This window comes from Kribbella sp. NPDC051936, from assembly GCF_040680955.1.
Lineage (GTDB): Bacteria > Actinomycetota > Actinomycetes > Propionibacteriales > Kribbellaceae > Kribbella.
In genome coordinates, this window is the sequence record NZ_JBFAXS010000008.1 from 279,676 (window position 1) to 393,544 (window position 113,869).

The 113,869-nt window shown below is 70.0% G+C and carries 109 protein-coding genes (2 of these 109 running past the window's edge); 53 read left to right on the forward strand and 56 right to left on the reverse strand.

Annotated features, from left to right (window positions below):
- The 4 genes from AB0L64_RS28810 to AB0L64_RS28825 all read right to left on the reverse strand — a co-directional run.
- Window positions 1–426: the start of a class I SAM-dependent methyltransferase gene (locus AB0L64_RS28810; protein WP_363715002.1), read on the reverse strand. Its footprint begins 525 nt before the window's first position; the window shows 426 of its 951 coding nt (coding positions 1–426); the start codon lies at window positions 424–426; the stop codon falls past the left edge of the window.
- Window positions 427–1,206, reverse strand: a complete 780-nt coding sequence (locus AB0L64_RS28815) for an enoyl-CoA hydratase-related protein (protein WP_363715004.1) — start codon at window positions 1,204–1,206, stop codon at window positions 427–429.
- A gap of 153 nt (window positions 1,207–1,359) precedes the next feature.
- On the reverse strand, window positions 1,360–2,403 hold the full coding sequence (locus AB0L64_RS28820) for a Gfo/Idh/MocA family oxidoreductase (RefSeq protein WP_363715006.1): 1,044 nt from the start codon (window positions 2,401–2,403) through the stop codon (window positions 1,360–1,362).
- Window positions 2,400–3,422: a Gfo/Idh/MocA family oxidoreductase gene (locus AB0L64_RS28825; RefSeq protein ID WP_363715008.1), complete on the reverse strand. Its 1,023-nt coding sequence runs from the start codon at window positions 3,420–3,422 to the stop codon at window positions 2,400–2,402. The genes AB0L64_RS28820 and AB0L64_RS28825 overlap by 4 nt, the downstream gene beginning before the upstream one ends.
- A gap of 131 nt (window positions 3,423–3,553) precedes the next feature.
- Between AB0L64_RS28825 and glgX the strand changes: the two genes are divergently transcribed.
- Window positions 3,554–5,650 (forward strand): glycogen debranching protein GlgX, encoded by a 2,097-nt coding sequence (gene glgX / locus AB0L64_RS28830; RefSeq protein ID WP_363715010.1) that lies wholly within the window; start codon window positions 3,554–3,556, stop codon window positions 5,648–5,650.
- A gap of 73 nt (window positions 5,651–5,723) precedes the next feature.
- Entirely contained in the window at window positions 5,724–6,512 is a 789-nt protein-coding gene (locus tag AB0L64_RS28835; RefSeq protein ID WP_363715012.1) for an SGNH/GDSL hydrolase family protein, read from the forward strand.
- Here AB0L64_RS28835 and AB0L64_RS28840 read toward each other — a convergent pair.
- The 3 genes from AB0L64_RS28840 to AB0L64_RS28850 are packed head-to-tail and all read right to left on the reverse strand — an operon-like array spanning window position 6,451 to window position 8,659.
- Window positions 6,451–6,903, reverse strand: coding sequence for a hypothetical protein (locus tag AB0L64_RS28840; protein WP_363715014.1), 453 nt, complete (start codon window positions 6,901–6,903; stop codon window positions 6,451–6,453). The genes AB0L64_RS28835 and AB0L64_RS28840 overlap by 62 nt on opposite strands.
- Window positions 6,900–7,391, reverse strand: a complete 492-nt coding sequence (locus AB0L64_RS28845; RefSeq protein ID WP_363715016.1) for an RNA polymerase sigma factor — start codon at window positions 7,389–7,391, stop codon at window positions 6,900–6,902. Before AB0L64_RS28845 ends, AB0L64_RS28840 begins: the two co-directional genes overlap by 4 nt.
- The gene (locus tag AB0L64_RS28850; RefSeq protein WP_363715018.1) at window positions 7,388–8,659 is read right to left on the reverse strand and encodes an alpha/beta fold hydrolase; all 1,272 of its coding nucleotides are present in this window, start codon (window positions 8,657–8,659) and stop codon (window positions 7,388–7,390) included. Before AB0L64_RS28850 ends, AB0L64_RS28845 begins: the two co-directional genes overlap by 4 nt.
- A 119-nt stretch (window positions 8,660–8,778) precedes the next feature.
- On the opposite strand from AB0L64_RS28850, the gene AB0L64_RS28855 reads away from it, so the two are divergent.
- The 4 genes from AB0L64_RS28855 to AB0L64_RS28870 are packed head-to-tail and all read left to right on the forward strand — an operon-like array spanning window position 8,779 to window position 11,303.
- A complete protein-coding gene (locus AB0L64_RS28855; protein ID WP_363715020.1) occupies window positions 8,779–9,192 on the forward strand; it encodes a MarR family transcriptional regulator in 414 nt (137 codons plus the stop codon).
- On the forward strand, window positions 9,189–9,596 hold the full coding sequence (locus AB0L64_RS28860) for a hypothetical protein (RefSeq protein WP_363715022.1): 408 nt from the start codon (window positions 9,189–9,191) through the stop codon (window positions 9,594–9,596). Before AB0L64_RS28855 ends, AB0L64_RS28860 begins: the two co-directional genes overlap by 4 nt.
- A 7-nt stretch (window positions 9,597–9,603) precedes the next feature.
- Entirely contained in the window at window positions 9,604–10,428 is an 825-nt protein-coding gene (locus AB0L64_RS28865) for a MerR family transcriptional regulator (RefSeq protein ID WP_363715024.1), read from the forward strand.
- A complete protein-coding gene (locus AB0L64_RS28870; protein WP_363715026.1) occupies window positions 10,428–11,303 on the forward strand; it encodes a transglutaminase-like domain-containing protein in 876 nt (291 codons plus the stop codon). Before AB0L64_RS28865 ends, AB0L64_RS28870 begins: the two co-directional genes overlap by 1 nt.
- Window positions 11,304–11,446: 143 nt before the next feature.
- Here AB0L64_RS28870 and glgP read toward each other — a convergent pair whose 3' ends face one another.
- On the reverse strand, window positions 11,447–14,041 hold the full coding sequence (glgP, locus tag AB0L64_RS28875) for an alpha-glucan family phosphorylase (protein WP_363715028.1): 2,595 nt from the start codon (window positions 14,039–14,041) through the stop codon (window positions 11,447–11,449).
- Between the two features lie 201 nt (window positions 14,042–14,242).
- Between glgP and AB0L64_RS28880 the strand changes: the two genes are divergently transcribed.
- Window positions 14,243–16,231 (forward strand): alpha-1,4-glucan--maltose-1-phosphate maltosyltransferase, encoded by a 1,989-nt coding sequence (locus tag AB0L64_RS28880; protein ID WP_363715030.1) that lies wholly within the window; start codon window positions 14,243–14,245, stop codon window positions 16,229–16,231.
- A gap of 6 nt (window positions 16,232–16,237) precedes the next feature.
- Here the strand turns inward: AB0L64_RS28880 and AB0L64_RS28885 are convergent, their stop codons facing one another.
- Both AB0L64_RS28885 and AB0L64_RS28890 read right to left on the reverse strand, forming a co-directional pair.
- Window positions 16,238–17,416, reverse strand: a complete 1,179-nt coding sequence (locus AB0L64_RS28885; protein WP_363715032.1) for a threonine synthase — start codon at window positions 17,414–17,416, stop codon at window positions 16,238–16,240.
- Between the two features lie 25 nt (window positions 17,417–17,441).
- A complete protein-coding gene (locus AB0L64_RS28890) occupies window positions 17,442–18,038 on the reverse strand; it encodes a winged helix-turn-helix domain-containing protein (RefSeq protein ID WP_363715034.1) in 597 nt (198 codons plus the stop codon).
- Between the two features lie 261 nt (window positions 18,039–18,299).
- Here AB0L64_RS28890 and AB0L64_RS28895 point away from each other — a divergent pair, with 261 nt between their 5' ends.
- On the forward strand, window positions 18,300–22,703 hold the full coding sequence (locus AB0L64_RS28895; RefSeq protein ID WP_363715036.1) for a S8 family serine peptidase: 4,404 nt from the start codon (window positions 18,300–18,302) through the stop codon (window positions 22,701–22,703).
- 416 nt (window positions 22,704–23,119) lie between these two features.
- Here the strand turns inward: AB0L64_RS28895 and AB0L64_RS28900 are convergent, their stop codons facing one another.
- On the reverse strand, window positions 23,120–23,620 hold the full coding sequence (locus tag AB0L64_RS28900; protein WP_363715038.1) for a winged helix-turn-helix domain-containing protein: 501 nt from the start codon (window positions 23,618–23,620) through the stop codon (window positions 23,120–23,122).
- Window positions 23,621–23,895: 275 nt separating this feature from the next.
- Between AB0L64_RS28900 and AB0L64_RS28905 the strand changes: the two genes are divergently transcribed.
- The 8 genes from AB0L64_RS28905 (at window position 23,896) to AB0L64_RS28940 (ending at window position 32,907) form a co-directional block, all read left to right on the forward strand.
- Window positions 23,896–24,996: an OmpA family protein gene (locus AB0L64_RS28905; protein ID WP_363715040.1), complete on the forward strand. Its 1,101-nt coding sequence runs from the start codon at window positions 23,896–23,898 to the stop codon at window positions 24,994–24,996.
- Window positions 24,997–25,112: 116 nt separating this feature from the next.
- Window positions 25,113–25,778, forward strand: a complete 666-nt coding sequence (locus tag AB0L64_RS28910; RefSeq protein ID WP_363715042.1) for a hypothetical protein — start codon at window positions 25,113–25,115, stop codon at window positions 25,776–25,778.
- Between the two features lie 14 nt (window positions 25,779–25,792).
- Complete coding sequence (locus AB0L64_RS28915; RefSeq protein ID WP_363715044.1) at window positions 25,793–26,008, forward strand: hypothetical protein; 216 nt, start codon at window positions 25,793–25,795, stop codon at window positions 26,006–26,008.
- A gap of 26 nt (window positions 26,009–26,034) precedes the next feature.
- A complete protein-coding gene (locus tag AB0L64_RS28920) occupies window positions 26,035–26,259 on the forward strand; it encodes a hypothetical protein (RefSeq protein ID WP_359930271.1) in 225 nt (74 codons plus the stop codon).
- A 305-nt stretch (window positions 26,260–26,564) separates the two neighbouring features.
- Window positions 26,565–28,265: a maltose alpha-D-glucosyltransferase gene (gene treS, locus AB0L64_RS28925; RefSeq protein WP_359930897.1), complete on the forward strand. Its 1,701-nt coding sequence runs from the start codon at window positions 26,565–26,567 to the stop codon at window positions 28,263–28,265.
- On the forward strand, window positions 28,266–29,678 hold the full coding sequence (locus tag AB0L64_RS28930; protein ID WP_363715046.1) for an aminoglycoside phosphotransferase: 1,413 nt from the start codon (window positions 28,266–28,268) through the stop codon (window positions 29,676–29,678).
- Between the two features lie 99 nt (window positions 29,679–29,777).
- Window positions 29,778–32,015, forward strand: coding sequence for a 1,4-alpha-glucan branching protein GlgB (glgB, locus tag AB0L64_RS28935; protein WP_363715048.1), 2,238 nt, complete (start codon window positions 29,778–29,780; stop codon window positions 32,013–32,015).
- Between the two features lie 10 nt (window positions 32,016–32,025).
- Window positions 32,026–32,907: a GNAT family N-acetyltransferase gene (locus AB0L64_RS28940; protein ID WP_363715050.1), complete on the forward strand. Its 882-nt coding sequence runs from the start codon at window positions 32,026–32,028 to the stop codon at window positions 32,905–32,907.
- Between the two features lie 728 nt (window positions 32,908–33,635).
- Here the strand turns inward: AB0L64_RS28940 and AB0L64_RS28945 are convergent.
- The 4 genes from AB0L64_RS28945 to AB0L64_RS28960 all read right to left on the reverse strand — a co-directional run bounded on the left by AB0L64_RS28945 (window position 33,636) and on the right by AB0L64_RS28960 (window position 36,900).
- On the reverse strand, window positions 33,636–34,457 hold the full coding sequence (locus AB0L64_RS28945; RefSeq protein ID WP_363715052.1) for a DUF222 domain-containing protein: 822 nt from the start codon (window positions 34,455–34,457) through the stop codon (window positions 33,636–33,638).
- Entirely contained in the window at window positions 34,432–35,157 is a 726-nt protein-coding gene (locus AB0L64_RS28950) for a DUF222 domain-containing protein (RefSeq protein WP_363715054.1), read from the reverse strand. Before AB0L64_RS28950 ends, AB0L64_RS28945 begins: the two co-directional genes overlap by 26 nt.
- Before the next feature lie 521 nt (window positions 35,158–35,678).
- On the reverse strand, window positions 35,679–36,491 hold the full coding sequence (locus tag AB0L64_RS28955; RefSeq protein WP_363715056.1) for an aminoglycoside phosphotransferase family protein: 813 nt from the start codon (window positions 36,489–36,491) through the stop codon (window positions 35,679–35,681).
- Between the two features lie 10 nt (window positions 36,492–36,501).
- On the reverse strand, window positions 36,502–36,900 hold the full coding sequence (locus AB0L64_RS28960; RefSeq protein WP_363715058.1) for a DUF4870 domain-containing protein: 399 nt from the start codon (window positions 36,898–36,900) through the stop codon (window positions 36,502–36,504).
- A 66-nt stretch (window positions 36,901–36,966) separates the two neighbouring features.
- Here AB0L64_RS28960 and AB0L64_RS28965 point away from each other — a divergent pair, with 66 nt between their 5' ends.
- Window positions 36,967–37,944, forward strand: coding sequence for an RNA polymerase subunit sigma-70 (locus AB0L64_RS28965; RefSeq protein ID WP_363715060.1), 978 nt, complete (start codon window positions 36,967–36,969; stop codon window positions 37,942–37,944).
- On the opposite strand, the gene AB0L64_RS28970 is transcribed toward AB0L64_RS28965, so the two are convergent.
- A complete protein-coding gene (locus tag AB0L64_RS28970; protein ID WP_363715062.1) occupies window positions 37,892–39,283 on the reverse strand; it encodes an MFS transporter in 1,392 nt (463 codons plus the stop codon). The genes AB0L64_RS28965 and AB0L64_RS28970 overlap by 53 nt on opposite strands.
- 23 nt (window positions 39,284–39,306) lie before the next feature.
- Here AB0L64_RS28970 and AB0L64_RS28975 point away from each other — a divergent pair, with 23 nt between their 5' ends.
- Window positions 39,307–39,729, forward strand: coding sequence for a MerR family transcriptional regulator (locus AB0L64_RS28975; RefSeq protein WP_355699930.1), 423 nt, complete (start codon window positions 39,307–39,309; stop codon window positions 39,727–39,729).
- Here AB0L64_RS28975 and AB0L64_RS28980 read toward each other — a convergent pair.
- Window positions 39,713–40,927 (reverse strand): sigma-70 family RNA polymerase sigma factor, encoded by a 1,215-nt coding sequence (locus AB0L64_RS28980; RefSeq protein ID WP_363715064.1) that lies wholly within the window; start codon window positions 40,925–40,927, stop codon window positions 39,713–39,715. The genes AB0L64_RS28975 and AB0L64_RS28980 overlap by 17 nt on opposite strands.
- Window positions 40,928–40,994: 67 nt before the next feature.
- Complete coding sequence (locus AB0L64_RS28985; protein ID WP_363715066.1) at window positions 40,995–41,366, reverse strand: YciI family protein; 372 nt, start codon at window positions 41,364–41,366, stop codon at window positions 40,995–40,997.
- Between the two features lie 118 nt (window positions 41,367–41,484).
- Here AB0L64_RS28985 and AB0L64_RS28990 point away from each other — a divergent pair, with 118 nt between their 5' ends.
- Window positions 41,485–42,918: an NAD(P)/FAD-dependent oxidoreductase gene (locus tag AB0L64_RS28990; protein ID WP_363715068.1), complete on the forward strand. Its 1,434-nt coding sequence runs from the start codon at window positions 41,485–41,487 to the stop codon at window positions 42,916–42,918.
- On the opposite strand, the gene AB0L64_RS28995 is transcribed toward AB0L64_RS28990, so the two are convergent.
- Window positions 42,911–44,050: a citrate/2-methylcitrate synthase gene (locus tag AB0L64_RS28995; protein ID WP_363715070.1), complete on the reverse strand. Its 1,140-nt coding sequence runs from the start codon at window positions 44,048–44,050 to the stop codon at window positions 42,911–42,913. The two genes, AB0L64_RS28990 and AB0L64_RS28995, sit on opposite strands and share 8 nt — an antisense overlap.
- A 74-nt stretch (window positions 44,051–44,124) precedes the next feature.
- Here AB0L64_RS28995 and AB0L64_RS29000 point away from each other — a divergent pair, with 74 nt between their 5' ends.
- Window positions 44,125–45,294: a citrate synthase gene (locus AB0L64_RS29000; RefSeq protein WP_363715072.1), complete on the forward strand. Its 1,170-nt coding sequence runs from the start codon at window positions 44,125–44,127 to the stop codon at window positions 45,292–45,294.
- Here the strand turns inward: AB0L64_RS29000 and AB0L64_RS29005 are convergent, their stop codons facing one another.
- The 6 genes from AB0L64_RS29005 to AB0L64_RS29030 all read right to left on the reverse strand — a co-directional run bounded on the left by AB0L64_RS29005 (window position 45,295) and on the right by AB0L64_RS29030 (window position 52,721).
- Window positions 45,295–46,674 (reverse strand): hypothetical protein, encoded by a 1,380-nt coding sequence (locus tag AB0L64_RS29005; RefSeq protein ID WP_363715074.1) that lies wholly within the window; start codon window positions 46,672–46,674, stop codon window positions 45,295–45,297.
- 39 nt (window positions 46,675–46,713) lie between these two features.
- Window positions 46,714–47,595, reverse strand: coding sequence for a MurR/RpiR family transcriptional regulator (locus tag AB0L64_RS29010; protein ID WP_363715076.1), 882 nt, complete (start codon window positions 47,593–47,595; stop codon window positions 46,714–46,716).
- A gap of 79 nt (window positions 47,596–47,674) precedes the next feature.
- Entirely contained in the window at window positions 47,675–48,622 is a 948-nt protein-coding gene (locus tag AB0L64_RS29015) for a tetratricopeptide repeat protein (RefSeq protein ID WP_363715078.1), read from the reverse strand.
- 43 nt (window positions 48,623–48,665) lie between these two features.
- Entirely contained in the window at window positions 48,666–50,456 is a 1,791-nt protein-coding gene (locus AB0L64_RS29020; protein WP_363715080.1) for an NAD-binding protein, read from the reverse strand.
- Window positions 50,377–52,050 carry a methylmalonyl-CoA mutase family protein gene (locus AB0L64_RS29025; protein ID WP_363715082.1) on the reverse strand — a complete coding sequence of 558 codons (1,674 nt, stop codon included), beginning with the start codon at window positions 52,048–52,050 and terminating at the stop codon, window positions 50,377–50,379. The genes AB0L64_RS29020 and AB0L64_RS29025 overlap by 80 nt, the downstream gene beginning before the upstream one ends.
- A 167-nt stretch (window positions 52,051–52,217) precedes the next feature.
- Window positions 52,218–52,721 carry a MarR family transcriptional regulator gene (locus AB0L64_RS29030; protein ID WP_355699941.1) on the reverse strand — a complete coding sequence of 168 codons (504 nt, stop codon included), beginning with the start codon at window positions 52,719–52,721 and terminating at the stop codon, window positions 52,218–52,220.
- A 32-nt stretch (window positions 52,722–52,753) separates the two neighbouring features.
- Here AB0L64_RS29030 and AB0L64_RS29035 point away from each other — a divergent pair, with 32 nt between their 5' ends.
- The 4 genes from AB0L64_RS29035 to AB0L64_RS29050 all read left to right on the forward strand — a co-directional run bounded on the left by AB0L64_RS29035 (window position 52,754) and on the right by AB0L64_RS29050 (window position 55,624).
- Complete coding sequence (locus tag AB0L64_RS29035; protein WP_363715085.1) at window positions 52,754–53,203, forward strand: DUF4231 domain-containing protein; 450 nt, start codon at window positions 52,754–52,756, stop codon at window positions 53,201–53,203.
- Between the two features lie 45 nt (window positions 53,204–53,248).
- On the forward strand, window positions 53,249–53,971 hold the full coding sequence (locus tag AB0L64_RS29040) for a maleylpyruvate isomerase family mycothiol-dependent enzyme (protein ID WP_363715087.1): 723 nt from the start codon (window positions 53,249–53,251) through the stop codon (window positions 53,969–53,971).
- 61 nt (window positions 53,972–54,032) lie between these two features.
- The gene (locus AB0L64_RS29045; protein ID WP_355699944.1) at window positions 54,033–54,380 is read left to right on the forward strand and encodes a YciI family protein; all 348 of its coding nucleotides are present in this window, start codon (window positions 54,033–54,035) and stop codon (window positions 54,378–54,380) included.
- A complete protein-coding gene (locus AB0L64_RS29050; RefSeq protein WP_363715089.1) occupies window positions 54,377–55,624 on the forward strand; it encodes a DUF6596 domain-containing protein in 1,248 nt (415 codons plus the stop codon). The genes AB0L64_RS29045 and AB0L64_RS29050 overlap by 4 nt, the downstream gene beginning before the upstream one ends.
- 11 nt (window positions 55,625–55,635) lie before the next feature.
- Here AB0L64_RS29050 and AB0L64_RS29055 read toward each other — a convergent pair whose 3' ends face one another.
- The 4 genes from AB0L64_RS29055 to AB0L64_RS29070 form a co-directional block, all read right to left on the reverse strand.
- A complete protein-coding gene (locus tag AB0L64_RS29055; protein WP_363715091.1) occupies window positions 55,636–56,352 on the reverse strand; it encodes a PH domain-containing protein in 717 nt (238 codons plus the stop codon).
- 89 nt (window positions 56,353–56,441) lie between these two features.
- A complete protein-coding gene (locus AB0L64_RS29060; protein WP_355483178.1) occupies window positions 56,442–56,600 on the reverse strand; it encodes a hypothetical protein in 159 nt (52 codons plus the stop codon).
- A gap of 368 nt (window positions 56,601–56,968) precedes the next feature.
- The gene (meaB, locus tag AB0L64_RS29065; RefSeq protein WP_363715094.1) at window positions 56,969–57,925 is read right to left on the reverse strand and encodes a methylmalonyl Co-A mutase-associated GTPase MeaB; all 957 of its coding nucleotides are present in this window, start codon (window positions 57,923–57,925) and stop codon (window positions 56,969–56,971) included.
- A 10-nt stretch (window positions 57,926–57,935) separates the two neighbouring features.
- Window positions 57,936–59,138, reverse strand: a complete 1,203-nt coding sequence (locus AB0L64_RS29070; RefSeq protein WP_359930226.1) for an acetyl-CoA C-acetyltransferase — start codon at window positions 59,136–59,138, stop codon at window positions 57,936–57,938.
- A gap of 125 nt (window positions 59,139–59,263) precedes the next feature.
- Between AB0L64_RS29070 and mce the strand changes: the two genes are divergently transcribed.
- The 5 genes from mce (at window position 59,264) to AB0L64_RS29095 (ending at window position 65,724) form a co-directional block, all read left to right on the forward strand.
- Window positions 59,264–59,695, forward strand: a complete 432-nt coding sequence (mce, locus tag AB0L64_RS29075) for a methylmalonyl-CoA epimerase (RefSeq protein ID WP_363715096.1) — start codon at window positions 59,264–59,266, stop codon at window positions 59,693–59,695.
- A 52-nt stretch (window positions 59,696–59,747) separates the two neighbouring features.
- Window positions 59,748–60,647, forward strand: a complete 900-nt coding sequence (locus AB0L64_RS29080; RefSeq protein WP_363715098.1) for a sensor histidine kinase — start codon at window positions 59,748–59,750, stop codon at window positions 60,645–60,647.
- Window positions 60,648–60,781: 134 nt separating this feature from the next.
- Window positions 60,782–62,113 (forward strand): crotonyl-CoA carboxylase/reductase, encoded by a 1,332-nt coding sequence (gene ccrA, locus AB0L64_RS29085; protein WP_363715100.1) that lies wholly within the window; start codon window positions 60,782–60,784, stop codon window positions 62,111–62,113.
- 81 nt (window positions 62,114–62,194) lie between these two features.
- On the forward strand, window positions 62,195–64,069 hold the full coding sequence (locus tag AB0L64_RS29090; protein ID WP_363715102.1) for a transposase: 1,875 nt from the start codon (window positions 62,195–62,197) through the stop codon (window positions 64,067–64,069).
- Window positions 64,066–65,724, forward strand: coding sequence for an AI-2E family transporter (locus AB0L64_RS29095; protein ID WP_363715104.1), 1,659 nt, complete (start codon window positions 64,066–64,068; stop codon window positions 65,722–65,724). Before AB0L64_RS29090 ends, AB0L64_RS29095 begins: the two co-directional genes overlap by 4 nt.
- Before the next feature lie 4 nt (window positions 65,725–65,728).
- Here the strand turns inward: AB0L64_RS29095 and AB0L64_RS29100 are convergent, their stop codons facing one another.
- From AB0L64_RS29100 to AB0L64_RS29110, 3 genes are all read right to left on the reverse strand, one after another.
- On the reverse strand, window positions 65,729–66,337 hold the full coding sequence (locus AB0L64_RS29100) for a hypothetical protein (RefSeq protein ID WP_363715106.1): 609 nt from the start codon (window positions 66,335–66,337) through the stop codon (window positions 65,729–65,731).
- Window positions 66,338–66,777: 440 nt separating this feature from the next.
- The gene (locus tag AB0L64_RS29105) at window positions 66,778–66,948 is read right to left on the reverse strand and encodes a hypothetical protein (RefSeq protein WP_363715108.1); all 171 of its coding nucleotides are present in this window, start codon (window positions 66,946–66,948) and stop codon (window positions 66,778–66,780) included.
- Between the two features lie 38 nt (window positions 66,949–66,986).
- On the reverse strand, window positions 66,987–67,748 hold the full coding sequence (locus AB0L64_RS29110; RefSeq protein WP_363715110.1) for a phytanoyl-CoA dioxygenase family protein: 762 nt from the start codon (window positions 67,746–67,748) through the stop codon (window positions 66,987–66,989).
- Window positions 67,749–67,813: 65 nt separating this feature from the next.
- Between AB0L64_RS29110 and AB0L64_RS29115 the strand changes: the two genes are divergently transcribed.
- The gene (locus tag AB0L64_RS29115; protein WP_363715112.1) at window positions 67,814–68,572 is read left to right on the forward strand and encodes an AraC family transcriptional regulator; all 759 of its coding nucleotides are present in this window, start codon (window positions 67,814–67,816) and stop codon (window positions 68,570–68,572) included.
- Window positions 68,573–68,668: 96 nt separating this feature from the next.
- Here the strand turns inward: AB0L64_RS29115 and AB0L64_RS29120 are convergent, their stop codons facing one another.
- From AB0L64_RS29120 to AB0L64_RS29165, 10 genes are all read right to left on the reverse strand, one after another.
- Window positions 68,669–69,427 carry a ChbG/HpnK family deacetylase gene (locus AB0L64_RS29120; RefSeq protein WP_363715114.1) on the reverse strand — a complete coding sequence of 253 codons (759 nt, stop codon included), beginning with the start codon at window positions 69,425–69,427 and terminating at the stop codon, window positions 68,669–68,671.
- 34 nt (window positions 69,428–69,461) lie between these two features.
- The gene (locus tag AB0L64_RS29125; RefSeq protein ID WP_363715116.1) at window positions 69,462–70,208 is read right to left on the reverse strand and encodes a PIG-L family deacetylase; all 747 of its coding nucleotides are present in this window, start codon (window positions 70,206–70,208) and stop codon (window positions 69,462–69,464) included.
- A 10-nt stretch (window positions 70,209–70,218) separates the two neighbouring features.
- On the reverse strand, window positions 70,219–71,094 hold the full coding sequence (locus AB0L64_RS29130) for a carbohydrate ABC transporter permease (protein ID WP_363715118.1): 876 nt from the start codon (window positions 71,092–71,094) through the stop codon (window positions 70,219–70,221).
- A complete protein-coding gene (locus AB0L64_RS29135; protein ID WP_363715120.1) occupies window positions 71,091–72,029 on the reverse strand; it encodes a sugar ABC transporter permease in 939 nt (312 codons plus the stop codon). The genes AB0L64_RS29130 and AB0L64_RS29135 overlap by 4 nt, the downstream gene beginning before the upstream one ends.
- Window positions 72,026–73,309, reverse strand: coding sequence for an extracellular solute-binding protein (locus tag AB0L64_RS29140; protein ID WP_363715122.1), 1,284 nt, complete (start codon window positions 73,307–73,309; stop codon window positions 72,026–72,028). Before AB0L64_RS29140 ends, AB0L64_RS29135 begins: the two co-directional genes overlap by 4 nt.
- An 11-nt stretch (window positions 73,310–73,320) precedes the next feature.
- Window positions 73,321–74,277, reverse strand: a complete 957-nt coding sequence (locus tag AB0L64_RS29145) for a GNAT family N-acetyltransferase (RefSeq protein WP_363715124.1) — start codon at window positions 74,275–74,277, stop codon at window positions 73,321–73,323.
- Entirely contained in the window at window positions 74,274–75,374 is a 1,101-nt protein-coding gene (locus AB0L64_RS29150) for a DUF1343 domain-containing protein (RefSeq protein ID WP_363715126.1), read from the reverse strand. The genes AB0L64_RS29145 and AB0L64_RS29150 overlap by 4 nt, the downstream gene beginning before the upstream one ends.
- A 106-nt stretch (window positions 75,375–75,480) precedes the next feature.
- Window positions 75,481–76,245, reverse strand: coding sequence for an alpha/beta fold hydrolase (locus AB0L64_RS29155; protein WP_363715128.1), 765 nt, complete (start codon window positions 76,243–76,245; stop codon window positions 75,481–75,483).
- Between the two features lie 11 nt (window positions 76,246–76,256).
- On the reverse strand, window positions 76,257–76,550 hold the full coding sequence (locus AB0L64_RS29160) for a hypothetical protein (RefSeq protein ID WP_363715130.1): 294 nt from the start codon (window positions 76,548–76,550) through the stop codon (window positions 76,257–76,259).
- A gap of 25 nt (window positions 76,551–76,575) precedes the next feature.
- A complete protein-coding gene (locus AB0L64_RS29165) occupies window positions 76,576–77,610 on the reverse strand; it encodes an acyl-CoA desaturase (protein ID WP_363715132.1) in 1,035 nt (344 codons plus the stop codon).
- Between the two features lie 189 nt (window positions 77,611–77,799).
- On the opposite strand from AB0L64_RS29165, the gene AB0L64_RS29170 reads away from it, so the two are divergent.
- Entirely contained in the window at window positions 77,800–79,104 is a 1,305-nt protein-coding gene (locus tag AB0L64_RS29170) for a sensor histidine kinase (RefSeq protein WP_363715134.1), read from the forward strand.
- Window positions 79,056–79,703, forward strand: coding sequence for a response regulator transcription factor (locus AB0L64_RS29175; RefSeq protein ID WP_355699970.1), 648 nt, complete (start codon window positions 79,056–79,058; stop codon window positions 79,701–79,703). The genes AB0L64_RS29170 and AB0L64_RS29175 overlap by 49 nt, the downstream gene beginning before the upstream one ends.
- Here the strand turns inward: AB0L64_RS29175 and AB0L64_RS29180 are convergent.
- Window positions 79,681–80,490, reverse strand: coding sequence for a helix-turn-helix domain-containing protein (locus AB0L64_RS29180; RefSeq protein WP_363715136.1), 810 nt, complete (start codon window positions 80,488–80,490; stop codon window positions 79,681–79,683). The two genes, AB0L64_RS29175 and AB0L64_RS29180, sit on opposite strands and share 23 nt — an antisense overlap.
- A gap of 49 nt (window positions 80,491–80,539) precedes the next feature.
- On the opposite strand from AB0L64_RS29180, the gene AB0L64_RS29185 reads away from it, so the two are divergent.
- A complete protein-coding gene (locus tag AB0L64_RS29185; RefSeq protein ID WP_363715138.1) occupies window positions 80,540–81,328 on the forward strand; it encodes a phytanoyl-CoA dioxygenase family protein in 789 nt (262 codons plus the stop codon).
- Here the strand turns inward: AB0L64_RS29185 and AB0L64_RS29190 are convergent.
- The 7 genes from AB0L64_RS29190 to AB0L64_RS29220 form a co-directional block, all read right to left on the reverse strand.
- Window positions 81,307–82,434, reverse strand: a complete 1,128-nt coding sequence (locus tag AB0L64_RS29190) for a hypothetical protein (protein WP_363715140.1) — start codon at window positions 82,432–82,434, stop codon at window positions 81,307–81,309. The two genes, AB0L64_RS29185 and AB0L64_RS29190, sit on opposite strands and share 22 nt — an antisense overlap.
- Window positions 82,435–82,485: 51 nt before the next feature.
- Window positions 82,486–83,544, reverse strand: a complete 1,059-nt coding sequence (locus AB0L64_RS29195; RefSeq protein ID WP_363715142.1) for a zeta toxin family protein — start codon at window positions 83,542–83,544, stop codon at window positions 82,486–82,488.
- The gene (locus AB0L64_RS29200; protein WP_363715144.1) at window positions 83,541–83,846 is read right to left on the reverse strand and encodes a hypothetical protein; all 306 of its coding nucleotides are present in this window, start codon (window positions 83,844–83,846) and stop codon (window positions 83,541–83,543) included. Before AB0L64_RS29200 ends, AB0L64_RS29195 begins: the two co-directional genes overlap by 4 nt.
- Before the next feature lie 19 nt (window positions 83,847–83,865).
- Complete coding sequence (locus tag AB0L64_RS29205) at window positions 83,866–85,644, reverse strand: 3-hydroxybutyryl-CoA dehydrogenase (RefSeq protein WP_363715146.1); 1,779 nt, start codon at window positions 85,642–85,644, stop codon at window positions 83,866–83,868.
- Window positions 85,645–85,708: 64 nt separating this feature from the next.
- Window positions 85,709–86,164 carry an NUDIX domain-containing protein gene (locus AB0L64_RS29210; RefSeq protein ID WP_363715148.1) on the reverse strand — a complete coding sequence of 152 codons (456 nt, stop codon included), beginning with the start codon at window positions 86,162–86,164 and terminating at the stop codon, window positions 85,709–85,711.
- The gene (locus AB0L64_RS29215) at window positions 86,161–87,042 is read right to left on the reverse strand and encodes a class I SAM-dependent methyltransferase (protein ID WP_363715150.1); all 882 of its coding nucleotides are present in this window, start codon (window positions 87,040–87,042) and stop codon (window positions 86,161–86,163) included. The genes AB0L64_RS29210 and AB0L64_RS29215 overlap by 4 nt, the downstream gene beginning before the upstream one ends.
- Complete coding sequence (locus AB0L64_RS29220; protein WP_363715152.1) at window positions 87,039–87,362, reverse strand: hypothetical protein; 324 nt, start codon at window positions 87,360–87,362, stop codon at window positions 87,039–87,041. The genes AB0L64_RS29215 and AB0L64_RS29220 overlap by 4 nt, the downstream gene beginning before the upstream one ends.
- Window positions 87,363–87,411: 49 nt before the next feature.
- On the opposite strand from AB0L64_RS29220, the gene nucS reads away from it, so the two are divergent.
- The 3 genes from nucS (at window position 87,412) to glmS (ending at window position 90,294) form a co-directional block, all read left to right on the forward strand.
- Window positions 87,412–88,071 carry an endonuclease NucS gene (gene nucS / locus AB0L64_RS29225; protein WP_363715154.1) on the forward strand — a complete coding sequence of 220 codons (660 nt, stop codon included), beginning with the start codon at window positions 87,412–87,414 and terminating at the stop codon, window positions 88,069–88,071.
- Window positions 88,072–88,152: 81 nt separating this feature from the next.
- Window positions 88,153–88,434, forward strand: coding sequence for a hypothetical protein (locus AB0L64_RS29230; RefSeq protein ID WP_355483761.1), 282 nt, complete (start codon window positions 88,153–88,155; stop codon window positions 88,432–88,434).
- 39 nt (window positions 88,435–88,473) lie between these two features.
- Window positions 88,474–90,294: a glutamine--fructose-6-phosphate transaminase (isomerizing) gene (glmS, locus tag AB0L64_RS29235; RefSeq protein WP_355699981.1), complete on the forward strand. Its 1,821-nt coding sequence runs from the start codon at window positions 88,474–88,476 to the stop codon at window positions 90,292–90,294.
- A 64-nt stretch (window positions 90,295–90,358) separates the two neighbouring features.
- On the opposite strand, the gene glsA is transcribed toward glmS, so the two are convergent.
- Window positions 90,359–91,807 (reverse strand): glutaminase A, encoded by a 1,449-nt coding sequence (glsA, locus tag AB0L64_RS29240; protein WP_363715156.1) that lies wholly within the window; start codon window positions 91,805–91,807, stop codon window positions 90,359–90,361.
- Between the two features lie 163 nt (window positions 91,808–91,970).
- Here glsA and AB0L64_RS29245 point away from each other — a divergent pair, with 163 nt between their 5' ends.
- From AB0L64_RS29245 to mmuM, 9 genes are all read left to right on the forward strand, one after another.
- Window positions 91,971–93,086 (forward strand): mandelate racemase/muconate lactonizing enzyme family protein, encoded by a 1,116-nt coding sequence (locus tag AB0L64_RS29245; protein ID WP_359930165.1) that lies wholly within the window; start codon window positions 91,971–91,973, stop codon window positions 93,084–93,086.
- Complete coding sequence (locus AB0L64_RS29250; RefSeq protein WP_363715159.1) at window positions 93,083–93,763, forward strand: FadR/GntR family transcriptional regulator; 681 nt, start codon at window positions 93,083–93,085, stop codon at window positions 93,761–93,763. Before AB0L64_RS29245 ends, AB0L64_RS29250 begins: the two co-directional genes overlap by 4 nt.
- 11 nt (window positions 93,764–93,774) lie before the next feature.
- Entirely contained in the window at window positions 93,775–94,707 is a 933-nt protein-coding gene (locus AB0L64_RS29255; RefSeq protein WP_363715160.1) for a hypothetical protein, read from the forward strand.
- A gap of 62 nt (window positions 94,708–94,769) precedes the next feature.
- Entirely contained in the window at window positions 94,770–95,648 is an 879-nt protein-coding gene (locus AB0L64_RS29260) for a LysR family transcriptional regulator (protein WP_363715162.1), read from the forward strand.
- A gap of 52 nt (window positions 95,649–95,700) precedes the next feature.
- Entirely contained in the window at window positions 95,701–96,615 is a 915-nt protein-coding gene (gene kdgD / locus AB0L64_RS29265) for a 5-dehydro-4-deoxyglucarate dehydratase (protein WP_363715164.1), read from the forward strand.
- Window positions 96,612–97,931, forward strand: coding sequence for an enolase C-terminal domain-like protein (locus tag AB0L64_RS29270; protein ID WP_363715166.1), 1,320 nt, complete (start codon window positions 96,612–96,614; stop codon window positions 97,929–97,931). Before kdgD ends, AB0L64_RS29270 begins: the two co-directional genes overlap by 4 nt.
- Window positions 97,932–98,756 (forward strand): M55 family metallopeptidase, encoded by an 825-nt coding sequence (locus AB0L64_RS29275; RefSeq protein ID WP_363715168.1) that lies wholly within the window; start codon window positions 97,932–97,934, stop codon window positions 98,754–98,756.
- A gap of 199 nt (window positions 98,757–98,955) precedes the next feature.
- Window positions 98,956–99,882: an FAD-dependent oxidoreductase gene (locus tag AB0L64_RS29280; RefSeq protein ID WP_363715170.1), complete on the forward strand. Its 927-nt coding sequence runs from the start codon at window positions 98,956–98,958 to the stop codon at window positions 99,880–99,882.
- Window positions 99,875–100,738: a homocysteine S-methyltransferase gene (mmuM, locus tag AB0L64_RS29285; protein WP_363715172.1), complete on the forward strand. Its 864-nt coding sequence runs from the start codon at window positions 99,875–99,877 to the stop codon at window positions 100,736–100,738. Before AB0L64_RS29280 ends, mmuM begins: the two co-directional genes overlap by 8 nt.
- A 12-nt stretch (window positions 100,739–100,750) precedes the next feature.
- Here the strand turns inward: mmuM and AB0L64_RS29290 are convergent, their stop codons facing one another.
- Window positions 100,751–102,133 carry a PLP-dependent aminotransferase family protein gene (locus tag AB0L64_RS29290; protein ID WP_363715174.1) on the reverse strand — a complete coding sequence of 461 codons (1,383 nt, stop codon included), beginning with the start codon at window positions 102,131–102,133 and terminating at the stop codon, window positions 100,751–100,753.
- 46 nt (window positions 102,134–102,179) lie between these two features.
- Between AB0L64_RS29290 and AB0L64_RS29295 the strand changes: the two genes are divergently transcribed.
- Both AB0L64_RS29295 and AB0L64_RS29300 read left to right on the forward strand, forming a co-directional pair.
- Window positions 102,180–102,641: a carboxymuconolactone decarboxylase family protein gene (locus AB0L64_RS29295; RefSeq protein WP_363715176.1), complete on the forward strand. Its 462-nt coding sequence runs from the start codon at window positions 102,180–102,182 to the stop codon at window positions 102,639–102,641.
- A gap of 10 nt (window positions 102,642–102,651) precedes the next feature.
- Entirely contained in the window at window positions 102,652–103,362 is a 711-nt protein-coding gene (locus AB0L64_RS29300; RefSeq protein WP_363715178.1) for an isocitrate lyase/phosphoenolpyruvate mutase family protein, read from the forward strand.
- On the opposite strand, the gene AB0L64_RS29305 is transcribed toward AB0L64_RS29300, so the two are convergent.
- Window positions 103,339–105,213, reverse strand: a complete 1,875-nt coding sequence (locus AB0L64_RS29305) for a hypothetical protein (protein ID WP_363715180.1) — start codon at window positions 105,211–105,213, stop codon at window positions 103,339–103,341. The genes AB0L64_RS29300 and AB0L64_RS29305 overlap by 24 nt on opposite strands.
- Window positions 105,214–105,298: 85 nt before the next feature.
- Between AB0L64_RS29305 and AB0L64_RS29310 the strand changes: the two genes are divergently transcribed.
- Window positions 105,299–105,787: a pyridoxamine 5'-phosphate oxidase family protein gene (locus AB0L64_RS29310; protein ID WP_363715182.1), complete on the forward strand. Its 489-nt coding sequence runs from the start codon at window positions 105,299–105,301 to the stop codon at window positions 105,785–105,787.
- A 4-nt stretch (window positions 105,788–105,791) separates the two neighbouring features.
- Here the strand turns inward: AB0L64_RS29310 and AB0L64_RS29315 are convergent, their stop codons facing one another.
- Window positions 105,792–107,423 carry a glycoside hydrolase family 32 protein gene (locus tag AB0L64_RS29315; RefSeq protein ID WP_363715184.1) on the reverse strand — a complete coding sequence of 544 codons (1,632 nt, stop codon included), beginning with the start codon at window positions 107,421–107,423 and terminating at the stop codon, window positions 105,792–105,794.
- A gap of 84 nt (window positions 107,424–107,507) precedes the next feature.
- On the opposite strand from AB0L64_RS29315, the gene AB0L64_RS29320 reads away from it, so the two are divergent.
- From AB0L64_RS29320 to AB0L64_RS29340, 5 genes are all read left to right on the forward strand, one after another.
- Complete coding sequence (locus tag AB0L64_RS29320; RefSeq protein ID WP_363715185.1) at window positions 107,508–108,146, forward strand: GntR family transcriptional regulator; 639 nt, start codon at window positions 107,508–107,510, stop codon at window positions 108,144–108,146.
- Window positions 108,147–108,170: 24 nt separating this feature from the next.
- Window positions 108,171–109,382 carry an amidohydrolase gene (locus tag AB0L64_RS29325; RefSeq protein WP_363715187.1) on the forward strand — a complete coding sequence of 404 codons (1,212 nt, stop codon included), beginning with the start codon at window positions 108,171–108,173 and terminating at the stop codon, window positions 109,380–109,382.
- The gene (locus AB0L64_RS29330) at window positions 109,379–110,623 is read left to right on the forward strand and encodes an MFS transporter (protein WP_363715189.1); all 1,245 of its coding nucleotides are present in this window, start codon (window positions 109,379–109,381) and stop codon (window positions 110,621–110,623) included. The genes AB0L64_RS29325 and AB0L64_RS29330 overlap by 4 nt, the downstream gene beginning before the upstream one ends.
- Before the next feature lie 68 nt (window positions 110,624–110,691).
- A complete protein-coding gene (locus AB0L64_RS29335; RefSeq protein ID WP_363715191.1) occupies window positions 110,692–111,291 on the forward strand; it encodes a sigma-70 family RNA polymerase sigma factor in 600 nt (199 codons plus the stop codon).
- Entirely contained in the window at window positions 111,288–112,136 is an 849-nt protein-coding gene (locus AB0L64_RS29340) for a hypothetical protein (RefSeq protein ID WP_363715193.1), read from the forward strand. Before AB0L64_RS29335 ends, AB0L64_RS29340 begins: the two co-directional genes overlap by 4 nt.
- Here the strand turns inward: AB0L64_RS29340 and AB0L64_RS29345 are convergent.
- Entirely contained in the window at window positions 112,133–112,933 is an 801-nt protein-coding gene (locus AB0L64_RS29345; protein ID WP_363715195.1) for a family 1 encapsulin nanocompartment shell protein, read from the reverse strand. The two genes, AB0L64_RS29340 and AB0L64_RS29345, sit on opposite strands and share 4 nt — an antisense overlap.
- Window positions 112,930–113,869: the 3' portion of a Dyp-type peroxidase gene (locus tag AB0L64_RS29350; RefSeq protein WP_363715197.1), read on the reverse strand. Its footprint extends 29 nt past the window's final position; only the last 940 of its 969 coding nucleotides appear in the window; its start codon lies off the right edge, out of view — the gene reads right to left on this strand; the stop codon is at window positions 112,930–112,932. Before AB0L64_RS29350 ends, AB0L64_RS29345 begins: the two co-directional genes overlap by 4 nt.

Below are 113,869 nucleotides of genomic sequence, written 5' to 3' on the forward strand. Positions count from 1 at the left end.
GACCGCGTGCCCGATGACCAGGTCGAACGTGTTGTCGTCGTACGGCAGCTTCTCGGCGTCGGCGACCTCGCCCTCGATCGCGAAGCCCAGCGTCTTCGCGTTCTTCTTCGCGGCCTCGACCATGCCCGGCGACAGGTCGGTGACGTGCGCCTCGTCGAGGACGCCGGCCAGCTTGAGGTTCAGCGTGAAGAAGCCGGTGCCGGCGCCGATCTCGAGCGTCTTGCCGTACGGCCAGCCGCGCGATCCGGCGACCGCGACGAAGCGGTCCCGGGCGTAGTCGACGCAGCGTTCGTCGTACGAGATCGACCACTTCTCGTCGTACGTCGACGCCTCCCAGTCGTGGTACAGCACCTGGGCGAGCTTGTTGTCGTTCCAGGCCGCCTCGACCTCTTCGGCAGTCGCGGCCGGCTTCTCGGTTGCAGACATCTACTTTCCCTTGAACTCGGCCTTGCCCGGGCCGTTCTCGACGAAGGACTTCATCCCGATCGTGCGGTCCTCGGTGGCGAACAGCGCGGCGAACTGCGTGCGCTCGATCTCCAGCCCGGTGGCCAGGTCGACGCCCAGACCGGAGTCGATCGCCTCCTTGGCCGCGCGCAGCGCCATCGCCGCGCCCTTGGAGAACTGCGAGGCCCACGCCACGGCCGCGTCGTACACCTCGGCGGCCGGCACCACCTTGTCGACCAGACCGATCTGGAGCGACTCGGCCGCATCCACGAACCGGCCGCTGTAGATCAGGTCCTTGGCCTTCGACGGGCCGACCAGGCGGGACAGGCGCTGGGTCCCGCCGGCGCCCGGGATGATGCCGAGCAGGATCTCCGGCTGGCCGAGCTTGGCGTCCTCGGCGGCGATCCGGTAGTCGGCGCAGAGCGCGAGCTCGCAGCCGCCGCCGAGGGCGTAGCCGGTGATCGCGGCGACGGTCGGCTTCGGGATCGCGGCGACCGCGGACAGCGAGGACTGGAGCGGGCCGGAGCGCTTGACCATGTCGGCGTACGACATGTCGGCCATCTCCTTGATGTCCGCGCCGGCCGCGAAGACCCGCTCGCCGCCGTAGATCACGACCGCCCGGACCTCGTCGTTCGCGGCCGCCTCGAGAGCGGCGGCCCGGATCTCCTCCTGGACCTGGACGTTCAGCGCGTTCATCTTCGGCCGGTCCAGCCGGATCGTCCCGACCCCGTCACTCACGGTCAGATTGACGAACTCGCCCATGCATCCGCTCCTTTGCCTGTGCGCCTACCCACGGGTCACATCCCCGGGAACGGTACCGGATGCGGACGCCCAGCACTCATCAAACCCCGTGCAACCAGTCCGGACGGCCGCGCCTGAGCGTGGGCGACGGCCGTCCGGGCAGGTTGGTGAGTGTTACAGGTCCACCGCCTGGCCGGACGCCGCCGAGCGGCGGGCGGCGTCGACGATTTTCAGGGTGCGGAGGCCTACGGCCCCGTCGGGCTGGGGGACGACGGCGGGCGGTTGGCCGGGCTTTGCCGGGCCGGTGGTGCGGACGGCGTCCAGGAACGTGTCGAGCAGCGACGCGTCCAGGTTGCCGCCGATGCCGAGGAAGACCTCGCCGTCGGTGTCCGTGCCGCCGACGTGCGTCGCGAACGGCTCGATCTCGACGGACCCGTTCGTACCGGTCACCTGCAGCGTCACGCCGCCCCAGGTCGGGCCGTTGTCCGGAACGCTCCACGAGCAGTCGATGGTTGCCAGCAGCCCGTTGTCGTAGTTGATCGTCACCAGCCCGCCGGTCTCCACCTCCACACCCTTGTCCTGGTGCAGGATCCGGTTCGCCGCGGCGTACACGCGGGTCGCGGACGCGCCGCCGGTCAGGCCGTCGATCAGGTCCGCGCAATGCACGGTGTGGTCGACGAGCGCTCCGCCGCCGGCCAGCTTGGCGTCGGTGAACCACTGCCGGGCGGCGTACGGGATCTTCCCGTTGTTGGTGCCCAGTACGGCGAACACGTCACCGAGGCGGCCCGCCTCGACGTTCGCTAGCAGCTGCGCGTAGGACGGCGCGAACCGGACCGGGTACGCGATCATCAGGATCGTGCCGGCCGCCTCGCACGCCGCGAGCATCGCCTCGCCGTCGGCGACCTCGGTGGCCAGCGGCTTCTCGCACAGCACGTGCGCACCGACCGCGGCGGCCCGCTCGACCAGTTCACGGTGGCCGGCGTTCTCCGACGTCACCACCACCGCGTCCGGGCCCCAGGCGAACAGTTCGTCGTACGAGTCGACGTACGGGATGCCGAACTGCGCGGCGAAGTCGGCGCCGCGCGGACCCGGGTCCGGCGCGCCGGCGCCGTCGGGGTCGGCGGACAGGACGTCGATGCCGGGCAGCGACGCGAGCAGGTGCGCGTACGAACCCGCGTGGACGTGCGCGAACGACGCGATCGCGACCTTCAAAGTCATGCCACAACTCCCGTCGAGACGAACGTCTTCATGTCGATCGGCTGACCCGACTCCATCGAGGCCCGGGCCGCTTCGGCCAGGTACACCGCGGTCGCGCCGTCGGACGCGAGCACCCGCGGCTCCGCGCCGCCGCGCAGGCCGATCGCGAACTCACGCAGCTGCGTGAGGTACGGGCTCTCCCCCAGCGACGACTCCGGGATCAGCAGATCGCCCGCGGTGGCGCCGTTCTGCAACTCTTCCTTGTAGCCCGTGTCGCTGTCGGACTTGAACTTCAGGACGCCGCTCGAACCGGCGACCGAGAAGCCGGTCTGGAACGTCGTGCCGGTCGCTCCCCAGGTCGCGCGACAGTGGCTGACCGCTCCGGACTCGTGCGTCAGCGTGACGTGCGCCGCGACGTTCACGGGGCTGACCCCGTCCACGGTCGGCGGGTTCTGCACGGCGTACACGGTGGCGACCTCGCCGCACAGCCAGCGCGCCTGGTCGAGGTCGTGCACCATCAGGTCCATGATCACGCCGCCGGACCGGGCCACTTCGCGGTACCAGCCCGCACCGGCCGGCGAGGACGCCTGCCGGTAGAACCGCGCCACCGCGACCTCGCCGATCCGCCCGGCCTGGATCGCGTCGTACGCCGCCTTGTACGCCGGGAAGTACCGCACCACGTGCGCCGGGTACAGCCGGACGCCGGCCGCCGCGGCCGCGTCGATCACTTCGTGCGAGTCGGCCGCGGTCAGCGTCAGCGGCTTCTCGCAGATGACGTTCTTGCCGGCCTTGATCGCGGCCAGCGTGATCTCCTTGTGCGTCGCCGACGGCGTGACGATGTCGACGAACTCGGCCTCGGCCAGGACACCGTCCAGCGACGGCACGACCTCCAGCCCGAACTGCTCCGCCAGTTCCTCCGCGCCCTCCAGCGAGTAGACCAGCACCCGGGCGCCGACGGCCTTCCAGGACGCGGCGTGGATACGCGAGATGTTGCCCGCGCCGATCAGACCGACGGTCAGACCGGCCAACTCTTCCGACATGTGTTCCCCTGGGGTGGGTAAATTAGTAACGGTCCTTGCGTATCACTGCGCACAGGCGTTCGCAACTACCGTCTCACGAACACAACCACCTCACTATCGTGAACTGGCAGCGACCTGTGCAGAATGTCCCGGTGACAGAAGCGACCGCCGCCCCGGATGCTGCCGGCTTGTCCGCCGGCACCGCTCCGCGTCCCGGCGCAGTGGTCCAGACCGATGGCACCACGTTCACGCTGTGGGCCCCGGCGGCCGAGCGCGTCGAACTCGCGCTGATCGCCGACGACGGCAGCCAGCGGAACCTGGATCTGACCCACACCGGCGAGTTCTGGACCGGGTTCGTCCCCGGCGTGGGCGCCGGCCAGCGGTACGGGTACCGCGTGCACGGCCCGTTCGATCCGTCGCACGGCCTGCGCTTCAACCCGTCGAAGCTGCTGCTCGACCCGTACGCGCGGGCGGTGGACGGAGCCCTGGACTACGCGAGCCCGGTGATCTACGACTCCTCCGACGCCGACTCGGCCGGGCACGTGCCGGTCGGCGTGGTCGTCGCGCCGTCGGATCCCCCGCCGCCGATCAGCAAGCCGGTGCACTGGGGCGAGACGGTCGTCTACGAGCTGCACACGAAGGGCTTCACGCAACTGCACCCCGACGTACCCGAGCACCAGCGCGGCACGTACGCCGGGCTCGCGCATCCGTCGGTGATCAGGTACCTGACCGAGCTCGGGGTGACGTCGGTCGAGCTGTTGCCGATCCACCACTTCCTGACCGAACCCTCGATCGCGGCGCGCGGCCTGCCGAACTACTGGGGCTACAACACACTCGGCTTCTTCGCGCCGCACGCGCCGTACTCGTCGTCGGGTTCGCGCGGCGAGCAGGTGGCCGAGTTCAAGGCGATGGTGGCCGCGTTCCATGCCGCGGGCATCGAGGTCATCCTCGACGTGGTCTACAACCACACCGCCGAGGGCGGCTTCGACGGACCGACGCTGAGCTTCCGCGGGATCGACAACCGCGCCTACTACCGGCTCGCGCACGGCGCCGCGATGTACGACGTGACCGGGACCGGCAATTCGGTCGACACGTCGCACCCGCAGGTCCGGCGGCTGGTGATGGACTCGCTGCGGTACTGGGTCGAGGAGATGGGCGTCGACGGGTTCCGGTTCGATCTGGCCGTCACGCTGGTGCGCAACGAGCGGCACGAGGTCGACATCCCGGACCACCCGTTCCTCGCCGAGGTGGCCGCCGACCCGGTGCTCGGCCGGGTGAAGCTGATCGCCGAGCCGTGGGATGTCGGCCCGTTCGGCTACCAGGTCGGCAACTTCGGGCCGCCGTGGTCGGAGTGGAACGGCAAGTTCCGCGACAGCGTCCGCGACGTGTGGCGCAACACCTCCGACGGCGTGAAGGACCTCGCCTACCGGCTGTCCGGGTCCAGCGACCTGTACGGCGACGACGGCCGCTACCCGTACGCGTCGATCAACTTCGTCACCGCGCACGACGGGTTCACGCTGCGGGACCTGGTCAGCTACGACCACAAGCACAACGAGGCGAACCACGAGGACAACCGGGACGGCACCGACGACAACCGCTCCTGGAACTGCGGTGTCGAGGGCGAGACCGACGACGCCGGCGTGATCGCGTTGCGCAAGCGGCAGATGGCGAACCTGATGTCCACGCTGATCCTGTCGACCGGCGTCCCGATGATCACCGCCGGCGACGAGTGCGGGCGCACGCAGCACGGCAACAACAACGCCTACTGCCAGGACGGCTCGTTGTCCTGGTTCGACTGGTCGCTGCCGGCCGCGTGGTCCGATCACCTCGAGCTGACGAAGAAGCTGCTGGCGCTGCGCGCCGCGCACCCCGCGCTGCGGCAGTGGCACTACTTCTCCGGTCAGCCGGTGGTGTCGGGCGGCCGCAAGGACCTGTCGTGGATCGCACCGCACGGCGGCGAGATGACCGACGCGGACTGGTTCGACGGCAGCCTCCGGACGATCGGCATGTTCCTGCGGGGCGATGCGCTGCGAGCGACCGATGCCGAGGGCAACGCGCTGACCGACAGCTCGTTCCTGCTGGCTCTGAACGCGACACCGGAGACGCGCAACGTCGTCGTACCGGACGCGTCGTGGGCACCTGCCTACGAGGTGGTGCTGGACACCAGCAACAGCATGGTGACCGAGGTGGAGGCCGGCGCGACCGTGCCGCTCGCCCCGCGCTGTTTGGTGCTGCTGCGCGCGCTCTGAGCCGTCGAAGAGGTTGTTAACCTTCCGCCTGTACATTCGTCGGTCACCTGCCGTTCATGTGCTGGGGGGATCGATGACACCGATCGGAGCGCTGCATCGCGCGATCATGCGGTGGGGCGAGGCGGAGCGGACCAGCTCGCGGCTGGCGCTCCAGCGCTGGGTGGACGGCGTGGCGTACGTCGACGTCCAAGCGCGGACGTACGCCGAGTACTGGACGCAGCAGAACTCTCTGACGCTGACCGGCGACGGGCCGCTCTGGGTCGTGCTCGGAGACTCGACCGCGCAAGGACTTGGCGCGTCCTCGCCGTTGCACGGGTACGTCGGCCAGGTGCTGAACGCCCTGCGCCGCAAGGGCACGCCGTGGCGAGTCCTGAACCTCTCACGGTCCGGTGCACAGACCCAGCACGTGCTGGACGACCAACTCCCGTTGCTGGACGGACTGACCCCGGCCCTGGTCACTTGCGGCATCGGCAACAACGACATCCTGGCGACACCGCCGAGGCGCTTCCGCGACCGCCTCCGCCAGGTGATCGACCGGCTCCCTTCGTCATCTGTCGTGATGGACCTGACGGTGCCGGACCGGCTTTGGCGGATCGGCGGCGCGGTGAGCCCGTACGTGTCCGGCATCAACCAGCTGATCAGCACCACGGCCACGTCCCGCGGCCTGCCGGTCGCCGAGGTGTCGCGATACGCGCGCCCGCCGTGGCGCGGCTTGCTCGCCCCCGACGCCTTCCACCCCAACAACCTCGGCTACCGCCGCCACGCCGACGCCCTCCTCGCCGCACTCCCGGCAGGCCTGCTCAACCTTCCAGCAACCGCTGCAGCCGGTCCAGCGTCTTGGCGCTCTCCTGTCGCACCCTGATCGGGACGATCGCGGCCCGGCCCGGTACGCGGATGCCTCCGGTCAGCGCAACACGCGTGCCGCCGCCCGGTTCGGCGGCGACCGCCGTACCGATAATCACGAAGCGGCTCTGCAGCCAGCACCAGCCCGGACGGAACTGACCTTCCAGCCGTGCGCGTTGTCCCCGGGCCCCCGTCGCCCGGACCACGACCCGGTCGCCGTCGCGCTCCAGCAGGGTCGCCGACACCAGATCCGCGTGGATCTCGGCGAAGACGTCGAGATCGGCGAGCATCGCCTTCACCTGGCCGGGCTCGTACGGAAGCACGCGTTCGGTGACCGCCGCGCCCGGCACACCGGCGGCGAGCGCCCGGAACCGCTCGACGTCCGTGAGTTCCACCTGTGGCCAGTTCATGATCTCCACGCCTTCCGAAAGCTCGCCCGCGCGCGGTGCAGCCGGGACTTCGCCGTACCCGGCGGGACATCGAGCACGGCGGCTGCTGCCTGTTCGTCCAGTCCTTCGAGGTCTCGCAGCACCAGGACCGCCCGGTGTTCGGGCGACAGCCGTTCGAGCACGTCCTGTACGTCGATCGCAAGCTGCGGATCGTCCGCGGCCGGGACATCCGCGAGCTCGGCCGGCTGCTGCCGCTGCCCGCGCCGCGCGACCCGGACCGCCTCGCGGACGGCGATCGCACGCGCCCAGCCGAACAGCGCCGCGGGTTCCTGCAGGCTGTGGAGGCCCCGGAAGATCGCGATCAGCGCCTCCTGCGCCGCGTCCGGCCCGTCGGCCAGCGCGATCGGCCCGCAGATCTTCCCGACGTACGGCGTCAACGCGTCCAGGACGTCGTTCATCGCCACGCTGTCACCGCGCTGGGCCGCGCGGACCCTCGCCGCCTCGATCATTCGACGAAGGCGGCCAGCAGCCGTGACACCTGGCCGGGGCAGTCGACGGTGAGCGCGTGACCGCAGCCGGGGAGGACGTGCACGGTTGCGTTCGGCAACAGCTTCCCGAAGCGGGCGGCCTGCTCGACCGGGAGGATCGTGTCGTGGTCGCCCCAGACCACGAGCGTCGGCTGCCGGGTCGACGGCAGTGCGCGTTCCGTGACGCTCCAGTCGAGACCGCGCTCGAGCGCGTACAGGGATCGCACGTTGTCACGATACGTTCCGGGGATCCACATCGCGTCGACGAGTTGCGGCGTGACCAGGTCCTTGTGCACGAACAGGCCGGTCCCGAGTTTCGCGAGCGCCTCGCCGACCAGGGGCAGCTTGAGAATCTCCCAGCTCCAGGCGTCCGGTTCGTCCAGGCCTGTCGGAGCGAGCAGGACGAGCTTGCTGACCCGCTCCGGGTGCCGCTGCGTGTAAGCGAGGCCCCATCCGCCGCTCCATGAGTTGCCGGCAAGTGCGACGCTCTGGAGATGCAGGGCGTCGAGGAACTGACCTAGCGCCCGCGTCATGCCGTCCAGGTCGAACGGGAACGCCTTGTCGTGCAGACGTGTCTCACCTTGTCCTGGAAGGTCGACTGCGTAGACCGTGTGCTGCTGTGCCAGCGCGTTCAGCTCGGTGTCCCACGCGGCGGCAGGTGAAGCGCCCGGCGCCAGCAGGACCACCGGTGAACCGTTGCCCCGCTGTAGGTAGTGCAAGCGCGCCAGTGGAGTGTCCACGTACCGGGAGTCAGCCGACGCGCTTGGGTGGGGCTGCTCCGTCGGCTGGTACCCGTAGGCAACCAACGCGCCCACCAGTACGACAGCCAGTGGGCCCGCGACGACAGCTACCTTTAGCCGCCGCATCCGCAGCATCTTCAAGTCTGCAAGACACAGGGCGATACACAGCGGCGTATAGAGCACCAGGTTGAGCCAGTAGAAGGCAGGACCCGCGTCGCCCGCACCGGTGATCCACACCAGCCCAACAGCCGCGCGTACCGCTAGCCCCGCCGCCAGACCGCCTACCACGAGCCTGCTGAGCCTCCAGCGTGCACTGGTGAGTATTGCCCCCGCCAAGAACAGGTGCAGTGCTGCGAGAGGCAACACCACTGCCGGCGCGAAGCTGACCGGAGCGTTCAGAACCGCCAGCGACAGACTCCGCTCGTCGCCTGCCGGCCAAGTGGCTCCTGTCGCCCAGTAGACGTGCAGCGCCGCGAGCGCGACGTGCACTCCGGCAACAATCCGTCGCATGACCCCTCCTCGTTGTTCGGACACCCAGAAGAGGAGGTCATGCAGGCAGACGTTCCCCGGCGTGAGGCGGCTCACAGAAACGCCTAGGCAATTACTACGAATCCGGATAATCTGGATCCGTGGAAAGTGATGAGTTGTTGCTGGTGTTGCTGCAGCGGGCCACGCATGTGACGTTGCAGGTGCTCGCGACGGAGCTGGCCGATCTGAAGCTGACGGCTTCTGAGTTGAACGTGCTGGCGAATCTCGCTGACGACAAGCCGCGGACGGTCTCCGAGATCGGGGTGGCTGCGGGCGTCCGGCCGACGACGCTGACCGGCGTACTCGATCGGCTCTCGGACAAGGGCCTGCTGGCCCGGGCCGCGCACGCAGGTGACCGGCGGGCGGTGGAGATCTGGCTGACCCCGCGCGGGGCGCGGAGTGCCGCGCGGATTTCCGAGGCGTTCGCGGCGGTGGAGTCGCGGGCGTTGGACGGCGTACCGGAGTCCGCGGTCAAGCAGGCTCGGCGGGTGCTGAGCGCGTTGGCGGCGTCATGAGCGTCTTCGACGAACTGATGGAAGAGGTGATGTCGACCGCCTCACGCTTCGGGCATCGAGAGCATGTCCGGTTGACGTGGCTCGCCGTACGGCGCTGTGGGACTGCTGGGGCGGTCGAGCTGATCAGTGACGGGATCCGTCGCACGGCGCGGTACGCCGGGGTGCCGCAGAAGTACAACGCGACCGTGAGCCGGGCCTGGGTCGAGCTGACGGCGTACCACATGGCTGAGGCGCCGGGTGATTTCGACGAGCTGGTGCGGCGCAACCCCGGCCTGCTCGACAAGCGGCTGCTGACGCGGTTCTACAGTTCGCGCGCTCTGGCGTCGCCGGCCGCGCGGACCGGGTGGGTCGAGCCGGATGTGAAGGCGTTCCCCTTTACTCTGCCCCAGGGGCAAGGGGTGTGATGGTCGCGTGTTGACGATCAGCGAGTTCGGGCGGCGGGCGGGGCTTTCACACAAAGCCCTGCGGCTGTACGACGTGTCAGGGCTGCTGGCGCCGGCGCAGGTGGATCCGGCGAACGGGTACCGCCGGTACGACGAGAGTCAGCTCGAGCGGGCGCGGCGGATCAGCGTGCTGCGGCAGCTGGACATGCCGCTGACCACGATCGCCGAAGTCCTCGCGGGGACCGACGAGGAGGCGTTGATCCGGCTCGACCGGTGGTGGGCCGCCGAGGAGGCGACCACCGCGGCACGCCGAGCGACGCTGGGGTACCTGCGGGACCGGCTGACCCGGTCGGGTACGCCGGGGCTCGCGCCGCGGCCGGTGCTGGCACGGGACGTGCCGGCGACCAAGGTCGCCTCGATCCGGGTCGACACCGACCAGCAGATGCTGGTCGGTAACCTCGTGACCTGCACCGACGAGATCATGTCGTACCTGCGTTCCTGCGGCGCGGCCGCGGACGCCGGTTCGTGGGTGATCTTCCACGGCGCCGTGACACCGGAGGCCGAGGCGACGGTCGAGATCTGCCTGCCGTTCGACGGCCTCGTGGACCCGTCCGGCCGGATCGGCATCCGTGTCGAGCCGGCGCACCGGGAGGCGTACTGCACGATCACGATGGACGAGTGCGCGTACCCGCGGATCATGCTCGCGTACGACCTCGTCTACGACTGGGCACGCGCGTCCGGCACCCCCGATGCGGGTCCGCCGCGCGAGATCTACCGCCCGGACTGCCACCTGCTCCCCCGTGACGAGCCGGCCGTCGACATCGCACTGCCCATTCTGGAGAGGAACCTTTGATGGACTACGCGATGCAGACTCGCTTCAGTGATCCCGGCGTACAGGCCGGACTGTTCGACGCGCTGCCGGACGACATCCCCGGGATCGCCGCGGTGGTTCGGAATCTGCTGATCCACTACCGTGCCGGCGGGATCGAGTTCACCGGTGACCGGCTCGCCGAGATCGACAGCCGGTGGGTCTCGGCGATTCTCGCCACGGACCACAAGCGCAACGGTACGGCGCTCGCGGTGCCGCGCGAACCGTTCGACCGGGTTGTCGGATGCTGCCGGGACTACACGCTGCTGTTCGTGTCGATGCTGCGGCACAAGGGCATCCCGGCCCGCAGCCGGGTCGGATTCGGCAACTACTTCGCCGAGGGATTCGACCACGACCATGTGGTCGCGGAGTACTGGAACGGCGACCGCTGGGTGATGATCGACGCCGAGATGGACCCGGCCGACCCGCGGTTCACCTTCGACGTCGCGGACATGCCGGCCGGCCCGTTCCGGTCCGCGGCCGAGGTCTGGCGAGGCTATCGCGACGGCGTCCTCGACGGCGACCTGTTCGGCGCCGACCCGAACCCGGACGCACCGCTGAAGCTGCACGGCGGCTGGTTCATCCGCACCTACGTGCACTACCAGCTCGCCCACCTGAACGGCGACGAGCTCCTGCTCTGGGACAACTGGGGCGGAATGTCCGACACCCTCGACGGCGCCGACCTCGACCTCACCGACCGGATCGCCGACCTGATGCTTGCCTCCGACAACGGAGACGAAACGGCCACCAAGGAGGTCAACGACCTCTACCGCGCGGATCCAGCCCTGACCTTCACCGGCCGAGCTTTCGTCACCTCCCCGGCCAGCGGCGGCCAGTATGTCTGGAAGGACCTCGCGTAGCTCCTCCCCGCGGGCCGAGCACACCCGCCGGGGTCTGGAGACAAGGTATTGCTTGTCTCCAGACCCCGCGGCTTGTTCACAGATCTGCGCAAACACCCCCGCCTGGTGAGGCAGGCGGGGGTGTGTCTTTTGTGTGGAACGGCTCAGAATTCCGAGCCGGCGGGGAGGTCGGGGGTGGATGGGTCCTCGGGGTCGGACGGGCCGGCGGCGAGGCCTAGTTCGGCGGGGCTGGCGAGGCCGGCGTGGTTGGGGACGACGCGGACCGTGTAGCCGAACGGGCCGGTGCGGTCGAGCTTCAGCTCACCCTCGTACCGGTGCCGGTTGCCTTCGTAGGTCTCGGCGAGCGACAGCGACGTCCGGACCGGGTCGGTGATCTCGTCGTTCGCGTCGACGCGGCCGTGCAGGACCTCGACGCAGATGTCGGACGGGTCCAGGTCGCCGAGCGCCGCGAACGCGCGGATCCCGACGGTCGTGCCGAGCTGCGGTACGTCGCCGAGGCCCTGCAGCTCCACGTGGTCGACGCGGATCTGCGACCATGCCGCGCGCACCTTCTGCTTCCACGCGGCCAGTTCGCGAGCACCGTCGTACGTCGAGTTGAGCGCCCGCGACGACTTGGCGGCCGGCACGTACAGCTGCTCGACGTAGTCACGCACCATCCGGGTGGCGAGCACCTTCGGGCCGAGTTCCTTGACCGTGTGCCGCAGCATCTCGATCCAGCGGCCGGGCACGTCACCGTCGTAGAACCGCGGCGCGACCTGCTTCTCGATCAGGTCGTACAGCGCGTGCGCCTCGAGGTCGTCGCGACGCTCGGTGTCCTCGATCCCTTCGGCGGACGGGATCGCCCAGCCGAACTCGTCGTCGTACCACTCGTCCCACCAGCCGTCGCGGATGGACAGGTTGAGCGCACCGTTCAGCGCGGCCTTCATACCGGACGTGCCGCACGCCTCGTACGGACGCAGCGGGTTGTTCAGCCAGACGTCGCAGCCCGGGTACATCGGCTGGGCGAGCTTGATGTCGTAGTCCGGCACGAACACGATCCGGTGCCGCACCTCCGGGTCGTCGGCGAAGCGGACCATCTCCTGGATGAGCTTCTTGCCGCCCTCGTCGTGCGGGTGCGCCTTGCCGGCGATGACGATCTGCACCGGCCGCTGCGGGTGCAGCAGCAGCGCCTTCAGCCGCTCGGGGTCGCGCAGCATCAGCGTCAGCCGCTTGTACGACGGGACGCGGCGCGCGAAGCCCATGGTCAGCACGTCGGGGTCGAGGATCTGGTCGACCCAGCCGAGCTCGGCCTCGCTGGCGCCGCGGTTCAGCCAGGACTGCCGGACCCGCGCGCGGGTGTCGTCGATGAACCGCTGCCGGAGCAGCCGCTTGGTCTCCCAGATCTGGGCGTCGGTGGTCTTGTCCAGACCCTCGAACACCTCGTCGCCCTCGGTCGTGTAGTTGGCGTAGGTGAGGTCGTGGACCTCGCGCGCCACCCACGTCGGCGCGTGCACGCCGTTGGTGATCGAGGTGATCGGTACGTCGATCGGGTCGAAGCTCGGCCACAGCCCGGCGAACATGCCGCGGCTGACGACGCCGTGCAGCTTGGACACGCCGTTCGCGCGCTGGGCGAGCCGCAGGCCCATGATCGCCATGTTGAACAGCGCCGGGTCGCCGCCCTCGAAGTCCTCGGCGCCGAGCTCGAGGATCCGGTCGATCGGGACCTCGGGGCCGAACACGTCCGGCGAGAAGTGCTGCTGGATCAGCTCGACCGGGAACCGGTCGATACCGGCCGGAACCGGGGTGTGCGTGGTGAAGACGGTGCCGCCGCGGTTGACCTCGAGCGCGGTGTCGAAGTCGAGGTCCTTGCCGGCGGCAAGCTCACGGATCCGCTCGATGCCGAGGAAGCCCGCGTGCCCCTCGTTGGTGTGGAACACCTCGGGTGCCGCGTGGCCGGTGATCCGGCAGTACGTACGGACCGCGCGGACGCCGCCGACGCCGAGCAGCAGCTCCTGGAGCAGGCGGTGCTCGGTCGAACCGCCGTACAGCCGGTCGGTCACCTCGCGCTCGGACGGCTCGTTCTCCTCGATGTCGGAGTCGAGCATCAGCAGCGGCACGCGGCCGACCTGGGCGACCCAGATCTGCGCGTGCAGCTCGCGGTTGCCGGGCAGGGTCAGCGTGACGGTCGCCGGTGCGTCACCGTCGCGGAGCAGGCTGATCGGCAGCCCGTCCGGGTCGACCAGCGGGTAGCGCTCCTGCTGCCAGCCCTCACGGTTCAGCGATTGCGCGAAGTACCCGTGCCGGTACAGCAGGCCGACGCCGATCAGCGGTACGCCGAGGTCGCTGGCGGCCTTCAGGTGGTCGCCGGCGAGGATGCCCAGACCGCCGGAGTACTGCGGCAGCACGTGTGTGATGCCGAACTCCGGGGAGAAGTAGGCGACCGCGTCGAGCGGCGAGCCGCCCGCGGTCTGGAACCACCGGTCGTCGGTCACGTAGCTGTCCAGGTCGGCTACGGCCAGTTCGAGCCGGCGCAGGAAAGCGTGGTCGTGGGCCAGCTCGTCGAGCCGGGCCGCCGGGACCTCGCCGAGCAGCTTGACCGGGTCACCGCCGGTGCTCCGCCACAGCTGCGGGTCCACGGCCTCGAAGACGTCCTGCGTCTCCGGGTGCCAGGCCCAGCGGAGGTTGTTCACCAGGGTGCCCAAACCGGTCAGCGGCTCGGGCAGGACAGGGCGGACGGAGAATCGTCGTATCGCTCGCACCGGGACACCGTACCGGGCAACGGTGCGCAAGACACCCTCGGGATGCATCGATCTTGCAACGCGAGCAAGATTTTGCAGCCCGGTGTGTCACAGCGGGGTACTGGGAACCGATAACGTCAGCAGTGTCGTACGCGACGTAGTTACCCAACCCGCCGAATCCGAAGCCCCACACGTTACGGAAAGCGAAGGTTCGTCTACGCCATGACTGGGCGCATCCCGATCACCGACGTCACCCCGACCGTCGACGCCGGAGCGTATCCGGCGAAGGCAGCGGTCGGCGAGACGTTCACCATCGCGGCAACGGTCTTCCGGGAAGGCCATGACGCCGTGAACGCGAACGTTGTGCTGACCTCGCCGTCGGGACAGACCAGACGCATGCTGATGACCCCGGTCGGCCAGGGCACCGACCGCTGGACCGTCGACGTCACGCTGCAGGAGCAGGGCGCGTGGACGTTCGCGGTCGAGGGCTGGAGCGACCCGTACGGCACCTGGCGGCACAACGCCGAGATCAAGATCCCGGCCGGGCTGGACGTCGACCTGATGTTCGCCGAGGGCGCGGCGTTCTTCGACCGCGCGGCCGCCGGCGTACCGCCCGCGGTCCGGGCGGATCGCGGCACGCTGAGCGACGCGGCGCACGCGCTGGCCAACGGCGCACTGCCGCCGGAGGCCCGGCTGGCCGCGGGCATCTCGCCGCAGGTCCGCGCGGCCCTCGGCCGGTACCCGGTGCGCGAGCTGATCACCTCCTCCGAGACGTACCCGGTGTGGGTCGACCGCACCCGCGCGCTGTACGGCAGCTGGTACGAGTTCTTCCCGCGCTCCGAGGGCGCGACGTACGACGAAGAAGCCGGTGAGTGGAAGTCCGGGACCTTCCGGACCGCGGCGCGGCGGCTCGAAGCAGTCGCGAAGATGGGCTTCGACATCCTCTACGTGCCGCCGATCCACCCGGTCGGCCACTCGTTCCGCAAGGGCCCGAACAACACCCTCGACCCGAAGCCCGGCGACCCGGGCTCGCCGTGGGCGATCGGCTCCGAGGACGGCGGCCACGACGCGATCCACCCCGAGCTCGGCACCTTCGAGGACTTCGAGTACTTCGTCGGCCGCGCCCGCGAGGTCGGCCTCGAGGTCGCGATCGACCTGGCGCTGCAGGCCTCGCCGGACCACCCGTGGGTGAAGGACCACCCGAAGTGGTTCTCGGTCCGCGCCGACGGGTCGATCGCGTACGCCGAGAACCCGCCGAAGAAGTACCAGGACATCTACCCGATCAACTTCGACAACGACCCCGAAGGCATCTACGCCGAGGTGCTGCGGATCGTCCGGCTGTGGATCTCCAAGGGCGTCACGGTGTTCCGCGTCGACAACCCGCACACCAAACCGGTCAACTTCTGGGAGTACCTGCTCGGCGAGATCCGCAAGACCGACCCGGACGTGGTGTTCCTGTCCGAGGCGTTCACCCGGCGGCCGATGATGCGCGAGCTGGCGAAGGTCGGGTTCCACCAGTCGTACACGTACTTCACCTGGCGCAACGAGAAGTGGGAGCTCGAGGAGTACCTGACCGAGCTCACTCGCGAGAGCGCGCACTACCTGCGGCCGAACTTCTTCGTGAACACGCCGGACATCCTCACGGCGTACCTGCAGTACGGCGGACCGGGCGCGTTCAAGATCCGCGCCGCGATCGCGTCGACATCGTCGCCGGCCTGGGGTGTGTACGCCGGGTACGAGCTGTTCGAGCACGTCGCGCTGCGGCCCGGCTCGGAGGAGTACCTGGACACCGAGAAGTTCCAGCTCCGCCCGCGCGACTGGGAGGCAGCCGAGGCGGAGGGGCGCTCGCTGGCGCCGTACCTGACGCTGCTCAACAACATCCGCCGCCGGCACCCGTCCCTGCAGCAGCTGCGCAACCTGGCGCTGCACAGCGTCGACGACGAAGCGATCATGTGCTACTCCAAGCGCTCGACCGCGGCCGACGGACACAGCGACACCGTCATCGTCGTGGTGAACACCGACCCGCACTCGGTCCGCGAGTCCATGGTCCACCTCGACATGGCCGCCCTCGGGATGCGCCCCGAAGACACCTTCACCGTCTACGACGAAATCAGCGGCGCCACCTGGCGCTGGGGCCAGAGCAACTACATCCGCCTCGACCCCAACGGCGAACCAGCCCACATCCTCGCTGTACGCCGCGGCCAAGCCTGAGCCGAACTAGCACGCGTGGGTGGTTCTTCCCGCTAGAGCTGAACAAGTCTCCGGGTACTTCAGGCCCGCGCCGGTGTTCAAGGCCACCACCTGGTCGTCCGCGGTGATCCAGCCGGAGTCGCGCAGCGTGCGGATGGCGGCGAAGTTGGCGGCGCCTTCGGGGCAGATGAAGGCGCCTTCGAGGCGGGCGACCAAGTGCTGTTCGGCGAGGATGTCGGCGTCGTCGACGGCGACGGCGCAGCCGCCGGTTTCGGTGATCGCCTGCAGGACGAGGAAGTCGCCGAGGGCCTTGGGGACGGTGATGCCGAAGGCAACGGTTCGGGCGTCGGGCCAGGGCTCGCTCTCCGTCAGACCCTTCTCCCAGGCGCGGACGATCGGCGCGCAGCCGGTGGACTGTACGGCGACCAGCCGGGGCAGCGGACCGGAGATCCAGCCGAGGTCGCGCAGCTCGGTCAGGGCCTTCCAGATACCGATGATGCCGACGCCGCCGCCGGTCGGGTAGACGATCACGTCCGGCAACGACCACCCGAGTTGCTCGGCGATCTCCAGGCCCATCGTCTTCTTGCCCTCGATCCGGTACGGCTCCTTCAGCGTCGACGCGTCGAAGTACCCGGACTGCGACCGGACATACGCCGCGGCGTCGCCGATCAGCCCGTCGATGAGCTGCAGCCGCGCGCCGACCGCGGTCACCTCGCGCCGGCAGATCTCGGGTGCGGCGATCGGCATCGCGATCAGCGCCTCCATCCCGGCGCGGGCGGCGTACGCGGCCCAGGCCGACCCGGCGTTCCCGTTCGTCGGCATCGCGATCTTCCGTACGCCGACCTCGTAGGCACGCGACACCCCGACCGCCGCGCCCCGCGCCTTGAACGTACCGGTCGGGATCAGCCCCTCGTCCTTCATCAGCAGCCGCTCGACGCCGATCGAGGCGCCGTACCGCGTCATCGGCAGCAGCGGTGTCATCCCCTCCCCCAGCGTCACCACGTTCGACGGCGACCGCACCGGCAGCAGTTCGTGATACCGCCAGAGATCCGGCGCACGTGACGCCAGATCTGCCTTGTCGAAAGCAGGTACGCCGTACCGCGCGAGCAGCGGCGATCCGCACGGGCACAGGCCGATGATCTGGTCGGCGTCGTGCGTCGCGCCGCAACGCGGGCATTCGAGATGACTCAGCGCGGAGAAGGCCACATCGACAGAAACTACCCCGCGCGGACTACCCCGCGCGCAGATCGCTGATCATCGGGCGCTGGTGGTCGGTCAGCCGGAACCCGATCCCGCGGACGGCGTCGATGGTGACCGTCGTGCCGAGGTCGTCGAGTTTGCGGCGCAGGCGTTTCACCACCGAGTGGACGTCGGCGGTGCCGCGGACGCTGCCGTCCCGCCAGACGGTGTGGTGCAGGGCGTCGTACGACCAGACGCGCAGCGGCGTCGACATCAGCCGGCTGAGCAGCTCCTGCTCGAGGTCGGTGAGCTGGATCTCGCCGTCGCGCCAGCGGGCGACCGAGCGGGCCCGGTCGATGGTGAGCACGTCCGCGTCGGGATCCTCGCCGCCGGCGCGGACCGCCGTGGCGTCGACCGCGTCCGGCTCCGGCGGCTCGGGCTGCTCGGGCGCGCCGGGCGGCGGTTGCTGCGCGGGAACCAGCAGGCGGCGCAGTTCGTCGAGGCTGGAGACGAGCAGCAACGGCGCGACGTCGTCGACGAGCTCGGCCAGGCGGACTCGTTGTTCGGCCGAGGCCGAGACCGCGATCAGCAGCGGGAAGTTCTCTGTCAGATCGGCGTCCGGAGGGGCGGGTTCACGGGCGGTGACCATCTGGTCACGATGTCAACATCTGCCCGGGATCGTCAACGGACTGCCAAGGTTTGCCTAGCTTGCTTCGATCGGTGCGACAGCTAGTCACATCTTGCTCACCAAGTGTGCTTGTTACCACGTTGTTCTGACACATAGATTCCTCGTCAGGCTTGCGGTGTCACATGCCGCGACCTGGGGGGCACACAGAGTTCGCACGAGCCCTCCTGCAGCAGATGACTCGGGGGAGTCGGCTCGGGGTCTTTCAAGTGAGGGGCTGCAGAGATGTCACATCAACGGAAGGGACTCGCCAGATCTCTGGTGGGTGCCCTGGCGACGGTGGCCGTGCTGGCGACCGGGATGGCCGCCGCCGGCCAAGCCCAAGCGTCACCGCCCACCAAGCCACAGGCCACACCGGCCTCCAAGATCAAGCCAGAGCTCATGGAGAAGCTGGACGGCAAGGACGCCAAGGCCGCGACGGACTACTGGGTCCGGTTCGCGGCGAAGGCCGACCTGACCGCCGCCAGCAAGATCACCAACTGGAACGAGCGCGGTACGGCGGTCGCCGCCGCGCTGAAGAAGGCCGCAGCGGACAGCCAGGCGAAGATCCGCGCCGAGCTGGACGCGCAGCACGTGAAGTACCAGTCGTTCTGGGGCACGAACGCGATCCGCATCGAGAGCGGCTCGCTGGACCTGGCCCAGACCCTGGCCGGCCACACCGAGGTCGAGGGCCTGTACGCGCCGCTCCAGATCGAGGTACCGAAGGTCACGCCGGGCCAGCAGGAGAAGGCGATCCAGGCCGTCGAGTGGGGCGTCGCGAACATCAAGGCGAACCAGGTCTGGTCGCAGTACGGCGACAAGGGCGAGGGCATCGTCGTCGCCAGCATCGACACCGGTGTGCAGTACGACCACCCGGCGCTGGTGAACCAGTACCGCGGCAACAACGGCGACGGCACCTTCAACCACAACTACAACTGGTTCGACGCGGCCGGCACCTCGCCGAGCGCGCCCGCCGACGGCAACGGCCACGGCACCCACACGATGGGCACCATGGTCGGCGACGACGGCGCGGGCAACCAGATCGGTGTCGCGCCGGGCGTCAAGTGGATCGCCGCGAACGGCTGCTGCCCGAGCGACGCCGCGCTGATCGAGTCCGGCCAGTGGATGCTCGAGCCGACCGACCTCGCGGGGCAGAACCCGGACGCGAGCAAGCGGCCGAACGTCATCAACAACTCGTGGGGCTCCACGCTGCCGTCGAACGACCCGTTCATGGAGGACATCACCCTGGCCTGGACCGCGTCCGGGATCTTCGGTGCGTTCGCCAACGGCAACAGCGGCTCGGCCTGTCAGAGCAGTGGCTCGCCGGGCAGCCTGACGAGCAACTACTCGGCCGGCGCCTACGACATCAACAACAACATCGCGTCCTTCTCCGGCCGCGGCGTGGGCCAGAACGGCACCATCAAGCCGAACATCTCGGCTCCGGGTGTCAACGTCCGGTCCAGCCTGCCGGGCAACACCTACGGCGCGTTCAACGGTACGTCGATGGCGACACCGCACCTGACCGCCGCCGTGGCCCTGCTCTGGTCGGCCTCGCCGTCGCTGAAGGGTGACGTCGCGGCGACCCGGGCGCTGCTCAACTCGACCGCGATCGACACGCCGAACAGCCAGTGCGGCGGCACCGACGCGAACAACAACGTCTTCGGTCAGGGCCGTCTGGACGCGCTGGCGCTCCTGGACGCGGCGCCGATCGGCGACACCGGCACGCTGTCCGGCACCGTCACCGCCGCCACCGGTGGCGCCGCGCTCGCGGGTGCGAGCGTGACCGTGCACCAGGACGGTCAGGCCGACAAGACGCTGACCACCAGCAGCACCGGCGCGTTCACGTCCGTGCTGCAGGCCGGCGACTACACCCTGACGGTCGCGTCCTTCGGGTACGCCACCCAGACCGCCACCGTCACGATCACCACCGGTCAGACCACCACGAAGAACTTCGCCCTGGTCAGCACTCCGCAGGTGAGCGTCGGCGGCACGGTCACGGACGGCTCCGGCCACGGCTGGCCGCTGTACGCGAAAGTGACGGTCGAGGGCCCGGGCGGTGTGTTCGACTACACCACCCCGAGCAACGGCCGGTACAGCCTCAAGGTCCCGTCCGGTGCGGCGTACAGCCTCAAGGTCGAGACGAAGTACCCGGGTTACCAGACCGTCAGCCAGCCGATCACGGTCGGCAGCGGCAACCTGACCCAGAACATCGCGGTCCCGGCCGACGCCAACTCGTGCACCACCGCGCCCGGTTACAAGTGGGGCTCGGACGGCGTCTACGAGACCTTCGACTCCGGTGCCGCGCCGAGCGGCTGGACCGTCGTCGACAACAAGGGCAACGGGCAGGTCTGGAAGTTCGACGACCCGGGCAACCGGGGCAACCTGGCCGGTGGCAGCGGCAAGTTCGCGGTCATCGACAGTGACAAGTACGGCAGCGGCGGGTCCCAGGACACGTCTCTGGTCAGCCCGGTCGTGGACCTGACCTCGGTCACCGCTCCGGTGATCAAGTTCAACCAGGACCTGAACTACCTCAGCGGCGAGAAGGCCGACGTCGACCTGTCGATCGACGGCGGCGCCACCTGGAGCAACGTGCTCACCCAGGCCGCCGACGTCCGCGGCGTCAAGGAGATCGCGATCCCGCAGGCGGCCGGCCAGTCCGCGGTGCAGGTGCGGTTCCACTACTACAACGCCTCGTACGAATGGTGGTGGGAGGTCGACAACGTTCTCGTCGGCAGCCAGGTCACCTGTGTACCGACCGGCGGCGGCATCGTGGTCGGCAACGTCAAGGACGCCAACACGAACGGCTTCGTGAACGGCGCGGTCGTCACCCGTGACGGCAGCACCGAGTCCGCGACGACCGTGGCGACGCCCGAGGACACCGGTCTCAACGACGGCTTCTACTGGCTGTACTCGTCCGCGGACGGCAACCAGGGCTTCACCGCCAAGGCAGGCAACTACGTCAGCTCGACCGCGACCGTCGCGGTGGAGGCCGACTGGACCACCACGGCCGACTTCACGCTGAAGGCCGGCCAGTTGGCCGTCACGCCGGGCAGTGTCACCGGCAACCTGAAGCTGCCGACCGGCAAGGTCACCAAGTCGTTCACCGTCACCAACACCGGCGGAGCGCCGGTGGATGTCAAGTTCGGCGAGAAGGACGGCGGCTTCGTCCTGCAGAACGCGAACGGCACCACGACCACCAAGGCCCAGGTGGAGAACGGGCCCGGCGCCCCGCTGCAGCGGCTCGCCGTGGACACCTCGTTCGCCCGGATGCTGTCGGGCAAGACCGGCGGCTCGCCGGCCGCCGCGAAGCCGATGGCGGCTCCGTGGGCCGACATCGCCGACTACCCGGCGACCGTGATGGACAACCGGGTGGTGAACGTCGACGGCAAGGTCTACTCGATTGCCGGCGGCAACGGCAGCGCGTCCACCGGGAACAGCTACGTGTACGACCCGGCGGCGCTCGCCTGGACCGCGATCGCCCCGCTGCCGGGTGCTCGCAACGCCATCAGCGTCGGTGTCATCGGCGGCAAGATCATCGCCAGCTCCGGCTGGGGATCGTCCGGCCCGGCGCCGGAGACCTGGTCGTACGACCCGGCCGCCAACGCCTGGACCGCACTGGCCGCCAACCCGGCCCCGCGGGCCGCGGCCGGTCAGGCCGTGCTCGACGGCAAGCTGTACGCCGTCGGCGGGTGCACCACCTCCAGCTGTCTGCCGATGAGCAACACGGTCGTCCGGTACGACCCGGCGGCGAACGCCTGGGAGACGCTGGCGAACTACCCGAAGTCGGTCGCGTTCGCGTCCTGCGGCGCCATCGACGGCCAGCTGTACTGCGCCGGTGGTAACGACGGCACGAACTCGCTGAAGTCGGCCTACGTCTACGACCCGAGTGCGGACTCGTGGACGGCGATCGCGGACGCTCCGGCCGACCACTGGGCGGCGTCGTACGCCGTCGCCGGTGGGAAGCTGCTGATCGTCGGCGGTGTCCAGGCCGGTGCGGTGACCAACGCCGGGTTCTCGTACGACCCGTCGGCGGACGCCTGGACCGCGCTGCCGAACGCCAACCTGCCGCGGTACCGCGGCGGTGCGGCCTGCGGCTTCTACAAGGTCGGTGGCTCGTCCGGTGGCTTCACCGCCACCGCGGACAGCGAGGCCCTGCCGGGTCTCGAGGACTGCGCCGAGTCGTCGGCGGACGTGAGCTGGCTGTCGATCGACAAGACCGAGGCCACGCTGGCCCCGGGACAGTCGACGACCGTCAAGGTCACGCTCACGGCGAGCGTCGACCAGCCCGGTACCTACAGCGGTGCCGTGACGATCGGCGAAAACACCCCCTACACGGTCGCTCCGGTCGGCGTGACGATGAACGTCACCCCGCCCACCAGCTGGAGCAAGCTGCAGGGCACCGTCACGGGCGTCAGCTCGTCCGGCGCCTCGGCCGCCCTCCCGGGCGCGATCGTGCAGGTGGACTCGTGGGCCCAGTCCTACACCTTCATCACCGACAAGGACGGTAAGTACGCCTACTGGCTCGACCGTCGTAACAACCCGCTCACCCTGATCGCCGCGAAGGACGGCTACAAGCCCCAGACCCGTACGACGAAGCTCCTGGCCGGTGAACCGGTCACCGAGGACTTCGCCCTGAAGTCCATCAAGTAGCGGTTCATCAAGTAGCAGTCAGCTTCTGCTGACCCGACCGGCCCCGGACCTCGTCCGGGGCCGGTCGGCTTGTCAGCAGCCACCCCAGCAGCACTCCGAGCGCGACGGCAACCAGGACCGCAAGCACCCGGAGGTCTGCCGCGGTCTCAGGAAGCAGTTGAGGTACGTCGACACCGCCGCGACCTGGAGCAGCACCGGTACCGGGAGCAGCACCGCTCGTCGGTGAGCCTGGCGCGCACGGCGATCGCCACCAGCGCGAGCAGCACGACGCCCGCACCGAGCACGACCGTCAGCTGGGTGTCGGCCCCGGTGTGCCACTTGCGCACGCCCGTCCCCCGCTCCCCAGCGATCTCCTCTGGGACTAAATGTGGTACAGGCCGGAATGGTCGCATCCGTTGTCCGGATGCGCGGGGCGGTCAGGTGGCGGGGAGGAGGTGGAAGCCGACGCCGCGGACGGCGTGGATGGTGACCGTGGCGCCGAGGTTGGCGAGTTTCTGGCGGAGGCGTTTGACGACCGAGTGAATGTGCGAGCCGCGGCCGAGGTGCTCGTTGCCCCAGACCGCGTGGTGCAGACGCTGGTACGTCCACACCCGGCCGGGTTCCGCCACCAAGCAGTGCAGGAAGTCGTGCTCCAGCCGGGTCAACGGCATCTCACGGTCCTTCCAGCGGACCACCCGGCGGTCGACGTCGAGGCGCAGGCCGGCGACCGGCTCGGGTGCCCGGACCGCCTGGATCCGCCGCTCCGCAGTCGCACGCGCCGCGACGGCCGGTACGGCGACCGCGGCGCTGGGAGCCACCGCGAAACCGGTCAGGTCCAGGAACGCGCGCGCCTGGTCGGCGTTCGACACCAGCAGCAGCGCGTCGGCCTCACCCAGCAGACGGGCCAGCTGGACACGCTCGGCCGTGGTCGCGGCCACGCCGATGATCAACGAAGAGTCGGACGGTCTGTCCGCTGACTTACCAGCCATCGCCAACACAGGAAGCCCCTCCCAGTCGAAACGACCCGCCATAAGTACGGTTCACGACCCGAACTAAGTCAAGGGATTCACTGCGCGGCAGGCTGGCACATATGCGTCCTGTCCGAGACAGGACAGGAAAACCTGCGACGCTCACCCGATGGGTGTGCGCTCGGCAAGGGTGGCGGAGTAGTCTCCTCGGGCACGGCCACTCTGACCGCATCCACGGAGGAACAGTGCCCGGTCTGGTTCGGCGGCCGCTCGTCATCTGGTTGCTCGCGGCCCTCGCAGTACCTGTACTGCTGACCGCTGTGCTGATTCCGGCGCGCGCCGGCACCACCGAGGACGATCTCCGCGAGCGCACCGAGGCCGCGCTCAAGGCCCGCGGTATCGAGGCCGGCTCCGTCGACTTCGACGGCCGGAGCGCGCGGATCATCGTGCCGTCCGGGGTCGATCCGGCTGTGGTCCGGGAGATCGTGGCCGGGGTCGACGGTGTCCGGTCGGTCGCGGTCGAGAACAGCTCCGGCAGCACGCCGACTCCTAGCGCTCCGGCGAGCAGCAGTGCGCCGCGGCCTTCCGACGTACCGGCGTTCGAGGTCGGGCGGACGGACCGGTCGATCCGGGTGCAGGCGCCGGTGCAGAGCCAGGCGGTCAAGGACGGGATCCGTGCCGAGGTCGAGCAGGTGCTCGGTCCGGACCGCGAGTACGACGACCGCACCACCATCGACACCGCGAACGGGCTGGCCGGCGCGTCCGCGCTGACCGCGTTGCTGCGCGCGCTCGCGATCGGCAGCGGCGACGCCTCGGTGCGGTACGACGGGGAGACCGTGACGCTGTCCGGTCAGGTGCCGGACCAGGCGACCAAGGCCACCATCGCCCGGGCCGCCGCGACGGCCGTTCCGGGCGCGGTGATCGCGGACGAGCTGGAGCTGCCGGCGCCGCCGAAGACCACGCTCAGCGAGCCGTGCCGTACCTTCCAGAGCCGGCTGGCCGCGTTCAGCCGGGAGTACCGGATCAACTTCCTGTCCGGTACGTCGATCGTGAACGACGCGTCCAAGCCGTCCGTGGTGAAGGCCGCCGCCGTCCTGAAGTCGTGCCCGACGGTGCGCGTCGAGGTGGCCGGTCACACCGACGACCTGGGCTCCGCCGCGACCAGCCTGCCGCTGTCCGAGCGCCGGGCCGCCGCGGTGAAGGCCGAGCTGGTGCGGCTCGGGGTGCGCGCGGACCGGATCCTCGCGCACGGGTACGGCGAGGCGTTCCCGATCGCTTCCAACGCCACCGGCGCCGGGCGGGTCGCGAACCGCCGCGCCGAGATCCGAGTAGTTCAGGGGAATTGAATGAGCTGGCTGATCGCCGAGACCTGGATCCTGCTGCTGGTCGCGTTCGTCCTGGGCAGCACGGCCGCCTGGCTGCTGCACCGCCTGGTCCGCACGCCGGCGAGAGGAGCCCGCCGATGAGCTGGCTCCTCCGCGACAACTGGATCGGCTCCCTGCTCGCCTTCCTCCTCGGCGCCGGCATCACCTGGTACCTCCTGGACCGCCGCCCCGCCACCGCCACTCCCCCGATCCCCACACCCGCAGCCCACGAACCGCCGGGCGCCCAGGAGCCGCTTGCCGATGGAAAGCCGTCCGCGGCCCAGGCGCCGTCTGCGGGTGGCAAGCCGCCTGCGGCGCATGAGCCGTCCGCCGCCCACGAGCCGCCCGCCGGTGGCGAGTCGCCCGCGGCGGCGGAACTGGCTGCCGCGGAGGCGCCGCCTGCCGACGCGCCGGCCGCTGTTCGGGCGCCGGAGAAGCGAGCGGAGTTCTCGCAGTTGATGGACGGGGAGCCGACGCTGTTCGACCACATCCAGCCGGGCGCGGAGACGGGCGCGGGCGACGCGGCCGGCGTACCGGCGGGGAGGTACGGCGAGGGCTCGGCCGACGCGGTGCCGCATCAGGGGCCGCCGGACGGGTTCACGATCAAGGGGAACGCGCAGTCGATGCTGTTCCACACGCCCGATTCGCCGTACTACGGCCGGACCAAGCCCGAGGTCTGGTTCCGCACCGAGGCCGACGCCGAGCGGGCCGGCTTCACCAAGTACGCCCGCCGTCCGCGCAAGGCCGCGGACCCACGCGAATGACCCCGGGAGACTCCGTGCGACACCAGCTCCACCTGCCCTACATCGCCGCCCAGGACGAGGACGGCATCTGGATCGCCGAGGCCGCCCTCACCCCGGACATCTTCGTCTCCGGCGAAGGCGAAACCCGCGAGGCTTCCCTCGAAGACCTCCGCACCCAGATCACCCGCGCAGTGGCCGAATCCGGCGCCCCCGACCAACTCGTCGTCGACGTGGACATCCCGGAAAACTGACCCCAGCACAGTCCTACGATCGAACCGTGACCGGTTCGGTGGAAGAGGGTGCGGCGGAGCCCGGCAAGCCGGAGGCGTTGGAGCCGGACAAGGTGATGACGGCTGCGGAAGTGCTCGCGGAGAAGGATCCTCGGCGGGGGGTTGCGGACGCCAAGGGGGCGGTGCAGCGGCGGCCTCGGTTGTGGCGTGGGGGTGGGCGGATCCGGCGGGATCAGGGGGCCGAGCGGCAGAACGAAGGGCGTCGTCGCTGACGGCCGCGGGTCGTCATCGAATCGCAGCAGGACCGGATCGCGAGCCCTATTTGCTTGTACTGCCGAAGGGCCGTCAGACTGTGCGCAACGCCTTGCGGGACCGTCCGACCCACGGCGTCACCACGTCACCGGAGTCGTCCGGGCCACGCGCAGTTCCTCCTTTTAACCCTGCCGCAACGGGGTACGAGGACAGATGCATGTCCGTCCGAGTCCACACAGCGTCGTCACGTCGTGGCGGCGCGCAGCAGTGCCAGCCGCAGTACCGCTAGGTTTGGAGACACCCGATGGAGGTGAGCGTGACCGACATGCTGCCGGAGCAGCACCACGGACTGACGAAGAGTGACCCGCTGTGGTTCAAGCGGGCCGTCTTCTACGAGGTCCTCGTGCGGTCCTTCAAGGACTCGAACGCCGACGGCATCGGCGACCTGCAGGGCCTGACCGAGAAACTCGACTATCTCGAGTGGCTCGGCGTCGACTGTCTCTGGTTACCCCCGTTCTATCCGTCGCCGCTGCGCGACGGCGGGTACGACATCTCCGACTACACCAACGTGATGCCGGAGATCGGCACCGTGCCCGAGTTCGAGGAGTTCCTCAACCAGGCGCACGCCCGCGGCATCCGGGTGATCGTCGACTTCGTCATGAACCACACCTCGGACCAGCACCCCTGGTTCCAGGCGTCGCGGGAGGATCCGGACGGTCCGTACGGCGACTTCTACGTCTGGTCCGACACCGACGAGCTGTACTCCGACGCCCGCATCATCTTCGTCGACACCGAGTCCTCGAACTGGACCTGGGACCCGGTCCGCGGGCAGTACTTCTGGCACCGGTTCTACTCGAACCAGCCGGACCTGAACTTCGAGAACCCGGCCGTCGGCGACGCGATGATCGAGGCGCTGAAGTTCTGGCTGGATCGCGGCGTGGACGGTTTCCGCCTGGACGCGGTGCCGTACCTGTTCGAGACCGACGGCACCAACTGCGAGAACCTGCCGCGCACCCACGAGTTCCTGAAGCGGGTCCGCAAGGAGGTGGACGCGAACTACGAGGACCGCGTCCTGCTCTGCGAGGCGAACCAGTGGCCGGCCGACGTGGTCGAGTACTTCGGCGACCGCGACTCCGGCGGCGACGAGTGCCAGATGGCGTTCCACTTCCCGGTGATGCCGCGCATCTTCATGGGCGTGCGCCGGGAGTCGCGGTTCCCGATCTCGGAGATCCTGGCCCAGACACCGGAGATCCCGGACACCTGCCAGTGGGGCATCTTCCTGCGCAACCACGACGAGCTGACGCTCGAGATGGTCAGCGACGAGGATCGCGACTACATGTGGGGCGAGTACGCGCAGGACCCGCGGATGAAGGCCAACATCGGCATCCGCCGCCGGCTCGCACCGCTGCTGGACAACGACGTCAACAAGATGGAGTTGTTCACCGCGCTGCTGCTCAGCCTGCCCGGCTCCCCGATCCTGTACTACGGCGACGAGATCGGCATGGGCGACAACATCTGGCTGGGCGACCGCGACGGTGTCCGGACCCCGATGCAGTGGTCGCCGGACCGCAACGCCTCGTTCTCCACCGCGACGCCGGGCAAGCTCAGCCTGCCGGTGATCATGGACCCCGTCTACGGCTTCCAGGCGGTGAACGTCGAGGCCGAGATGGAGAACGCCTCGTCGCTGCTGCACTGGACCCGGCGGATGATCCAGACCCGCAAGCAGCACCCGTCGTTCGGTATGGGCACCTTCACCGACCTGGGCGGCTCCAACCCGAGCGTGCTGTCCTACGTCCGGGAGTTCGGCGACGACGTGGTGCTGTGCGTGAACAACCTGTCCAGGTTCCCGCAGCCGATCGAGCTGGACCTGCGGCAGTGGCAGGGCGTCGAGCCGGTCGAACTTCTCGGTGGTGTGCACTTCCCGACGATCGGCGAACTGCCCTACCTTCTGACCCTCGGTGCCCACGGTTTCTACTGGTTCCGGCTGCCGGTGGCGAAGCCGGATAACCACGAGGAGAGCATTTAAGTGACTTCCCATCTGGACCAGGTCCAGTCCTTCTGCGCGGGCCAGAGGTGGTTCGGCGAGAAGGGACACGACGTTCATGTCGAAGCGATGGCCACCTCGGCCTGGCTGTCGGACACGGACGCCTGGCCCGCGGTCCGGATCGGGTTCGTCTACTGTGCAGGACCGCCCGGGATCGAGATCCCGATCCGGGTGTACCAGCTGCCGCTCAGCTACCACCGCGAACCGGTCGAGAACCTCGGCCACGCGCTGGTCGGCGAGTGGGTCGAGCCGGACCTCGGCGACACCGAGGTCTGGGTGTACGACGCGCTGCACGACAAGGAAGCGACGCCGTACTGGCTGGACGGGCTGACGCACGGACGGCAGCTGGACGGGCTGGAGTTCCATCCCGTCCAGGCGCCGGACCACCACGTCGAGGTGCCGCCGGACGCACAGTCCCTGGTCCTCACCGTGGAGCAGAGCAACACGTCGCTGGTGTTCGGCGACGTGGCGTTGCTGAAGGTGTTCCGCCGGCTCGAGCCCGGGAGCAACCCCGGGGTCGAGATCGAGTCGGCGCTCACCGAGGCCGGGTCCGAGCTGGTCCCGGAGGTGCTGGGGTCGGCGCGCGGCAGGTGGCCGCGCGCGGGCGGCGGCACCGACAGCGGCGAGCTGGCGATGATGACGGCGTTCCAGAACAACTCGACCGACGGCTGGTCGTTCGCGACCTCGTCGGTGCGGGACCTGTACGCCGAGGCCGACCTGCACGCCGAGGAGGTCGGCGGTGACTTCGCGCCGGAGTCGCACCGGCTCGGCGCGAGCACGGCACAGGTGCACTCCGAGCTGGCGAAGGCGCTCGGCACCGACGTCTGGGAGCCGGCCAAGCTGGTCGAGCACGCGAACGCGATGCACCGGCGACTGGACCACGCGGCGTCGGTGATTCCGGACCTGCAGCCCTACCGCGACGGTCTCGGCCGGTGGTTCGACGCGCTCGCGGCGTACGACCAGCCGGTCACGGTGCAGCGGATCCACGGTGACTACCACCTGGGTCAGGTGCTGCGCACGATCGAGGGCTGGAAGCTGATCGACTTCGAGGGCGAGCCGGCCAAGTCGCTGGTCGAGCGCCGGGCGCTGGACACCCCGGTGAAGGACATCGCCGGGATGCTGCGCTCGTTCGACTACGCGGCCCGGTCGCTGCTGGAAGACCACCAGGGCGACCAGCAGATCGCGTACCGCGCGGCCGAGTGGGCGACGCGCAACCAGCAGGCCTTCTGCGACGGGTACGCCGAGGTGGCGGGCACCGACCCGCGCGGCCAGCACGTGCTGCTGAACGCGTTCCTCGCCGACAAGGTGATCTACGAGGTCCTGTACGAGGCCCGCAACCGGCCTACTTGGCTGCAGATCCCGCTGTCGGCGGCCGCACAGTTGGCCGAACGCTAGACCCCGAATCTGCGCGCTGACCGACTGGGTTTGTGTACTTCCGGACTCGACGGGTACGGGGTGCCGTGTACGACGACGTGATCGGGCAGGATGGGGCTTATGGGAGAGCGTGAAGCTTTTGAGGAGCCGGTGGTGTCGGCCGACAAGCCTGTGGTGACAGCGGTTCCGGTCAGCCGGACCGACCTCGAGCGGCTGGTCGCCGGCACGTTCCACGATCCCCATCAGGTGCTCGGCCCGCATCTCGGCGAGCACGGCGTCACCGTCCGCGCGCTCCGTCCGTACGCGAACAGCGTGACGGTGCTGTACGACGGGCAGCGCCTCGACCTGCGCCACGAGCACGACGGCGTCTGGGTCGGCGTCCTGGACCTCGACAAGGTCCCGGACTACCGGCTCGAGGTCACCTACACCGACGGCCCCGCGACCGAGGTCGACGACCCGTACCGGTACCTCCCGTCGCTCGGCGAGGTCGACCTGCACCTGATCGGCGAAGGTCGTCACGAGCAGCTGTGGACCGTGCTCGGCGCCCACGTCCGCCGCTACGAGGGTCCGGGCGGCGCCGTCACCGGCACGTCGTTCGCGGTCTGGGCGCCGAACGCGCAGGGCATCCGGCTCACCGCCGACTTCAACTTCTGGGACGGCCGGGCGCATCCGCTGCGGTCGCTCGGCTCCTCCGGCGTGTGGGAGCTGTTCGTGCCCGGTGTCGGCCCTGGGACGCGGTACAAGTTCGACATCTGCGGCCGCGACGGCGTCTGGCGGCAGAAGGCCGACCCGATGGCGAACCTCGCCGAGACTCCCCCGGCGAACGCGTCCGTCGTGCACGAGTCGACGTACGAGTGGGACGACGCCGCGTGGATCGAGCGGCGCGCCGCGGTCCAGGCGTACGCCGAGCCGATGAGCGTGTACGAGGTGCATCTCGGCTCGTGGCGCAAGGGGAAGTCGTACCGCGAGCTGGCCGACGAGCTCGTTGCCTATGTCAACGAGATGGGTTTCACCCATGTCGAGTTCATGCCGGTGATGGAACACCCGTTCGGCGGCTCGTGGGGCTACCAGGTGACGTCGTACTTCGCGCCGACGTCGCGCTTCGGCGACCCCGACGAGTTCCGGTTCCTGGTCGACCGGCTGCACCAGGCCGGGATCGGCGTGATCGTGGACTGGGTGCCGGCGCACTTCCCGAAGGACGCCTGGGCGCTGGCCCGGTTCGACGGCACGCCGCTGTACGAGCACCCGGACCCGCGCCGCGGCGAGCAGCCCGACTGGGGCACGCTGGTCTTCGACTTCGGCCGTCCGCAGGTGCGGAACTTCCTGGTGGCGAACGCGATCTACTGGGCCGAGGAGTTCCACATCGACGGCCTGCGGGTGGACGCGGTCGCCTCGATGCTCTACCTGGACTACTCACGCTCCGAGGGGCAGTGGGTGCCGAACCAGTACGGCGGCCGGGAGAACCTGGAGGCCGTCTCGTTCCTGCAGGAGATGAACGCGACGCTCTACAAGCGGGTCCCAGGCGTCATCACGGTGGCCGAGGAGTCGACGTCCTGGCCGGGCGTCACCCGGGCCACGCACCTCGGCGGGCTCGGGTTCGGCTTCAAGTGGAACATGGGCTGGATGAACGACTCGCTCCGCTACCTGGAGCACGAGCCGGTGCACCGGCAGTTCCACCACCACGAGATGACGTTCTCGATGATGTACGCCTACTCCGAGAACTTCGTCCTCCCGCTGTCCCACGACGAGGTCGTGCACGGCAAGGGCTCACTGCTGCGGAAGATGCCGGGCGACCGCTGGCAGCAACTGGCGAACCTGCGCGCGTACCTGGCGATGATGTGGGCGCACCCGGGCAAGCAACTGCTGTTCATGGGGTGCGAGTTCGGCCAGGAGTCGGAGTGGTCGGAGAAGGGCGAGCTGGACTGGTGGCTGCTGGACCACAGCGACCACCAGGGCCTGCAGGACCTGGTCCGCGACCTGAACCGCGTCTACAAGGACAACCCGGCGTTCTGGGCAACCGACCACGACGCGGAGAAGTTCAGCTGGATCGACGCGAACGACGCCGGCAACAACGTGTTCTCCTTCGTCCGGTACGGCCCTGACGACTCCGGGGGTCAGTCGGCCGTGGCGTGCATCGCGAACTTCTCGGCGATCCCGCACCACGGCTACCGGCTCGGCCTGCCGTACGCCGGCCGCTGGGAGGAGGTCGTCAACACCGACGCCACGTCGTACGGCGGGTCCGGTGTGGGCAACTTCGGCGCGGTGGAGGCCAACGGCACGCCGTGGCACGGGCTGGAGAGCAGCGCTGAGCTGTCCGTGCCACCCCTGGCGACGGTGTATCTGCGGTTCACCGGGTAGCGTTCACGGCGTGACCGCTCCGCTGACCGATGGTGAACTGACGCTGCGACTCGCGCTCGACGACGAGGTGGTCGTCAGGTTCGACGTCGAGAACGGGCAGCCGGTCGGCACCGTCGAGGTCCGGCGGACCAGGCCGGGTGCCGGCCTGGTGGTCTGGGCGCTCGACGGCGGCGCGGAGCTGGCGCAGCGGGCGCTCCGGTTGCTGAGCGAGTACGCGTTCGGTGAGCTCGGTCTGGAGCGGCTGCAGGTCGAGGTCGACGTGGAGCTGCATTCCTCCGCCCGGGTCGCGATCCGGTCCGGTTTCCGGCGCGAGGGCGTGCTGCGCGGGGCCGCGCTGGTGGAGGGTGAGCGCCGCGACGTGGCCGTGTACGGCATGCGTGTCGACGATCCGCGTCCGGACACGGTGACGGGCTGGACCGCGTTGATGGATTCGGCGCTGCCGAAGAAGCGGGTGATCGCGCACGTCGTCGTCCGCGACACCGGTGGACGGGTGCTGCTGTGCCAGGTCAGCTACAAGAAGGACCTGGAGCTGCCCGGCGGAGTGGTCGAGCCGGACGAGGACCCGGCGACCGGTGCGTCCCGGGAGATGGAGGAGGAGCTCGGCACGGCGCTACCACTGCTCGGCATCCTCGCGATCGACTGGCTGCCGCGGTGGGAGGGCTGGGGCGACGCGGTCGAGATCCTGTACGACGGCGGCGTCCACGACCCGTCGCTGATCGACCGGCTGCGACCTGACGGCTTCGAGATCCGGTCGATCTCCTGGCACGCGCCGGACGAGCTCGCAGGCCTGGTCTCGCCACTCAACGCCCGCCGCCTACCGATGATCCTGGCCGCGCCCAACGAACTCCACAACCTCAGCAACGGCACACCGATCACACCGACCACACCGTGAGCAAGGTCTCGAGCAGGCCTTTCAGGGAAGAGATCTAACGAAAGAGATTTGGAGTGGTGGCCGGCTTCGACGGTCAGCCGTAGGCTTGCCTGCGCGTTTCAGCGCGTCCTTGATCAGCAGCCTCGTCCTGCTGACCGGCGCGCCCGTTGCACCTCCCGGCCCCAACACCCTCCTTCAACTCCCAAAATCCGAAACCGCCAGGTAGCACCGGCCAAAGTGGGACCGCTGCGTGCATGCCGCTCCACCGCCCGACCCCGCGGGCACCCCGGTTCCGCCCTCGCGGCACCCCCCGGTTCCGCCTTTGTAGCGGGCGGGTTCCGCGCTCGCCACGAGCGGCAGAAGACAAACCGGCAGCCGCAACACGCGGGGTGCGTGTGGTCGGCAAGGGGCGACGAGCCAAGCAGGTCGTCTGCCGAGTAGGCGGTTGCTTCACTGGCTCGGTTTGGGCGCCAGGACGAGCCATACCTTGCCGCAGGTGCCCTGAAGGATTCCGGTCACCTGACACGAACAGCAGCGCTGCGGGTGTGCGCGCCGCGGGTAGGAGGCCGCGTGGAACTTGGCTGCGCCGTTGTCGTCGACGACCGCCCCACTTTGCTGTCCGCCGCAGCACAACGGGCCCACCCGCATGCCCGCCGGTTAGGAGGTTGTGTGTTCTCCGGCTTCAACCGGTGGCTGCGAAGGCGGCCGCTTGCTGGAGGGCAGCTTCGTCTGCCCGCCATCGAGAGCGGTCAGCGACGCTCTCCGCTGCGATGTCCTCGGGCGCCCACGGACCGGGCGCGGTGGATTCGGACTCGCTCAAGCCCACATCGCGGCCGGGTGGGTGGGCGTGCGGCGGTGCCGTGCGCCTGGCGGCGGTGAGGGTAGGTGAGGGCTCGGCCCAGCTTGGGCGGGCGACGTGAACGATGCCGCTGGTGATGCGGATATGCCAGTGGCCGCGGTGGACGTCGGTGTGGTGACGACGGCAGAGCAGAGCCCAGGTTCGAGACTTTGGTGTCGCCGCCGTCGATCCAGGACATCAGGTGATGGGCGTCGCACATGATCGGCGGCGCCCCACAGACCACGCAGCCGCGGTCACGTGCGTCCAGGGCGCGGCGCATCGCCTTGGTGACCAGCCGCACGCGGCGGCCCACATCCAGCGGCTCCGAATTCGAGCCCAGCACCAACGGGATGATGTTCGCGTCGCAGGCCAGCCGCCGGATCGTGGCCGCGGACAGCCCGCCGCTGTAGACGGTGTGGCCGATCGCGTCGGCGGTGGCGGCTTTGAGGTCTTCGAGGTCGATCGTGACGGTGATGTTGGCCTTGGCGCCGTACCCGGCGACCTGACCACCCGTGCCCGCGCCCGGGCCCGCGGCGACCCCAGCACCTGCGCTGCCTGCGGTGCCCGCGCTGCCCGCGCCGTCCGTGGTGCCCGCGGCGTCCGTGGTGCCTGTGGTGCCTGTGGTGCCTGCGGCGGGGCAGGTGTGGGTGTCCCATGCGGCGGCGGCAACGCTTAGGGCCGTGGACAGGGCGTCGGCCTGGCGCTTGTCACGGGGGGCGCGGGTCGTGGTCACCGTCGACAGTCTTGTGCGGGCGGGCACCGGCATGCACAACCGCCCGCAGCAGCTCGGCGTTCTCGTTGGCCAAGAAGCCCTTGAACTTCACCCCGTTGTCCGCAGCCGACAGCGTCAGCGACTCCCGTTCATACGCCTTCAGCTCCTCCGGTTCGGGGCCGTCGGAGTCCAGCAGGCCGGCGATCTCCTTGGCCGCGGTACGCAGTTCGCCGGGCGACAGGTGACCGGCCAGCCCGACCAGCTGCTCCGCGGCCGCGTCCAGATGCTCCACCGGGACCCGCGACCGAACCCGCTCCAGCGGGGACACGATCGCGGCCGCCTGCGCCGGCCGAAGCAGCCAGCCATCACCAGCACCGTCGCCGGATCCGCTGTCATCGGATCCACCGTCGTCGGGTTCGTCGGTGGGTGCGGAGGAGGCGGTCCGTTCGAGGGCGTCGGACACCGCGGGATACTGCGTGGCGGTCTGGGCGAGGCGGAGGGTGCGGCGGGCGGCCGGTGGGTCCAGGCGGTACCGGAAACGCAGGAGTTCGGCGGTGTCGCGGGCGCCGAGCTCCTGCGCGTACCCGGTGGACTCGATCGCCGCGACCACGCTCAGCCGGTAGGCCTCCAGACGGGCGAGCTCGGCCTCCAGTGTGTCGAGGGTGGACAGCAGTTCGCCGCCGCCCATCGACCACACCGGCCGCTCGCCCAGGAGTTCCATGCCATCGACCCTAGACGGTCCCACCGACAGTTTCTGAGCCGGAATCCCCTTATTTTGTGGGCTGTTCGGGGGCCCACACCAGCAAACACCCCCGCAAACACCCCGGCCGACACTGGGCTCGGCGTCCACGGCCGCGTACGACAGCACCCGCTCCGTCCGCGCCACCATCCACACATCACCACCTGCGCTCAGGTCTGGTCGACGGTCGCGAGGACGTCAAGGACTTCCCAGCTGCTGCCACCGGCTCGGCAGGGCTGAGTAGCAGGACGAACCCGGCACCCCCTCAGGCCCGCCGGATCTTGAGCTGGTCCATGAACCACTTGATGCCGGTCGGCCCCAGACACGCACTCCTGCTCTTTCCGTTCTCTCTGCAGGTCCTCGATGACCGACCGCAGGGCTCGGGGCGCCCGCCGGCGCTCGGCAGCATGTCAGGACACGCGGACCGCCAGCGGACTGCCATCCCTGCCAGGCACCCAAGTCCCCTCTATCTCTTTCTTTGTTCTTTCTTGCAGGGGCGCGAGCTATCTGGTGAGCTGGCTGACGCACCAGGTGTAGTGGCCGTCGGTGGCGTTTTCGTCGTAGATAGTTGCGGTGATGATTGCGTAGGCCTTGCGGTAGACGCGCATTCGGTGCCGGTCGTGGCCCAGTTCTGCGAATCGGTGGGTCAGGAGGTCGTCCAGGCGGCGGGCTTCGGGTGAGTACATGTCGAAGAAGCCGGCCGCCAAGGAAGCCTCGAAGGTGTTGTCACCTGCTGTGGACAAGAAACCCCAATCGAGCACCGCCGCCACCTGCGTGCCGTCCATCAGGACGTTCGGCGGGCAGATGTCGCCGTGCACCACACTGAGCCCACCTTCGAGCTCGGCAAGTTCGGCCAGCACCGTGTCCAGCAGGTCGGGGAAATCGGGTACGTCGCGCGCTAGGTGAACCCCCGAGGCGTCGGCGCGGCGGCGTACCAATGCGGCGAGGCTCTCGCCCCAGGCCCCCTCCCAGAACGGCTGGTTGAGGACGGGAAGCGACCTGCCGGCCGGGCCGGGTGTCGTGGCACCTAACGCCTCGACGACTGAGACAAAAGCGTCCACGGCGACCTTTTCCGGCAGCCCGGCCTCGTGCAGCGGGACGCCGGTCAGCTTGTCCTCGACGCTGATCGCCAGCCCGTCCTCCCCCGCGGTGACCTCCCGGATCCGCGGCGTCCGGAACGGCAGCTCCGGCAGCTCGTCCAGGAACGCCTGCAACGGCCGGACGTCCTCCGGCCGCCGGTCGAACCAGATCTTGCGGACCGTCCCGTCGCCGAGGTCGTAGACGGCGCCTTCCATGCCTTGCCCGATGAGCTCCACCGGGCCGACCCTAACGGACGAAACGAATCGTCAACGGGTACCTGTAGTCGTTCCCGCCGGAGGCGGCGACCGTCGCGAGGATGATCACCACCAGCGCCACGACCGCCCCGATGGCCACCAGCGGTACGACGATCAGCACCCCGAGCCCGAACGTAACGAAGATCAGCACGGCCGCGACCGCGGAGTAGATCAGCAGCGAGATCTGGAAGTTCAGCGACTCCACCGCGTGCCGGCGGACGAAGTCCGAGCGGTACCGGAACACCAGCCAGATGATCAACGGGCACAGGAACCCCATCGCGAACCAGGCCGCGACCAGCACCCCGATGTGCGCGACCATCGCCCACGTCCGCTCTTCCGAGGCCGACAGCGGCGGCCCGGCGTTCGGCGTACTCATACTCAAGTCAAGCACACCGATTCCTTTTCGCGGGGTTCTCGGTCTGTACCGGTGACAGACCTGCAACGAAAGGACCGGGCGATGACGGCGGTAACTGGCGAGGGAGTGGTGATGGGTGGGTTCGGGGTGACCGAGCCGTTCCGCAGGGAGTTGCTGGCGCACTGCTACCGGATGCTCGCGTCGGTGCACGAGGCCGAGGACGCGGTGCAGGAGACGTACCTGCGGGCCTGGCGGTCGTGGGGCGACTTCGCGGGCAGGTCGTCGGTGCGGGTCTGGCTGTACCGCATCGCGACCAACGTGTGCCTGACCGCGCTCGAGCAACGTCGCCGCCGCGCGCTGCCGTCGGGGATCGCCGCGCCGAGTACGGATCTCGCCGCCCCGCCGCCGGCCGAGCCGGACGGCACCGCCTGGATGGAGCCGATCGCCGAGTCGCTCGTCGCCGCCGATCCCGCGTCGATCGTCACGCTGCGAGAGAGTCTGAGGCTGGCGCTGATCGCTGCCCTGCAGTACCTGCCGCCCAAGCAACGCGCCGTTCTGATCCTGCGCGAGGTGCTCGGGTTCCCGGCGGCGGAGGTGGCGGCGATGCTCGACACCTCGGTCGCCGCCGTGAAGAGCACGCTGCAACGCGCGCGGGCCCGCCTGGACGAGACGGCGCCGGCGCAGGACGAGGTCCTGGAGCCCACCGACCCCGTGGCTCGCGCCCTGCTCGACGACTACGTCACCGGCTTCGAGAACGCCGACACCGCGGCGCTCGAACGTGCCCTGCGTGCGGACGCCGCGATCGAAATGGTCGGTACGACGGCTTGGTTCGACGGCCGCGTGATGTGCCTGCAGGTGCTGGCCGCCGCTGTCGGCTCCCCCGGTGACTGGCGGATGCTCCCGATCGTCGCGAACGGCCAGCCCGCGGTCGGCGCGTACTTCAAGGGCGAGCCGTACGGCGTCGCCGTACTGACGCCAACTCGCACCGGTCTGACGCACATCCACGTCTTCAGCGACCCGGATCTCGTCACGCGCTTCGGGCTACCTGCACAGTCCGATGGGCACGGCGGCTCGTACTGAACAGGGCCAGCGCCAGTACGACGAGGCCGACCGCGACCGTCGGCCACCAGACGACGTGCTCGGCGCGGGCGAACCGTTGCGGATCGGTCGTCGCGCTGCCGATGATCGACCCCGCGACCGCGACGCCGAGCGACGTACCGGTCTGCCGGCCGACCGATGCGAGCGACCCCGCCAGGCCGGCCATCGATCCGGGCATGCCGGACACTGCGGCGTTCGCGATCGGCGGGTTGATGGTGCCGAGGAAGACGCCGAACAGCAGGAAGATCCCGAGCACGACCGGCAGCGGGGTCGCCGGCCCGATCCCGAGCGAGGCGAACGCGCCGAGCGTCAGCGCCGTACCGGCCACGACGAGCGGCAGCCGCGGGCCTCGCGCGCCCACCACCCGGCCCGTGAGCGGTGAGAGCACCGTGATGAGCAGGCCGACGGGCAGCAGGCACAGGCCCGCGTCCAGAGCGGACAGGTCGCGGATGCTCTGCAGGTACAGCGTCGTGACGAACAGGAACGCGCCGAACCCGGTGTAGGCGACCATCGCGATCACCACCGCGGAGCTGAACGGGATGCTGCGGAAGAGGCGCAGCTCGAGCAGCGGCTCCTCCCGGCGGCGCTCGTACGCGATCAGCAGGACCGCGGCGACGGCGGCCGTGACGATCAACGGCGTCCGCCAGGCGTTCTTCTCGATGATCGCGGACACCACGCTGCCGAGAAGCAGCACCACCAGGAGCTGGCCGACCGGGTCGAAGCGGCGGCCGCGGGCGGCGCGGGACTCCGGCACGTACAGGCTGGTGAACAGCACCGCGAGCGCGACGATCGGCAGATTCACCCAGAAGATCGAGCGCCAGCCGAGGCCGTCGACGAGCGCTCCGCCGAGGATCGGGCCGAGGACCAGCGACAGTCCGGCGGTCGCGCCGAAGATCCCGATCGCGCGAGCCCGCTCGGCGCGGTCCGGGAAGACCGTCACCACGATCGCCATCGCGACCGGGTTCAGCATCGTGCCGCCGACCGCCTGCACGGCGCGGGCGGCGACCAGCGCCTCGATGCCGGGCGCCAGACTGCAGAGCAGCGAGCCGAGCCCGAAGACGATCAGCCCGAGGCGGAACATGCGCTTGCGGCCGAAGCGGTCGGCGGTGGAGCCGGCCAGCAGCAGGAAGCTCGCCAGCACCAACGTGTAGGCGTCGACGGTCCACTGCAGGCCGGCCGTCGACGCGCCGAGGTCGTCGCGGATCGCGGGCAGCGCGATGTTCACGATCGAGATGTCCATCACCGAGACGAGCAGGCTCGCGCAACAGATCGCGAGCACGGCGTACCGGCGGGCGCCGACGGTTTCCTCGAGCGTTGTCATACCGGCACGCTAGGATTTAGAGCGTGCTCGAAGTCAACGAACGCGGGATCAGTATCGCCGAAGCCGCCGAACACACCGGCGTCAGCGTCCACACACTGCGGTACTACGAGCGCGCCGGGCTGGTCGTCACCACGGTCGACCGGACCGCCGGCGGGCGCCGCCGGTACCGCCAGATCGACCTGGACTGGATCAAGATCTGCACCCGGTTCCGTGCCACCGGGATGCCGATCCGCACCATCCGCAAGTACGCCGAGCTCGTCACGGCCGGCCGCGGCAACGAGAAGGACCGCCTGGAGCTGCTGGAGACGCACCGGTCGGAGATTCTCACCCAACTCGCCGCGCTGCAGGACAGCCTCGAGCTCATCGATCACAAGATCGACGTCTACCGGGGCCGCCTCGAAGCAGGCGACGCGGACAGGCTCTGGGCGCCTAGCGCAGACTCGTGAGCCGGGCGGTCAGGAAGCGGCGCTCGGTTTCGTTGGCGGTCAGCTCGATCGCCTTCTCGTAGGCCTGGGCCGCTTCCGGCCGGCGGCCGAGGCGGGTGAGGACGTCGGCCCGGGTCGCCGGCAGATACGCGTACGTCGCGAGCGCCGGCTCCTTACCGAGGGTATCCAGTTCGGCGAGCACCGCCTCCAGGTCGGCGCCCGGGACCAGACTGCGGGCGGCCACCCGGTTGAGCGCGACGATCGGGGTCGGCCAGCTCACCATCATCGCGTCGTACATCCGGACCACCTGACGCCAGTCCGTCTGCTCCCACGACGGCGCGGTCACGTGCAGACCGGCGACCGCCGCCTGCAGCGCGAACCGCCCGTGCCCTCGCTGTAGCGCCGCCGTGGCCCGCGCGACTCCCTCGGCCAGCAGCTTCCCGTTCCAGCGCGACCGGTCCTGGTCCGCCAGGAGGACCAGCTCGCCGTCGGCGCTGACCCGTGCATCGCCGCGCGCCTCGGTCATCAGCAGCAACCCGAGCAGCGCCTGCGGTTCCGGCTCGTCCGGCATCAGGCGCTCCAGCAACCGCGCCAGCTCGATCGCCCGCCCGGTCAGGTCGGTCCGGGTCAGCTCCGCCCCGGTGGCGACGTACCCGGCCGTGTAGACCAGGTGGACGACGGTCAGCACCACATCCATCCGCGCCGGCAGCTCGTGATCGGCCGGGATGCGGTACGGGATCCCGGCCGCCGCGATCTTCTTCTTCGCCCGGGTGATCCGCGCCGCCGCCGTCGCCTCGGCGATCAGCAGCACCGCGGCGACCTCGCGCGTGGTCAGCCCGCAGATCAGCCGCAACGTCAACGCCACCTGCGACTCCCGCGCGAGCGCCGGGTGGCAGCACGTGAACACCAGCCGCAACGGATCCGTCGGCTGCTCGACGTCGCCGGGCTCCTCCACCAGCAGCGGCAGCTTCCGCCGCAGGTTGGTCTCGCGACGCAGCCGGTCGAGCGCCAGCCGCCGGGCGACCGTGGTCAGCCAGCCGGCCGGGTTGTCCGGGATGCCGTCCGGCCAGGTGCGGAGCGCCCGGACGAACGCGTCCTGCGTGCAGTCCTCCGCCAGATCCAGGTCGCGCGTCAAGCGCACCACGGACGCCAGCACGGTCGACCAGCTCTCCCGGTGCACCCTGTCCACCACCCGGGTCACCTCAACGGCTTCGGTCACCTTCTCCCCCTGCCCGACGGGTACGCCGGCGCGGCAGTACGCCGGCGTACCCGGGTCGACGACACGCTCAGGCCGATGGTGCGGCGTCCTCGGACGTCGGCATCACGGGCCGGACCTCGATGTTGCCGGACGGGCAGAGCTTCGCCAGCTCCAGCGCCTGGTCGAGGTCCCGGGCCTCGATGACGTAGAACCCGCCGAGCGCCTCCCGGGTCTCGATGAACGGCCCGTCGGTGACCAGCGGCTCCGCGCCCTCACGGTTCTTGACCGTGCTCGCCGTGCTGGACCGCTCCAGCGCCTCCCCGCCGAGGATCCGCGCCCCCGCCTTCTCCACCGCCGCCGCGAACTCCCCGTGCAGCTTCATCGCCTGCTGCCACTCGTCGCGGGTCAGGTTGTCGTACCACTCCTCGCTGTCGAACAGCAGGAACATGTACTGCGCCATCTCGGACTCCCCTTGTCTAGCGCTTCCTCCGTGCGCTTCCTACTTGGACATCTTGCTGACGAACGCCTCGACACGGAATCGACAACACCCGGGAAGAATCTTTATTACCGTGGGGTACATGGAGCACCTCGACGTCCTGATCGTCGGCGCCGGCCTGTCCGGCATCGGCGCGGCGTACCGGATCCAGACCCGCAGCCCGGACCGCACGTACGCCGTGCTGGAGGGCCGTGCCGCGCTCGGCGGCACCTGGGACCTGTTCCGGTACCCGGGGGTGCGGTCGGACTCGGACATGTTCACGCTCGGGTTCCCGTTCCACCCGTGGAAGGCGGCGAAGGCGATCGCCGACGGTCCGGCGATCCTCGACTACCTGCACGAGACCGCGGCGGCGTACGGCATCGACAAGCACATCCGCTTCAACCAGCGCGTCGTCAGCGCCTCGTGGTCGTCCGCGGACGCGGTGTGGACGGTGCGGACCGCGGACACGGCGTACACCTGCTCGTTCCTCTACGTGTGCAGTGGGTACTACGACTACGACTCGGGGTACGTCGTCGACTTCGACGGCAAGGAGGACTTCCAGGGGCAGATCGTGCACCCGCAGCACTGGCCGGACGAGCTGGACTACGCCGGCCGGCGCGTGGTGGTGATCGGCAGCGGCGCGACCGCGGTGACGCTGGTGCCCGCGATGGCGGGTACGGCGGAGCATGTGACCATGCTGCAGCGGTCGCCCAGCTACGTCGCCTCCCGTCCGGCGCGCGACGCTCTGTCCGACCGCATCCGCGCCGTACTGCCGGAGAAACTCGCGCACAGCGTCATCCGCGGGAAGAACGTCGCGCTGAGCACCGCGGTGTACGGCGCGTTCCGGAAGTGGCCGGCGCACGCGGCGTGGCTGCTGAACAGCACCGTCGCCAAGCAGCTTCCTTCGTCGATCCCAGTGGATCCGCACTTCACGCCCCGGTACAAGCCCTGGGATCAGCGGCTCTGTCTGGTCCCGGACGCAGACCTGTTCAAGGCGCTGCGCAACGGCTCGGCGTCGGTGGTGACCGACGAGATCGACCGGTTCACCCCGACCGGACTGCGGCTGCGGTCCGGCCGGGAGCTGGAGGCCGATCTCGTGGTCACCGCGACCGGCCTCCGTATGGTTGCGCTCGGCAACATCAAGGTGACGGTCGACGGGCGGCGGGTCGCGCCGCACGACACCTTCGTCTACAAGGGCATGATGCTCAGCGGCGTACCGAACCTCGCCTGGTGCATCGGCTACACCAACAACTCCTGGACGTTGCGCTCCGACCTCACCTCGAAGTACGTCACGCGGCTGCTCAACCACCTCACCGCGACCGGCACCCGGATCTGTGTCCCCGACGTCGACCCCGCCGAGTACGACGCACCGCCGCGCCCGGTCGTCGACCTCACCTCCGGCTACATCCGCCGCGCTGCCGCCCTCCTCCCCCGGCAAGGCACCCAGGGGCCGTGGCGGCTACGGCAGAACTACCCTCGCGACTTGGTGACGCTTCGCTACAACCGCCTCGACGACGGCATCATGCACTTCAGCTGACGGGTGCCGGCGGTTGCGGGCCGACGTAGGTGGCGATCGGGCGGATGATCTTCGGGTCGGTGGACTGCTCGAGGATGTTGGCGGACCAGCCGATGATGCGGCTGACGGCGAACGTCGGCGTGAACATGGCGCGCGGGATGCCGCACAGCTCCATCACGACACCGGCGTAGAACTCGACGTTGGCGTAGAGGTTGCGGCCCGGCTTCAGCTCCGCGAGGACGTCGACGATGCGCTGCTCGACGGTGGTCGCGAAATCCACCAGGTCGCCGCCGATCCCGCGGGCGATGTCGCGCAGCATCAGCGAGCGCGGGTCCTCGGTGCGGTACACCGCGTGCCCGAAGCCCATGATCCGGTCGCCGGCGGACACCTTCGCGCGGACCCAGTCGTCGATGCGGTCCGGCGTACCGATCTCGTCGAGGCTGGCGAGGGCGCGGTCCGGCGCGCCGCCGTGCAGCGGCCCCGAGAACGCGCCGATCGCGCCCGCGACGGCCGCGACCACGTCCGCGCCGGTGGAGGCGATCACCCGGGCGGTGAAGGTCGACGCGTTGAAGCCGTGGTCGACGGTCGAGACCAGGTAGTGCTCGATCGCGGTTGCGTGGACGGCGGTCGGCTCGGTACCGGTCACCAGGTACAGCCAGTTCTCGGCTGCTGACAGGTCGGCGCGGGGCTCGAGCGGCTGCTGCCCTTCGCGGAGCCGGTAGAGGGCCGCGAGGATGGTCGGCGTCACGGCGCAGACCAGCATGGCGTCGGCCTTGCGACGGGCCGGGTCGGCGTCCCAGAGCGGCGGCAGACCGCGCACTGCGGCGAGCAGCGACAGCGCGGTGCGGAGACCGGCGAGCGGGTTGAACGTCGTACCGGCGGTCGCGATCGCCGGGAGGACCGCGGCGACCTCGGCGGGGAGGACGCGCAGCGGGGCGAGCTCGGCGGCGAAACGGGCGCGCTCGGCGTCGGTCGGGAGGCGGCCCTCGAACATCAGGTACCAGACGTCTTCGAGCGTCTTGGACTTGGCGAGATCGATCGCCGAGTACTGGCGGTAGTGGTAGAACCCTTCGTCGCCGCGGACGTCGCCGAGGGTCGTCTCGGTGACGACGACATTGCGCAGGCCGGGCGGTGCAGTGATCGTTGATGACATATCTTCAGAGTTGACAGGCAATCAACAGTTGTCAATATTGATCCAGTCAACATGAACGCTGCGAGGAGCGGGGAATGCCGGGCGAAGGTGACGAGAATTACCTGACCACCGCCGAGGTGGCGCGCCGTCTGCAGGTGAAACCGGCGACGGTCTACGCCTACGTCAGCCGCGGCCTCCTCACCAGCGTCCGCGCCCGCGGCCGCCGCGGCAGCCTGTTCCCCGCCGCCGACGTCGAACGCCTCGCCGCCCGCTCCGTCGAACACTCCGGCGTGGTGGAACGCATCGAATCCGAACTCACCCTCCTCGACAACGACACCCTCTACTACCGAGGCCGGTCCGCCCGCGACCTGGCCACAACCGCCACCCTCGAACAGGTAGCCACCCTCCTCTGGACACCCGGCGGCACGAGTGCGGTTGCGGGAGAGGGGTTGTTCACGGCGGATCGGGACGGGGTCTGGCTGGCTCGGCGAGCCATGGAGGTGGTGCCGGAGGGGGCTCGGTCGACGGATCGGTTGCGGGTGGCGGTGGCGGTGCTGGGGGCTGCGGATCCGTTGCGGTTCGACTTGTCGGCGGCTTCGGTGACGGCTGCGGCCGGGAGGTTGATCGGGACGTTGATCGCGGCGCTGCCGGGACCTACGGCCGTCGGTACGACGCTGGGCGGGAAACTCTGGCCGAAGCTCTCGGACGCGGAACCGCGGCCGGAGGTGCTCGACGCCGCGCTGATCCTGCTCGCCGACCACGGGCTCGCGGTCTCCACCATCGCGGCCCGGGTCGCGGCCAGCGCCCGCGCGAACCTGTACGCCGTCGTCTCGGCAGGCCTCGGCGCGCTCGACGGGCAGTACCACGGCGCCGCACCGACCCTCGCCTACGAGTTCCTGGAGCGGGCGCAACGGGATCCGGTGCAGGCCCTCTCGGACCAGCTGCGATCCGGCGAACCAGTTCCCGGCTTCGGCCACCGGATCTACCAGCACCGCGACCCGCGCGCCGACGTACTGCTCGGGCTGCTCGGCGACCACCCGATCGTCGGCACGATCCGGGCGGTCGCCGAGCGGACGCCGACGTTCCCCAACAGCGACCTCGCGATCGCCGCGATCATGCATGCGTACGACTTCCGCCCGGACGCCGGAGACGCCCTCTTCGCCTTGGCCCGGATGGTGGGCTGGACCGCGCACGCCCTGGAGGAGTACGCGGCCCCAGCCCTCCGTTTCCGGGCCATGGGCATCTACACCGGGCAGGCGACGTGACTATTTGGCGGTGAGCTTGATGAGAGTCGCGGCGCCCGGAGCGAGAGTCACCGGGATCTGACCGACGCGTTGGGGGGCGTACTGCTGACGGGCCGGCTGGAAGATTCCGGCCGAGCCGACGGTCTGGCTGTTGAGCGAGACCACTGCCCGGGCGCGGGTGCTGTGGGAGCGGTTGGCGACCAGCAGCCAGCGGTCGCCGGAGGTGGTGTCTCGCGGGCGGAACGTGCCGACGACGACCGGATCTCCGGAGATTCCGGACACCAGGCTCGTCGGGGTGAAGCCGACGGTCCCGTTCGGCAGCGGGGTCTCGTTGACATGTTCCACGGTGTCGGACACCAGCGGCTTGAGCTCGCGTCCGACCTGGTGCAGCCAGGTGGTGTTGATCTGCTGCGCGGCGTAGTAGCGCGACGTGCGTTGGCCGTCCACCGTGATCAGCGCCGGCCCGAACCCTTCCCCGCGAGCGGCTTCCGGCGTCCAGTAGGTGAAGTACTGGATGCCCTTGGCGCCGTACGCGAGGCTGATGTTCACCTGCCAGAGCAGCTCGGCCGCGGTCGGTTCCCGATGGTTGTTGTAGGCAAGTGTCTGGATGAACACCCAGGACGGGATGTCGCCGTGCAGCGCGGCGTCGCGGACGATCGCCCAGTTGTGGAAGTAGTTCGCGTCCTCACGGCCCTCGGACAGCAGCGGGTACCGGTCGAACGAGATCAGCGACGGTTTCACCACGTCGACGAAGCTCCGGTAGTACGACGCGTCGTCGGACGGGAACAGGTTGATGTACGGCAGCAGCTGCGGCGCGAGCTCACGAGAGATCGCCAGCGCCTTGGCCAGCGTCGCGAACCAGCCCGCGCCAGGTTCGTCGTAGAAGTTGAAGCCGGCCAGCGACGAGTACGGGCCGTACGCGTTCCGGGCCCGGGTGTAGAACTCCTTGGCCTCGGCCGGGGTGATGCTGAGGAAGTCCGTCGTGGTGTCGGAGATCGAGAACCAGCGGGACATGTTGCGGATCTGGATGTCGTCGGAGATCAGCATCTTCAGGCCGGCGTCCCGGGCCAGCCCGAGCTGGTAGGTGAAGATGTTGCCGTCGCCGGCGTAGTTGCCGGAGATGACGAAGTCGAACCCGGCGTTCTTGATCTCCGCGAACCGCTCCGCGGTGCTCGCGAACGGGTGCGGCGGCCAGAACAACCCGATCGGGAAGTCCGGCCCGCCCGTCAGCGGCAGCACGTCCGGCGACGGTACGGCGACCTCGGCAGCAGCCGAAGCCATCGAAGCGGAGGCGGTGGAGGCGGAGGCGACCGAGGCGGACGCCGCGGTGAGGGCGGTGGCGCCCGCGCCGAGCAGCAGGCTGCGGCGGCTGGGGCCAAGGGTCTGGTGTGGACTCTGCATGACTCTCCTTCGGAAGGCGGTCGAACGGAGTGCGGGAGTTCAGGAACGGTGGCGATGCGTCGACACCGCGTCGGCCGTGGCGTCGAAGGCCTGTTCGGCCAGCGGGTAGTCGCGTTGCGCGACGCCGAGGTAGAGCGCGTCGAGGACGATCATCTGGGCGTGCCGCCCGGACAGGCCGCCGGTGCGGAACGTGACGTCGCGGGCGGCGGTGACCAGCACGATGTCGGCCGCCTGCGCCAGCGGCGACCGCGGATAGTTGGTGATGGCAACAGTCGTCGCGCCCTGCCGGCCGGACCGGGTCATCGGTTCCAGGACCTCGAGCGTCTCGCCGCTGTGCGAGATCCCGATCGCGACATCACCGGTGCCGAGCAGCGCGGAGCTGGCCAGCGCGGTGTGGACGTCGCTCCAGGTACTCGCGCCGCGCCCGATCCGATGCAGCCGCAGGCGCAGGTCCTCGGCGACGGCGGCCGACCCGGCGACGGCGTACAGGTCGATCCGGCGGGCGTTCGAGATCGCCTCGACGGCGCGCCCGAGCGCGTCCACGTCGAGCGCGGCGACGGTGTCCTCGAGCGCGCGGGTGTCGGCACGCAGCAAGGTCCGCAGTACGTCGTCGAGCGAGTCGTCCGGGCCGACCTCGGAGCCGGTGCCACGCTCCCAGCTCGGACTGGTCCGCCCGCTCTCGGCCGCCAGCGTGAGGCGTAGCTCGGCGTACCCGGACAGCCCGAGTGCGAGACAGAACCGCGTGACGCTGGGCAGCGACGTGCCGCACCGGGCCGCCAGCTGCCCGATCGTCGACGAGGCGACCGCCGCCGGGTCCCTCAGGACCTCGGCGGCGATCCGCGCCTGTGCCGGGCTGAGCGCCGGCAGCAGGCCGTGGATGCGTGCTTCCAGGCTCGGCGGCGGCGACTCGACAGCGCTCATGTGAAGAATTCTCAGAGCACTCCGGCGCTATTTACAAGAATTCACGCCGACCGGTTCCGGCCAGCCGATTCACACGCGGTCAGAACAGGGCGGCCATCAGCCGGCGACGGGCCTTGACGACCCGCTCGTCGTCCGCGCCGACGACCTCGAACAGCTCGAGCAGGTGTAGCCGCACGGTGTTCCGCTCGTCGCCCGCGGTCGCCTGGACGGTGGCGATCAGCCGCGCGAACGCGTCGTCCACGTGCCCGCCCATCAGGTCCACGTCGGCGACCAGCATCTGCGCCTCGACGTCCGCGGGGTTGTCGGCCGCCCGCGTCCGGACGTCGGCCGGCACGTCCTGCGTCCGCTTCACCAGTTGCACACGAGCCAGCCCGGACTTCGCCTCGGCGTCGTTCGGCGTCTCCTTCAGCAGCTCCTCGTACGCCGCGATCGCGCCGTCCAGATCGCCCGTGCCGATCGCGTTCTCGGCCTTCTCGTACCGCGGGTTCGGCGGCTCTTCCTCGTCCGCGGCGGGACCGTCCGCCGCCGGGCCGACCGGCTCGGCGCGGCCGGTGATCCCGTTGGCGACCGCGACCGTCAGCAGTTGGTCGAGGTACTGCCGCGCCTCCGGCTCGCCGAGCGCACCCTGGAACAGCGGCACGACCTGCCCGCGCAGGACAGCGATCACCAGCGGAACCGTCTGCACGCCGACCGCCTGCGCGAGCTGCGGGTTCGCGTCGATGTCGATCCGCGCGAGCAGGAACTTCCCGGCGTACTCCGTGGACAGCGCGGCGAGCACCGGGCCGAGCGCGACCGAGGCCTGCGAGCGCGGCGACCAGAACTCGACCACCACCGGGACCTGCAGCGAGCGCTCGATGACGTCGCTCTGGAAGGTCGGCTCGCTCACGTTCAGCACGTACGACCCCGCGGCACCGCCACCGCCGGCCGGCGCACCGCCTGCCGGGCTTCCGGGTGCCGGCGCACCGGCAGGCTTGCGCAGGGCCGACAGGTCGATCGCCCCGGGACGAGAGAAGTTGGACTGGCTCACCACTGTCCTCGCAATCCGTACGTACCGTTCACAGCTCTATCCTCTACGACGCGACCGAACCGCGCTGCGCCCGGGTCGCCATCAGCAGCCGGGCGAGCCCGCTGCGGGTGCCCGCCACCGCGAGCCGGTCCCCCGGCCGCAGCACCCGGTCCGGCTCCGGATCCCAGTCCCACGGCCCGTCGAAGTCCTGCCGGGCCAGCACGCGCAGCCCGCCGGCCTCGTCCAGTTCGCCGAGTCGCAGCCCGCCCGCGACCGACCCGGACTCGACGTTCACCTCGGTCAGCAGCAGGACGCGGCGTCCGGCCGGGATCGTCACCTGCTTGCGCCGATTGGCGACCGCGGCCGCGACCGCCGGCGCCACCAGCATCGACACCGACCGGCTGTGGCCGAGGCCCAGCCGGCGCTCGACCCGCTGCGCGAGGTCGTGGTCGAACATCCGCATCGTGATCCGGGCCTCCGGGTTCAGGTCCCGGGCCACCATCGCCGACTCCAGGTTGGTGATGTCGCCGTCGGTGATCGCGAGCACCGACTGACAGCGCTGGACGCCGGCCGACCGCAACGTCTCCTCGTTGCTGCTGTCCCCGATCACGACCGGGATCCGCAGCCGGTGCGCGACCTGGACGCCGGGCGCGTCCTCGTCCTGGTCGACGCCGACGACCGCGACGCCCCGCTCGGTGAGGATCTCCAGCACCCGCGCGCCGACCGTCCCGAGGCCGCACACCACGAGGTGGTTGCGCGGCCGGCCGCGGACGCCGCCGATGATCCGCGACAGCCGGGCGCCGACCAGCGAGTCGACCACGACCGCGGTCAGCAGCGCCATCAGCACGATCCCGGTCAGCTGCACCATGACCGCACTGACCTTCACCCACGGCTGGGCGTCGTTGAACTTGTCGTCGTCGATGCCCGCCGAGGTCACGACGCCGACCGCGAGATAGAGCGCCCGCCACCACTCGATCCCGCCGAAGTAGTGGACGATCGCCGTACCGGCCGCGACCAGGAGCGCCATCACCGCGGCGATCTTCCGCACCCGGCTGTCCAGGATGTCGCGAACCGCCATGAACCAGCCCGCCGGACGGACGTCGCGGCTGCGCCAGATCGGCCGTACGCCGGTGCCGAGCACGAGGTCGCCGTCCGGGTCCGCGCTCGACGTCGGCAGCAGCTGCGGTGTGGCCGACGAGGTGGTGTCCGCGAGCACCGTCAGGTGCGGCTCGCGGATCAGGTCGGCCGGCCCCACGACGACGCGCTGACCGCCGAGCTCCATCCAGGTCAGCTCGTCGTCCTCGAGCGCGTCCGACACGAACGCGGGCGCGGCCAGCGACGGCCCGTTGATCACCACGCAGTCGCCGAGCAGGTCGTTCAGCTGCTTGCTGATCCGCGGGTTCACCATCTGGACGACGATCCGCAGCTCCGGATCCATGTCCCGCGCGGTCAGGGCGGTGTGCACGTTGTGGACGTCGTCGGTGTCCAGCAGGACCAGGGCGCGGGCGGTCGACGGCGTACCGTCGTCGTCCGCGTCGACCCCTGCCCGGCGCAGCAGCCCCTCGCTGATCACCCGCGCGCCCATCACGGTCGCGCCGAGCTCACCGATCCGGTCGTAGTGCCGGGACGCCGGGTTCACGATCGCGGTCACCCGCTCGCCGGAACTGACCAGCTCGGTCACCACGCGCAGCATCGTCCGGTCCGAACCGCAAACCACGACCCGGCGGCCGTCGGCCGGATCGCGGGCGCCGTCCTGACCGGACGGTGGCGGCTCGTCAGAATCGGGCGGGCTCCCGGTACTCTCCCCACTGCTCCCGAAGAACGTGACAGATTTCCCCCATCGTGGCCTCCGCACGCACCGCCTCCAGCATGGGCTCGATCAGGTTGCCAGTGCCGCTGGCCGCCTCCACCAGAGCCGATAGCGTACGACGTACCCGGTCCTCGTCGCGGTGGGACTTGCGCTCCGCCAGCACCCGGCACTGCTCGACCTCGACCTCGTGCGAGACCCGGAGGATCTCCAGCTCGCCGGACACCGTGTCGGTGAGCGTGTTCACGCCGACGATCAACTTCTCGCCCTTCTCGAGCTTCTGCTGGTACTCGAACGCGGCGTCGGCGATCTCGGCCATGAACCAGCCGTCCTCGATCCCGCGCAGGATGCCGCCGGTCATCGTCTCGTCCGGGCTCATCTCCTTGATCCGCGCGAAGATCTCCTCGGCCTCGGCCTCGATCTCGTCGGTGAGCGCCTCGACGTACCAGGACCCGCCGAGCGGGTCGGCCACGTTCGTGACGCCGACCTCCTCCATCAGCACCGACTGGGTGCGCAGGGCGATCTCGGCCGACTCGGCGGTCGGCAGCGCGAGGGTCTCGTCGAGCGCGTTGGTGTGCAGCGAGTTCGTCCCGCCGAGCACGGCGGCCAACGCCTCGACGGCGGTCCGTACGACGTTGTTGTACGGCTGCTGGGCCGTCAGCGAGACGCCGGCGGTCTGGGTGTGGAACCGCAGCCACTGCGCCTTGTCGGTCTTCGCCCCGTACACGTCGCGCAGCCAGCGCGCCCAGATCCGGCGGGCGGCCCGGAACTTCGCGATCTCCTCGAAGAAGTCCAGGTGGCTGTCGAAGAAGAACGACAGGCCGGGCGCGAACACGTCGACGTCCAGGCCGCGGGACAGCCCGAGCTCGACGTACCCGAAGCCGTCGGCGAGGGTGTAGGCGAGCTCCTGCGCGGCCGTCGAACCGGCCTCGCGGATGTGGTAGCCGGAGACACTGAGCGGTTTGTACGCCGGGATCGTGGTCGCGCAGTACTCCATCAGGTCGCCGATCAGGCGCAGGTGCGGCTCCGGCGGGAACAGCCACTCCTTCTGCGCGATGTACTCCTTGAAGATGTCGGTCTGCAGCGTCCCGTTCAGCTTCGAGATGTCCGCGCCCTGGCGCTCGGCGGCGACCAGGTACATGCAGAAGGCCGGTACGGCGGGACCGGAGATCGTCATCGAGGTGGTGACGTCCTGGAGCGGGATGTCCTTGAACAGCCGGTCCATGTCCGCGGCCGAGTCGATCGCGACACCGCAGTGCCCGACCTCGCCGAGCGACTTCGGGTCGTCGGAGTCGCGCCCCATCAGCGTCGGCATGTCGAACGCGACCGACAGGCCGCCACCGCCGCCGTTCAGGATCATCTTGTACCGCTCGTTGGTCTGCTCGGCGTTGCCGAAGCCGGCGAACTGACGGATCGTCCAGGTGCGGCCGCGATAGCCGGTCGCGTACAGCCCGCGGGTGAACGGGAACTCGCCCGGCCAGCCGATCCGCTCCATCCGCGGGTCGTCGACCCCCTCGGGCGGCCCGTACACCGGCCGGACCTCGGTGCCGGACAGCGTGGTGAAATCCGCCTCCCGCGTGCGCGCCGCGTCGTACCGCTGCTGCCACCGGCTCCGGCCGGCCGCGATCTGCTCGGCATCCATCAGTCAGACCTCCTCGGGAACTGGTCCCAAAATACTAGGACGTCCAACTATTTTCCACTGCCGGACGCCCAGCACTCACCAACCTCAGCGGAGCGCGCCGGATCGCCCGGCCTCGAGCGTGCCGGCGTGGTTCGTGGCGCGGTTGGTGAGTGGTGGGCGTCCGCCCGTCAGGTGAAGTCGCCGGCGTTGTGGCGGAGGGGTTCGAGGACGGACCAGAGCATCTTCAGCTGGTCGTCGGTGAGGCCGGACAGCGCGAAGTCCGCGGCGACCAGGTCTGCGGTGGCGCGTTCGACCAGGTCGCGGCCCTCGGGGGTGATCTCGCAGAGCACCGCGCGGCCGTCGTCGGGGTGCGGCGTCCGGGTCACCAGCCCGGCCGCCTCCAGCCGGCGCACGATCGACGTCACCGAGGTCGGATGCACCTGCAGCCGCTCCCCCATCTTGCCGAGCGGCAGCGACCCGCGGCGCGAGAACGTGAGCAGCACCAGCGCCTCGAACCGGGCGAAGGTCAGACCGTGCTTGCGGAGGATCTCGTCCAGCTCGTTGATCACGATCTGCTGCGCGCGCATCAGCGACGTGACGGCCCGCATCTGCTCGACGGCGCCCCAGCGGCGGCCCCACTGCCGCGACGCCTCGTCGATCGGATCGAACGGCAACGCCCTCTTCCTGGCCATGGGCGGAACCTTAACCCCACACTTGTCCCACCATGTCGAGAAGACTCAGAGATTCGGACTTCCCCGCGCTGGGGACCGACACGCCCGCCGAGCAGCTGATCAGCATCCGGTTCCGTTGGTACGCCGCGCAGTCCCGGCGGGCCCGCATCTGGTACCGCGCGCTCGGCACCGTGCAGCTCCTGGCCGCCCTGGTGATCGCGATCTCCGTGGCCATCAAGGCGCCCACCTGGCTCGCTCCGACGCTGGGCGGTGTGATCGCGCTGGCCGAGGGGATCCGGACCTTGTTCGGGTTCAAGGACTCGTACCCGACCTACACCCGGACCGCGCAGGAGTTGCGGAACGAGGCCTGGCTGTACGCCCAGAAGGCCGGCCGGTACGCCAAGGCCGGCGACCCGGTGAAACTGCTCGCCGAGCGGGTCGTCGAGATCAGCCACACCGAGACCGAGGACTGGGAGGCGGCGCTCAAGGCGCGAAGCGTCTGAAGGTGCGCGCCTGAAACTGTCCATGGGCCCTGCGATGGTTCGGGCATGGACTTTCTGGAGCACGTGCGGACCGAGAGCGCCCGGCTCGGCGAGGTGGCGCGGACCGGGCTCGACGCGGCCGTGCCGAGTTGCCCGGGGTGGACGGTCGACGACGTGGTGCGGCACGTCGCGACGGTCTACGTGCACAAGGTCGAGGTGCTGAAGCTCGGCGCCCTCCCCGACCCGTGGCCGCCGGACTTCTCCGGCCTCACCTCTCTGGAGTGGTACGACGACGCGCGGGCGGCGATCGTCGACGCGCTGGCGGCGGCCGGGACCGGGACGCCGACGTGGACCTTCAGCCCACGCGACCCGACATCGGCGTTCTGGCACCGGCGGATGGCGCACGAGACCGTCGTGCACCGGATCGACGTCGAGCAGGCACACGACGCGGTCAGCCCGATCGACCCCGAGCTGGCCCTCGACGGCATCGACGAGATCCTGTACCCGACGCTCGGCGGCCCGTGGTGGGAGGAGGGCGACACGGCGTACCCGATCGACGCGACCGTCCGGCTCACCGCGGCCGGCCGCTCCTGGACCGTGTCCGCCGACGCGACGCAGGTCGGCGTACGGCAAGGGGCCGACGGGGATGCGGCGGCGGAGGTCACCGGGGATCCGGCACAGGTCTACCTGTGGTTGTGGGGCAGGGCCGGAGAGGACACGATCGAGGTCGTGGGCGACCCGACCGTGGTGCGCGCCTTCCGCGGAAGAATTTCCGAGGCCTCGCAGTGATGATGTCCTCTGTGGGGGTTGGCGTTCGTTCCCTTCACAACAGACGAGAAGGAGGACTCCCATGGCGCAGTACCTAGCACTGACCTACACCGCCGACGTCGACTGGTGGGCGCCCGAGCAGGCCGAGGAGCTGGCCGAGTACCGCAGGTTCGGGGCCGAGTTCGCCGAGCAGGTCAAGGCGAGCGCCGTGCTGCACCCGACCTCGACGGCGACCGTCGTCCGGGTCGAGGGCGCCCGCGGCGGACCGGTGGTCACCACCGACGGACCGTACGCCGAGACCAAGGAAGCGCTGACCGGCTACTACCTGATCGAGGCCGCCGACCTCGAGGAAGCGGTGCGGATCGCCGCCGAGATCCCGGCCGCATGGGGCGGCGCGGTCGAGGTCAGGCCGGTCATCCTGGCCAGATGAACCACGACGCCCTCGCCGAGACGATCCGGATCGAGGGGACGCGGATCCTCGCGACCCTGATCCGGACCGTCGGCAACGTCCAGCTCGCCGAGGACGCCGTCCAGGAAGCGGCGGTGGCGGCGCTCGGCGCGTGGCCGGTCACCGGCGTACCGCCGGAGCCGCGCGCGTGGCTCACGGTGACCGCGCGGCGCAAGGCGATCGACATCATCCGCCGGGAGCAGTCGCGCGGCGCCAAGGAGCGCGACGGCGCGGACCTGATCGAGCTGTCCAAGCGGGAGGTCGACACCGAGGACGTCGTCCAGGACGACCTGCTGCGGCTGATCTTCACCTGCTGCCACCCGTCGCTGTCCCCGCCGACCAGGGTCGCGCTCGCGCTCCGCACCCTCTGCGGCCTCTCCCCCGCCCAGATCGCCGGCGTCCTGCTCACCACCGAGGCGGCGACGACGAAGCGGTTGGTTCGGGCGCGGCAGAAGATCGCGGCCGCCCGGATCCCGTACCGCGTGCCCACGGAGGACGAGCTCCCCGAGCGGCTGCCCGCGGTCTGCGCGGTCATCCACAGCCTCTACACCGCCGGCCATGCACCGGCCGAGGGCGACGCGGCGTACGACGTCGACCTGTGCGGCGAGGCGATCCGGCTGGCCGAGCTGCTGCATTCGCTGCTTCCCGGTCAGCCCACGCCGACCGCCGTTCTCGCGCTCCTGCTCCTCACCGAGGCGCGTCGACCGGCCCGCCTCGACGAGGCCGGCGACGTCGTCACGCTCGACCTGCAGGACCGCTCGTTGTGGAACCGGGAACTCATCACACGCGGCGTGACGCTGCTCAACGACTCACTCGAACGGTCCGCCCGGCAGGCCGACGCCTATCAGCTGCAGGCCGCGATCGCGGCCGAGCACGCGCGCGTCCCCAGCTACCCGGCCACCGACTGGCGCGAGATCGTCCGGCTGTACGACCTGCTCGTCGTGGTCTCCCCCAGCCCGGCCGCCGACCTCGCCCGCGTCGTCGCGATCGCCGAAACCGGCGAGGTGGACACCGCACTCGAACTGCTCGACGCGATCCCGCCCAGCTCCCGCCGGCACGCGGTCCGGGCCGAGCTGCTCGCCCGCACCAAGCGGTACGCCGAAGCCGTCAACGAACTGGACCAAGCGCTGGCCGTCGCCCCGCCCAACCATCCCGAACGCTCACACCGGGAACGCCGCCGGGCCCATTTCTGCCGGCTCGCCCAGCGACTACCGCTCGAGCACTGAACCCGCGCGGGTCAGTCGTTGTCGGTCCAGTTGCCGCGTTCGCTGTTGAAGATCGACTTCGAGCCGGACGAGGGCGGAGACGCCGGACGGGACTGCTGCGCGGCGGCCGGCGCCGGTGTACTCGCGATGACCTCCTGCGCCGAGTCCATCCCGATCGGACCGGTGCCGTCGTCGTCGGAGTCCTCGTCGCCCTGGAGTACGTCGACACTCGCCGAGGCCCGCAGGCCGGTGCGCTGGATGACGCGCTGGATGGTCAGGTCGCGGTCGTCGGGCCGGCTGACCCACTTGATCTCGCGGAAGCCCTGGTCCTGCGCGGCGGACTCGAAGACGAAGTGGCCGTAACCGAAGACCCTGCCGATGATCGGCTTCTGCAGGGTGATGTCGAGGACCCGCGCGATCGGGGTCGTCGCGACGGTCTGGGAGAACACGCCGCGGATCCGCATCACCCGCATGTTGGTGACCACGAACCGGTCCCGATGATGCGTGAGGAACTGCCAGAAGGCATGCGCGCACAGCACGAGCACGATGGCCAGCAGCACCGGCTGCCCGCCGATCGCGGTGGTGGCCATCGTGACCAGCAGCGCCGCCGCCAGCACCACCTCGAGCATCGGCACCGAGTACACCACCCAGTGCTGCCGGACCTCGTCGATGACGACTTCGCCCTCGTCCGAGATCAGATGGCGCCGGACCTTCGGGTCGAAGATCCGGAACAGGCCTATTCCGGCCATCCGCTCACTCCCCTGTCACGCTGTTGTGTGACCCCGTACATCCAAGTGTCCCGCACGACGGCGCGTCACGGGACACTCGAAACGGCAGATCAGCTGAACAGCGCTGTCAGGAAGGCGATGACGCTGGTGAAAGCGTCACCAACAGCCGAGAACGCGCCACCTACCGCGTTGGCGGCGTTGGCCGGCTGAGTGAACAGATAGAAGCCGGCAAAGGCGATGAGCGACCAGATCAACAGCTTCTTCGGCATGTCGCCACTCCTTGTTCCTAACCCACTCGGTCGACTGTGTTTGAGTTTGTATCACGGACCGTCACCAATTGTCACTGACTGAACACAGCCCACCGCACAATGCTCACCAGCTACAAGGTCCATTCTGTAACGGATTGGGGGGCACGGCAGCCATCGGCGCGCCGCCCTGAGACGGGCACCACCGTACTCAGCGTAAATCCCGCGGCATTTGCCCGGATTCGGCACAACTCCTGGTGAACGAAAAGCAAAGACACAATGTGACACTGCGTGGCCGGCTGTTGCACGGCGAGACAATCGTCACAGAGGTCCCGCGGATCTGTGGTGCCGTCGCGAGCGGCGCGCAGCAGGCACCACGGATCCGCGGGACCTCATAACGCGGCGATCAGCTCGTCGGCCGCCGAATACGGGTCCGTGCCGCCGTCGGCGACCTTCGCCGCGAGGACGTCGAGCCGCGCGTCGCCGTGCAGATGCGCGAACCGGGCGCGCAGCGCGGTGGTCGCGATCGCCTCGATCTCGTCCCGGGCGCGGCTGCGCCGGCGGTCGGTGAGCACGCCGTTCCCGCGCATCCACTCCAGCCGGTCCTCGATCGCCTGCACCACCTCGGCGACGCCCTCGTTGCGGGACGCAACCGTCTTCAGGATCGGCGGCGACCAGGCCCCCTCGGTGCGCTCGGCCAGCGCCAGCATCGCCCGGAGGTCCCGAGTGACGGACTGGACGCCGTCCCGGTCGGCCTTGTTCACCACGTAGATGTCGCCGACCTCGAGGATCCCGGCCTTGGCCGCCTGGATGCCGTCGCCCATCCCGGGCGCCAGCAGCACCAGCGTGGTGTCCGCCATCCCGGCGATCTCGACCTCGGACTGCCCGACGCCGACGGTCTCCACCAGCACCACGTCGAACCCGGCCGCGTCCAGCACCCGCAGCGCCTGCGGCGTCGACCACGACAGCCCGCCGAGATGCCCGCGCGACGCCATCGACCGGATGAACACCCCGCGATCGGTCGCATGGTCCTGCATTCGCACCCGGTCGCCGAGCAGCGCGCCGCCCGAGAACGGCGACGACGGGTCGACCGCGAGCACGCCGACCCGCTTCCCGGTCTCCCGGTACGCCGACACCAGCGCCGACGTCGACGTCGACTTGCCGACGCCCGGCGACCCGGTGATGCCGACGATGTGCGCATGGCCCGCGTACGGCGCCAGCGCAGTCATCACGTCCCGCAGCAGCGGCGACTCGTCCTCGACCAGCGAGATCAGCCGAGCCACGGCCCGGGAGTCACCCTCCCGGGCCCGCTCGACCAGCTCGCCGACAGGCGCCGTACGACGTGGCATCAGCTCTGGGTCAGCTCTGGGGGACCCGCACGATGAGTGCGTCACCCTGGCCACCGCCGCCGCACAGGGCGGCCGCGCCGACACCGCCGCCGCGGCGGCCGAGCTCGAGCGCCAGGTGCAGCACCAGACGCGCGCCGGACATCCCGATCGGGTGGCCGAGCGCGATCGCGCCGCCGTTCACGTTCACCTTGTCCTCGCCGACCTGCAGCTCGCGCGCGGACGCGATCCCGACCGCCGCGAACGCCTCGTTGATCTCGATCAGGTCGAGGTCGGCCGGCGCGATGCCTTCCTTCGCGCAGGCCTTCACGATCGCGTTCGCCGGCTGGCTCTGCAGCGTCGAGTCCGGTCCGGCGACCGAGCCGTGCGCGCCGATCTCGGCGATCCAGCTGAGCCCGAGTTCCTCGGCCTTCGCCTTGCTCATCACGACGACGGCGCAGCCGCCGTCGGAGATCTGCGAGGCCGAACCGGCGGTGATGGTGCCGTCCTTGCCGAAGGCCGGCCGCAGCTTGGCCAGCGCCTCGACCGAGGTGTCGCCGCGGACGCCTTCGTCGCTGTCGACCACGATCGGGTCGCCCTTGCGCTGCGGCACCTCGACCGGGACCACCTCGTCGGCGAACAGGCCGTTCTTCCAGGCCTCGGCGGCGCGCTGGTGCGAACGGGCGCTGAACTCGTCCTGCTCCGCGCGGCTCAGCTTCTCGACGGTGTTGTTCTGCTGGTCCGTCAGCGCACCCATCGCCTGGTCGGTGAAGGCGTCCCACAGCCCGTCGTACGCCATCGAGTCGACCAGCGTGGTGTCGCCGTACTTGAAGCCCTCGCGGGACTTCGGCAGCAGGTGCGGCGCGTTGGTCATCGACTCCATGCCGCCGGCCACGACGATCTCGTACTCGCCGGCGCGGATCAGCTGGTCGGCGAGGGCGATCGCGTTCAGCCCGGACAGGCAGACCTTGTTGATGGTGATGGCCGGGACGTCCATCGGGACGCCGCCCTTGACCGCGGCCTGACGGGCGGTGATCTGACCGCCGCCGGCCTGCAGGACCTGGCCCATGACGACGTACTCGACCTGGTCCGGCGCGACGCCGGCCTTGTCCAGTGCGCCCTTGATCGCGAACCCGCCGAGCTCGGCGCCGGTGAAGCCCTTGAGGCCACCCAGCAACCGCCCGATCGGGGTCCGTGCACCGGCGACGATGACGCTTGAGTTCCGCGTGTCAGACATGCCGTCACGATACCTGCGCAGGCACTGGTACGCCGCTGCTCGAGCACGTCAGACGGGTCACACGGATCGTGTCGGGTGGGCCACTTTCGATGGCCTCGGCAGACGTCCTGGGCCACGCTGGCGGGATGGATCAGTTGTTCGACGCGATCGACCACGTCGGCATCGCGGTGCCCGACTTCGACGAGGCCGTCCGGTACTACGCCGACGTGTTCGGCATGACCGTGGCGCACGAGGAGGTCAACGAGGAGCAGGGCGTCCGGGAGGCGATGCTGTCGGTCGGCGACTCGGGCTCCTCGATCCAGCTGCTGGCGCCGCTGTCGGACGCCTCGCCGATCGCCAGGTTCCTCGACCAGCGCGGTCCCGGGATCCAGCAGCTCGCGTACCGGGTCCGCGACCTGGACGCCGTCTCCGAGGTGCTGCGGGAGCGCGGCGCCCGGCTGCTGTACGACGAGCCGAAGCGCGGCACGGCCGGCTCGCGGGTCAACTTCGTGCACCCGAAATCGGCCGGCGGCGTGCTCGTCGAACTCGTGGAGCCACCGGCCTCCCACCCGGCGTGACGGCTCGCTAAAACACCGCCCCGAGTTGCCGGACAGGGCCTAAGCTGTGCGGGTGCTGAAGGACAGCGCCACCGATTCCTCCCATGGTGCGCCGGCCGGGTTCGAGCACGACGCCTTCGTCCACGCGTCGGACGAGGAGTTCGTGCAGCGCGCGGCCAGGTTCGTACGGCAGGGGCTGGCGGCGGGGGAAAGCATCGTGGCCGTGCTGCCACCGGAGCGGATCGCCGTGCTGCGCGACGCCCTCGGACCGTTGCGGCACGACGTCTGCTTCACCGACATGACCGTTGCCGGGGGCAACCCCGCGCGGCTGATCCCGTTCTGGCGGGACGTCCTCGACCAGCATCCCGGCCCGGTCCGCGCGCTCGGCGAGCCGGCGTACCCCAGCCGCAGCCAGGCGGCGTACGACGAGGTGCTGCTGCACGAGGCGCTGACCGGCATCGCCTTCGCGCACGACCGGTCGTTCCGGCTGTGTTGCGCGTACGAGGCGTCCGTGGGGATCGATCCGACGGCGACGCATTCGGCGGCGGAAGCCCTTGCGGAGAAGGGATTCCGGACCGCGCTGGACGACATCCCGGACCGCGCCGAGCACTGGGAGTTCGGGCCCGACGACCTCGGGGAGATCCGGCAGTGGGTGAGCGGGCAGGCGGCGTCGCACGGGGTGTCGCGGGACCGGCTCGAGGATCTGTCGCTGGCCCTGCACGAGATCTGCACGAACAGCATCCGGTTCGGCGGCGGGCGCGGCCGGCTGGCGGTGTGGATCGCCGACGGCACGCTGATCTGCGACGTGCTGGACCGCGGGCGGATCGACGACCTGCTGGTCGGGCGCGTGCTGCCGCCGCTGGACGGGCTCGGCGGCCGGGGCGTCTGGCTGGCCAACCAACTGTGCGACCTGGCGCAACTGCGATCGGGCGACGGCTTCACGCAGGTACGGCTGCACACGCGACTGCGATAAGACCACTGACAACGGTGGACTGGAAAAGTGACGGTCGTCTCACCCGTCCTCCGCTGTGTTACAGGGCACAGCCACGCGTGCATACTCGACGGTAAGTTCCGCTCACACAGACCGCCGTTCCAGGAGGTACTTTCGTGAAGCAGATCCTCGATGCGATCCTCTCCGGCGACACTGCCGCCGTCGGTGAGCTCGACGTACCGGACCACTACCGGGGCATCACCGTGCACGCCGACGAGGCGACGATGTTCGAGGGCCTGGACGCGAAGGAGAAGGACCCGCGCAAGAGCCTGCACCTCGACGACGTCCCGACCCCCGAGCTCGGCCCGGGCGAGGCGCTGGTCGCGGTGATGGCCAGCGCGATCAACTACAACACCGTCTGGACGTCGATCTTCGAGCCGGTCTCGACCTTCTCGTTCCTGAAGCGGTACGGGAAGCTGTCGCCGCTGACCGCCCGGCACGACCTGCCGTACCACGTGGTCGGCTCCGACCTCGCCGGCGTCGTCCTGCGGACCGGCCCGGGCGTGAACGCGTGGAAGCCGGGCGACGAGGTGGTCGCGCACTGCCTGTCGGTCGAACTGGAGTCGCCGGACGGGCACAACGACACGATGCTCGACTCCGAGCAGCGGATCTGGGGCTTCGAGACGAACTTCGGCGGACTGGCGGAGCTGGCGCTGGTGAAATCCAACCAGTTGATGCCGAAGCCCGCGCACCTGACCTGGGAGGAGGCGGCGTCCCCCGGCCTCGTGAACAGCACGGCGTACCGCCAGCTGGTGTCGGCCAACGGCGCCAACATGAAGCAGGGCGACGTGGTGCTGATCTGGGGCGCGTCCGGCGGCCTGGGGTCGTACGCGACCCAGTTCGCGCTGAACGGCGGCGCGATCCCGGTCTGCGTGGTGTCGTCGCCGGAGAAGGCCGAGATCTGCCGCGCGATGGGCGCCGAACTGATCATCGACCGTTCGGCCGAGGGGTACCGGTTCTGGAAGGACGAGACCACCCAGGACCCGAAGGAATGGAAGCGGCTCGGCGCGCGGATCCGGGAGCTGACCGGCGGCGACGACCCGGACATCGTGTTCGAGCACCCGGGCCGGGAGACGTTCGGCGCCTCGGTGTACGTCGCGCGGCGCGGCGGGACGATCGTGACGTGTGCGTCGACGTCGGGATTCCTGCACGAGTACGACAACCGGTACCTGTGGATGAACCTGAAGCGGATCATCGGCTCTCATTTCGCCAACTACCGCGAGGCCTGGGAGGCGAACCGGCTGATCGCCAAGGGCATGGTGCACCCGACAGTCAGCAAGGTCTACCCGCTCGAGGACACCGCGCAGGCGGCGTACGACGTGCACCGCAACCTGCACCAGGGCAAGGTCGGCGTCCTCACCCTGGCCCCCACCGAAGGCCTCGGCGTCCGCGACACCGCACTGCGCGACAAGCATCTGGACGCCATTAATCGCTTCCGTAACAGGTAGCCCATTTGGGCGTTTGAACCGGGTTCTGACAGGCTTATGGTGGGGGATTCACTGAAAGCCGCCAGAAGGGAATCTCGGGAAATGCCTGACGAGTCGAGCCTGCCGTTCTTCGATCGCACGGCGACCGCGGCCGGGGGCTTCCCGGTCAGCCGCCGCGGGTACGACAAGCAGGCCGTGGACGACTACGTCCGCGCGCTGGAGATGCAGCTGGTCGAGGCCCGCAACCGAGCCGACAGCCTGCAGCAGAGCGTCGCGCCGATGCAGCAGCAGCTCGAGGAGACCCGACGTCAGCTGGAGGCCAGCGCCAACCCGTCGTACGCCGGGCTCGGCGACCGCGCCGCGCAGATCCTCCGGCTCGCCCAGGACCAGGCGTCCGAGGCGCTCGAGGAGGCCAAGCGCGAGGCCGAGGAGCTGCGCGCCAACGCCGCCAAGGAGGCCTCGGCCGCGCGGGCGACCGGCGACCGCGAGGCCGAGGACATCCGGACCGTCGCGCTCAACGAGGCCGACAGCATGCGGCGTACGGCGGAGGGCGACGCGGCTGAGCTGCGGCGGACCGCGGAGACCGAGGCGGCCGAGGTCCTGCAGGCGGCCCAGCGGAAGGCGGAGCAGCTGCAGCTGACGGCCGAGTCGCAGGCCAGCACGCTGAAGAACGGCGCACTGCACGAGGCCGAGAAGATCCGGACCGCGATCCAGCGCGAGTCGGCGGCGCTGCGGGCGCGGCTGGCGGACGAGCGTGAGCAGCAGGCCAAGGAGCTCGCCGACAAGCACCAGCAGATCGCGGCCGACACCGAGAACCTGACCAGCCAGATGAAGGAGGCCGCCGAGGCGTCCGAGCGCCGAGTGGCCGAGGCGACCGAGCAGGCCCGAAAGATCCGCGCCGAGGCCGAGGAGTCGGCCGAGCGGACGCTGTCGCGCGCCCGCCGGGAGGCCGAGCAGCTGCTGACCACCGCGCGGACCCGCGCCGAGGCCGAGCTCGCGAACGCGGCCGACGAGGCGGAGCGGTCCCGGACCGTCGTCGCCCGCGAGACCGAGCGGCTGGCGAAGCGCCGCGACGGCATCCTCACTCAGATCGCCGGCCTGAACGAGATCGCCAGCAACATCGCCCGCCAGGCGGCCGAGCTCGACTCCGAGACCGCCGCGGCGCCGTACGTGAACCCGTTTGCCCGAGGCACCGAGTCGTCCTCCGGTCTCACCGAGGGTCCGTCCGGCCGCGGCAACCCGTTCGGCACGTCCGGCTCCGGCGCGGGCAGCCCGTTCGCTTCCGAGGGCCCGGCGGCGAGCCCGTTCTCCGGAGAGGGTTCGTCCACGTTCTCCCCCGAGGCCACCTCAAGCCCGTCAGTTGGCGCGTTCGCGCCTGAGGCTTCGCCGGGCTCGGCTGCTGGCACGTTCGCGCCTGAGGCTTCGTCGGGCTCGGCCACGTCCGATGTTGCGGCGTCCGGTGCCGGCTCGGCCGCGTTCCCTGCGGAGTCCCCGGCTGATGCTCCGGCCGACGACAACCCGTACCCGGCGACCACGCCGGAGGACAACCCGTTCCCCGGAGCGACGCCGGCCGCGTCCGGCTCGAGCGACACGTCGTACGACGACGAAGAGGGGCCGTTCACCGGCGCGAGCCCGTTCGTCGGTGCCGGGGCCGGGGATGCGCGCGTCGACGAGACCCGGATCGACACCAATCTGCGCGTCGACCCGAAGGACGCCGACGACCTCGCGGACAAGACCAGCCGGTCCGCCGGCGGGCCGGCCGACGCCGACGACGCCGACGACGCCGACGACGCCGCGGAGGACGCCGAGGAGCCGAAGGACTCCACGATGGTGGACGAGTTCCGGCTGAGTGACCTCGCGAGCGAGGAGACTCGGGGCCAGACGCGGCCGTCCGCCCCGGCGAAGTCCGGGAGCACGCCGTCCGCGGGCGACACCACGACCACCTCGAGCGCGCGATCCCCGAAGGACAAGATGTGACGCCACCCGGCGACGACACCTCCACAGCGACCCCGGAAGCGGATCTCGCCGAGGCAACGCGCGATGCGAAGTCCGCGGCCGCGAAGGCCGAAGCCGCCGCCGGCAAGAGCGAACAAGCCGCCACCCAAGCCACCACCTCCGCCAACGAGGCGGAGGCCGCAGCCGAAGCCGCCGACTCCTCCGCGGACAAGGCAACCGACGCCGCCCGCTCCGCCGACTCCTCCGCAGACGAGGCAGCCGGCTCCGCACACACCGCGGACGTGTCGTCCGACGAGGCAGCCCGCTCCGCACGCGCGGCCGACTCCTCCGCGGACGAGGCGGCCGATTCAGCAGGCTCCGCCGACTCGTCATCCGACCAGGCAGCCGGCTCCGCGCGTGCTGCGGATGTGTCGTCCGACGAGGCGGCGGACTCAGCGCGGCAGGCGGACGCTTCCGCCGACGAGGCCGACGCGTTCGCCGACAAGGCAACCGACTCGGCCGACAAGGCCGATGCTTCCCCCGGCAAGGCCGATGTCTCCGCGGAGGAGGCTGCGGCGGCTGGGCATCTGGCGGATGTGGACATCGCGGACGAGTTGCTGATCGAGCAGCGGCATCCGTCGGTCGGTATGGGTACGCCGGGCCCGCCGCTGCGCCGGGGCAACCCGTTCACGTTCGGCTTCTTCGCCGCGCTCGGCGTGCTCGTGGCCTGGGGGCTGTGGAACGCGGCCGGCCAGGCGCGCTCGGTCCTGATCCTGCTGCTGGTCTCGATGTTCATCGCCGTCGGCCTGAACCCGCTGGTCGAGTGGTTCATGCGCCGTGGCCTGAAGCGCGGTCTGTCGGTCGGCGTGGTGTTCCTGCTGATGATCCTCGCGGTCGCCGGCGTCGGGTTCGCGATCGTGCCGGTGGTCACCGACCAGATCAACAGCCTGATCAAGAACGCGCCCGAGTGGCTCGACCTGCTGACCAAGTCGAAGACCCTCAACGAGCTCGACAACAAGTACCACTTCATCCAGAAGGCCCAGGACTACATCCAGGACCCGGCGCTGGCGCAGCGCGCGTTCGGCGGGATCCTCGGTGTCGGCAGGGTGGTCGCGGGCGCGCTGTTCAACACGTTCACGATCCTGGTGCTGACGCTGTACTTCCTCGCGTCGCTCCCGTCGGTGAAGCGCGCGGCGTACAGCCTGGTCCCCCGCACCCGCCGTACCCGCGTCTCGATCCTCGGCGACGAGGTCCTCGGCCGGGTCGGCGGCTATGTCAGCGGCCAGTTCATGGTGGCGCTGTGCGCGGGTGTCTGCATGTTCATCTTCCTGGAGATCATCGGCCTGCGTGAGTACGCCGTGGCGCTGGCGATCGTGGTGATGTTCTGCGACTTCATCCCGATGGTCGGCGGCCTGATCGGCGTCGTCGTGGTCGCCCTGATCGGCTTCACCGCTGGTCTCTGGATCGGTATCGCCTGCCTGATCTACGGCATCATTTACCAGCAGGTCGAGAACTACATCGTGGCCCCACGCATCATGCGCCGCGCCGTCGACATCCCCGGCGCCGTCACCGTCATCGCCGCCCTCCTCGGCGGCGCCCTCCTCGGCGTCGTCGGCGCCCTCCTCGCCATCCCCTCCGCCGCCGCCATCCTCCTCATCATCCGAGAAGTCTGGGTCCGCAAAGCCGACGCTTCCTAGAACGTCAACGCGTGTCAGACCACCAGAGCAGCTGATCCAGCACGAGCTTGGAGACGCCGAGCTCGACTGCGGCCGCACCGCAGACGACAAGCACTGCGTGCTCGTCCCCCGGTACCCGGAAACCGAGCCGGACGAGCGCGCGCCGTACCCGTACGTCCGGTTTGATCGCGTCCGCGCCGCATCGCATCCTCAAGTACGCGAACAGCGCAAGCCCGATGCCTTTCACGGCGCCGACGTACGGATCGAGCTTGGCCGCATGCTCGAACTCGGCGACACTGTCCGCCCAGCTTTTGATCGCCTCCTCGTCGTCGAGCTCGCGCTCTGCCCCGAAGCGCAACAGCCCAGCCGCGACCTGTCGCATAGTCTCGCCCTCACCGTCGCGCAGACCGTACCCGTCCCCCGGCCCGTCAGTAGCCAGTGACCCGAGCGTCGGCGCATCACCCGCATACTGCTCGACCATCCGGGCGACCCGTGTCTCGTACTTCCGCCGACGACTCGCCACCACATCGAAGACCATCACCGCTCGCCGCCCGGCATAGACATTCGCGTACTCCGCCGCATCCCGCCGAGCCTGCACGCCGTACAGCTCGAACTCCGTGCGGAGGTTGCCCATCGCCCCCGACCACCAGGCGTTCCTCGTCAGCGCATTCACAAGAACGGATTAGACCAAGACTGCACCCGACCAGCAATGCCAGCCTCGCGCCTGGTCCGGCGCATCCAAGCGGATGCCCACGCCGGCCTGGAGTCGTCAGAGTTCCTGAAGAACCCAACGGAGCGGCTGAAGCCTGCAAACGGGCGTCGCCATGCCGAGGAACTTGAAGTCGACACTGGCAATCGCGGGTTCCTGCAAGCGCTCAGCCAGGGCCAGCACAGTTGCATCCACATAACCAAGCGGTCCCGAGACCAGCTGCGCGCTTGCAGGTCTCACCCAGCACGGGCTCTGGAATGAGCAGACGCCCTGGCCACTCCGCCAGAACCTTGGCGCAGCGCACATGGTTCGAATCACGAACGTTGAAGGTGGCGATCAGGGACCAGAATCGCAGAGCAGTGCGGTCACGCGCTCCGCCGAGCCGCTTCGATGGCCTCGACGATCTCCCGGTCTTTCCGAGCCTCGGCCTGGATCTCGCGGTACCGGGCTGACAGCTCCGGTTCGTCGATGCTCGCCAGCCCAATCCAAGGGAAGCGCTGCCGCAGCTCCTCCAGGTTGATCTGCTCGCCGTCCATGACCTCACTGTAGACGAGGCGAGCCATTTTCCCGGCAACTAGGCGGTGACGTCGAGGATGAAGTGCTGGGCGGGGGTCAGGCGGTTGTAGGTGTTCACGCGGAGGTAGGACTGCTGGTCGAGTTGCTGGGGCAGGTGGCGTAGGGCGAAGTAGGAGTGCATGGCTCGGCGGGGTTTGTCGGTCTGGTTTTGGGTGCCGCCGTGCCAGAGGTGGCTGTTGAAGATGACTACGGTGCCGGCTCGGCCGGTGAGTTGGATCTGGTCGGGGTGGGGGCCGGCGGGGTCGGGCATCTCGTCGGCGGGCATGGTGCCGCGGCGGTGGGAGCCGGGGACGACGCGGGTCGCGCCGTTCTCGGGGGTGAAGTCGTCGAGGAGCCAGATCGAGTTGCAGACCTCGTACGCACCCGGCTCGACCGGATGGCCGGAGTCGGCGTGCAGGGCCTGATGCCCTTCGCCGGGTAGTGCCGCGCGGCTGTTCAGCGACGACAGCCGGAACTCACCCAGCACGTGCCGCATCGCCGCCAGCACCCGCGGGTGGCTGAAGCACACCGCGAACCTCGGGTCCTTGTTGACCAGGTCCGCGAGCCGGTCCGTGCCCTTCTCCTGATGCACCTCCAGGCCGGCCCGGTCCCCCTCGGCGGCGGTCAGTTCGGCCAGCCGTTCGTTGATCGCGGCCACCTCGTCCGCCGTCAGGATTCCCTCCAGCGGCAGGTACCCGTCGCGGTCGAGCTGGTCCTTCTCGTCCTGTGTGAGTACGTCGTCGGTCACGCCGAGCTCGCGCAGCGCGGTCGTCATATCCATCCCAAGCACTCCTTCACAAGATGCACGAATCGATGCCAGCATCGACCCGACATACCCGCGAAACAATGCAGGAGGCGACAGGGCTTGTGCACAAATCGCCACGACTCCTCGGCGCCGGCGTCCACACCGCCGCGCCCGGCAAGGACTACCCGCCGCACGCGCACACCTCATGGGAGCTCGTGTACTACGTTCGCGGCCGGATCACCTGCCCCGTCGGCGACGAGACGTACGACGCCACGCCCGGCACCGTGCTCCTCACGCCTCCGCACACCTGGCACGCCGAGCTGAGCCGCACCGGGTACGCGAACCGTTTCCTCCAGGTGGACGCCGCAACCACCCACCCGTGGCCGCGCCTGTGCTACGACGACACGGACCACACCCTGCGCCGCGTGTTCGACGCCCTGGTCCGGGAGACCGACGGCGAAATCCGCTCGCTGCTCCTCGCCGAACTGGACCTCCGCCTGAAACGCGCCGCAGCCACCCCACCGCAAACACCGGCCGAACAACTGGTCGCCCAAGCAGAACAGCTCTTCGAGGAACGCTTCGCCACCGGCCTCCGCATCAACCAGGTCGCAGCCGACCTGGGCATCTCACCCTCCGGCCTGCGCGCCGCCTTCGCCCGCCTCCGCAACACCAGCCCTCAGGCCGCCCTGCAAGCAGTCCGCCTACGCCATGCCCTCGCCCACATCCGCAACTCGACCCTCCCCCTCCAAGCCGTAGCCGACCTGACGGGCTACCACTCGGTCAGCCACCTGACCCGTCACGTCAAGTCCGTGACCGGCGCCCCACCAGGCTCCTTACGCGCGACTGGCCCACAGCGCTGACCCGCCGAGTCGTGGCGATTGGCTCCGCCCCCGATCGCCGAGTCGTGAATTGTGGCTGACGATGACAGCCGAAATCCACGACTCGGCGGACAAGGGTCAGTCGGCGAAGGCGGCTTGGACGGTCGTGAGCTTGATTCCTCGGTCCTTGATCGACTGGTGGATGTCGGGGTCGAGGACGAGGGCCTGGTCGGAGAGGCGGTATTCCTCGGCCCAGCGGTAGGTGTCGGAGCCGGGGCGGTGCAGGGCGGCGAGTTCGGGGTCGGCGGCGGCGCAGTGGGTGACGAGGAGGTGTACGCCGGGGGTGAGCGCGTCGAGATACGCGAGCATCCACGGCTTCTTGTCCGCGGCGTCGCGGTCGCTCAGGATCTCGATCGACGCGAACCGCGACGACCAGTCCGGCCCGTAGATGAACGGCTTGCCGAGCGCCGCGGACACCTCGGCGTACGCCGACGGCACCGACGACCCCATGTGGAAGTCGAGGTACTCGGCCGTCAGTCCCTCGGCGGCGAACTTGGCCGCCTGCGCGGACAACTCCCGGACCGCGTCCTCGTGGGAGATGCCCGCCGCGGCCTCGGCCACGGTGCGCCGGAAGGTGCCGTCCTCCCCCACCAGCGACGCCCCGTCCGTCAACGGCCGCCAGCGCAGGTTGTCCCACTCGCACGTCAACGTCTGGTGCACACCCACCGGGATCGAGAACTCCCGCGCCAGGGCCGCCGCCTCGGTGAACCACGGACAGGCCGCCATGGTCGACACCTGCGTCACGATCCCCTCGCGGAACGCCTGCACCGTGCCGGCGTTCACCGCATGACACATCCCGAAATCGTCCGACTGAACGACCAACCGAACCTCAGCCACAGCCCACTCCTCTCGATCACCGGCACGACGTAATCTACGGTCCCGCGAGCTTGCTGACCTCCGGGGACTGGCTGGTGTGGAACGCGCAGGCGCGGGGGTACGACGCGAGGCAGCCGCGGGTGGTCATCAGGGCGGTGTAGTAGTCGATGTAGCGGAAGCCGTACGTCTCGCCGCGCGCGAAGGCCTGGTGGCGGATGGCGTTCACCCAGAGGTAGAAGGCCTCGTCGGGGATCGGGACGTACAGCGACGGCGCGAAGCCCTCCATGTCCTCCCAGTTCTCGGCGTGCAGGAACGAGCGGACACCGTGCCGGGGCAGCGCGGCCACCTTCGCGGCGAGTTCCGGGTACGCCGTGATCGCCGGGAAGTCGTCGTCGGCCGAGAGCGGCAGGCCGGCCAGGAAACGGGCGCGCTCGGCGAGCACCGCGGTGTGTTCGTGGTCGCGGTGGATGGAGTGTTTCCAGTGCGTGATGATCGTGTCGGGCTGCTTCTCGCGGATGATCTGGGCCAGTTGCAGCGCCACGTCGTCGGTCGACGGGAGGAACCCGTCGCTGTGGTCGAGCGCCGTGAAGTCCGCGCCGATCGCCGCCGCGAACGCCGTACCCTCCGCGATCTTCTGCGTCTTGTACTCCGCCGGAGTCATCCGCGGGTGACCGCGCTCGCCCGGCGTCAGCGCGACGATCGTCGCCGACGCGCCCTCGAGCACGAGTTTGGCCAGGGTCGGCCCGGCGGTCAGGTCCATGTCGCCGATGTGCGCCCCGACGGCGAGCACTGTTCTGGTCACAAGGGTCTCCTCACTTCAGGCCGCTGAGTACGACGCCACGCACGTAGTACTTCTGGAACATCAGGAACACGACCAGCACCGGCAGCGTGCTGATCACCAGGCCGGCCATCACGATCGGCATCGTGCGGTCCGGGTCGAGGAAGCTCTGCAGCAGCTGGATGCCGACCGGCAGCGTCTGCAACGAGGGGTCCGAGGACGAGATCAGCAGCGTCCAGATGTACTCGTTCCAGGTGCCGATGAACGTGATCAGGCCGAGCGTGATCGCGACCGGCTTGGTCTGCGGCAGCACGATCAGCCGCCACGTCTGCCACTGGTTCGCGCCGTCGATCTTGGCCGCCTCGAGCATCTCGTCCGGCAACGAGACCATGAACTGGCGCATCAGGAAGATCCCGAAGCCGGACACCGTGAACGGCAGGATCAGCGCCAGCAGGCTGGTGGTCAGCCCGCCGTCGCCGCCGCGGCCGAGGATGTCGTTGCCGCCGGCCAGTGGCCAGTTGAGCATGATCAGGAACGTCGGGATCAGCAGCAGGAAGGGCGGCAGCATCATGGTCGCGAGGATGAACCGGAAGATCACCGCGCGGCCGCGGAACCGCAGCTTGGCCAGCGCGTACCCGGCCAGCGCCGACGTGATCAGCACCGACACCGTCACGCTGACCGTGACGATCACGCTGTTGCGGAACAGCCGCGGGAGCTCCAGTTGCGAGAACGCCTCGCGGTAGTTGTCCAGGCCGAACGACGACGGCAGCAGCCGGTACGGGATCACGCCGTACTCGCCCGGGCCCTTGAACGAGCTCATCACCATGTCGAGGAACGGCATCACCATCGCGACGCCGCCCAGCACCACCACCAGGTACGCGAACCACGGGAACCTGCCGCGCCGCTTCACGAGGTCTCCTCTCCGCGCCGCCGGGCGATCCACAGCTGCAGCAGCGTGATCGCCAGGATGATCACGAACAACACCATCGCCATCGCGCTGGCCGTCCCCCAGGCGCCGTACTTGAAGGCCCGCTGGTACATCTCGAACGCTGCCACGTTGGTCGCGTTCACCGGCCCGCCGTCGCCGGTCATCACGATGATCAACGCGAACGACTGCAGCCCGCCGATGAACTGCGTGATCAGCACGAACAGCAACGCCGGCCGGAGCAGCGGCAGGGTGATCGACCAGAACAGGTGCCACGCGTTCGCGCCGTCCACCTCGGCCGCCTCGTAGTACATCTCCGGGATCGCCTTCAGCCCCGCGGTCAGGATCAGCACGGCGCCGCCGATCGAGGCCCAGGCGTGGACGACGGTCACCGACGGCAGCGCGTACGACGAGTCGGACAGGAAGCCGACGCTGTTCACGCCGAGCTTGTTCAGGACGCCGTTGATCAGCCCGGCCGGCTGGTACATCATCTTCCACACGTTGCCGATGGCCACGACCGTGGCGACGACCGGCAGGAAGTACAGCACCCGCCAGAACCCCTGGAACGCCAGCCGGTCGATGCAGTAGGCCACCAGCACCGACCCGAACGTCGCCAGGAACACCGAGCCGAACGCGAACAGCAGCGTGTTCACCAGGATCGGCTGGACGAACGTCCCGTCGAAGCTCAGCACCTCGCGGAAGTTCCCGATCCCGGACCATTTCAGCGTGCCGAGGTCGAACCCGCCCCAGTCCGAGAACGCGAGCACGATCGCGAAGAGGAACGGGAGGATCAGGAACACGCAGAAGAACAGCAGCGCCGGCGCGAGGAACAGGTACGCGGCCCGTCCCTCGCGATGCAGCTTGCCGAGCCGCCGGGCCGGCGCCGCGACGGCACCGACCCTGCTGACCGCGGTCGTCATTGCGGTTTGACCGCCTTGGCCGCCTGTGCCAGCGCGTCGTCAGGACTCTTGCCGTCGGCCAGCACGCCCATGATCGCGTTGTGCAGCGCGGTCTTCGCCTCGTACGCACCCGGCTGGTTGGGTTCGGCCATCGCGTACGTCGCGGCGTCGTAGATCGGCGCCAGGTTCGGGTCGGACAGCGACTTCTTGTACTCCGCCTGGTCGGCAGTCCGCGGCGGGATCAGGCCCTGGTCGGCCAGCCACTTGCCGGTCTCCGTGACGTTGCCCTCGGCCGCCTTGTGCTCGTTCATCCAGGTGAGGAACTTCCACGCCTCGTCCGCGTGCTTGCTGCGCTGGTTCACGCCCATGAAGAAGCCGTACGCCAGCGAGCCCTTGCTGCCCGGCGTCGGGCCGGGGATCGCGGTCACCCCGACATCGGTGCCGTACTTGTCCTTCATCTGGGTCTTCAGGCTGCCGATCCACCAGCCGGCCTGGATCGCCATCGCGACCCCGCCGCTGCGGAACTGCTTGGTCGGCATGATCGACGGGTTGGTCGCCTTCGCGGCCGCGAGGTCGGCCTCGAACTTCAGCGCCGCCCTGCCCTCGGCGTTGTCGAACTGCGGCGTGCCGTCCGGGCCGAGGAACTTCCCGCCGGCCGCGTCGAGCAGCGACAGGAACGGATGCACCGACTTGTTGTCGCCGTCCTGGATCAGGCTCAGGCCCTCGACCTGAATGTTGCCTTTCGCATCACGCTTCACGGTCTTGCGGGCCGCGTCGGCGAGCTCGGCCCAGGTCGTCGGCGGCTTGTCGACCCCGGCCGCGGCGAGGATCTTCTTGTTGTAGAAGAGCACATACGTGTTCAGCTCGGTCGGATAGCCGAGCAACGTGTCGCCGGTGGTGACGGCACCGAGCGCGGCCGGGCTGTACTCGGCCTTGATCTTCGTGGCGATGTCGTCCGGCACCTTCGCGACGACGTTCGCCTTCATCAGCTGGCCGCCCCACAGGCCGTACGCGCTGACGATGTCGGCGCCGCGACCGCCGGTCTGCCGGACCGTCATCGTGGTCAGCAGGTCGTCGAACTTGACCACCTGCGCCTTCACCTGGATCTTCGGGTTGTCCTTGTTCCATTGCTGGATCATCTTGTCCAGCCCGTCCTTCGACGGGCCGTCGCTGTAGTGGCTCAGCAGTGTCAGCTCGACCTTGTCGCCGCTGCCGCCCGAGCCGCTGCCGCCGCCGCAGGCAGCGCCCGTAGCGAGGAGCCCCAGGACAACAGCAAGCCGCAAACCTCTGGCGATGCTCATGTCACTCCTTTTCAGCCAGCCGGGTGCAAGGGCGCCCGGAGGATGGTGAACGTGCGGGTGATCTCGAACCCCGTCTTCAGGTACAGCTGCCCGGCGGCGGACTTCTCGCCGGTCCACAGGAACCAGGCGCTGTGCGCGCCGGCGGCGACCATCCGTTCGAGCGTCAGGTGCAGCAGCACCTTCCCGAGCCCGGTGCCGCGGGAGGCCGGCAGGACGCCGAACGGCCCGAATCGGTCGATCACCGCCTCGTACGTCCCGTGCATCGCCCAGCCGAGGATCGCCCGGCCGGGGTCGCGTGCCACAACGATGCGATCGAGTGGCAGCCCGGAGACGACGCCCTCGCGGATCGCGCGCGCCCAGTCCGGGTTGAACTCCGCGCCGGCGATCGCGATCAGCGCGGTCAGCTCGTCGCCGGACGGTGTGCCGAACGTGTAGCCCTCGGCCGTCAGGGCGTCGATCCGCTCCCGGACGTCGTCCGGAACGGCGTACCCGACCAGGCCGCGGTCCATCGCGACCGCGTCGTACCGGCGCTCGAAGCCCAGTTCGCCGAGCAGCCGGGCGGCCTGTGGGTAGCGCTCCGCGTCGAGACCGGGAAGGAAGTAGTTCGGGGTGTACGACGAGAAGAACACCTCGGACCGGCCCTGCGACCGGAGCCAGTCCATTGCCGCGGACAACAACTCGCGCCCGATGCCCTGCCCCCGGAACGACGGGTGCACGAAGAAGAACGGGATCCAGCCGGACGCCGGCTCCAGGTCGTCCGCGTCGACGGCGATCAGGCGGCGGACGGCGTACGCGGCGCCGACGATCTGATCATTGATCACGGCCACCTGGAGACCGGCCGCGTCGAAGTTGCGGTCGAGCAGGAACAGGTCCCGAAAGCGCTGGTAGCCGATCGGATCGGCCGGCGCGGCGGCGGTCCACGCCGCGGCGAGCGCCGGCCCGTCACCGACCTGGAACGAACGCATCATGAGGCTCCTCCGTAGAGCAGGACGTCGGGACGCACCCAGCCGGACGGTGTCGTTGCCGCGGGCAAGAGCTCGACCGGGTCGTCGCCCGCCTCCAGCGCCTTCCGCAGCGAGTCCGAACCCCAGAGCTTGTCCAGCGACGGCAGCAGGTCGAAGTCGTCGGGATACAGCTCGTTGAGCACCCGCAGCATCACCAGCGCGGTCCGCACCGGCTCGAACGCGTCCCGGTCCACGACATGCAGCTGTACGCCGGACAGCGCCTGGCCGGCGTACTTGTGGAACACCGGCTCGAACCACGTCCGCCGGAAGATCACGCCGGGCAGCTCGCACGCCCGCAGAGCCGGCACCAGCCGATCGTCGACGTACGGCGCGCCGATCGTCTCGAACGGTCGCGTCGTACCGCGGCCCTCGCTGAGGTTCGTGCCCTCGAAGAGACCGGTGCCGGGGTAGACCAGGGCCGTGTCCAGCGTCGGCATGTTCGGCGACGGCGGCACCCACGGCTCGACGCTGTGGCTGTCTCGCGTCCAGCCCTCCAGCTCGACGACCGTTGCCTCCCCCAGTTGCCGGGCGAGTTCGCCGGCCGTGAGCCCGTGCCGCAGCGGGATCGGCGCCCGCCCGACGAAGCTCTCGAACCCGGGCTGCAGCATCGGCCCTTCGACGCGAAGTCCCCCGAGCGGGTTCGGCCGGTCGAGCACGACGAACGGCAGACCGAGCCGCGCGGCCGCCTGCTGGCAGTCGTACATCGTCCAGATGTAGGTGTAGAACCGCGTCCCGATGTCCTGGATGTCGAACAGCAGCACGTCAACGCCGGAGAACAGGTCGTCGAGCTCCCGCCCCTTGCGCCGGTACGTGTCGAAGACCGGTAGCCCGGTGTCCGGGTCGACGCCCTCGCCTTCGCTCTGACCCGCTTGCGCCGTACCGCGGAGGCCGTGCTCGGGACCGAACAGCGCCGTCAACGGCAGCCCGGCCGCACGCAGCGCCACCGGCGTCGGCGTGAGATCCGGCAGCACGCCGGTGAAGTTCGTGATCAGTCCCAGGCGCCCGTCCGGCACCAGCCCCGGGTCCTCGGCCAGACGCTGCGCGCCGGTCCGGACCGCCATCGCCACCACACCCAACCCAGATCGTGGATCCTGCAGGAACTGGGTTGAAAACTTACCGACGCAGCCAGCCGAAGGTCAATGGATTACTGACAACCGTTTGCCAGGGTCATGGGAGGAACGGTGTCAGAGCGGTCAGGAAGTCGTCGAGGCGTTCGGCGTGGACCCAGTGGCCGGCCTCCGGAATCTCGGCGTACCGGACGTGCGGGAAGTACGTCGCGATGGTGGCGCGGTGGTCCTGCTCGACGTAGTCGGACTTGCCGCCGTAGATGAACAGCGTCGGTCCGTCGTAGTGCAGCCCTTCGACCGCGGGCCAGCCGGAGATGGCCGGCAGCGCGGCCTCGATCACCGGCAGGTTCGGCCGCCACCGGGCGCCGTCGGAGTCCAGGATCAGGTTCTGCAGCAGGAACGCCCGAGTCCCCGGCGTCGGTACGGCGTCCGCGAGCTGGGCGTCGACCTCGGCGCGCCGGGAGACCGACGACAGGTCGGCGGTCCGCATCGCCCGCGCGTACTCGACGAACGCCGGCGGGTACGCGACCGGCGCCGCGTCCACGACGACGAGCCGCTCGACCACGGCCGGGTACTGCAGGGCGGTGAGCATCGCCGTCTTGCCGCCCATCGAGTGCCCGACCAGCGCGACCGGCCCGACCCCGAGCGACTCGATCGTCTCCCGGACGTCGTCGGCCATCTCCGGGTAGCTCATCGTGGCGACGTGCGGCGACGTGCCGTGGTTGCGCAGGTCGAGCGCGAACACCCGGTGCCGGTCCGCGAGCCGGCGCGCGGCGGTCATCCAGTTCCGCCCCGAGCCGAACAGCCCGTGCATCACCACGACCGGCGATCCCGTCTCGCCGTACGCCGTGACCGGAAGCTTCATCCGCACACCTTTCAGCGGCTCCGTTGCCAGCACGCCGTGTGCCAGTGCCGCCGCTCGTCGAGGGACTGCGCACCGCCGAGGGCGCCGAGCAGACTGGGGTTGTCCGGCCACACGACGACGTGCGGGGTGGCCGGTGGGATCTGCTGGTCGCAGCCCGGGCAGCGGTACGACTTCGCCGAGGCGGATCCGGAGACCCGCCGGACGTTCCACTCGCCGTTCGCCTTCGCCTCGCGGGACTGGGTACCACCGAGCAGCGGCCGGTCACTGACCGGCCGCTGCCACTTGGAAGGCTTTCTGCGCGACATAGCCCCTCCAGGCTAGTCGTGTGGCCTAGCTCACCTTGAGGTCGCCTCGAAGTTCCTCGCCGACCTCGTGCATGTGGCGCAACCCCAGGCGGTACGACTCGATCAGGCCGGTCGAGACGTAGGGCATGCCGATGCGTTCGCAGTACGCGCGCACGATCGGCTGGGCGAAGCGGAGGTTGGCGCGCGGCATGCTCGGGAAGAGGTGATGCTCGATCTGGTAGTTGAGTCCGCCCATCATCCAGTCGGTGACCAGGCCGCCGTTCACGTTGCGCGACGTCAGCACCTGCTTCTCCAGGTGGCCCCAGTTGCTGTCGTCGTCGGGCATCTCCATGCCCTTGTGGTTGGGCGCGAACACACTGCCGAGGTGCAGCCCGAAGACCATGTGGTGGATCAGCGCGAACAGTACCGCCTGGCCGGGCGACATGATCAGGAACAGCGCGCCGAAGTACAGCACCAGGTGCGCCGCCATCAGGCCGAGCTCGACCTTCTCGGTGCGCCGGCGGGCGAGCAGGAAGCGAATGCTCGACACCTTGAGGTTGAAGCCCTCCAGCGTCAGCAGCGGGAAGAAGATCCGGGCCTGGTTGCGGGTCAGCCAGCCCTCGAGCCCCTTGCGGCCCTCGGCCTGCTCGAGCGTCCAGACCAGCACGCCCTCGCCGACGTCCGGATCCTTGCCGGTGTGGTTCGGGTTGGCGTGGTGCCGGTTGTGCTTGTCGTTCCACCAGGCATAGCTCATGCCGAGCAGGAGATTGCCGTGCAGCATGCCGATCCAGTCGTGCAGCTTGCGCGAGGCGGCGATCTGCTGGTGCCCGGCGTCGTGCCCGAAGAACGCCGCGCGGGTGGTCAGGATGCCCAGCGGGATCGCCAGCAGCAGCACCCACCACGAGGCGCCGATCACCGCGATCCCCGCCCAGGTCAACGCCATCAGCGCCACGTTGATCCCGATCGCCATCGCGTACGCCGCCGTACGGCGCTCCAGCAGGCCGGCGGCCTTGACCTCCCGCAACAGCGGGGAAAAATCGGAGCGACGGGTCGCAACAGGTGACATGATCGGCTGAGCCATCAGGTCCTCGTCTCGGTAGCGGGGGGAGGCCTAGGCGTACAGCCGCGGCCAGCGTACGGCATCAAGCGTTGTCGGTCGAACGCCCGAAAACATGGGAGTTACTACCCAATTCGGTGGGGGTGACAGCGCCCGGCGGAGAGTGGGCATAACTCCACTGCCGTGGCTCTCACGCTCGGTCATGATGGAGGCATGAGCACCACCACCCTCGCCACCACCGAAGCGCCGCCGATGCGCTACCCGAAGCTCGCCCAGCCCTGGATCGCCCTGTTCCTCGCGATCCTGGCCGAGCTCGGGATCGCCTTGTTCGTGCTCAGTGTGGTGTCCGTGCCGCTGATCGCGGTGTGGGTCGGGATCCCGTTACTGCTCGTGGTCGTGCCGGCCGCGCGCTGGTTCGCGAACTGTCACCGCACGATGCTGGCCGGCTTCCTCGGCGAGCGCATTCCCCGGCCGTACAAGAAGCCTCCGATGCCCGGCATGCTGATGCGGCTGCGGACGATCCTGACCGACCCGCAAACCTGGCGGGACATCATCTGGCTGCTCGTCAACGCTGTGATCGGGTTCACGCTGTGCCTGCTCAGCGCCGTCCTGTTCCTGGCCGGACTGTTCTACCTGGTCTACCCGCTGCTGGTCGGCGTCACTCCCGAGGGCGTCTTCACCGAGCCCTTCGGCGGGCTGGTCACGGTCAACTTCTGGACCAGCTTCCTGGTGATGCCGGTGGCGCTGCTCGCGTTCCTGATCTGGCAGGCCGCCGGTGAGCGGCTGCTGAAGGCGAACGCGTACGTCGCCCGCTCGCTGCTCGGCCCGACCGAGAGCGCCAAGCTGGCGATGCGGGTCCGCGAGCTGGCCGAGTCGCGGGCCGAGACCGTCGACACCCAGGCGGCCGAGCTGCGCCGGATCGAGCGCGACCTGCACGACGGCGCCCAGGCCCGGCTCGCCGCGCTGAGCATGAACCTCGGCATGGCCGAGGAGATGGTGGCGCGGGACCCGGCCCAGGCGGCGGCGCTGCTCACCGAGGCCCGCGAGTCCGCGAGTACGGCGCTGTCCGAGCTGCGCGACCTGGTCCGCGGGATCCACCCGCCGGTGCTCGCGGACCGCGGCCTGGAAGGTGCGGTCAAGGCGCTCGCGCTGACCTGCCCGTTCAAGGTCGACGTGACCTTCGACGTCCCCGGCCGCCCGCCCGCGCCGGTCGAGTCGGCGGCGTACTTCGCGGTCGCCGAGTGCCTGGCGAACGCGGTCAAGTACTCGGCCGCGACGAACGCCTGGGTGCAGATCACCCATGAGGAGGAGAAGCTGCACATGATCGTCGGTGACGACGGGGTGGGAGGCGCGGCGGTCAAGCCCAGCGGCGGTCTGTACGGTATCGAGCGGCGGCTGGCCGCCTTCGACGGTACGTTGACCGTGGTGAGCCCGAGCGCCGGGCCGACCACCGTGATCATGGAGCTGCCTTGCGAGTCCTCATCGCTGAAGACCACGCCCTCCTCCGGGACGGCCTGATCCGCCTGCTGGAGGCGCACGACTTCGAGGTCGTGGAGGCGGTCGACAACGGACCCCGGCTGGTGCCCGCACTCGTGGAGCACCGGCCGGACGTCGCGGTCGTGGACGTCCGGCTGCCGCCGACGTTCACCGACGAGGGCCTGAAGGCCGCCATCGAGGCCCGCACGCAGGTCCCCGGCCTGCCGATCCTGGTGCTCTCGCAGTACGTCGAGCAGCTGTACGCACGGGAGCTGCTCACCGGCGGCGGAGGCGGCGTCGGGTACCTGCTGAAGGACCGCGTGTCGAACGTCGCCGAGTTCCTGGACGCCGTCCGCCGGGTCGCGGCCGGCGGTACCGCGATGGACCCGGACGTGATCGGTCAGCTGCTGGCCCGCAACACCCGCGACGAGCCGATCAGCCGGCTCACCCCGCGCGAGTCCGAGGTCCTCGGCCTGATGGCCGAAGGCCGCTCGAACGCCGCCATCGCCGGCGCCCTGTTCGTCACCGAGAAGGCCGTCAGCAAGCACACCAACAACATCTTCGCCAAGCTCGACCTGCCCCCGTCGGAGGACGACAACCGCCGCGTGATGGCGGTCCTCACCTACCTGTCGTCCCGCTGAGCCGGTACGCCGTGGGGCTGACGCCGGTGTGGCGGCGGAATCGGGTGGAGAAGTACAGCGGGTCCGGGTAACCGACCTGGGCGGCGACCGAGGCGACGGGGCGGCTGGTGAGTTCGAGGAGGCGGGCGGCCGCGTCGAGGCGGCGGCGTTCGACGAACTGCTGCGGGCCGACGCCGAGCTGCTCACGGAACAGGTGCGCGAACCGCGAGACCGACAGGTTCACCGCCCGCGCGAGCCGCGGTACGTCGAGGCTCGCGGTCAGGTCCTGGTCGATCAGCTCGATCGCACGCAGCAGCCGGTCGTCGATCTGGACGGCCTTCGGGTTCTGGGTGTCGCACCACAGCAGGGCCGCTTCCAGCGCGTTGGCGCTCAGCTGCTCGGCCTGTGGCAGCACGCTGCGCTGATGCCGAACGGCGTCGCGCAGGTGGTCGGCGACGCGCTCGAAGGCCGGTCCGGCCGGGTGCAGCTGAACGGTGCCCGGGGCAACTTCCGGCCAGTCGAGCAGCGGTAGCCAGTCGGGCTTCGGGTGCATGTGCGCATACAGGAAATGCCACCGGTCGCCGACCGTCGCGTAGTCGTGCAGGGTGCTGGGGCGCACCAGCGTCACGCTGCCCGGAGCGGCCGCGACCTGACCGAATCGTCCCTGGCCGTCGAGGGTCTGGACCAGCAGCCAGTCGGTCGTCCCGCGCCGCCGATACGTCGCGTACTCAGGGCCTTCGTCGAACTCACCGGTCACCAGCCGGCGCACCACCGGATGCGGCGCCTCAGCAGGATGTCGAAGGTTCACAGCTCGATAGGCTATCGCGACCGCGACCCGCCCGCCGCATCCTGGACACATGACCCAGACAGTCGTGGACATCTACCGGCGGGACGGCATCGTCCAGGTCCCCCAGTTGCTCGAAACCGCCGAGGTCGAGCGGATCAAGTCGGTCTTCATGGAACAGGTCGCGGTGGACCACTCGCTCGCGATCGACGACGGCGTCCCGGACGACGACCCGCTCGCGAAGTTCCCGCGGTTCGTGCACCCGCACCGGGCGGCTGACACCGAGGCCGGGCGGATCTCGATGGAGCTGATGCTCGACAGCCGGATCCTCGATGTCGTGCAGGCCCTGATCGGCCCCGCGCTCGGCGCCCAGTCGATGTTCTACTTCAAGCCGCCGGGCGCCCGCGGGCAGGCGCTGCACCAGGACAACACGTTCCTGCGCGCGGATCCGGAGACGTGCCTCGCGGCCTGGATCGCGATCGACGACGTAGACGCGGACAACGGCGGGCTCGCGGTCGTCCCCGGCTCGCACCAGACCGAGCTGGTCTGCCCGGAGCCGGCCGACCTGACCGAGTCGTTCACCAGTGTCGAGGTGCCGATCCCCGACGGCCTCAGCAGGGTGCAGACCCGGATGCGGGCCGGCGACGTCCTGTTCTTCCACGGCAGCGTCGTCCACGGCTCCCGCCCGAACTCCACCGCGAACCGCTTCCGCCGCTCGCTGATCTTCCACTACATCCCCGAGGACAGCGTCGAGATCGCCGCCTTCTACAACCCGCTGGTCCGCCCCGACCGCCGCGAGACCGTCCTCCCCGAAGCCATCGGCGGCGGCCCCTGCGGCGACTACGCCCAGGCCGAGCCGTAAACCCGCCGGGCCAGCGCACAGGCCGCCGCGATCGCGAGCAGCACCGCGCTGCCGATCAGGAGCCGCCCGACGGAGTGCGGCGGATCGAAGCCGGTCTCGGTGGCCGCGGCAGCCAGGCAGGTGAGCAGCGTCAGGCCGAGGATCCCGGTCGCGAGTGTGGTCATCCGGAGCAGTGCCGCGCCGGGTGACGGGTCGAAGCGGCGCCCCAGGAACCGCAGTCCGCGGCCGGGTTCCGGGGCGCGCTGCCCCCAGTCGTCGTACACGTGCTGCGGGACCTTGATCCCGGTCGCGAGGCCCTGCGTGAGTGACTCGGCCGTCAGCGGCTGGTCGCGGGACAGGACGAGCGCTGTGCTTGCGATGGCCAGCCGTACGGGGCGCGCGTCGAGGAGCGCTTGCATGGTGCGCGGGTGCAGGACCGCGGTGAGGTAGCGGGGCTCGTCACCGATCACGTCGAAGCTCCGGTTGAACTCGGCGCTCTCCAGCGTGAGGTCCGAACGGGTGAGCCCGCCCGGCCGTACCTCCAAGCCGGGCAGCGCGACCGGAAGCGTCGTGACGAAGGCGCTCAGGACATGTCGCCGGCACAGCAGTCCGTTCCAGTGCAGCCACCGCACCTCGAAGGCGACGGCGTTCGGAGTCTGTACGACGTTCCGGGCGGTCCAGGTCCGGCCGACCGTCAGCGGGAGCGGCGGCAGCCGCAGCTCCCGCGGATCGACGAGCCGCCAGCCGTTGCGGTGCGCGCAGTCCTGTACCGCGCGGGTGGTTGCCCGCGGCCACGAGTACGCGAGGACCGACGCGAGGAGGACGATCACGGCCAGCAGCGGCAGTACGGCGAGGAGCATCGCCGGGCCGGCGTCGTACGTCGTCCAGGCGATCCGGACCAGCACCGCACCGACCCCGAGCACCGCGATCCAGCGAGCCACCGTGGCCGATCCCGCGGAGATCCCGATCAGCACCCAGGCCACGGGAATCACCAGCACCGCGACCAGCAGCATCAGCGACGTCCAGCCCGGCCAGTCCGCGCCCACAACCCCCGGCATCATGACCAGCCCGAGCCCCGTCGCGACGACGAGCAGCGTGCCGCCAACCGACACCAGATCGCGCCCCACCGATCTCCTCCGCACCCACCCGAGTCTGCCAGCCGCCCCGGGTCAGTGTGCTCAGTGGTCGCGTGTGTGGGCGGGGGCCGGTCGGGAGGGACGCGGGCTGCGAGAGCCGCTGATCGAGCTCGGTCCGGTAGTGGTGGGGATGGTGGTGGGGGCGGCGAGGCCGGCTGCGGTGAAGCGGCGGAGGTCGCCTACTTGGTGGTCCAGGCGGTTCGGCAGGATCAGCTGGCGGGGCTGTGGGGCGCCGCGGGCCTCGTGTTGTGTCATCGCGGCCCGGACCTCGGCGATGACGAGGGCGGCCAGGGCGTCGCCGCGGTCGAGCAACGGCACCGCGGTCGCGAGGAACTGCTCGTGCTCGGCCGGCGTCGGCGGACGGTTGCGCTCAGCAAGGATCTCCTGCTTGACCAGCCACGGCTCCGGCATCCGCCCGTCCTCGCCGCGGTGAGTCTCGTAGCAGACGAACCCGTCGCGGTCGACGACGTACAGGTCATCGACGTACGCCAGGGACTCCAGCTCCTGAGCGGTGTCCGGCACCAGCCGGTAGGCCAGGTCCCCGAGCTCCGGCCGCACCCACCGGCCGATTCCGGTGTCGTCGAGCGCCTGCTGGAATCGGCTCACGCGACCGAGCCGGCAGTTGGCTTCGTGCGTCGTGACGTACACAAGCGCGACGCGGTAGCCGACGGCGCGGAAGCCGTCCACCCAGTTCGTGGCCAGCGGCACGCGGTGCAGCGGGGCGCTGGCGATCACGTCGTACTGCGGTTCGCCGCGGCGGAGATGTTCGAGGCAGCGCACCATCATGCCGCGCGGGAGATTGCGGGCGATCTCGTCGGCGCCGCCCATCCCCCGGGACCGCATGATCGCGTCGTACCGGGGGTGCGCGGTGATGTCGTCGTCGAAGTCGTACACCGCGACGGACCGCGCGCCGAGCGACGTCTGCAGCAGCCACTGCGTGGTCGACTTGCCCGACCCCGGCGGCCCGCCGATCAGCACCACCAGGGGACGCTGACCTGGGGCCCGCACCGGCGGCTCGTCCGGAGTGATCTGCGCGAGCCGACGGGCGAGCACCGCCTGCGCCTCGCCCAACGTCAGGTCGAGGCGAGCGCTCGCGATCATCGGTCGAGCTCGGCGCGCAACCGGGTCAGCAGCTCCGGGTAGGTGCTGATGACGGTACGCCGTTCCGCTGCCGGCATCGCGTCGATGCGCCGGAGCTCGGCGTCGTGCACGGCGAGCCGCTCGGAGAGTTCGGCCCGGCGCCCCGGGTCGGTGGCCTGCGCGACCAGCGCGTTGTAGCACGAGGCCACGCTCTGGACGAGATTGCGGACGCGCTCCCACTCCACGCGCTCCGCATCGCTCAATGGCTCGACCGGCCGCCCGCCGAGCGCCTCGGAGATGTGCTTCGCGGGCTCGTCCGGCATGCGGTGATGCTACAGCGGCTCAGTTGCTGTAGTCGCGGAAACCGCGGCCCGTCTTGCGGCCGAGGTAGCCGGCGGTGACCAGGTGTTCGAGCAGCGGCGCCGGGGCGAAGCCGGGCTCGCGGAACTCCAGGTAGAGCGTCCGCTGGATGGCCAGCGAGACGTCCAGGCCGACCACGTCGAGCAAGGCGAACGGACCCATCGGGAGGCGGCAGCCGAGCTTCATCGCCGCGTCGATGTCGTCGACGCCGGCGTAGTGCGCCTCGAGCATCCGGACCGCGTCGTTCAGGTACGGGAACAGCAGGGCGTTCACGATGAACCCGGCCCGGTCGCCGCACCGTACCGGATGCTTGCCGGCGGCAACGGCGACGGCGGCCACCGTGTCGGCGACGTCGGCGGAGGTGCTCACCGTGCTGACGACCTCGACCAGCTGCATCACCGGCGCCGGGTTGAAGAAGTGCAGCCCGACCACGTCACCCGGCCGCTTGGTCGCCATCGCCAGGTCGATCACCGGCAGCGACGAGGTCGTGGTGGCCAGGATCGCGCCCGGCTTGCAGATCTCGTCGAACGTCTCGAACAGCGCCTGCTTGACGCTGAGCTCCTCGACCACGGCCTCGATCACCAGGTCGGCGCCCGCGAGGTCGTCGAGCTTCGCCGTACCGGTCACCCGGCGCAGCGCCGCGTCCCGCTCCTCGGCGGACAGCTTGCCGCGCTGCACGCCCTTCTCCAGCGAGCGCTCCAGCACACCGCGGACGCGGTCGACCTTCTCGGTGCCGCGGGCGACGTACAGGACGTCGTACCCGGCCTTGGCCAGGACCTCGACGATGCCGACCGCCATCGTGCCGGAGCCGACCACGCCGACCTGCTTGACCGGCCGGACTGCGATCTCGTCACCGTTGCGGTGCGGGGTGTGCTCGTCATCCACCACGACCGGCGAGTCCGGCGCCTCGTAGGTGTAGAAGCCGCGCCCGGTCTTCCGGCCGAGCAGCCCGGCGGTGACCATCTGCTTGAGGATCGGCGCCGGCGCGTGCAGCCGGTTGCGGCCCTGCTTGTACATCGTGTCGAGGATCTCGTACGCCGTGTCGAGGCCGATCAGGTCGAGCAGCGCCAGCGGGCCCATCGGGTACCCGCAGCCGAGCCGCATCGCCGCGTCGACGTCCTCGCGGGTGGCGTAGCGGGACTCGACCATCGACACCGCGTGGTTCAGGTACCCGAACAGCAGCGCGTTGGCGATGAACCCGGCCCGGTCGGCGGCGACCACCGGCACCTTGTCGAGCCGGCGGGCGAGCGCCTGCACGTCCTCGACCACGTCCGGCTCGGTGACCACGGTCTTGATCACCTCGACGAACTCCTGCACCGGCGCCGGGTTGAAGAAGTGCATGCCGACGACGCGCCGCGGGCGCTGGGTGGCGACGGAGATCTCGGTGACCGACAACGACGAGGTGTTGGTCGCCAGGATCGCGTCGTCGCGGACGATCTTGTCCAGCGCGGCGAAGATCTCGCGCTTCAGCTCGAGCCGCTCGACGACGGCCTCGATCACCAGGTCGCAGCCGGCCAGCGCCTCCAGCGAGGTGGCGAACGTGACCCGGTCGAACAGCGCCTGCTGGTCCTCGACCGACAGCTTGCCGCGCTTCACGGCCCGGTCGGTCGAGTGCTGGATGTGCCCACGGCCGCGCTCGACGGCCTCCTCGTCGCGCTCGACACCGACCACCGTCAGGCCGTTGCGCGCGAACACCTCGGCGATCCCGGCGCCCATCGTGCCGAGACCCACCACACCAACCGTCGTCAATTCCCGAGCCATGCTCTGCACTATGCCAGTCCAGGTACTGGTCCGCCCATGAGTTGCGTCACCGGCGAGGTCAACCTCACACACCCTCGTCGATGACGACCGGGGTCTCCATCCAGCCTTCGAGCAGCCACCACGGATCGGGCGCGCCCTCCAGTGCGGCCGCCACGGGTCGTGGCCGGAGGTCCCGCGCAACGAGGTCGGTCACCGGCATCCACACGGCGCGGTAACTCCCCCGCTCCGAGTCGGCCGAGCTTGCCATCTCCGGACCGTCGCCGGTCCCGAACTCGCCGCCGATCACGTCGGCGACGAAGTAGTGCTGCGTGCTGTCGCCGAAGTGCACGACCGCGACCGCCGCCCGGATCTTCACCAGCAGGCCGAGCTCCTCCTGCACCTCCCGGCGCGCGGCCTCCGCGGGACTCTCCCCGTCCTCCACCTGACCGCCGGGCAGCACGTGGTACGTCCGCCCGCCGCGGACCCGCTCGATCGCCGCGATCCCGTGCTCGCTCAGCAGCACGACGCCGGCGCGGATCACGCCCGCACCGCCAGGATCTGCAGCCAGGTTCCGATGCGGGAGTCGCCGCGCTCCAGTCGCCGGACGGACCATCCGGTCGCGGCCAGCAGATCGCGCAGCGGAGCTTCCTGCCAGAGGACGAAGTGGCGCGGCAGGTCGAGGTGCCGGTTCGACCACTCCTCCCCCTTGCCTTCCCGGGTGGCGAAGGCAAGCACCGGCGCGGCGCGGGCCGCCTTCCGCAGTACGCCGTCCAGCTGGGCGCGGTCGAAGTGCAGGAACACCGCGCTCGCGTACACCGCGTCGTACGGGCCGCCGTAGTCGTCGGTGATCGCGTTCAGCCGGTCGGCGGCGTACCCGTCGGACCGCATCATCTCGACGAACGCCTGGGTCGCGTCGGTGCGCCGTACGACGTACCCGCGGCTCTCCAGCTCGATCGCGTCCTTGCCGGTGCCGCTGCCGAGCTCGAGCACACGTCCGCCCGGAGCCACGCGGTCGGCGAGCAGGTCGATCAGGAGGTTGTTGGGGTCGGTCGGGATCGAGTCGCGGAACTTGCCGGCGGCCTGCTCGTACGACGCCAGCGTCACCTCGTTGTCGGAGGCGATCCGCGTCCAGCCGTCGCCGGTGTGCTCGACGATCGCGGGCAGCCTGAGGCCGAGGTCCAGCCCGAGCACGACCACGGTCTCGCCGCGATGCAGATCGGCGATCGACTGCAGCTCGGCATCCGGGCGCTGGGTCAGCTCGGGGACGACGGTCAGCCTGACACCGAGGCGATCGGCCAGCCGGGCGCCGGCAGCCGCCTCGAACGGGCCGGCGTACACCTGGGCAACCCGCTCGCCGACCGCCGCGTCCTGGACGTCACCGGGCAGCAGCAGGATCCGGGCGGGACACATCAGGTTCATCTACCGACGTACTCCAAGGCCTCGGCGGCGTACTCCGGCCAGACGGCCGACTGGTCCAGAGGGATCCTTACCCACTCCTTCATCGCTCGACCCATCCCCGGGTCGAACTGCTCCACACCGGACAGCGCGAGCGCCTTCGACCGCGGCTCCGGCGGGAGTTTGAAGGTCATCGCGTCGCCGTACATCCCGGCGAGCACCTTCTTGCCGATCTTCAGGCACGGCATACCGAACATGCTGCCCCGGACCACGCCGGCCGTCTCCAGACCGGCCGCGACCTCGTCGTACGCCGCGAGCGCCGCGTCACTCACCTTCGGCATCATGGTCACCACCTTCCCACTCCGCGCGCCCGGTGCACTACGGTGCTTTGTCGTGCGCTTGGTGATTGCTACGTGTTCTGTTGACTATTCGGGGCGGCTGACGGCTCATCTGCCGATGGCGCCCCGGTTGCTGATGGTGAAGGCGGACGGGTCCGTGCTGATCCACGCCGACGGCGGGTCGTACAAGCCGCTGAACTGGATGTCGCCACCGTGCAAGCTGACGGAGGACGACGGCGTCTGGAGCGTCACCAACAAGGCCGGCGAGGAGCTCCGGATCACCCTCCAGGAGGTGCACAGCGACACGGCCTACGAGCTCGGGACCGACCCCGGCCTGATCAAGGACGGCGTCGAGGCGCACCTGCAGGAACTGCTCGCCGAGCACGTGCACACCTTCGGCGAGGGCTGGACACTGGTCCGCCGGGAGTACCCGACCGCGATCGGCCCGGTCGACCTGCTGCTCCGCGACGCCGACGGCAAGCACGTCGCGGTCGAGATCAAGCGCCGCGGCGAGATCGACGGCGTCGAGCAGCTCACCCGGTACATCGAACTCCTCAACCGCGACCCGCTGCTCGCGCCGGTCCGCGGCATCTTCGCCGCCCAGCTGATCAAGCCGCAGGCCCAGTTCCTGGCCACCGACCGCGGCCTGGAGTGCCTGACTGTCGACTACGACGCCCTGCGCGGCATGGAGTCCGACGTACTCCGTCTCTTCTAGCTCCTGACAAAGCAGGGAATTTGCCCGATTTCGGGCAGATGCTTTGCGTTGACCCCGGAAAGACTGCATGGTTGACGGGTGATCAGTGAGGCGGCGGCCGTGGAGCCGGTCGACGAGCTGGCCGAGCAGGTCAGCCGGACGACGGGACTGTCGGCCGATGTCGCGCGGCGGGTGGTCGCCGACGTACTGGCCTATTTCACCGAGACGACCGAGGAGTACGTCCGGCGCCGGCACCGTGAGCTGCAGACCTACGGCGCCCGCAACGACGAGATCTTCGCGCGCCTCGGCGCCGAGCTCCGGCACTGGCCGGTCCGCTCGCCCGAACTCTCCGCCCGGCAGCTGCGACGGATCGTCTACGGCTGACCGGGCCGCTCAACCGAACCTACGAAGGGGCACCATCACATGTGCGGAATCGTCGGGTACGTCGGCACCAAGCCGGCCGCGCCCATCCTGGTGGACGGACTGGCCCGCTTGGAGTACCGCGGCTACGACTCGGCGGGCGTCGCCGTCCTGGGATCCAGCGAGTTGAAGGTGCACAAGGACGCCGGACGGGTCCGTGAGCTGGAGGCGTCGCTGCCGAAGCGGTTCGGCGGCAAACTCGGCATCGGCCACACCCGGTGGGCCACCCACGGCGGTCCGAGCAAGGACAACGCACACCCGCACGCCAGCGGCAACGAGCGGATCGCGGTCGTGCACAACGGCATCTTCGACAACGCCGCCGCGATCCGCGCGCAGCTGGAGGACGCCGGCGTCAAGCTGCGCTCCGAGACCGACACCGAGGTGCTCGCGCACCTGATCGAGCAGGCCGACGGCGACACCCTCGAGGAGAAGGTGCTGGCCAGCCTGCGCCGGATCGAGGGCACCTACGGCATCGCGGTCGTCGACCTCGACTTCCCGGACCGGATCGTGGTCGCCCGCAACGGCAGCCCGCTGATCCTCGGCATCGGCGACGGCGAGATGCACATCGCCTCCGACGCCGCCGCCCTGATCCGCTACACCCGCCAGGTCGTGTACTTGGACGACGGCGAGCTCGCGACCGTCCGCGCCGACGGCTACCGCACCTTCACCCAGGACGCGTCGCCGACCACCAAGACCGCGAAGACGGTCGAGTGGGAGGCCGAGGAGTTCGAGCGCGGCCTGCACGAGCACTTCATGATGAAGGAGATCCACGAGCAGCCGGACGCGGTCGGCCGGGTCATCCGGGGCCGGCTGGACGAGCGCTTCCACACCGTGCACCTCGGCGGCCTGAACATGGACGCCCGCGAGGCGCGGGAGATCAAGCGGGTCAAGATCCTCGGCTGCGGTTCGGCGTACTACGCCGGCCAGATGGGCGCGCAGTTCATCGAGGAGGTCGCGCGGATCCCCGCCGACGCCGAGCCCGCGTCGGAGTTCCGGTACCGCAACCCGGTCGTCGAGCGGGACACGCTGTACGTCGCGGTCTCGCAGTCCGGCGAGACCCTGGACACGCTCGTCGCCGTCCAGGAGCTGAAGCGCAAGGGCGGTCGCGTGATCGGCCTGGTGAACGCCGTCGGTTCGAGCATCGCCCGCGAGGTCGACGGCGGTGTCTACCTGCACGCCGGCCCGGAGGTCTCGGTGGCCTCGACGAAGGCGCTCACCAACATGGCGGTCGGGTTCGCGATGCTGGGCATCCACCTCGGCCGGATCCGGGACGTCTCTCCCGCCGACGGCCGCCGGCTGATCGACGGCCTGAAGAAGCTCCCCGAGCACATCGCCGCGATCGTGGCGCAGGAAGAGGAGCTGGCCAAGATCGCCGGCCGCCTCGCGCAGCACGAGAGCCTGTTCTTCGTCGGCCGGACCCGCGGCTACCCGGTCGCGCGCGAGGGTGCGCAGAAGCTCAAGGAGATCTCCTACCGGCACGCCGAGGCATACCAGACCTCCGAGCTGAAGCACGGCCCGCTCGCGCTGATCTCGCCGGACGTGCCGAGCGTCGCGATCGTCCCCGACGACGAGCTGCTCGACCGCAACATCGGCGCCCTGCACGAGATCGGCGCCCGCTCCGGCCCGCTGTACGTCGTCACGCACCCGGGCGTCGACGTACCGGACGGGGTCGCGGCGAAGATCGTCGTGCCGAAGAACGAGGCGGAGCTGGACCCGATCCTGCTGACCATCCCGCTGCAGATCATCGCGTACTACGCGGCCGTTGCCCTCGGCCACGACGTCGACAAGCCGCGCAACCTGGCGAAGTCGGTCACCGTCGAGTAGCAGCCCGGACGACCACGGCCGCCGATCACCCTCAAGGTGGTCGGCGGCCGTTGTTCGTGCGAGATCAGAGCTGCTGGCCGGGCTGCGACGGACGTCGAAGCGTCGCTGTACCGGCTCGCTCGGTACCGGTGGTCTGCGCGACGCCCGCACCACCACTGCCCGGCCGGGCCAGTCCGCCGAGGGCGCGGTCGGCCGCGCTCGCCGCCTCTGCGCGCCGGTCGGCCCCGTTGAGCGCGCCGGTCAGCTGCCCCGCGGCGCGGCCGCGCTCGGCGCCCATGCTCCGGTACGGGTGCAGGCCGAACTCGTTGACGAGCCGCTTGCACACCTCGACCCCGCGGACCGAGTTGCCGACCGCGTCCAGACGCGGTGAGAACACCACGACGGCCATCCGCTTCGACGGCACCACCATCAAGACGTTGCCGGACACCCCGCTCTTGGCCGGCAGCCCGACCTCGTTCGAGAACTGTCCGGAGTCGTTGTACATCCCGCTATGGCCCATCATGGACAGCACGCGGGCGGCGGTCTCCTCGGAGAACACCTGCCGGCCGCTCAAGGGTGCGACTCCACCGTTCGCGAGCGTGGCACCGGCCTTCACCAGGCTGTCGGCGGTCATGGTGAGTGAGCAGCCCATGGTATAGAGCTCGGTGGCGTCCTCGGGGGCACGCCGGTCGGTCGGGCTCGCGCCGTACAGCTTCCCGTTCCGCGCCAGCGCGTTGGCGAACATGACGTTCCCGAACCCGGTTTCGCGCTCGGCCAGGAACGTCGCACCGTGCAGCTGCGGACGCTCGCCGGTCATCGCGGCCCACGTGTCCCGGACGGTGGTGAACCTGGCCGACAGGTCCTTGCCGGCGTCGACCAGTGCGAGCGTCCCGATCGCTCCGGCGTTGATCATCGGGTTGTGCGGCCGGCCGTCCGCACCCAGCGACAGCAGCGGATCGTTGAACGGACCGCCGCTCTGTTCCTGACCGACCCAGCGGTGCACCTCCTCCGGGCCGAGCTGCTCCAGCGCGATCGCGTAGTTGAACGGCTTCGACGTCGACTGGACGCTGAACTCCGCCGCGGTGTCGCCGATCGAGAACACCTGGCCGTCAGCGGTGCAGATCGCGATCCCGAACTTCTCCGGATCGGCGTCCCGCAAGGTCGGGATGTAGTCCGCGGTCTCACCGGACCGTTCGTCCAGCAGGTCGTTGTGGATCCGCTCGACCGCCTGCGCGAAGGCCGCGAACTCGTCCGCGGGAACGGCGAGATCACCGGTCAGCGCTCGCTGGATCACCTCGTGCCGCGCGACCTCCGCGAACGTGTCGAGATCGAGCTGCACAGGCTGGGCGTACGGCGTGATCGCGGGCCGGCCGGCGGCGTCACGGACACCGTCCAGCGCCGCACGGACCCGCGGATCGTCCGGCATGATCCCGGCCCGGCCGAGGGTGTTGAGCAACTCCCAGGACCAGATCCGGCCGTCGTCGTCGGTGTCGATCGTCGCGTACGACCGGAGCAGCTTCTCCGAGACGTCCATTGGCTGCTTCCTTCCCCAGCTGGCGGCAGGCGGGCGTGCACGACCACGCTGTCGGCGCGCAGCAGCTTGTCCTTCTTGTGTTTCCGGAGAGGTCACCTGGTGTTACGGCAGCATCAAACGACGGCGTTGTAGGACAAGTTTCCTACTTGTATGATCACTCGGCATGGACCGCATCCGCCACGTGCAGCTCAAGTCCGTCGTCCTCCCGCTCGATCAGCCGATCAGCGACGCCAAGGTGCTGACCGGGCGGCAGCGGCCGATGACCGAGGTGGTGTTCCTGTTCGCCGAGATCGCGACCGAGCAGGACCAGCACGGCATCGGGTTCAGCTACTCGAAGCGGGCCGGCGGACCGGCGCAGTACGCGCACGCGAAGGAGATCGCGGCGAACCTGATCGGCGAGGACCCGTCCGACATCGGCAAGGTGTACGACAAGCTGCTCTGGGCCGGCGCCTCGGTCGGCCGCTCGGGTGTCGCGACGCAGGCGATCGCCGCGATCGACATCGCGCTGTGGGACCTGAAGGCCAAGCGGGCCGGTCTGCCGCTCGCCAAGCTGCTCGGCGCGCACCGCGACTCGGTCCGCGCCTACAACACCTCCGGCGGTTTCCTGCACGCCCCTCTCGACGAGGTGAAGGAGCGCGCGTCGAAGTCGCTCGCCGACGGTATCGGCGGGATCAAGATCAAGGTCGGCCAGCCCGACAGCCGGATCGATCTCGAGCGGGTCCGCGCGGTGCGGGAACACCTCGGCGACGACGTACCGCTGATGGTGGACGCGAACCAGCAGTGGGACCGGCCGACGGCGCTGCGGATCGGGCGGGTGCTGGAACAGTTCGGGCTGGTGTGGATCGAGGAGCCGCTGGACGCGTACGACGCGCTCGGGCACGCGGAGCTGGCGGCGGCGCTCGACACCCCGATCGCGACCGGCGAGATGCTGTCCAGCGTCGGCGAGCACGTGCGGCTGATCGAGGCTCGCGCGGCCGACATCATCCAGCCGGACGCGCCGCGGATCGGCGGTATCACACCGTTCCTGAAACTCGCGACGCTCGCCGACCACAACGGTCTGCAGCTGGCGCCGCACTTCGCGATGGAGATCCACCTGCACCTCGCCGCCGCGTACCCGCGGGAGCCCTGGGTCGAGCACTTCGAGTGGCTGAATCCCTTGTTCAACGAGCGGCTGGAGACGGTCGACGGGCGGATGCTGGTCCCCGACCGCCCGGGGCTCGGGTTCACCACCAGCGAGCAGTGCGCGCGCTGGACGGTCGACCGCTGCGAGTTCTCGTGAGCGGGCTGGCCGATCAGATCGTCGACGACCTGAAACGGCGGATCCTCGACGGCGGGATCGCGCCGGGCGCGAAGCTGCCGGCTGAGAACAGCCTGGTCGAGGAGTTCGGGGTCAGCCGGACGGTCGTTCGCGAGGCGGTCTCGCGGCTGCAGGCGGCCGGGCTGGTGGAGACGTTCCAGGGGCGCGGGTCGTTCGTGCTCGAGGTCCCGGAGCGTACGCCGGGGTTGCGCGAGGTGCGATCGCACCGCGACGTCCTCGACCTGATGGACTTCCGGATCGGTGTCGAGAGCGAGGCGGCCGGGCTGGCGGCGATAAGGCGGACCGAGCATCAGCTGAAGGGGATCGAGCGGGCGCTGGACGACTTCCGGCGGGTCGGGGACGATCCGAGCCGGTCGGTGGCGGCCGACTTCGCGTTCCACCTGAAGGTTGCTGTTGCTTCGGGCAACCGGTTCTACGCGGACCTGGTCGGGGAACTCGGGCCGATGATGATCATGCTGCCGCGGACCCGGCTCGACCCGGCGTACGAGATGTCGGACCCCGGGCACCTGACCCGCGTGGTGCACGAGCACGAGAACATCGCCGCGGCGATCGGCCGGTCCGATGCGGAGGCGGCGCGGGCGGCGATGCGCGTGCACCTGTCCGGCACCCGGCACCGGTTGACCCAGAGCCCCGGCTAGCGTTGCGCGGCATGGCGCAGCTCGTACACGCCCGCAAGCCGGTGCCAACGCGGACGCGGGTCGAGTTCGGCGGGTCGGTCGTGCTGGGTGCGTTCGCTGTGCTGGCGTTCGCGAACGCTGTGTGGCAGGTAGCAGCGGTGCTGGCGGTCTTGGCAGTGGCGCTGCTTCCGGTGGCGTTCTTGATCGCTGGCCGGGCCGTGCGGCGGCATCCGGACCGGATCGAGGTGCGGTCCGATGGCATCACGGCCTTACGCATGTCCGGAGCCTCGTGGGAACTCGTCCGCAACGACGACAGCGTCTTGCGCATTGTGCAGTCCCAGGGCCGGCCCTATCTGCAGCTCGAGGGCATGACGTCCAGCGGCCGAATCCCCCTCGCGCGCTTCGACGTCGACGAGATCCAGGAGGCCACCCACACCGAAGGCTGGCACTGGTCCCCCGCCCGGGCTGGGCGTGCTGCTGGGCTCGCGTCGGGTGGCGGAGGCGGGGCGACCGTCCGGCGGGACACCCGCGTTCTGCTTCGGGACGGCGGTCGAGGGCCGTTGCCATGGGCTGGTAGTCGGGTCGGTCCGAAGGTTGCGATGGGGTTGGCTGTGGTGGTCGCGGCTGGGGTGATGGTGCTGGCATTCGAGGGCGGGTCGCCGGCTGCAATCGTGGCGGTTGTGCTGGGGCCGAGCATTCTGCTGGCCTTGGGCCTGGTGGGGTTGTCTGTTCGGCATGCGTTGCGGGTCAGGTTGGCTGTCACCGTCGGGCCGGATCGGGTCACGGTTGCCCACGGCACGCTCGCCTCGCAGGTGGTGCAGCGGACGGCGGTCACCTCCAGCACAACCGGCCGGCGGTACGTGCGCCTTCGCGGCCCGGACGGCAAGACCCTGCTGTACGTCCCGCTCAACCCGCAGCGCACCGCCGTACTGAACGCCCTCTCCGCGAACGGCTGGCCTGTCTAGCTGGGGGGTGGATCATGCGCGTCCAAGGCCGATGTGGCATCGAGTGATACCTTTCCTGCATCATGTTTTCGCTCGACCAGCTGAGCGCGTTCGTCGCCGTCGCCGAGGAGCTGCACTTCGGCCGCGCCGCCGAACGGCTGAACATGACCCAGCCGCCGCTGAGCCGTCAGGTGCAGAAACTCGAGCGCGCCGTCGGCGCCCGGCTGCTGGAACGCGACAACCGCAAGGTCGAGCTGACCGAGGCGGGGCAGGCGTTCCTCACCGAGGCGCGCCGGCTGCTCGCGCTCGTCGAGACCGCGGGCGATCTCGCCCGCCGGGTCGATCAGGGCGCGGCGGGGACGCTGCGGCTCGGGTTCACGGCCACGTCGGCGATCCGGACGCTCGGCCCGCTGCTGCGCCGGCTGTCCGAGGAGTTGCCGGACGTCGACGTGATCCTGCACGAACGGGTCACGCCCGCACAGATCGACGGCCTGCTGCGTGGCGAGCTGGACCTCGGGCTCGGGCGGCCGCCGTTCGACTCCGGCGTCCTGGACTCCCGGATCGTGTCCCGCGAACCGCTGTGCGCCGTTGTCCCCGGCAACCATCGGCTCGCCGCCCTCGGCCGGCCGCTGACGTCGGCGGACTTCAGCGGCGAGCAGGTGATCAGCTACTCACCGACCCAGGCCCGGTACTTCCACGAGCTGACGGTCCGGTTCCTCGCCGAGTCGCATCCCCGGATCGAGCAGCGGGTGCAGCAGATCCTGACCGTGGTCCTGCTGGTGGCGGCCGGCCGCGGTGTCGCGCTGGTGCCCGCGTCGGCCCGGCACCTCGGCGTCGAGGGTGTGACGTACTGCGACCTGGACGGCCCGGGCAGCCCGGTCGAACTGCACGCGATCTGGCGCCGCGACGCGACCAGCCCGGTCCTGCAGCGCGTCCTCACGATGCTTCCAGAGCATCATTAGATCCAAAATCGATCTTGGACAGGTATCCACCGACGTTCTTACGCTGACCGGCGTGACCCATTACTCCCCCGCAGAACTCGCCGCGCAGCTGAAGACCGGGCTGCTGTCGTTCCCCGTCACGCACTTCCACGCCGACCTCAGCTTCAACGAGGCCGGGTACCGCGAGCACCTGTCCTGGCTGAGCCGGTACGACGTCGCGGGCCTGTTCGCCGCGGGCGGCACCGGCGAGGGCTTCTCGCTGACACCGGCGGAGATCGACACCGTCGTCCGGACGGCCGTCTCGGAGGTGAACGGGCGCGTGCCGGTGATCGCGCCGGCGACCGGCGGGACCGCGTCGGCGGTGGCGGGTGCGCGAGCGGCGGAGGAGGCAGGCGCGGACGGGATCCTGGTGTTCCCGCCGTACCTGACCGAGGCGGGTCAGCGTGGTTTGATCGAGCACGTGTCGGCGGTCTGTCGCAGTACGAGCCTCGGGGTGACGGTCTACAGCCGGGCGAACGCGATCCTCACCGACGTGACGGTCGCGGAGCTCGCGGACCGGAACCCGAACCTGGTGGGCTTCAAGGACGGCGTCGGGAACGTCGAGCAGATGACGCGGACCTACGCGCGAGTCGGTGAGCGGCTCACGTACGTCGGCGGGCTGCCGACGGCCGAGACGTTCGCGCTGCCGCTGCTGCAACTCGGGTACAGCACGTACTCGTCGGCGATCTTCAACTTCGTCCCGGAGTTCGCGCTCGGCTTCTACGCCGACGTGATCGCACAGGACCGCGCCTCGGTGTACCGGAAGCTGAACCAGTTCGTGCTGCCGTACCTGGACATCCGCGACCGAACCATGGGGTACGCCGTGTCGATCGTGAAGGCCGGCGTGAACGCGATCGGCCGCGGCGCCGGGCCGGTCCGGCCGCCGCTGCAGGACCTCGGCGACGAGGAGCTCGCACAGCTCACCGAGTTGATCGGCAAGGTCAGATGACCCCAACCGTCACCGCGGTGCAGGTCGTGCCGGTCGCCGGGTACGACAGCATGCTGCTCAACCTGAGCGGCGCGCACGGTCCGTTCTTCACCCGCAACGTCGTCATCGTCACCGACAGCTCGGGCAACACCGGCCTCGGCGAGGTCCCCGGCGGCGAGAAGATCGCCGCGACGATCCGCGAAGCCGCTCCCCTGCTCGTCGGCCAACCGCTCGCCCGCTACCGATCCCTGCTCCACACCGTGTCCACCAGATTCCAGGGCCTCGACAGCGGTGGCCGTGGACTACAGACGTTCGACCTCCGCACGACGGTGCATGCGGTGACAGGTCTCGAGTCGGCGCTGCTGGATCTCCTGGGGCAGCACCTCGGCGTGCCCGTCGCGGATCTGCTCGGGGAAGGACAGCAACGCACCGCGGTCCCCGTGCTGGGTTACCTGTTCTACGTAGGCGATGCGACCCAAGCAGACCTGCCCTACCGGACGGAGGATGCCGGCGACAGGTGGTCGGAGTTGCGTCGGCGGCCGGCGCTGACTGCTGATGCGATTGTCGAGCTGGCTGTGGCGGCTCAGGAGCGGTACGGGTTCGCGGACTTCAAGCTGAAGGGCGGCGTCTTCGATCCGCATGTCGAGATCGACGCGGTCCGGGCGCTGCACGACCGCTTCCCGTCCGCGCGCATCACCGTCGACCCGAACGGCGCGTGGCTGGTCCGCGAAGCCGTCGCGGTCTGCTCGGGTCTGGACGGCGTCCTCGCGTACGTCGAGGACCCGTGCGGCGCCGAGCCCGGGTTCTCCGGGCAGGAGACGATGGCCGAGTTCAAGCGGCAGACCGGTCTGCGGACGGCCACGAACATGATCGCGACCGACTGGCGCGAGCTGGCGCACGCGATCCGCACCGACGCCGTCGACATCCCCTTGGCGGATCCGCACTTCTGGACGATGGCCGGATCGGTGCGCGTCGCCCAGCTGTGTCACGACTTCGGGCTGACCTGGGGCTCGCACTCGAACAACCACTTCGACATCTCGCTGGCGATGTTCACGCACGTCGGCGCGGCCGCACCGGGTGAGATCACCGCGCTCGACACGCACTGGATCTGGCAGGACGGTCAGGCGCTGACCAAGGACCCGCTGCGGATCGCCGGCGGCGAGATCGCCGTACCGGCACGACCTGGGCTCGGGATCGAGCTCGACCGGGAGGCGCTGGCCGCCGCCCACGAGCTGTACCTGGAGCACGGCCTCGGCGCCCGCGACGACGCGATCGCCATGCGGTATCTGGTCGAGGACTGGGAGTTCGACCCGAAACGGCCTTGTATGGTGCGTTAGATGAAGGTCTTCCTCTCCACGGACATGGAAGGTACGGCGGGGGTCGTCGACTGGAGCCAGGCCCGCGGACCCGCCACGGAGTACGAGTACTACCGGGGACAACTGCAGGCCGAGGTGAACGCCGCGATCGACGGCGCGCTGGCCGCGGGCGGCACCGAGTTCCTGGTGAACGACTCGCACTCGACGATGCAGAACCTGCGCCCCGACGAACTGCACGGGCGCGCGAGCTACCTGTCCGGGAAGCACAAGCCGCTCTACATGATGCAGGGGCTGGACGAGTCGTTCGACGCCGCGTTCTTCGTCTCGTACCACGGGTCGGCGGGCGCGACGGGGTCCGTGCTGCACCACACGTACAACCCGCGGGCGATCGCCGAGGTCCGGCTGAACGGTGTGATCACCGGCGAGGCCGGGATCAACGCCTTGGTGGCGCTCGCCTGCCGGGTGCCCGTCGTGCTGATCTCCGGCGACCGGATCACGATCGACGAGGCGCAGGCGTTCTGCCCGGACATCGAGTCGGTCGTGGTGAAGGACTCGGTGTCGCACAACGCCGCGCTGTCGGTCCATCCCGAGCGGGCCCGCGAGCTGATCCACGACGGCGCCCGGCGCGCGCTCGCCCGGCTGAGCGACATCCGGCTGCCGAGCATCACGCTGCCGGCCGAGCTGACCGTCCGGTTCCACACCCGGGCCTTCGCCGAGCTGGCCTGCGAGCTGCGCGGCGTCGAGCGGCGCGAGGAGAGAGTCGTTGTCTTGCGCAACGACGATCCGCTGCAGCTTTACCGGACCTTCATCGCGACCGTCCTGCTGAGCCGCGGCGTCAGCGACTAGGTTGGCGACTTCGACGGTTCTACTCGCTCGCCGTCAACGTCCACTGAGCGCGGCAGCTCGACAGTACGTATACGTCCACTGGACAGTCGGCAAGGACCGGCGCACGCCTGGGAGTCGCGCCCACGGGCGGACACCTCCTGTCGAGCTGCAGATTCGTTGCCGGGTGGTGCGATGTCGGTGCGTGCGTAACACTGGGTGAATGCGCGTGATCGTTGTCGGTGCGGGCGTGATCGGGCTCAGCTGTGCCATCCGGCTCGCGGAGGGCGGGTACGACGTGGCGGTGTTCGCCCGCGACCTGCCGCTGGAGACCACGTCGTCGGTGGCGGCCGCGATCTGGTACCCGTACCTGTCGGCGCCGGAAGATCGAGTGGCCGGCTGGTCGCGGACGTCGTACGAGGAGTTCGCGAAGCTGGCGGAGGTCGAGCCGTCGGTGCAGCTGCTGCACGGGCGGGAGTTCCTGGTGGAGCGGACGCCGGATCCGCGCTGGGCCGACGTCCTGCCGGATCTCACCCGGGTCGGCTCGCCGCCGGTCGGGTTCGCGGACGGGTGGTCGTTCACGACGCCGGTGATCGACATGCCGGCGTACCTGCCCGCGCTGGTGAAACGGCTCGAGGCGGCCGGCGGGACGCTGACCCGCGCGGCGCTGTCCGCGCTGCCGACCGGAGCCGATCTCGTCGTGAACTGCACGGGGCTGGGCGCCCGGCTGACCGCGAGCGACCCGACCGTGACACCGGTCCGGGGGCAGGTGCTGACGGTCGAGCCGTGCGGGCTCACCGAATGGCTGCTCGCGGACCGCTCGCCGGACGAGATGACGTACGTGGTCCCGCGCCGCAACGACGTCGTCGTCGGCGGCACCAGTCAGCCCGGCGACTGGAATCTGACGGTCGACCCGAAGACCTCGTCGGAGATCCTGGAGCGCGCCGCCGAACTGGTTCCCCAACTCCGCACGGCGAAGGTCATCCGGCAGCGCGTGGGGCTGCGACCGGCGCGACCGACGATCCGGTGCGAGCTCGTCCGCACTCGCTCGGGTGAGCCGATCATCCATTGCTACGGCCACGGCGGCAGCGGCGTCACCGTCTCCTGGGGCTGCGCGGACGAGGTCTTCGAACTTGTCCAAGGTGTCTGACCGGCCGGTCATCCTGGACGGCGGTCTGTCGAACGCGCTCGAGGACCGCGGCCACGACCTGGCGGACGCACTGTGGTCGGCTCGGCTGCTGCGGGACGATCCGGCCGAGATCGCCGCGGTGCACCGCGCGTACTACGAGGCCGGCGCGATGGTCGCGACCACGGCGAGCTACCAGGCCAGCGTGCCCGGCTTCGAGCGTGCCGGCGTCGACCGCTCCGAGGCCGAGCGCCTGATCACGAGCTCGGTGCGGATCGCCCGCGAGGTCCGCGACGAGTTCCCCGGACGGCTGGTCGCTGCCTCCGTCGGCCCGTACGGCGCGATGCTCGCCGACGGTTCGGAGTACCGCGGCCGGTACGGCGTCAGCTCGACGGTCCTGCGCGACTTCCACGGTCCGCGGCTGGATCTCCTCGCCGCTGCGGGACCTGATCTGCTGGCCGTCGAAACCATCCCCGACACCCAGGAGGCCGAGGTCCTGGCCGAACTCCTGCGTGATCTCGACCTCCCCGCCTGGTTCTCCTACTCGATCGAGGGCGACCGCACCCGGGCCGGGCAACCCCTCGCCGAGGCGTTCGGCATCGCGGCCGTCGACCAAGTGGTTGCTGTCGGCATCAACTGCTGCCGTCCCGCGGACGTCCTGCCCGCCGTCCGGACCGCGGTCGCCGCCACCGGCAAACCCGCGATCGCCTATCCCAACCGCGGCGAGTCCTGGGACCCGATCGCCCGCCGCTGGATCGGCGACGGCACCGGCCCGGCGACCTTCGCCCCCGATTGGCTGGCGGCCGGAGCGACGTACATCGGCGGTTGCTGCCGAGTCGGCCCGGACGACATCCGCCGCCTCAGTTCTCTGAGTGGATGAGCCGTTCGTCCCTCAGACACCCAGGACCTGGCAGAGGAGGTCGAGGGCGCCGGGGTAGGCATGGTCGGGTGGTGTGCCGTAGCCGACGATCACGGCTTGGCGGGTGGCCGGCGTGGGGTCGAAGTGGTACGTCGTGAGCGTGGTCAGGCCGAGGCCCTGCCGGGCGGCCCGGCTGACGATGTCCTCGGCGTCCCCGGGCACGTCGAGCAGGACGTGCATTCCGGCCGAGATGCCGGCGACCTCGACGGTCGGCGCACGGACCGCGAGCAGCTCGACCAGGCGGTCGCGGCGACGCCGGTAGTGCAGGCGGGACCGCCGTACGTGCCGGTCGTAGTGGCCGGAGGCGATGAACTCCGCGAGGACGAGCTGTTCCAGCGTCGCGGTCTGGTAGTCGGCGGTCCGCTTCGCGGCGACGACCGGCTCGATCAGGCGCTGCGGCAGCACCATCCACGCCAGCCGCAGTCCGGGCGCGAGGCTCTTGCTCGCCGTGCCGGTGTAGACGACGCGCTCCGGGTCGAGCGCCTGCAACGCCCCGACCGCCTGCCGGTCGTAGCGGAACTCGCCGTCGTAGTCGTCCTCGATCAGCACCGCTCCCGACTCCCGCGCCCATTCGACAGCAGCCGTACGGCGATCCGGCGCCAGCGGCACGCCCGTCGGCATCTGGTGCGCCGGCGTGAGCAGCACCCCCTGCCCGGTCAGCCGCGACGTCTGCGCACCCAACTCGTCCACCGGTACGGCGGCCACCTCCAGGCCGCGGGCCCGGATGACGTCGCGATGCAGCCCGTACCCGAACTCCTCGACCGCCATCGTCGTCCCGCCGAGCGTCCGGACCGCCTCGCCGAGCAGGCTCACAGCCTGCACGTAGCCCGAACAGATCAGGATCCGTTCCGGGTCGGCGCGGACGCCGCGCGCCCGGGCGAGGTAGTCCGCGAGCACGGTGCGCAGCTCGATCCGGCCGCGCGGATCGCTCAGCCCGAACGCCTCGTTCGGCGCCGAGATGAGCGCCTTGCGTGCCGCCGCCAGCCACTCGGTCCGCGGGAACGTCGCCACGTCGGGCGCTCCCGGCGTCAGGTCGTACCGGAAGGTGCGGGCCTCGGGCAACAGCACGGACGGCGCCGGCGGCACGGCAGCCCGGTTCGCGACGACCGTCCCGGAGCCCTGCCGCGCCGTCAGCCACCCCTCCGCGACCAGCTGCCCGTACGCGTCCGCGACTGTGTTCCGCGCGATCCCGAGGTCCTTGGCCAACGACCGCGACGACGGCAACCGGGTCCCGGCCACCAGCCGCCCACTCCGGATCGACTCGTGCAACGCCCGCACCAGATCCCCCCGGCCGCGCGCCGCGCCGAGCTCCAGATGCAGGTCGGCTCCGCTGGAATTGGCCCCCGAATCCTCCATAGAAGTGGACCATACACCTGGGCCGATCCGGCCGTAGGTTGGAGGTATGACAACGACGACGCGGCGGGTCAAGCTCGCCAATCTGGCCCCCGACTTCTACCAGGCGATGATCGAGCTGGACCGGGTGTCCGCCACCGGGCTGGATCCGAAGCTCGCGCACCTGGTGCGGATCCGGGCCTCGCAGATCAACGGGTGCTCGTACTGCACCGACATGCACTCCCTCGACCTGCTGCAGTTCGGCGCGGACCAGCAGCAGCGGATCGCCCTGCTCCCGGTCTGGCGGGAATCGGCGAAGTTCTACACCGAGCAGGAGAAGGCCGCACTGCAGCTGACCGAGGCGATCACGCTGATCAGCGTGGACCACGTCCCGGACGACGTGTACGACGTCGCGGCGCAGGCGTTCGACGAGAAGGACCTGGCGCGGCTGATCTCGCTGATCATCACGATCAACATGTGGACCCGGGTCGGGGTGACCGGGAAGATGGAGCCCGGTCACTACAAGCCGTGAGGTCGCATCGATGACTGCCGAGAAGTTGAGGGCCCAGCACCACGGCGGCACTCCCCTGGTCCTCCCCAACGCGTGGGACCCGGTCAGCGCCCGCCTGGTCGCCGAGGCCGGGTTCGCCGCCGTGGCCACCAGCAGCGGAGCCGTCGCCCGCGTGCTCGGGTACGACGACGGGCAGCTGACCCCGCCGGAGACGATGTTCGCCGCCGTCGCGCGGATCGCCGGCGCGGTCGACGTACCGGTGACGGCCGACATGGAGGCCGGGTACGGCCTGCCACCGAAGGAGTTCGCGGAGCGGTTGCTGGAGACCGGCGCGGTCGGCTGCAACCTCGAGGACTCGGCCGGCGGCGCGCTGGTCGACGTCGCGCGGCAGGCCGACTACCTGGCCGAGGTGCGGGCCGCCGCGGGAGCCGAGCTGGTGATCAACGCCCGCGTCGACACCTTCATCCGCCCGGTCGACGACCCGGTCGGCGAGGCCGTCCGGCGGGGGCGCGAGTACCGTCGCGCCGGCGTCGACTGCGTCTACCCGATCCTCGCGCCGCTGGACCAGCTGGCCCAGGTGGCGGCCGAGGTCGGCGGGCCGATCAACGGCCACGCGAAGGTCGGCGGCCCGACGCCGGCCGAGCTCGCCGCCGCCGGCGCCACCCGGATCTCCTACGGGACCAGCGTGCACGACTACCTGATGGCGCAGCTGCGGGAGCTACTCCCGACGCTCACGTCGTAAGGCGTAGACGAGCGCCCAGTCCTGGTCGTTCGCGAGCGGATCGGCAACGTGGGCGGGCTGCCCGTTGACGCAGCTCGGGTACACGAACGCGCAGGTCGCCGATCCGTCCGCGGCGAAGCTGACCAGGTTCGCGCGGAGGATCGCGTCCTCCGCGCGGTCCAGCCAGGCGGCGTCCGCGGGCGTGACGAGTTCGCGCGGCCAGGCGGCGTACACGACCGCACTCAACGCGGACCAGTAGTGCGGGAAGACGTCGCCCCACAGCCGCAGCCGCCCGAACCAGTAGCCGTCCCAGTGCCGGATCGGGACGTGCCGCAGCCGGACGTCGGGCTGGTCGGCGGCGAACGCGGTCAGCCATGGGAGGCGCCGGGTCAGCTCGGCGCCGTCGATCTCGTCCGGCGCGATTCGATACGCCGCGACGAGCAGTTCGAGCAGCGGGGCGACCATCGACTGCTCGTAGTTGACCTCGTGCGGCGGAAGCTCGTCGCCGTACGAGACGAAGGTCTTCGCGTGCCGGACCAGGTGGTCGTGCAGGCCGAGCTCGCTGAGCAGCGGGCCGAGGTCGAAGGCGAGGAAGTGGTCGCCGCCGAGCTCGTAGTACCGGTCCAGGACGCGGGTCGCGCCGGCGCGATCGCCCTGGCCGAGCAGGAAGCGGGCGAACCACGGGAAGTTGTACAGGCGGACGGCATTCTGGTGGATGCTGTCGTCCTGGATCGTGCCCTGGTCGTCGAGCAGATGGTCGCGGACGAACTGCTCGTAGCCGGCCAGCGCCTCGTCCAGCTCGGCGCGGTCGCCCCACCCGCGGTCGCGGACCTCCTGCAGCAGCAGCGCCATGCCGACGCGTTCACGGGCATCGGACCAGTCGCGCCACGCGCTCGAGAGGACTGTGAGGCCGCTGTCGTTGTCGTACGGCACGAACGCGTACTTGCGGGTGTCGTCGAGCTCGGGCCGGCGTTGCCGGTCCAGCACGAACCGTGCCCGGCGCTCGGCGACCTGCCGGAGCGGTTCGTGGAACAGTACGGCGATCCGCGCGTTGCCATCCGGCGCTTCGACGTACTGGATGCCCGGCTCGGTGCTGGTGATCTCGCGGCCGTCGTGCAGCCGGATCGTCTCGCCGAGCTCGGCCGCGAGGCGGTCGGCGCCGATCAGCGGTGCGCGGTCCGCGTGGAAGGCGGGCAGGTCGTCGTACCAGGCCAGCTGCCAGGTCCAGCGGTACGACTGGCCGGGGTACAGGACCTTGGTCGGCTGGCCGCCCATCGCGTGCGGCGCGCGGGCGTGGTCGGTGACGTGGAGGTAGATGTGGCCGCGGATGTTGCTACTCGTGCCGGGCTCGCGGGACTCGACCGAGTACGCCCAGAGCTCGCCTTCCTCGAGCTGCAGGCCGAGCCCCGGACCGCTGCCGTCCATCGGCACCGCCCACACCCAGGCGTCCGCGCCGCCGGTCCAGACATGGGCGTGCACCGCACCGGTGAGACTCTCCCGGCTGGACGTGTAGACGTCGCGGTACGGCGTACTGATCGCCAGCGACCCGATCTCGACCGGATCCGCGCCGGTGTTGCGCAGCTCGTACGTCTCGGTCCACCGCTCGCCGAATCGGCGGCCGACGCGCAGCTCGAGATCGCCGAACCGGTACATGAGGTCGATACCGCTGCTCCGCCACCGGGTGAACGCGGGGGTGTCGAACCGGTGCGCGCCGCGATCGGTGATCACGAAGCCCTTGCCCCAGGCGTGCAGGCTGTCGTGCACGACGCCCTCGTCCAGCAGGATGCGTCTGCCGTCCGGGTGCAGCACCTGCGCGACCGAGCCGTCGTCGGCGAGCTGGACCGTCCCGCGACCGAAATCAAAACTTTCCACGATCCGCCAACCTATCGATGTCGAGAACCGCCGGGCGGCTCCGTCCCCCTGATGAGAACCGACCTCCGCAGCGATGGGAACCGAGATGAACAAGCAGCAGATCGCCGAGATCCTCGCCAAGCCGTACGCGCGGCAGCTCCTCGACGGGCCGGAGCCGGCCCGGTTCGCCTACGACGGCCTGGACGGGGACCCGCGGGTCGTCCCGATCGGCTTCTGGGTCGAGGGCGACCAGATCTTGATCGCCACCGTGCCGAAGGCCGCCAAGGTCGCCGCGCTCCGGAAGAATCCGAAGGTCGCGCTGACCATCGACACCGGGGCGTTCCCGCCCAAGGCCCTGCTGCTGCGCGGCACCGCCGAGCTCAGCACTGTCCCGGGTGTCCCCGAGGGCTACCTCGTCGCCGGTCACAAGGTGATGACCGACGAGCAGTACCCGGCCTGGGAGGCCGGTGTGAAGGGGCTGTACGACGAGATGGTCGTCATCACGATCACGCTGACCTGGGCCAAGCTGCTCGACTTCGAGACCACGATCCCGAAGGCCGTCGAGGACCTGATCAAACAGAAGAGCGCGAGCTGACCGGTTACGGCCAGATCGAATCGAGCTCGGCGACCTCGAGGCGTTCGATCGTGCAATCGGCTCCGGTCGCGGTGAGAGTGAGCTCGTGGTGACCCGGCTGGACGCAGGCCGTCAGCGAGGCCTCACCGTCGTTGGCGAAGACCTCGACGGACGTCATGTCCACGAGGATGTCGAGCTTGGTGAGCGCGGTGATCGTCGGCTGTTCACTGTCGAGTACAGCGACGCTGCCCGACGTCACCGAGACTCGCGTGCCACAGATGTCGAACGCCAGCTCGCCGTCCGCCGGCACGGCCACATCGCAGGTGATGCGGAGCAGCGGCCACGCCGTACCGATCCGCCAGGGACTGTCTGCCGGCAGTACCCGGGCCGGCCAGGTGTTCCGGTCGCGCTCCAGGCTCGCGAGCTCGGTCACCGGCGTGCGGAACAGCCGCAGGCCGTCCGCGGTGCGATGCAGCGTCAGGTCGCAGGGGATGCTCACCTGCTGGTTGAACGGCATGTTCGGGTAGCGGCCGCCGCGCATCCAGGCGACCTGGACGCGGCGCGGGGCGGGATCGGCCGCCCAGCTCTGGGTAGCGTAGAAGTGCGGCCCGCCGTCGACCTGCAGCTGCGGTGTCTCCTCGACGAAGGCCTGCCCGTCGAAACTGCCGACCGAGTAGCGGCCGTCGCCGCGCACGAGGACCCAGCGCGACTCGTCGGTGCCGGCGACCGGGAGCTCGAAGAAGTCCGGGCATTCGAAGCTGTCCGCGATCGAGCTGTCCAGCAGCTCCCAGTGCAGCAGGTCGTCGGAGCGCAACAGCTGGTACCGGTCGTCGCCGTACAGCACCATCACCCACTGCGAGCGCCGATGATCGCGGAACACCATCGGATCGCGCTCCGGCAGGTCAATGATCGGGTTGCCGGCGTAATGCGTCCAAGTCCGGCCGCGGTCGAGGCTGTACGAGACGCACTGCGAACGGTTGTCGTTGCGTGACCAGAAGGCGACCATGGCCGGCTCCCCGCCGGGCTCGCCGAGGCCGGAGGTGTTGCCGACGTCGACGACGCAGCTGCCCGACTGTACGCCGGTGTCGAGGGACTCCTCGAAGAACGCCGGCTGGAGCTCCGTCCAGTGCACCAGGTCGTTGCTGACGGCATGGATCCAACACTTGTTCCAGCGCTGCGCGAACAGGTGGTACTCGCCCTCGTGGAAGACCAGACCGTTGAGGTCGTTGAGCCAGCCCTCCTCGCGCTCGACCGGGTTCAGCCGGTGCATGGCCCACTGCCGGGCCGTGAAGTGCAGCTGCGGGCGCAGCGCCTCCCGGTACAGCGGGGGTCTCATCGTGTCGACCGCCGGGGTCGAGCTCGGCACGATGTCGGTCACGTGGACGTCGCTGTGGCCGGCCTCGGAGACGATCTCCAGATGCGCCTCCTGACCGAGCTTGTCCGTCAGGTCGAAGGAGGCCGGGTGCGGCCGCTCGGTGCCGCGGCCGGTCTCGGTGCGGACGATCTCGCCCTTGACGACGACGTTCAAGCAGGTCTTGTACTCGTAGTCGCCGCCGCCGATCAGGAAGTTCAGGTACGGCTGCGAGATCACGAACGGCGCCGAGACGCGCCGTCCGCGCGCGGATGTGGTCCAGGTCAGCGGTTCCGGTGCCTCCATTGCGCGGACAGTAGCACCTGATTCGCCCGCGGACCCGCTGGTACGACATGCTGGACAATGGCATACCAAACTCTGGAGAGGCCGATGAGCGAAAGCCGGGAGTCGGAGACCGAGCGGGTCACACGGCAACTGCGGGACGAGATCCTGGACGGCGCACGACTGCCGGGTGAGCGGCTGGTCGAGCGGGAGCTCGCGGCCGCGCTCGACGTCAGCCGGGTGCCGGTGCGCGAGGCGCTGAAGGCGCTCGTCGGCGAGGGACTCGTGACGTTGCGGCCGCGGTCGTGGGCGGTGGTGCGGACGTTCACCGACTCCGACATCGCGGACCTGAGCGAGGTCCGGTCCGCGTTCGAGCCGCTGACGTTCCGGCTCGCGGCGGAGCGGCGTACCAGGGCCGGACTCGACCGCCTGCGGGCCGTTCTGGACGAGCAACTCGGCGCGGCGCGAGCCGGGGACGCCGTCGTCGCGCGGCGCACGGCGGCCGACTTCCACGAGCTCGTCACCGAGTTGGCGTCGAACGAGCTGCTCGTCGAGATCGAGCGCCCGTTGCGCAGCCGGATGCGCTGGCTGCTGACCCAGCACGACGACCTGGTCGCGGTCGCCGACCAGCACCAGGAGCTGTTCACCGCGATCGCGAACCGCGACGTCGAGGCCGCCGAACGGCTGGCCGGCGAACACCTCACGCAGTCCCGGTCCCTGATCCGGAACAAGCGCGCGAGCGAGTAAGGATTTTGGTATACCATTCCCCGCATGACCTCCTTGCTGCTGGCTGACGTGCGCCCCTGGGGCGGCGACCCGGTCGACGTGACGATCGTCGACGGCGTGATCTCCGACCTCTCTCCCGCCGGGAGCGGCACAGCGGCCGCGGAGCGGATCGAGGGGCGGATCGAGGGGCGGATCGAGGGGCGTGGCCTGCTCGCGCTGCCCGGGTTCGTGAACGCGCACGCGCACGTCGACAAGAGCTGGTGGGGTCAGCCGTGGGTGTCGTACGGCGGGGAGCCGACGACGCAGGGCCGGATCGCCCACGAGCGCGCCGAGCGGGACAAGTACGGCATCCCGAGCGTGAGCGGTGCGCAGGCCGTGCTGCGTGAGTTCCTCCGGCACGGTACGACGGCCACCCGCACGCACGTCGACGTCGACCTCGGGGTCGGGCTGCGCGGCATCGCCACGGTGCGCGATGCCGCGGCCGCGCTCGACGGCGCGGTCGATGTGGAGATCGTGGCGTTCCCGCAGGACGGTGTGCTCCGGCGTCCCGGCGTCCTCGACCTGCTCGACCAGGCCGCCGCCGAAGGGGCGACGAGCATCGGCGGTCTGGACCCGGCGACGATCGACCGCGACCCGGTCGGCCAGCTGGACGCGCTGTTCGAGGTCGCGGCCCGGCGCGGGGTCGGGATCGACATCCACCTGCACGACCGCGGCGACCTCGGCGGCTTCCAGTACGAGCTGATCGCCGAGCGCACCGTGCAGGCAGGGCTGCAGGGCAAGGTGAACGTGTCGCACGGGTTCGCGCTCGGCGAACTGCCGCCGGCGCGGCGGGCCGAGCTGGTGGACCAGCTCGGCGCGGCCGGGATCTCCTGGACCACGGTCGCCCCGCCGACGTCGGCGCCGTTGCCGTTCCGCGAGATGCGCGCGGCGGGAGTTCCGCTCGGCCTCGGCACCGACGGCATCCGTGACCTGTGGTCGCCGTACGGCGACGGCGACCTGCTGCAGGTCGCCCGCGGTTTCGCCCGGCTGCACGGGCTCCGCACCGACGAGGACCTGACGTACGCCGTCGAGCTTGCGACGACGTACGGCGCCGGGTTCGTGCACCGGGCGAACCATGGCCTCACCGTGGGCGCGCGGGCCGACATCGTGCTGCTCGACGCCGAGAACGCGCCGGACGTGCTGGTGCGCGCGCCGCGTCGCGAGCTCGTGATCGCCGGCGGGCAGGTCGTCGTCCGCGACGGCGAGCTCCGGGTGTGAGCACCGGTACGACGGTCGGGCGGACGCTGGGCTCACTGCGGGACAACCGCGTCTTCCGGCTGTTCTGGTTCTCGAACCTGTTCTTCTTCGGCGGTGTCTGGACGCAGACACTCGTGCTCGGGTGGCTCGCCTGGGAGACGACGCACTCCGACTTCCTGGTCGCGGTCTACACGGCGGTGCGGCTGGCGCCGTTGCTGCTAGGGCCGTTCGCGGGGGCGTTCGCGGACCGGCACGACCGGGTGCGGTTGCTGATCGTCGCGGCGTCCTGGGCGCTGGTCGCGGTCAGCACCGTCGCCACGCTGGCGTCGCTCGGCAAGGCGTCGTACTGGGTGCTCGTGGTCGGCGGACTGGCGATCGGGCTCGCGCAGTCCCCGTCGCAACCGGCCCGCGCCTCGCTGGTGATGGACCTGGTCGGCCGGCAGAACCTCAGCAACGCGAACGCGCTGAACTCGATGGCGCTCAACATGACGCAGGTGATCGGCCCCGCGATCGGTGGGCTGCTGATCACCGGGCTCGGCGCTGCGGCCGCGTTGTGGGTCTCGACCTTCTGGTACGCCGTCTCGCTGGTCACGCTGCTGCCGTTGCGCGGCCGCGGCCGAGTGGCCGGCGCGCACGCCGGGTCGGCGATCCGGATGGTCACCAGCGGTCTCCGCGACCTCGCGAGGAACCGGCTCGCCTCGACGGTGCTCCTGGTCACGCTGGCCGCGAACACGCTGCTGTGGCCGGTCGCCCAGTCCTTCATGCCGGTGTTCGCCCAGGAGTCGCTCGGACTGGACGCGGCGGGACTCGGCTGGCTGCTCACCTGCGCCGGCGTCGGCGGGCTGACCGGTTCGCTGGTGATCGCCTGGCTCGGCGACTTCCGGTTCAAGGGCGGCCTCTTCGTGATCGGTACGGCGCTCTGTGGCACACTGTGGTCCCTCTTCGCGCTGTCCCACGACAGGATCGTCGCGTTCGTCCTCACAGCCGCGATCGGTGTGATGAGCGCCGCGTTCGGCGTATTCCAGACGACGCTGCTCCTGATGACCACCGACGAGTCCCTGCACGGTCGCGCCCTGGGCGTCCAGGAACTGGCGATCGGCATCATGCCGGTCGCCTCCCTCGCCCTCGGCGCGTTCGCCGAGCACTACGGCGTCGGCAGGACAACCTTCGTCAGCGCCCTGCTGCTGGTCGTCCTGGTCGCCGCGCTGGCGATCTGGACTCCGAGCCTGCTGCGCTACAGCGGTTCCGGCTACGGTGACTGATTGACCCACCCGGGAACCTTTCCCGCCCGCCCGACACGTTGCAGGTGTCAGGCGAGAACGGAGGGTCGATGGGGGTTCACCTAGTGGACGACGGGCCGGTGACGGCGTCCGACGGATGGCTGTGGGACCGCGCGGCCGAGGGCGATTCCGAGGCGTTCGGGCAGTTGTACGACAGACACGCGCAGGCGATCTACGGGTTCCTGTACCGGCGGACCGGCTCGTGGAGCGATGCCGAGGACCTCACGTCCACGGTGTTCCTGCACGCCTGGCGGCGGCGCGCGGACGTGGTCCTCGACCGGGACTCGGCACTCCCCTGGCTGCTGCGGACCGCCGACTACACCGTGCGGAACGAGTGGCGGGCCAAGCTCCGGTACCGCCGGGCGCTCGCGGCGGCGCACGTGCTCGTCCATGACGTCCGCGACCACGCCGACGACGTCGCCGGCCGGCTCGACGACGACCGTCGGGTCCAGCAGGCCCGGGAGTCGCTGCGGCGGCTCCCGAAGCACGAGCGCGAGATCGTCGAACTCTGCATCTGGGCCGGTCTCGACCAGCAGGCCGCCGCGGTCGCCCTCGACGTACCGCTCGGCACGGTCAAGTCCCGGCTGTCGCGGGCCCGCAAGCACCTGCGCGAACTCAATCTTCCTTCTCCGATGGAGTCACCGGCATGATCACCTCTCCTCCCGACCTGCGCCCCGAGACCCGCGAACGCCAGCGCGCCGAGCTGACCGCGATCGTCGCGCACGAGGCGGCCCACAAGCCGCGCGGCCGCGTCGTACCGCTGCTGGCCGCGGCGGCCGTCCTCGCCGTGACGGCCGGCCTCGCGTTCGGCGTACCGGCACTGCGCCGTGACGACGGGCAAGCTCCCGCGACCCAGCCGCCGCAGGCGGTGGCACCTCTGAACGACGCCGACAAGGCGCGGTTCGCGAAACTCTGCGCGCAGCATCTCCAGCTGCCGAGCCGCTCCCCGGAGTCGGTGCGCTACCAGGTCCTCGACGGGTTCCGGTTCACGAACCCTCCGGCGGACGCGTACACGACCTCCTGGGTGGTCGTCCGAGAGTCCGGCCTGTGGACCACCTGCGGGCTGGACGCCGAGGGCACCATCAAGCAGTCCCTTCCGCAGGGCGACAACCAGGACCTGTATCGCGCGGTCGAGCCCCGGATGATCGGCGCCGGCGCCTACGCCGCGCACATCAAGCGCATCACCGTTGCCGTCGGAAACCAGGAGCCGGTCGAGGCGGTACTGCGGAACGGCTTCTTCTACACCGCGGTGCCCTACATCCAGGTCCGCGGCCCGCACGTCGACTCGGCCCGTCGCGTGTACGTCGTCCGCGGGTACGACGCGACGGGCAAGCTCGTGTACACCAGCCCGCAGACCGATGGCGAGGCCGCGGCCCTCAGCAGGGCGTGTTACCTCGACCCGAACGGCAAGCTGAGCGTCTGGCAGAGCGACAACCCGCACCCGGACCCGAAGACCTGCCGCCAGGGCTACTTCTGGAACTACGGGCCGAACTAACGGACCACGACGCTCGACTCCGCGGTGAGGGCCAGGAACGTCAGCGACTCCTGCAGGTACAGCTGGACGGTGTCGGCGTCGTGCGAGAGGTACCCGATCGAGAGGTCCTGACCGAGGTGCAGCTCGTAGTCGCCGCCGCGCGTCGACACCAGCAGCGCGCCCTCGAGCGCCGGCGCCCAGATGATCTCGCCGTCGCCGATCAGCCGGGAGAGGTGCTCGCGGATCGGGTAGCCGTGGTCGGTGGTCTCCGCGACCGCGGTGTACGTGTCGGCGGACAGCAGCAGGCTGTACGGACCGCTGACCCCGGCCAGGCGCAACGCGCGCAGGGCCTGGGCGACGGTGTCCGGCAGCTCGCGCGGATCGGCCGGCAGGGAGAGGACCGGATTCGACGAGCTCGGGGCGAGGCCGGTGATCCCGGCCGCGCCGGAGCCGTGGAAGACCAGGTGGTCCTCGGCGTACGCGATCTGCTTCGCGGCGTCCTTCACCGGCTGCCAGTCGGAGTCCTTCGCGCCGCGCTCGACGTCGTCGACGGCCTGCCGCGAGACGGTGAACGGAACCCGCAGCTCGATGATCGGCTGCGCGGTCCGGCGGAGCGCGAGCACTCCCTCGCCCGGCGCCTCGACCGGCTCGGTGTGCCCGGTGCCGACCGCGGACAGGCCCGGCCCGGCCGGGCCGACGAGGTCGACCACGCGGCGGCCGGCGATGTCCCGGGTGAAGGTCCGCCGGGCCTCCTCCTCGATCTCGCCCCACGCGGCGTCCGAGACCGGGGCGAGCTCGCGGTGCAGGTTGTTGGTCATGCGTGACTCCCTTTCAGACTGCCGATGCCCAGCGAGCCGTCCGCGCTGGTGGTGGCCGGCTGGTCGCCGGCGAGGAACGCGGCGGTCGGCACGAAGAACAGGCTGCCGGTGACCGCGGTCGAGAAGTCGAGGATCCGGTCGTGGTTGCCGGGCGGCTCGCCGGCGAACATCCGGCGCAGCATCCGCTCGATCACGTCCGAGGTCCCGGCGTACCCGATGAAGTAGGTGCCGAACTCGGCGGATCCGGGCGCGCCGAAGGCCATGTTCTCGCGCACGATCCGCCGCTCGGTCCCGTCCGGGTCGACGATCGTGGTGACCGCGACGTGCGAGTTCGCGGGCTGGTCGGTGAGCTCGATGTCGGCGAGTTTCGACCGGCCGATCACCCGCTCCTGCTCCGCGACCGGCAGCGCCTGCCACGCGTCGAGGTCGTGCAGGTACTTCTGCACGATCACGTAGCTGCCGCCGGCGTACGCCGGGTCCTCGGCGCCGATCGTGACCGCGGCGACCGCCGCCGCACCGGACGGGTTCTCGGTGCCGTCGACGAAGCCGAGCAGGTCGCGCTGGTCGAAGTACTTGAACCCGTGCACCTCGTCGCGGAGGTTGACGTGGCCGGCCAGCCGGGCCATCACCTGGCGGGCGAGCTCGAAGCACAGATCGAGGCTCCGGGCGCGCAGGTGGAACAGCAGATCGCCGTGCGTCGCCGGGGCGGTGTGCTTGGCGCCGGACACGCCCCGGAACGGATGCAGGCCGCGCGGCACCGGCTGGCGGTACAGCCGGTGCCAGAGGGAGGCGCCGATGCCGGCCAGGCAGCTGAGCTGGTCGTCCGGCACCCGGAAACCGACCGATCGGGTCAGCCCGGCGAGGTCGGCCAGCACGTCCCGCGCGACGCTCTCGGATCCAGGACGTACGTCGAGCACGAGGAAGATCGCTGCCTTC

Bases quoted from the DNA above. Each gene is read 5' to 3' on its own strand.
- AB0L64_RS28815 (WP_363715004.1), bottom strand. From the start codon at position 1,206: ATGGGCGAGTTCGTCAATCTGACCGTGAGTGACGGGGTCGGGACGATC.
- AB0L64_RS28820 (WP_363715006.1), bottom strand. From the start codon at position 2,403: ATGACTTTGAAGGTCGCGATCGCGTCGTTCGCGCACGTCCACGCGGGT.
- AB0L64_RS28825 (WP_363715008.1), bottom strand. From the start codon at position 3,422: ATGTCGGAAGAGTTGGCCGGTCTGACCGTCGGTCTGATCGGCGCGGGC.
- AB0L64_RS28835 (WP_363715012.1), top strand. From the start codon at position 5,724: ATGACACCGATCGGAGCGCTGCATCGCGCGATCATGCGGTGGGGCGAG.
- AB0L64_RS28840 (WP_363715014.1), bottom strand. From the start codon at position 6,903: ATGAACTGGCCACAGGTGGAACTCACGGACGTCGAGCGGTTCCGGGCG.
- AB0L64_RS28845 (WP_363715016.1), bottom strand. From the start codon at position 7,391: ATGATCGAGGCGGCGAGGGTCCGCGCGGCCCAGCGCGGTGACAGCGTG.
- AB0L64_RS28850 (WP_363715018.1), bottom strand. From the start codon at position 8,659: ATGCGACGGATTGTTGCCGGAGTGCACGTCGCGCTCGCGGCGCTGCAC.
- AB0L64_RS28860 (WP_363715022.1), top strand. From the start codon at position 9,189: ATGAGCGTCTTCGACGAACTGATGGAAGAGGTGATGTCGACCGCCTCA.
- AB0L64_RS28870 (WP_363715026.1), top strand. From the start codon at position 10,428: ATGGACTACGCGATGCAGACTCGCTTCAGTGATCCCGGCGTACAGGCC.
- AB0L64_RS28880 (WP_363715030.1), top strand. From the start codon at position 14,243: ATGACTGGGCGCATCCCGATCACCGACGTCACCCCGACCGTCGACGCC.
- AB0L64_RS28890 (WP_363715034.1), bottom strand. From the start codon at position 18,038: ATGGTCACCGCCCGTGAACCCGCCCCTCCGGACGCCGATCTGACAGAG.
- AB0L64_RS28895 (WP_363715036.1), top strand. From the start codon at position 18,300: ATGTCACATCAACGGAAGGGACTCGCCAGATCTCTGGTGGGTGCCCTG.
- AB0L64_RS28910 (WP_363715042.1), top strand. From the start codon at position 25,113: ATGAGCTGGCTCCTCCGCGACAACTGGATCGGCTCCCTGCTCGCCTTC.
- treS (WP_359930897.1), top strand. From the start codon at position 26,565: ATGCTGCCGGAGCAGCACCACGGACTGACGAAGAGTGACCCGCTGTGG.
- glgB (WP_363715048.1), top strand. From the start codon at position 29,778: ATGGGAGAGCGTGAAGCTTTTGAGGAGCCGGTGGTGTCGGCCGACAAG.
- AB0L64_RS28950 (WP_363715054.1), bottom strand. From the start codon at position 35,157: ATGGAACTCCTGGGCGAGCGGCCGGTGTGGTCGATGGGCGGCGGCGAA.
- AB0L64_RS28965 (WP_363715060.1), top strand. From the start codon at position 36,967: ATGACGGCGGTAACTGGCGAGGGAGTGGTGATGGGTGGGTTCGGGGTG.
- AB0L64_RS28970 (WP_363715062.1), bottom strand. From the start codon at position 39,283: ATGACAACGCTCGAGGAAACCGTCGGCGCCCGCCGGTACGCCGTGCTC.
- AB0L64_RS28985 (WP_363715066.1), bottom strand. From the start codon at position 41,366: ATGGCGCAGTACATGTTCCTGCTGTTCGACAGCGAGGAGTGGTACGAC.
- AB0L64_RS28990 (WP_363715068.1), top strand. From the start codon at position 41,485: ATGGAGCACCTCGACGTCCTGATCGTCGGCGCCGGCCTGTCCGGCATC.
- AB0L64_RS28995 (WP_363715070.1), bottom strand. From the start codon at position 44,050: ATGTCATCAACGATCACTGCACCGCCCGGCCTGCGCAATGTCGTCGTC.
- AB0L64_RS29000 (WP_363715072.1), top strand. From the start codon at position 44,125: ATGCCGGGCGAAGGTGACGAGAATTACCTGACCACCGCCGAGGTGGCG.
- AB0L64_RS29005 (WP_363715074.1), bottom strand. From the start codon at position 46,674: ATGCAGAGTCCACACCAGACCCTTGGCCCCAGCCGCCGCAGCCTGCTG.
- AB0L64_RS29010 (WP_363715076.1), bottom strand. From the start codon at position 47,595: ATGAGCGCTGTCGAGTCGCCGCCGCCGAGCCTGGAAGCACGCATCCAC.
- AB0L64_RS29025 (WP_363715082.1), bottom strand. From the start codon at position 52,050: ATGGATGCCGAGCAGATCGCGGCCGGCCGGAGCCGGTGGCAGCAGCGG.
- AB0L64_RS29030 (WP_355699941.1), bottom strand. From the start codon at position 52,721: ATGGCCAGGAAGAGGGCGTTGCCGTTCGATCCGATCGACGAGGCGTCG.
- AB0L64_RS29035 (WP_363715085.1), top strand. From the start codon at position 52,754: ATGTCGAGAAGACTCAGAGATTCGGACTTCCCCGCGCTGGGGACCGAC.
- AB0L64_RS29040 (WP_363715087.1), top strand. From the start codon at position 53,249: ATGGACTTTCTGGAGCACGTGCGGACCGAGAGCGCCCGGCTCGGCGAG.
- AB0L64_RS29045 (WP_355699944.1), top strand. From the start codon at position 54,033: ATGGCGCAGTACCTAGCACTGACCTACACCGCCGACGTCGACTGGTGG.
- AB0L64_RS29050 (WP_363715089.1), top strand. From the start codon at position 54,377: ATGAACCACGACGCCCTCGCCGAGACGATCCGGATCGAGGGGACGCGG.
- AB0L64_RS29055 (WP_363715091.1), bottom strand. From the start codon at position 56,352: ATGGCCGGAATAGGCCTGTTCCGGATCTTCGACCCGAAGGTCCGGCGC.
- AB0L64_RS29060 (WP_355483178.1), bottom strand. From the start codon at position 56,600: ATGCCGAAGAAGCTGTTGATCTGGTCGCTCATCGCCTTTGCCGGCTTC.
- meaB (WP_363715094.1), bottom strand. From the start codon at position 57,925: ATGCCACGTCGTACGGCGCCTGTCGGCGAGCTGGTCGAGCGGGCCCGG.
- AB0L64_RS29070 (WP_359930226.1), bottom strand. From the start codon at position 59,138: ATGTCTGACACGCGGAACTCAAGCGTCATCGTCGCCGGTGCACGGACC.
- mce (WP_363715096.1), top strand. From the start codon at position 59,264: ATGGATCAGTTGTTCGACGCGATCGACCACGTCGGCATCGCGGTGCCC.
- AB0L64_RS29090 (WP_363715102.1), top strand. From the start codon at position 62,195: ATGCCTGACGAGTCGAGCCTGCCGTTCTTCGATCGCACGGCGACCGCG.
- AB0L64_RS29100 (WP_363715106.1), bottom strand. From the start codon at position 66,337: ATGGGCAACCTCCGCACGGAGTTCGAGCTGTACGGCGTGCAGGCTCGG.
- AB0L64_RS29105 (WP_363715108.1), bottom strand. From the start codon at position 66,948: ATGGACGGCGAGCAGATCAACCTGGAGGAGCTGCGGCAGCGCTTCCCT.
- AB0L64_RS29110 (WP_363715110.1), bottom strand. From the start codon at position 67,748: ATGGATATGACGACCGCGCTGCGCGAGCTCGGCGTGACCGACGACGTA.
- AB0L64_RS29115 (WP_363715112.1), top strand. From the start codon at position 67,814: ATGCAGGAGGCGACAGGGCTTGTGCACAAATCGCCACGACTCCTCGGC.
- AB0L64_RS29135 (WP_363715120.1), bottom strand. From the start codon at position 72,029: ATGACGACCGCGGTCAGCAGGGTCGGTGCCGTCGCGGCGCCGGCCCGG.
- AB0L64_RS29140 (WP_363715122.1), bottom strand. From the start codon at position 73,309: ATGAGCATCGCCAGAGGTTTGCGGCTTGCTGTTGTCCTGGGGCTCCTC.
- AB0L64_RS29145 (WP_363715124.1), bottom strand. From the start codon at position 74,277: ATGATGCGTTCGTTCCAGGTCGGTGACGGGCCGGCGCTCGCCGCGGCG.
- AB0L64_RS29150 (WP_363715126.1), bottom strand. From the start codon at position 75,374: ATGGCGGTCCGGACCGGCGCGCAGCGTCTGGCCGAGGACCCGGGGCTG.
- AB0L64_RS29155 (WP_363715128.1), bottom strand. From the start codon at position 76,245: ATGAAGCTTCCGGTCACGGCGTACGGCGAGACGGGATCGCCGGTCGTG.
- AB0L64_RS29160 (WP_363715130.1), bottom strand. From the start codon at position 76,550: ATGTCGCGCAGAAAGCCTTCCAAGTGGCAGCGGCCGGTCAGTGACCGG.
- AB0L64_RS29165 (WP_363715132.1), bottom strand. From the start codon at position 77,610: ATGGCTCAGCCGATCATGTCACCTGTTGCGACCCGTCGCTCCGATTTT.
- AB0L64_RS29170 (WP_363715134.1), top strand. From the start codon at position 77,800: ATGAGCACCACCACCCTCGCCACCACCGAAGCGCCGCCGATGCGCTAC.
- AB0L64_RS29185 (WP_363715138.1), top strand. From the start codon at position 80,540: ATGACCCAGACAGTCGTGGACATCTACCGGCGGGACGGCATCGTCCAG.
- AB0L64_RS29195 (WP_363715142.1), bottom strand. From the start codon at position 83,544: ATGATCGCGAGCGCTCGCCTCGACCTGACGTTGGGCGAGGCGCAGGCG.
- AB0L64_RS29200 (WP_363715144.1), bottom strand. From the start codon at position 83,846: ATGCCGGACGAGCCCGCGAAGCACATCTCCGAGGCGCTCGGCGGGCGG.
- AB0L64_RS29205 (WP_363715146.1), bottom strand. From the start codon at position 85,644: ATGGCTCGGGAATTGACGACGGTTGGTGTGGTGGGTCTCGGCACGATG.
- AB0L64_RS29215 (WP_363715150.1), bottom strand. From the start codon at position 87,042: ATGAACCTGATGTGTCCCGCCCGGATCCTGCTGCTGCCCGGTGACGTC.
- AB0L64_RS29220 (WP_363715152.1), bottom strand. From the start codon at position 87,362: ATGATGCCGAAGGTGAGTGACGCGGCGCTCGCGGCGTACGACGAGGTC.
- glmS (WP_355699981.1), top strand. From the start codon at position 88,474: ATGTGCGGAATCGTCGGGTACGTCGGCACCAAGCCGGCCGCGCCCATC.
- glsA (WP_363715156.1), bottom strand. From the start codon at position 91,807: ATGGACGTCTCGGAGAAGCTGCTCCGGTCGTACGCGACGATCGACACC.
- AB0L64_RS29245 (WP_359930165.1), top strand. From the start codon at position 91,971: ATGGACCGCATCCGCCACGTGCAGCTCAAGTCCGTCGTCCTCCCGCTC.
- AB0L64_RS29255 (WP_363715160.1), top strand. From the start codon at position 93,775: ATGGCGCAGCTCGTACACGCCCGCAAGCCGGTGCCAACGCGGACGCGG.
- AB0L64_RS29260 (WP_363715162.1), top strand. From the start codon at position 94,770: ATGTTTTCGCTCGACCAGCTGAGCGCGTTCGTCGCCGTCGCCGAGGAG.
- AB0L64_RS29270 (WP_363715166.1), top strand. From the start codon at position 96,612: ATGACCCCAACCGTCACCGCGGTGCAGGTCGTGCCGGTCGCCGGGTAC.
- AB0L64_RS29275 (WP_363715168.1), top strand. From the start codon at position 97,932: ATGAAGGTCTTCCTCTCCACGGACATGGAAGGTACGGCGGGGGTCGTC.
- AB0L64_RS29280 (WP_363715170.1), top strand. From the start codon at position 98,956: ATGCGCGTGATCGTTGTCGGTGCGGGCGTGATCGGGCTCAGCTGTGCC.
- AB0L64_RS29290 (WP_363715174.1), bottom strand. From the start codon at position 102,133: ATGGAGGATTCGGGGGCCAATTCCAGCGGAGCCGACCTGCATCTGGAG.
- AB0L64_RS29295 (WP_363715176.1), top strand. From the start codon at position 102,180: ATGACAACGACGACGCGGCGGGTCAAGCTCGCCAATCTGGCCCCCGAC.
- AB0L64_RS29300 (WP_363715178.1), top strand. From the start codon at position 102,652: ATGACTGCCGAGAAGTTGAGGGCCCAGCACCACGGCGGCACTCCCCTG.
- AB0L64_RS29310 (WP_363715182.1), top strand. From the start codon at position 105,299: ATGAACAAGCAGCAGATCGCCGAGATCCTCGCCAAGCCGTACGCGCGG.
- AB0L64_RS29315 (WP_363715184.1), bottom strand. From the start codon at position 107,423: ATGGAGGCACCGGAACCGCTGACCTGGACCACATCCGCGCGCGGACGG.
- AB0L64_RS29320 (WP_363715185.1), top strand. From the start codon at position 107,508: ATGAGCGAAAGCCGGGAGTCGGAGACCGAGCGGGTCACACGGCAACTG.
- AB0L64_RS29325 (WP_363715187.1), top strand. From the start codon at position 108,171: ATGACCTCCTTGCTGCTGGCTGACGTGCGCCCCTGGGGCGGCGACCCG.
- AB0L64_RS29335 (WP_363715191.1), top strand. From the start codon at position 110,692: ATGGGGGTTCACCTAGTGGACGACGGGCCGGTGACGGCGTCCGACGGA.
- AB0L64_RS29340 (WP_363715193.1), top strand. From the start codon at position 111,288: ATGATCACCTCTCCTCCCGACCTGCGCCCCGAGACCCGCGAACGCCAG.
- AB0L64_RS29345 (WP_363715195.1), bottom strand. From the start codon at position 112,933: ATGACCAACAACCTGCACCGCGAGCTCGCCCCGGTCTCGGACGCCGCG.